The 115,343-nt window shown below is 50.3% G+C and carries 101 protein-coding genes and 2 riboswitches (1 of these 103 running past the window's edge); of the genes, 18 read left to right on the top strand and 83 right to left on the bottom strand.

The genetic code is table 11. The annotated features are described in order from the left end of the window. The 4 genes from L3D05_RS19040 to L3D05_RS19025 form a co-directional block, all read right to left on the bottom strand. A protein-coding gene (locus L3D05_RS19040; protein ID WP_439647962.1) for an ABC transporter permease crosses the window boundary here: on the bottom strand, positions 1-692 show its 5' portion. The gene continues 307 nt to the left of window position 1, outside the view; 692 of the gene's 999 nt are visible here — the first part of the coding sequence; it begins with the start codon at positions 690-692; its stop codon lies beyond the left edge, outside the window. A gap of 233 nt (positions 693-925) precedes the next feature. Further along, positions 926-2,542 carry a response regulator gene (locus tag L3D05_RS19035; RefSeq protein ID WP_239617904.1) on the bottom strand — a complete coding sequence of 539 codons (1,617 nt, stop codon included), beginning with the start codon at positions 2,540-2,542 and terminating at the stop codon, positions 926-928. Continuing rightward, positions 2,520-4,343 (bottom strand): cache domain-containing sensor histidine kinase, encoded by a 1,824-nt coding sequence (locus L3D05_RS19030; protein ID WP_239617903.1) that lies wholly within the window; start codon positions 4,341-4,343, stop codon positions 2,520-2,522. Before L3D05_RS19030 ends, L3D05_RS19035 begins: the two co-directional genes overlap by 23 nt. A 179-nt stretch (positions 4,344-4,522) precedes the next feature. Beyond that, positions 4,523-4,846 (bottom strand): YerC/YecD family TrpR-related protein, encoded by a 324-nt coding sequence (locus L3D05_RS19025; RefSeq protein ID WP_239617902.1) that lies wholly within the window; start codon positions 4,844-4,846, stop codon positions 4,523-4,525. Positions 4,847-5,074: 228 nt separating this feature from the next. On the opposite strand from L3D05_RS19025, the gene L3D05_RS19020 reads away from it, so the two are divergent. Then, a complete protein-coding gene (locus L3D05_RS19020; RefSeq protein ID WP_239617901.1) occupies positions 5,075-5,518 on the top strand; it encodes a hypothetical protein in 444 nt (147 codons plus the stop codon). A gap of 75 nt (positions 5,519-5,593) precedes the next feature. On the opposite strand, the gene L3D05_RS19015 is transcribed toward L3D05_RS19020, so the two are convergent. From L3D05_RS19015 to L3D05_RS18890, 26 genes are all read right to left on the bottom strand, one after another. After that, the gene (locus tag L3D05_RS19015; RefSeq protein WP_439647961.1) at positions 5,594-6,538 is read right to left on the bottom strand and encodes a DUF1861 family protein; all 945 of its coding nucleotides are present in this window, start codon (positions 6,536-6,538) and stop codon (positions 5,594-5,596) included. A 51-nt stretch (positions 6,539-6,589) separates the two neighbouring features. Continuing rightward, positions 6,590-7,591, bottom strand: a complete 1,002-nt coding sequence (locus tag L3D05_RS19010; RefSeq protein ID WP_239617900.1) for an inorganic phosphate transporter — start codon at positions 7,589-7,591, stop codon at positions 6,590-6,592. Positions 7,592-7,621: 30 nt separating this feature from the next. Further along, entirely contained in the window at positions 7,622-8,239 is a 618-nt protein-coding gene (locus L3D05_RS19005; protein ID WP_239617899.1) for a DUF47 domain-containing protein, read from the bottom strand. A 287-nt stretch (positions 8,240-8,526) separates the two neighbouring features. Further along, positions 8,527-9,594, bottom strand: coding sequence for a DUF3048 domain-containing protein (locus tag L3D05_RS19000; protein ID WP_239617898.1), 1,068 nt, complete (start codon positions 9,592-9,594; stop codon positions 8,527-8,529). 262 nt (positions 9,595-9,856) lie between these two features. Further along, on the bottom strand, positions 9,857-10,450 hold the full coding sequence (locus L3D05_RS18995; RefSeq protein ID WP_239617897.1) for a DJ-1/PfpI family protein: 594 nt from the start codon (positions 10,448-10,450) through the stop codon (positions 9,857-9,859). Positions 10,451-10,618: 168 nt separating this feature from the next. Then, positions 10,619-11,440 (bottom strand): alpha/beta hydrolase family protein, encoded by an 822-nt coding sequence (locus L3D05_RS18990; RefSeq protein WP_239617896.1) that lies wholly within the window; start codon positions 11,438-11,440, stop codon positions 10,619-10,621. A 437-nt stretch (positions 11,441-11,877) separates the two neighbouring features. Further along, positions 11,878-13,143, bottom strand: coding sequence for a phosphoribosylamine--glycine ligase (gene purD / locus L3D05_RS18985; RefSeq protein ID WP_239617895.1), 1,266 nt, complete (start codon positions 13,141-13,143; stop codon positions 11,878-11,880). A 258-nt stretch (positions 13,144-13,401) separates the two neighbouring features. Continuing rightward, positions 13,402-14,949, bottom strand: a complete 1,548-nt coding sequence (gene purH / locus L3D05_RS18980; protein ID WP_239617894.1) for a bifunctional phosphoribosylaminoimidazolecarboxamide formyltransferase/IMP cyclohydrolase — start codon at positions 14,947-14,949, stop codon at positions 13,402-13,404. A gap of 15 nt (positions 14,950-14,964) precedes the next feature. Next, the gene (gene purN / locus L3D05_RS18975; RefSeq protein ID WP_239617893.1) at positions 14,965-15,618 is read right to left on the bottom strand and encodes a phosphoribosylglycinamide formyltransferase; all 654 of its coding nucleotides are present in this window, start codon (positions 15,616-15,618) and stop codon (positions 14,965-14,967) included. After that, positions 15,615-16,661 (bottom strand): phosphoribosylformylglycinamidine cyclo-ligase, encoded by a 1,047-nt coding sequence (gene purM, locus L3D05_RS18970; RefSeq protein ID WP_239617892.1) that lies wholly within the window; start codon positions 16,659-16,661, stop codon positions 15,615-15,617. The genes purN and purM overlap by 4 nt, the downstream gene beginning before the upstream one ends. Positions 16,662-16,887: 226 nt before the next feature. Continuing rightward, complete coding sequence (gene purF, locus L3D05_RS18965) at positions 16,888-18,351, bottom strand: amidophosphoribosyltransferase (RefSeq protein WP_439647960.1); 1,464 nt, start codon at positions 18,349-18,351, stop codon at positions 16,888-16,890. Between the two features lie 29 nt (positions 18,352-18,380). Next, positions 18,381-20,636 carry a phosphoribosylformylglycinamidine synthase subunit PurL gene (purL, locus tag L3D05_RS18960; protein ID WP_239617890.1) on the bottom strand — a complete coding sequence of 752 codons (2,256 nt, stop codon included), beginning with the start codon at positions 20,634-20,636 and terminating at the stop codon, positions 18,381-18,383. Continuing rightward, positions 20,614-21,306 carry a phosphoribosylformylglycinamidine synthase subunit PurQ gene (gene purQ / locus L3D05_RS18955; protein WP_239617889.1) on the bottom strand — a complete coding sequence of 231 codons (693 nt, stop codon included), beginning with the start codon at positions 21,304-21,306 and terminating at the stop codon, positions 20,614-20,616. Before purQ ends, purL begins: the two co-directional genes overlap by 23 nt. A 7-nt stretch (positions 21,307-21,313) precedes the next feature. Next, the gene (gene purS, locus L3D05_RS18950; protein ID WP_169281050.1) at positions 21,314-21,556 is read right to left on the bottom strand and encodes a phosphoribosylformylglycinamidine synthase subunit PurS; all 243 of its coding nucleotides are present in this window, start codon (positions 21,554-21,556) and stop codon (positions 21,314-21,316) included. A 37-nt stretch (positions 21,557-21,593) separates the two neighbouring features. Further along, entirely contained in the window at positions 21,594-22,475 is an 882-nt protein-coding gene (locus tag L3D05_RS18945; protein ID WP_239617888.1) for a phosphoribosylaminoimidazolesuccinocarboxamide synthase, read from the bottom strand. Between the two features lie 35 nt (positions 22,476-22,510). Beyond that, positions 22,511-23,806, bottom strand: coding sequence for an adenylosuccinate lyase (gene purB / locus L3D05_RS18940; RefSeq protein WP_239617887.1), 1,296 nt, complete (start codon positions 23,804-23,806; stop codon positions 22,511-22,513). 6 nt (positions 23,807-23,812) lie between these two features. Further along, positions 23,813-25,069, bottom strand: coding sequence for a 5-(carboxyamino)imidazole ribonucleotide synthase (gene purK / locus L3D05_RS18935; RefSeq protein ID WP_239617886.1), 1,257 nt, complete (start codon positions 25,067-25,069; stop codon positions 23,813-23,815). Then, positions 25,066-25,554 carry a 5-(carboxyamino)imidazole ribonucleotide mutase gene (purE, locus tag L3D05_RS18930; RefSeq protein ID WP_239617885.1) on the bottom strand — a complete coding sequence of 163 codons (489 nt, stop codon included), beginning with the start codon at positions 25,552-25,554 and terminating at the stop codon, positions 25,066-25,068. Before purE ends, purK begins: the two co-directional genes overlap by 4 nt. Before the next feature lie 175 nt (positions 25,555-25,729). Beyond that, positions 25,730-25,828: riboswitch (purine riboswitch) on the bottom strand. 314 nt (positions 25,829-26,142) lie between these two features. Next, the gene (locus L3D05_RS18925) at positions 26,143-27,495 is read right to left on the bottom strand and encodes an NCS2 family permease (protein ID WP_239617884.1); all 1,353 of its coding nucleotides are present in this window, start codon (positions 27,493-27,495) and stop codon (positions 26,143-26,145) included. Between the two features lie 136 nt (positions 27,496-27,631). Next, positions 27,632-27,732: riboswitch (purine riboswitch) on the bottom strand. 219 nt (positions 27,733-27,951) lie between these two features. Beyond that, positions 27,952-29,472, bottom strand: coding sequence for a glutamine-hydrolyzing GMP synthase (gene guaA, locus L3D05_RS18920; RefSeq protein WP_239617960.1), 1,521 nt, complete (start codon positions 29,470-29,472; stop codon positions 27,952-27,954). A 195-nt stretch (positions 29,473-29,667) separates the two neighbouring features. Continuing rightward, the gene (locus tag L3D05_RS18915; protein WP_239617883.1) at positions 29,668-30,873 is read right to left on the bottom strand and encodes an MFS transporter; all 1,206 of its coding nucleotides are present in this window, start codon (positions 30,871-30,873) and stop codon (positions 29,668-29,670) included. A gap of 148 nt (positions 30,874-31,021) precedes the next feature. Then, on the bottom strand, positions 31,022-31,729 hold the full coding sequence (locus L3D05_RS18910) for a FadR/GntR family transcriptional regulator (protein WP_239617882.1): 708 nt from the start codon (positions 31,727-31,729) through the stop codon (positions 31,022-31,024). Between the two features lie 86 nt (positions 31,730-31,815). Next, the gene (gene bcp / locus L3D05_RS18905) at positions 31,816-32,304 is read right to left on the bottom strand and encodes a thioredoxin-dependent thiol peroxidase (RefSeq protein ID WP_239617881.1); all 489 of its coding nucleotides are present in this window, start codon (positions 32,302-32,304) and stop codon (positions 31,816-31,818) included. Between the two features lie 311 nt (positions 32,305-32,615). After that, on the bottom strand, positions 32,616-33,413 hold the full coding sequence (locus L3D05_RS18900) for an ABC transporter permease (RefSeq protein ID WP_239617880.1): 798 nt from the start codon (positions 33,411-33,413) through the stop codon (positions 32,616-32,618). Between the two features lie 4 nt (positions 33,414-33,417). Continuing rightward, complete coding sequence (locus L3D05_RS18895; RefSeq protein WP_239617879.1) at positions 33,418-34,212, bottom strand: ABC transporter permease; 795 nt, start codon at positions 34,210-34,212, stop codon at positions 33,418-33,420. Further along, on the bottom strand, positions 34,209-35,294 hold the full coding sequence (locus L3D05_RS18890; protein WP_239617878.1) for an ABC transporter ATP-binding protein: 1,086 nt from the start codon (positions 35,292-35,294) through the stop codon (positions 34,209-34,211). The genes L3D05_RS18895 and L3D05_RS18890 overlap by 4 nt, the downstream gene beginning before the upstream one ends. 107 nt (positions 35,295-35,401) lie before the next feature. Between L3D05_RS18890 and L3D05_RS18885 the strand changes: the two genes are divergently transcribed. Together L3D05_RS18885 and L3D05_RS18880 are read left to right on the top strand one after the other, a co-directional pair. After that, positions 35,402-36,409 (top strand): LCP family protein, encoded by a 1,008-nt coding sequence (locus L3D05_RS18885; protein WP_239617877.1) that lies wholly within the window; start codon positions 35,402-35,404, stop codon positions 36,407-36,409. A gap of 32 nt (positions 36,410-36,441) precedes the next feature. After that, positions 36,442-37,758 carry a glutamate-1-semialdehyde 2,1-aminomutase gene (locus tag L3D05_RS18880; RefSeq protein WP_239617876.1) on the top strand — a complete coding sequence of 439 codons (1,317 nt, stop codon included), beginning with the start codon at positions 36,442-36,444 and terminating at the stop codon, positions 37,756-37,758. Positions 37,759-37,841: 83 nt separating this feature from the next. Here the strand turns inward: L3D05_RS18880 and L3D05_RS18875 are convergent, their stop codons facing one another. The 3 genes from L3D05_RS18875 to L3D05_RS18865 all read right to left on the bottom strand — a co-directional run bounded on the left by L3D05_RS18875 (position 37,842) and on the right by L3D05_RS18865 (position 41,761). Next, positions 37,842-39,065 carry a GTP-binding protein gene (locus tag L3D05_RS18875; RefSeq protein ID WP_239617875.1) on the bottom strand — a complete coding sequence of 408 codons (1,224 nt, stop codon included), beginning with the start codon at positions 39,063-39,065 and terminating at the stop codon, positions 37,842-37,844. A gap of 214 nt (positions 39,066-39,279) precedes the next feature. Continuing rightward, entirely contained in the window at positions 39,280-40,689 is a 1,410-nt protein-coding gene (locus tag L3D05_RS18870) for a WG repeat-containing protein (protein WP_239617874.1), read from the bottom strand. A 46-nt stretch (positions 40,690-40,735) separates the two neighbouring features. Then, positions 40,736-41,761 (bottom strand): sulfate ABC transporter substrate-binding protein, encoded by a 1,026-nt coding sequence (locus tag L3D05_RS18865; protein ID WP_239617873.1) that lies wholly within the window; start codon positions 41,759-41,761, stop codon positions 40,736-40,738. 288 nt (positions 41,762-42,049) lie between these two features. On the opposite strand from L3D05_RS18865, the gene L3D05_RS18860 reads away from it, so the two are divergent. Then, complete coding sequence (locus L3D05_RS18860; protein WP_239617872.1) at positions 42,050-43,120, top strand: sulfate ABC transporter substrate-binding protein; 1,071 nt, start codon at positions 42,050-42,052, stop codon at positions 43,118-43,120. A gap of 50 nt (positions 43,121-43,170) precedes the next feature. On the opposite strand, the gene L3D05_RS18855 is transcribed toward L3D05_RS18860, so the two are convergent. The 11 genes from L3D05_RS18855 to L3D05_RS18805 form a co-directional block, all read right to left on the bottom strand. Beyond that, on the bottom strand, positions 43,171-43,431 hold the full coding sequence (locus L3D05_RS18855) for a hypothetical protein (protein ID WP_239617871.1): 261 nt from the start codon (positions 43,429-43,431) through the stop codon (positions 43,171-43,173). Between the two features lie 45 nt (positions 43,432-43,476). After that, positions 43,477-44,328, bottom strand: coding sequence for an inositol monophosphatase family protein (locus L3D05_RS18850; protein ID WP_239617870.1), 852 nt, complete (start codon positions 44,326-44,328; stop codon positions 43,477-43,479). A 230-nt stretch (positions 44,329-44,558) separates the two neighbouring features. Beyond that, positions 44,559-45,239 carry a DUF4956 domain-containing protein gene (locus L3D05_RS18845; RefSeq protein WP_239617869.1) on the bottom strand — a complete coding sequence of 227 codons (681 nt, stop codon included), beginning with the start codon at positions 45,237-45,239 and terminating at the stop codon, positions 44,559-44,561. A 24-nt stretch (positions 45,240-45,263) separates the two neighbouring features. Next, positions 45,264-45,971: a polyphosphate polymerase domain-containing protein gene (locus L3D05_RS18840; RefSeq protein ID WP_239617868.1), complete on the bottom strand. Its 708-nt coding sequence runs from the start codon at positions 45,969-45,971 to the stop codon at positions 45,264-45,266. A 1-nt stretch (position 45,972) separates the two neighbouring features. Beyond that, the gene (locus tag L3D05_RS18835; RefSeq protein WP_239617867.1) at positions 45,973-47,598 is read right to left on the bottom strand and encodes a CotH kinase family protein; all 1,626 of its coding nucleotides are present in this window, start codon (positions 47,596-47,598) and stop codon (positions 45,973-45,975) included. A 3-nt stretch (positions 47,599-47,601) separates the two neighbouring features. After that, positions 47,602-49,323: a CotH kinase family protein gene (locus tag L3D05_RS18830; protein ID WP_239617866.1), complete on the bottom strand. Its 1,722-nt coding sequence runs from the start codon at positions 49,321-49,323 to the stop codon at positions 47,602-47,604. A gap of 18 nt (positions 49,324-49,341) precedes the next feature. Then, positions 49,342-50,766 carry an exopolysaccharide Pel transporter PelG gene (pelG, locus tag L3D05_RS18825; RefSeq protein ID WP_239617865.1) on the bottom strand — a complete coding sequence of 475 codons (1,425 nt, stop codon included), beginning with the start codon at positions 50,764-50,766 and terminating at the stop codon, positions 49,342-49,344. Continuing rightward, positions 50,754-52,178, bottom strand: coding sequence for a GT4 family glycosyltransferase PelF (gene pelF / locus L3D05_RS18820; protein WP_239617864.1), 1,425 nt, complete (start codon positions 52,176-52,178; stop codon positions 50,754-50,756). The genes pelG and pelF overlap by 13 nt, the downstream gene beginning before the upstream one ends. Further along, positions 52,175-54,022, bottom strand: a complete 1,848-nt coding sequence (locus L3D05_RS18815) for a DUF2194 domain-containing protein (RefSeq protein WP_239617863.1) — start codon at positions 54,020-54,022, stop codon at positions 52,175-52,177. The genes pelF and L3D05_RS18815 overlap by 4 nt, the downstream gene beginning before the upstream one ends. A gap of 2 nt (positions 54,023-54,024) precedes the next feature. Beyond that, on the bottom strand, positions 54,025-54,915 hold the full coding sequence (locus L3D05_RS18810; protein ID WP_239617862.1) for a hypothetical protein: 891 nt from the start codon (positions 54,913-54,915) through the stop codon (positions 54,025-54,027). After that, positions 54,908-57,100 carry an NAD-dependent epimerase/dehydratase family protein gene (locus L3D05_RS18805; RefSeq protein WP_239617861.1) on the bottom strand — a complete coding sequence of 731 codons (2,193 nt, stop codon included), beginning with the start codon at positions 57,098-57,100 and terminating at the stop codon, positions 54,908-54,910. The genes L3D05_RS18810 and L3D05_RS18805 overlap by 8 nt, the downstream gene beginning before the upstream one ends. A 242-nt stretch (positions 57,101-57,342) precedes the next feature. On the opposite strand from L3D05_RS18805, the gene L3D05_RS18800 reads away from it, so the two are divergent. Beyond that, a complete protein-coding gene (locus L3D05_RS18800) occupies positions 57,343-58,392 on the top strand; it encodes a hypothetical protein (protein WP_239617860.1) in 1,050 nt (349 codons plus the stop codon). Between the two features lie 105 nt (positions 58,393-58,497). Here the strand turns inward: L3D05_RS18800 and fabI are convergent, their stop codons facing one another. The 3 genes from fabI to L3D05_RS18785 all read right to left on the bottom strand — a co-directional run bounded on the left by fabI (position 58,498) and on the right by L3D05_RS18785 (position 60,778). Next, complete coding sequence (fabI, locus tag L3D05_RS18795; RefSeq protein ID WP_182302739.1) at positions 58,498-59,268, bottom strand: enoyl-ACP reductase FabI; 771 nt, start codon at positions 59,266-59,268, stop codon at positions 58,498-58,500. Between the two features lie 148 nt (positions 59,269-59,416). After that, positions 59,417-60,424: a UV DNA damage repair endonuclease UvsE gene (uvsE, locus tag L3D05_RS18790; RefSeq protein ID WP_239617859.1), complete on the bottom strand. Its 1,008-nt coding sequence runs from the start codon at positions 60,422-60,424 to the stop codon at positions 59,417-59,419. Positions 60,425-60,460: 36 nt separating this feature from the next. Further along, the gene (locus tag L3D05_RS18785) at positions 60,461-60,778 is read right to left on the bottom strand and encodes a hypothetical protein (RefSeq protein ID WP_239617858.1); all 318 of its coding nucleotides are present in this window, start codon (positions 60,776-60,778) and stop codon (positions 60,461-60,463) included. A gap of 721 nt (positions 60,779-61,499) precedes the next feature. Between L3D05_RS18785 and L3D05_RS18780 the strand changes: the two genes are divergently transcribed. Beyond that, entirely contained in the window at positions 61,500-62,150 is a 651-nt protein-coding gene (locus L3D05_RS18780) for a putative endonuclease domain-containing protein (protein ID WP_239617857.1), read from the top strand. 25 nt (positions 62,151-62,175) lie between these two features. Here L3D05_RS18780 and L3D05_RS18775 read toward each other — a convergent pair whose 3' ends face one another. The 3 genes from L3D05_RS18775 to L3D05_RS18765 all read right to left on the bottom strand — a co-directional run bounded on the left by L3D05_RS18775 (position 62,176) and on the right by L3D05_RS18765 (position 64,965). Beyond that, a complete protein-coding gene (locus L3D05_RS18775) occupies positions 62,176-62,502 on the bottom strand; it encodes a hypothetical protein (protein ID WP_239617856.1) in 327 nt (108 codons plus the stop codon). Positions 62,503-62,617: 115 nt separating this feature from the next. Next, the gene (locus L3D05_RS18770) at positions 62,618-63,772 is read right to left on the bottom strand and encodes a D-alanine--D-alanine ligase (protein WP_239617855.1); all 1,155 of its coding nucleotides are present in this window, start codon (positions 63,770-63,772) and stop codon (positions 62,618-62,620) included. Between the two features lie 107 nt (positions 63,773-63,879). After that, entirely contained in the window at positions 63,880-64,965 is a 1,086-nt protein-coding gene (locus L3D05_RS18765; RefSeq protein WP_239617854.1) for an amidase domain-containing protein, read from the bottom strand. 354 nt (positions 64,966-65,319) lie between these two features. Here L3D05_RS18765 and acnA point away from each other — a divergent pair, with 354 nt between their 5' ends. From acnA to L3D05_RS18750, 3 genes are all read left to right on the top strand, one after another. Continuing rightward, the gene (gene acnA, locus L3D05_RS18760) at positions 65,320-68,028 is read left to right on the top strand and encodes an aconitate hydratase AcnA (protein ID WP_239617853.1); all 2,709 of its coding nucleotides are present in this window, start codon (positions 65,320-65,322) and stop codon (positions 68,026-68,028) included. A gap of 141 nt (positions 68,029-68,169) precedes the next feature. Continuing rightward, positions 68,170-69,225, top strand: coding sequence for a YlbL family protein (locus tag L3D05_RS18755; protein WP_239617852.1), 1,056 nt, complete (start codon positions 68,170-68,172; stop codon positions 69,223-69,225). Between the two features lie 131 nt (positions 69,226-69,356). After that, positions 69,357-70,463: a tetratricopeptide repeat protein gene (locus L3D05_RS18750; protein ID WP_239617851.1), complete on the top strand. Its 1,107-nt coding sequence runs from the start codon at positions 69,357-69,359 to the stop codon at positions 70,461-70,463. A 53-nt stretch (positions 70,464-70,516) separates the two neighbouring features. On the opposite strand, the gene L3D05_RS18745 is transcribed toward L3D05_RS18750, so the two are convergent. Together L3D05_RS18745 and L3D05_RS18740 are read right to left on the bottom strand one after the other, a co-directional pair. Next, on the bottom strand, positions 70,517-72,163 hold the full coding sequence (locus L3D05_RS18745; RefSeq protein WP_239617850.1) for a stalk domain-containing protein: 1,647 nt from the start codon (positions 72,161-72,163) through the stop codon (positions 70,517-70,519). Between the two features lie 31 nt (positions 72,164-72,194). Continuing rightward, positions 72,195-72,938, bottom strand: a complete 744-nt coding sequence (locus tag L3D05_RS18740) for an IclR family transcriptional regulator (RefSeq protein WP_239617849.1) — start codon at positions 72,936-72,938, stop codon at positions 72,195-72,197. Positions 72,939-73,155: 217 nt separating this feature from the next. Here L3D05_RS18740 and L3D05_RS18735 point away from each other — a divergent pair, with 217 nt between their 5' ends. After that, entirely contained in the window at positions 73,156-74,226 is a 1,071-nt protein-coding gene (locus L3D05_RS18735; protein ID WP_239617848.1) for an alpha/beta hydrolase, read from the top strand. Positions 74,227-74,317: 91 nt separating this feature from the next. After that, positions 74,318-75,568, top strand: coding sequence for a Fe-Mn family superoxide dismutase (locus tag L3D05_RS18730; protein ID WP_239617847.1), 1,251 nt, complete (start codon positions 74,318-74,320; stop codon positions 75,566-75,568). A 66-nt stretch (positions 75,569-75,634) separates the two neighbouring features. Here the strand turns inward: L3D05_RS18730 and L3D05_RS18725 are convergent, their stop codons facing one another. The 6 genes from L3D05_RS18725 to L3D05_RS18700 all read right to left on the bottom strand — a co-directional run bounded on the left by L3D05_RS18725 (position 75,635) and on the right by L3D05_RS18700 (position 83,476). Further along, positions 75,635-78,793 (bottom strand): S-layer homology domain-containing protein, encoded by a 3,159-nt coding sequence (locus tag L3D05_RS18725; protein WP_239617846.1) that lies wholly within the window; start codon positions 78,791-78,793, stop codon positions 75,635-75,637. 194 nt (positions 78,794-78,987) lie between these two features. Beyond that, entirely contained in the window at positions 78,988-80,064 is a 1,077-nt protein-coding gene (locus tag L3D05_RS18720; protein WP_239617845.1) for a Gfo/Idh/MocA family protein, read from the bottom strand. Between the two features lie 226 nt (positions 80,065-80,290). Continuing rightward, positions 80,291-80,884: a GTP cyclohydrolase I FolE gene (gene folE / locus L3D05_RS18715; RefSeq protein ID WP_239617844.1), complete on the bottom strand. Its 594-nt coding sequence runs from the start codon at positions 80,882-80,884 to the stop codon at positions 80,291-80,293. Between the two features lie 14 nt (positions 80,885-80,898). Further along, a complete protein-coding gene (locus tag L3D05_RS18710) occupies positions 80,899-81,195 on the bottom strand; it encodes a YneF family protein (RefSeq protein ID WP_369417993.1) in 297 nt (98 codons plus the stop codon). A gap of 100 nt (positions 81,196-81,295) precedes the next feature. Next, the gene (locus L3D05_RS18705) at positions 81,296-82,318 is read right to left on the bottom strand and encodes an HD-GYP domain-containing protein (RefSeq protein ID WP_239617843.1); all 1,023 of its coding nucleotides are present in this window, start codon (positions 82,316-82,318) and stop codon (positions 81,296-81,298) included. Between the two features lie 141 nt (positions 82,319-82,459). Next, on the bottom strand, positions 82,460-83,476 hold the full coding sequence (locus tag L3D05_RS18700; protein WP_239617842.1) for an ABC transporter substrate-binding protein: 1,017 nt from the start codon (positions 83,474-83,476) through the stop codon (positions 82,460-82,462). A gap of 219 nt (positions 83,477-83,695) precedes the next feature. Here L3D05_RS18700 and L3D05_RS18695 point away from each other — a divergent pair, with 219 nt between their 5' ends. From L3D05_RS18695 to L3D05_RS18685, 3 genes are read left to right on the top strand one after another with little or no spacing between them, the layout of a single operon-like run. Continuing rightward, entirely contained in the window at positions 83,696-84,682 is a 987-nt protein-coding gene (locus L3D05_RS18695) for a FecCD family ABC transporter permease (RefSeq protein WP_239617841.1), read from the top strand. Further along, entirely contained in the window at positions 84,679-85,722 is a 1,044-nt protein-coding gene (locus L3D05_RS18690) for a FecCD family ABC transporter permease (RefSeq protein WP_239617840.1), read from the top strand. Before L3D05_RS18695 ends, L3D05_RS18690 begins: the two co-directional genes overlap by 4 nt. 51 nt (positions 85,723-85,773) lie before the next feature. After that, entirely contained in the window at positions 85,774-86,574 is an 801-nt protein-coding gene (locus L3D05_RS18685; RefSeq protein WP_239617839.1) for an ABC transporter ATP-binding protein, read from the top strand. Between the two features lie 52 nt (positions 86,575-86,626). Here the strand turns inward: L3D05_RS18685 and queG are convergent, their stop codons facing one another. The 4 genes from queG to L3D05_RS18665 all read right to left on the bottom strand — a co-directional run bounded on the left by queG (position 86,627) and on the right by L3D05_RS18665 (position 89,546). Further along, on the bottom strand, positions 86,627-87,793 hold the full coding sequence (queG, locus tag L3D05_RS18680; protein WP_239617838.1) for a tRNA epoxyqueuosine(34) reductase QueG: 1,167 nt from the start codon (positions 87,791-87,793) through the stop codon (positions 86,627-86,629). A gap of 8 nt (positions 87,794-87,801) precedes the next feature. Continuing rightward, positions 87,802-88,410 carry a signal peptidase I gene (gene lepB / locus L3D05_RS18675; RefSeq protein ID WP_239617837.1) on the bottom strand — a complete coding sequence of 203 codons (609 nt, stop codon included), beginning with the start codon at positions 88,408-88,410 and terminating at the stop codon, positions 87,802-87,804. Next, positions 88,407-88,988 (bottom strand): DUF402 domain-containing protein, encoded by a 582-nt coding sequence (locus L3D05_RS18670; RefSeq protein WP_239617836.1) that lies wholly within the window; start codon positions 88,986-88,988, stop codon positions 88,407-88,409. The genes lepB and L3D05_RS18670 overlap by 4 nt, the downstream gene beginning before the upstream one ends. A gap of 135 nt (positions 88,989-89,123) precedes the next feature. Beyond that, a complete protein-coding gene (locus L3D05_RS18665) occupies positions 89,124-89,546 on the bottom strand; it encodes a GNAT family N-acetyltransferase (RefSeq protein WP_239617835.1) in 423 nt (140 codons plus the stop codon). Positions 89,547-89,939: 393 nt separating this feature from the next. Between L3D05_RS18665 and L3D05_RS18660 the strand changes: the two genes are divergently transcribed. Beyond that, a complete protein-coding gene (locus L3D05_RS18660) occupies positions 89,940-90,551 on the top strand; it encodes a superoxide dismutase (protein ID WP_239617834.1) in 612 nt (203 codons plus the stop codon). 93 nt (positions 90,552-90,644) lie between these two features. Here L3D05_RS18660 and L3D05_RS18655 read toward each other — a convergent pair whose 3' ends face one another. From L3D05_RS18655 to L3D05_RS18610, 11 genes are all read right to left on the bottom strand, one after another. Further along, positions 90,645-91,664: a globin-coupled sensor protein gene (locus tag L3D05_RS18655; RefSeq protein ID WP_239617833.1), complete on the bottom strand. Its 1,020-nt coding sequence runs from the start codon at positions 91,662-91,664 to the stop codon at positions 90,645-90,647. A 108-nt stretch (positions 91,665-91,772) separates the two neighbouring features. Further along, on the bottom strand, positions 91,773-92,201 hold the full coding sequence (locus tag L3D05_RS18650; protein WP_239617832.1) for a hypothetical protein: 429 nt from the start codon (positions 92,199-92,201) through the stop codon (positions 91,773-91,775). 287 nt (positions 92,202-92,488) lie between these two features. Continuing rightward, positions 92,489-93,610: an A/G-specific adenine glycosylase gene (gene mutY / locus L3D05_RS18645; protein WP_239617831.1), complete on the bottom strand. Its 1,122-nt coding sequence runs from the start codon at positions 93,608-93,610 to the stop codon at positions 92,489-92,491. A 26-nt stretch (positions 93,611-93,636) separates the two neighbouring features. Continuing rightward, on the bottom strand, positions 93,637-94,488 hold the full coding sequence (locus tag L3D05_RS18640) for a helix-turn-helix transcriptional regulator (RefSeq protein WP_239617830.1): 852 nt from the start codon (positions 94,486-94,488) through the stop codon (positions 93,637-93,639). Between the two features lie 151 nt (positions 94,489-94,639). Then, positions 94,640-95,029: a holo-ACP synthase gene (gene acpS / locus L3D05_RS18635; protein ID WP_239617829.1), complete on the bottom strand. Its 390-nt coding sequence runs from the start codon at positions 95,027-95,029 to the stop codon at positions 94,640-94,642. A 9-nt stretch (positions 95,030-95,038) separates the two neighbouring features. Then, complete coding sequence (gene nadE / locus L3D05_RS18630) at positions 95,039-95,848, bottom strand: NAD(+) synthase (protein ID WP_239617828.1); 810 nt, start codon at positions 95,846-95,848, stop codon at positions 95,039-95,041. A gap of 76 nt (positions 95,849-95,924) precedes the next feature. Beyond that, a complete protein-coding gene (locus L3D05_RS18625; RefSeq protein ID WP_239617827.1) occupies positions 95,925-96,359 on the bottom strand; it encodes a BrxA/BrxB family bacilliredoxin in 435 nt (144 codons plus the stop codon). Between the two features lie 167 nt (positions 96,360-96,526). Next, positions 96,527-96,916, bottom strand: a complete 390-nt coding sequence (locus L3D05_RS18620) for a DUF3905 domain-containing protein (protein ID WP_239617826.1) — start codon at positions 96,914-96,916, stop codon at positions 96,527-96,529. A 41-nt stretch (positions 96,917-96,957) separates the two neighbouring features. Next, complete coding sequence (locus tag L3D05_RS26495) at positions 96,958-97,083, bottom strand: hypothetical protein (protein ID WP_255807615.1); 126 nt, start codon at positions 97,081-97,083, stop codon at positions 96,958-96,960. Between the two features lie 79 nt (positions 97,084-97,162). Then, a complete protein-coding gene (locus tag L3D05_RS18615) occupies positions 97,163-98,818 on the bottom strand; it encodes a two-component system sensor histidine kinase NtrB (RefSeq protein ID WP_239617825.1) in 1,656 nt (551 codons plus the stop codon). A gap of 168 nt (positions 98,819-98,986) precedes the next feature. Then, complete coding sequence (locus L3D05_RS18610) at positions 98,987-99,556, bottom strand: hypothetical protein (protein ID WP_239617824.1); 570 nt, start codon at positions 99,554-99,556, stop codon at positions 98,987-98,989. A 197-nt stretch (positions 99,557-99,753) separates the two neighbouring features. Here L3D05_RS18610 and L3D05_RS18605 point away from each other — a divergent pair, with 197 nt between their 5' ends. Further along, entirely contained in the window at positions 99,754-101,010 is a 1,257-nt protein-coding gene (locus L3D05_RS18605; protein ID WP_239617823.1) for a BaiN/RdsA family NAD(P)/FAD-dependent oxidoreductase, read from the top strand. 58 nt (positions 101,011-101,068) lie between these two features. On the opposite strand, the gene L3D05_RS18600 is transcribed toward L3D05_RS18605, so the two are convergent. The 8 genes from L3D05_RS18600 to L3D05_RS18565 all read right to left on the bottom strand — a co-directional run bounded on the left by L3D05_RS18600 (position 101,069) and on the right by L3D05_RS18565 (position 110,371). Beyond that, entirely contained in the window at positions 101,069-101,893 is an 825-nt protein-coding gene (locus L3D05_RS18600) for a carbohydrate ABC transporter permease (RefSeq protein ID WP_239617822.1), read from the bottom strand. A 13-nt stretch (positions 101,894-101,906) separates the two neighbouring features. Beyond that, the gene (locus tag L3D05_RS18595; protein ID WP_239617821.1) at positions 101,907-102,803 is read right to left on the bottom strand and encodes a carbohydrate ABC transporter permease; all 897 of its coding nucleotides are present in this window, start codon (positions 102,801-102,803) and stop codon (positions 101,907-101,909) included. 166 nt (positions 102,804-102,969) lie between these two features. After that, entirely contained in the window at positions 102,970-104,283 is a 1,314-nt protein-coding gene (locus L3D05_RS18590) for an ABC transporter substrate-binding protein (RefSeq protein WP_239617820.1), read from the bottom strand. A gap of 157 nt (positions 104,284-104,440) precedes the next feature. Next, positions 104,441-106,543, bottom strand: a complete 2,103-nt coding sequence (locus tag L3D05_RS18585) for an amylo-alpha-1,6-glucosidase (protein ID WP_239617819.1) — start codon at positions 106,541-106,543, stop codon at positions 104,441-104,443. A 133-nt stretch (positions 106,544-106,676) separates the two neighbouring features. Next, positions 106,677-107,696, bottom strand: coding sequence for a LacI family DNA-binding transcriptional regulator (locus tag L3D05_RS18580; RefSeq protein WP_239617818.1), 1,020 nt, complete (start codon positions 107,694-107,696; stop codon positions 106,677-106,679). 169 nt (positions 107,697-107,865) lie between these two features. Then, positions 107,866-108,240 (bottom strand): hypothetical protein, encoded by a 375-nt coding sequence (locus L3D05_RS18575; RefSeq protein ID WP_239617817.1) that lies wholly within the window; start codon positions 108,238-108,240, stop codon positions 107,866-107,868. Between the two features lie 74 nt (positions 108,241-108,314). Beyond that, positions 108,315-109,604: an ABC transporter permease gene (locus L3D05_RS18570; RefSeq protein WP_239617816.1), complete on the bottom strand. Its 1,290-nt coding sequence runs from the start codon at positions 109,602-109,604 to the stop codon at positions 108,315-108,317. Next, positions 109,604-110,371, bottom strand: a complete 768-nt coding sequence (locus L3D05_RS18565) for an ABC transporter ATP-binding protein (RefSeq protein WP_239617815.1) — start codon at positions 110,369-110,371, stop codon at positions 109,604-109,606. Before L3D05_RS18565 ends, L3D05_RS18570 begins: the two co-directional genes overlap by 1 nt. 185 nt (positions 110,372-110,556) lie before the next feature. Here L3D05_RS18565 and L3D05_RS18560 point away from each other — a divergent pair, with 185 nt between their 5' ends. Further along, positions 110,557-110,805, top strand: a complete 249-nt coding sequence (locus L3D05_RS18560) for a hypothetical protein (RefSeq protein WP_239617814.1) — start codon at positions 110,557-110,559, stop codon at positions 110,803-110,805. Between the two features lie 247 nt (positions 110,806-111,052). Here the strand turns inward: L3D05_RS18560 and xylB are convergent, their stop codons facing one another. Beyond that, positions 111,053-112,549: a xylulokinase gene (gene xylB / locus L3D05_RS18555; RefSeq protein ID WP_239617813.1), complete on the bottom strand. Its 1,497-nt coding sequence runs from the start codon at positions 112,547-112,549 to the stop codon at positions 111,053-111,055. Between the two features lie 96 nt (positions 112,550-112,645). Continuing rightward, on the bottom strand, positions 112,646-113,962 hold the full coding sequence (xylA, locus tag L3D05_RS18550) for a xylose isomerase (RefSeq protein WP_239617812.1): 1,317 nt from the start codon (positions 113,960-113,962) through the stop codon (positions 112,646-112,648). A gap of 178 nt (positions 113,963-114,140) precedes the next feature. Here xylA and L3D05_RS18545 point away from each other — a divergent pair, with 178 nt between their 5' ends. Beyond that, positions 114,141-115,301, top strand: coding sequence for an ROK family protein (locus L3D05_RS18545; RefSeq protein ID WP_239617811.1), 1,161 nt, complete (start codon positions 114,141-114,143; stop codon positions 115,299-115,301). Positions 115,302-115,343 lie beyond the last annotated feature (42 nt).

Here is a 115,343-nt window from a genome sequence, read left to right as displayed (position 1 = left end):
TTCGAAGCTCCATCGATCGTAGCCGCTTCGTAGTACTCGTCGTCGATGCCGATAATAGCAGCCATGAAGATGATTGCGTAATAACCGATCCCTTTCCAAGTGTTTACGAGAGGGAGTATAACCGGCCACCATTTCGGATCCGAATACCATTCGATCGGATCGATTCCGAAGATCGGGAAAATAACCTTGTTCATTAAGCCCACATCGTTATTCAGGAAAGCGTAGACGAGGTAGGATACGATAACCATGGACAGGAAGAACGGCAAGAACATCATCGTCTGATGAAGCTTGGCTAACCGTTTGCTGCGCATGGAGTTGAACATGATCGCGAAAGCGATCCCGATTGTCGTATTTAAGAAAATAAAGACCGCGTTGTAAAGCACCGTATTTCGAGTAATCGTCCATGCGTCGGAAGTGTTGAACAAAAATTTGAAGTTATCCAACCCGACCCAAGCGCTATGCAAGAAGCTTTCAAAGAACGTTTCTCCCGGCGCGAACTTGATATCCTTAAACGCGATTAAGGATCCTAACATCGGAAGATAGTTGTTAATGAGTAGAAAAATAATGGTTGGAGCCATCATAATGTAGAAGGCACCAAAACGTTTGAAGTGATTCTGTTTCAACTTAGCCGGCTTCACCTTCATGCCGGGTTGAGGCGTCAATGTTGCAGCGGAGGCTTGTTCCAATCCCATCACAATCCTTTGTCTTATTGTCATTCTCTGTCTGTGTTCTCATTTTATCTTGCCGGACTAAGTCTATCTATCTACTGGGATGACCTACATAGCACTATTGTGACATTTGATAAAAGGTTATTATATTGCGCCTAAACGCGCGAAAACCGCGCAAAAAAGGCATCTCCGCCGCATGAATGCGGTAAGAGATGCCTTAGGTGAGTAGATCTATTATCACGGGACTATTAGCCCAACTAATGAAGAACCTGATGCTTCTTGCGATACTCCTGTGGAGACAAGCCGGTCACTTTCTTGAATAGCTTCGCAAAATAAGAGAAATGAACGTAGCTCAACCCTTCCGCGATGTTGCTGATCTTGTCGTTCGTCTCGGCAAGCTGCCGCTTGGCTTTCTCGATCCGCGTCTGCGTAATGTAGTCGGTTAACGATACTCCCGTTTCTTTGCGGAACAGACGGGAAATGTAGGCCGGATTACGGAATACGGAATGCGCGATATCGTCGCGGTTTAATTCCTTCTGCAAGTTGTCTTGAATATAAGTCTGTACTTTGGCAATGATTGCCGAAGCATCGCGTTGCTTATCCTGAAAGGCTTCCAAGCATTTCTGAATCATTTTGACAGCCCACTGCTTCAGCAATTGAGGCGACCTGACGGCTTGGGTATCCATCAGCTCCGTCATCTCCACCGCTTCGTAGATCGAGATGCCTTTACGATAAGCGGCCTGATAGAGCATATGCAGAAAGCCGTATTGGAACAGCTCCAGCGTCTCGCGACCGACCGATTCCGCCTGAAACTGGGAAACCGTAGTTTCAATATGGCGAATCAATTCCTCCTGCTGTCCGTTATCAAGCAGGATGGTCCATTCCAAGAACGAAGGAAGGACGATATGTTGGCTCCCCGCAGTCCCTTCCTCCGAAGAGGAAGCATCGACAACCGTCTGCGCGGAAGATACGTTGGACCGTTCCATCTGCATCAATCGCTCCAATGATGCGGGAAGCTCGCCGATGCGAACGGAGACGTCCACATAACAGGATACGCGGCAATGAAAGTAATCATTGCAAGCTTTCACGAATTGGTTGCACCTCGATAACAGCTGCTTGCGATCCGGAATATCCGCCTCGTCCAGATAGAGCAAGGTCAAATTAAGCTCTCCAGGATCTTGTACGACCGTCCCGGGCAACTCTCCGAGAATGATTTCCGCCGCCGCCTTGCGCAGCGCGTACTCCATAATGCTCTCGTCTCTTGAATCCAATTCGACATCCCATTGCTCGATGCTGAGCAGAATGGGGAGCACGCGGCCCCGTTCAACGTTTAGCGGGATTTCGAACTGCTCGAACTGTCGATTTAAGCGATCCGCATTCACGGCCACGCGGCCGGCAAGCAGCTCCTGCCAGAACCGGTCCACGAGGATAGGTAACTGATTCATCCATTGTCTGCGGTAATTTTCTAACGAATTCTCGAACTCGGCCTGTTGCTTGCGCGTATCGATCTCAACGATCGCCCGACTGACGATATCCTTGAGCACGTCATGATCCACAGGCTTAAGCACATAGTCGAAGCAGCCCATATGCAATGCTTCTTGCGCATATTCGAAGCGGGCATGGCCAGTCAAAAATATCGTTAGCGTCTGCGGACTTGATTCCCGAATATAGCGAAGAAGCTCCAGCCCATTCGCTCCCGGCATCTCAATATCGGAGATAAGAAGATCTACTTTATTCGATTGAAAATGCTGCTTCGCTTCCTTGACATTTTCCGCCTCCAGAATTTGTCCGATCGGCAAGTCGCTCCAGTCGATCCCCTGCGTAATTCCTTTGAGCGCATAAATCTCGTCGTCAACGACCAGTATCGTCAGCATTGAGTTTCTCCTCCTTCGTTGCTACCGCGTATACCTCTTCCGAATCGAAGGAACGCTCCCGTTCGCGCGGCAATCTCACCTTAACGATCGCTCCGCCTGCCGGGTCGTTATCGAACTGAATGCTCCCTCTGCCTCCGTAGAGCATCTTGAACCTCCGAATGATATTCCATATTCCGAGATGGTTTTCTTTCGAATGCGAGATGTACGTGTGGCTATTCAACTCTAGTAGCATAGACTCCGGAAAGCCTGGCCCATTGTCGCGTACGACCAGCCCCACGTATTGATCGGGCTCATCTTGATCATCCTCGCATTGAATATAGATCCGGAATGGAGTCCCATCCTGTACCCGTTTATTAAAGCCATGAATGACGCAGTTCTCGACGAAAGGCTGCAGCATCAGCGGGGACACTTCCCACCCGAGATATTCGGAGTTAGCATCGATAGAATACTCCAGCTTGGAGACGTATCTCACTTTCTGGATTTCCAGGTAATGCTCGATATGCCTGAACTCGTCTTCTATTCTCACGACCGTCCGATCCCCTAACATGAGAAAACGGAAATAGTCGGCCAAGTGCAAACTGAGCTTCTGTACGGTTTTGAAATCTTTTAACGCGGCCAAATTATAAATAATGTTTAAGCTGTTCATATAGAAGTGCGGATTGATCTGAATTTGCAGATGCTTGTATTCCGCCCGTTGAAGCCTGATCTGTTCCTCGTATACGTCGATCTTCAAGCTTTCGATCTGTTCGGCCATCTTGTTGAACGTACCGGTCACGAAGTTAAACTCGCTGCTATCCGCCAGTACCGGAAGCCGTGTATCGAACTGGCCTTGCCCTAACTTTCTCATTCCTCTGATCAATCGGACGAATGGCTGGAACATGACTCTCTGGAGGAACAGCAAGTACAGCGTAAGTACTATCGCCACGGACAATGGGATCCAGAAATTCAATACTTTCTGAAAGAAAGGAAGGTTCTTCAGAATATAGGATTCCTTCATCACTAACGTGTAACGGATATCGGCGTATTGGGACGGCTGCGAAAGAACGATATAGGATTCTCCCTTGTATTTCACTCCGCTCTCCATGCCTATCAATCCGCTGATTTTCCCTAGAAAACTTTTATCTTTCAACGGGCCATAATCATTTTTGACTAGTGCATTCCCATGAGAATCCAGCAAGAACACCGATCCGTCCGGTCCGACGTCAAAATTATTCATCACGTTTTGCAGCGTCTCCGCTTGTATCAAAGCCCCTGATATCGTCTCGTTCCCTAGATCGTGCGTCTTCATTAAGAACATTTGCCCGGAGATTCTCATTAAGCTCCAATTTCGTTCGTTTTCGGGTACCCCTTTAGGCACGTTCTCTTGCGCCCAAGCCGTTAACACGTCAAGCTTATCTAACGAATTGTATACATATTGGGTGGCGTACATCAATTCCTTGGACTTATCCGGATAGACGAAGAACGTATCAATAAGAGCGCTGTAGAAAATCGAATCCACCGCAAGCTGCTCGCGCAGCCTTAGCTTGGAGAACGTGTACTCGTCATCTTCAACCGCCAGTAGCGGCATCGCCTGAATCTCGGGGTCTCGTTCAAGATTAATAAGATAATGGTAATATTCGAGCATGCTCTTATCGTTATTTCGAACGTACTCCGACAGTAAAATATTATAATGCGACGAAATTTGCTCTTTCACGACCCTCATGGCATAAACATTATTATAGATAATGAAGAGAACCATCGGCGTAAGAATGACGAAAAAGCCGATCACGATCTTGAAGCGGACGGACTGCCAGAAACGCATGAGTTTCCCCCCGGAGACGACTGTAAGATGTTTCCTTAAGCATAACCCACCCTTTCGCGGGTGGGCAACTTGAACTTTCGCAAGTGACAAGATGGTCATCAATGTTAGTGAAGAGCAGAAGAAAACCGTTAAGGCTACCCTTAACGGTTCGAGACTTGCTCCATTCCTGCAGCTTCCTCTTACTTGGCACTATCCGACTTATCCTCGGTGCCGAATCGCCCTAAGCGATCCAAAGTCAACTTATACCCATCGTTGCCGTAATTCAGACAGCGTTTAACGCGAGAGATCGTCGCCGTGCTGGCGCCCGTCTCCGTCTCGATCTGGTTGTACGTATGACCCCTCCCTAACATCCGGGCGACTTCGAGCCTCTGCGATAACGATTGAATTTCGTTAACCGTACATAAGTCGTCGAAGAACACGTAACATTCCTCAACATTCTTCAAAGTCAGAATCGCTTCGAACAATTGATCTATGGATTTATCATTCAGTTTCTTTAATTGCATGTGCTCGCACCCTTTCCCTAGTTCCGCTTACAATGGCGATATAGCAATCTCGCGCCGATGGCAAGCAGAGTCGTTCGCACTTTGCTTCCATTGTACTGCGTACCTGCTAATAGTTCAAGCGTTACCGTATTCACGCATTACAGGAGTAAAATGTCCTAAAACCGGGCTTCTGTCCATGCCCGAAGTTGAGAAGCATCATAACCTGTTATTAAAAAAGGGTGTGACACTATGGACGAACCGCAATCGCCCTCTTTCAACGGCTGGACATCGGGCTTCGGACAGGAACAATTCCCGGGAATCGAAGGCACGTTCTCCAGTCCTCCCGCTGTCATAAATTCGACGACTACTCTCCTGCCAACTCCCGTCGAGGCTCCGGCAACCAAGAGCTCGTTGCCCTTCAATCTTTCCAGCTTGAGCGATTTGAAATCGGTGGTCGACCGCATGGGAGGTATTGAAGGAGTATTGTCTACGATGGGTAAAGTCCAGAAATTCATGTCTACGATGCAGCAAATCGCCCCGATGCTCAAATTATTCATGGGGAATAAGGGCAACAAGGGCAGCAAAGCATCAACGGTCAACAAGACCAAAAGCACATCAAGCCGAAGGCGCTCGACTAGTCGTCCGTCAAACCGTAAATCACCCTCCAAACGTCGGCAAACTAAACGTCGTTAAAGGGTTGTACCGAACTTCTATTGAACAAGTAAAAAAGAGGCTTTCCTTCCCCGAAGGAATAGCCTCTCGTTTCTGTTATGTCTCATATTCCAGGAAAGGATCCGGAATTTCGATTACGTGAGCCTCTGCGTCGCTGACTCCCGTATAGAGGGACGCGGTACCGTCCTTGTGGCGTACCAATCCTCCGCTGAAGATCACGTCCACGAGATCCGGGCGTTTCGCAGGGCCATCCGGAAACATGCTGCGGGTCGCGATCAGCTTAATCGGACTATAGCGGTTTTCGACCGAATGATAAGCGAACACCATCGGATAATAATGGCGAATGTTGTTATCTTCCATCCTGGCGATATGCCCAAGCACTCCGATAATTCCATTCGGCAGCAGATGGGCCTCATTCGCCCCTCCCCATTCCTCCGGTAGAAACTGATGGCGCAGCAGCCTCGCTCCAGAGATGTTAGCCTCCGTCAATTCCTCAAGCGACCCGATTTCCGTATATCCGATAAGCGCTCTTGCTCCCTCTACCATCATCGGCCGGGTAAAAACCCCGATCCGGCCATTCTCAAGCTCGACCAGACGTATATCCTTCATCGTTAACGGCCCTTTGGCAAAAGGCTCCAGCTCGTTAATCGAATTGCCCCGGTAAAAGACCGTGCACCACGAAGTAACGTAATGAGGATCATCTCCATCGAAATAAACTTCAACGCCGCCGAATACCAACTGCCCGCCTATGAACGAGAAGAACGGGTCCTGGAGCGCGAATACCGGAGCACCGTTCCGAGGCACCCATTCCCCTTTGCGCTCGACGAAAAACATCACTTCGGACGACTCTCGGTCCCGATCCTCTACCCGTCCTGCAATGACCAATTCCCCATTGTCCATGAAGGGAGCACTGATGTTATATACGTCACGGCTTCCGACTCCGGAGAAAATCAATTTTCTTCCTCTCGCAGCCTGATCGACCGACATGAATTCCTTCAATAAATCGACACTCGATTTCGCCTGCTCCGTATATGCAATCATGGGTGTCCTCCAGACCAAATAGAGATGACAACATCAGTTGAGATTACCGAATTAGTGGAGGAACAAACTTAAGACGTAATAGATCAGCACAGCTAGCACTCCGACTACCGGAATCGTAATGACCCAAGTCATAACAATACGCCCAGCCATGCTCCACTTTACATTGGAAAACTTCTTAGCCGATCCGACCCCCAATATCGAGGAAGTGATCGCATGGGTCGTACTGACGGGTAGGTGTGCCAGCGTAGCGCTCAGAATGACCGACGCTGATGCCAAATCCGCCGAAAACCCGTTCATGGGATCGATCTTGAATATTTTCGTCCCCATCGTCTTGATGATCTTCCAACCGCCGACGGAAGTACCGAGCGCCATTGATATCGCCGCGGACAGCTTAACCCATAAGGGAATGTCCAATGTCGGCTGGATCTCCGCGGTGACAAGCGCCAACGTGATGATCCCCATCGCCTTCTGCGCATCGTTAGTTCCGTGAGTGAAAGCTTGGAACGCGGCTGTAATCACTTGTCCTACTCGAAAATTTTTATTCACTTGGTGCGGGCTCGAATTCGCGAATATTCGTTTTAGCACGAACATAATGCAGAACCCTGCAACGAAGGCGATCAGCGGCGACAAGATCAGCCACTTAATAATAGTTGTAAACCCTAAATAGTTAATTCCGTTCCAGCCTTCCGACGCTATTGCGGCACCTGCCAAGGCCCCGACAATCGCATGGGAGGATGAGGACGGGATGCCTAATGCCCACGTAATCAGATTCCAGACGATAGCGGCGATAAGCGTCGCGATTACGACCGTTAAGCCATGTTCCAGCTTAAAGGGATCTACGATTTTGCCGCCAATCGTCTTGGCTACCCCCGTAAACATCAACGCACCGATCAAATTCATGACGGATGCCAAGATGATTGCACGACGAGGCGTTAGCGCGCGTGTCGAGATGGACGTCGCGATGGCATTAGCCGTGTCGTGAAATCCATTAATGAAATCAAATCCGAGTGCAAGCACGACGATAAAAACAACTAACCACATTGTGTAATCCATTATATTCTATTCCGTCCCCGCTTGCGCCGATCAAGAGTTGCGCATGATTATGGATTGCAGCGTATTGGCGACATCCTCGCACGAGTCGGTCGTCTCTTCCAAACGTTCGTATATTTCTTTATGTTTAATAAGCTCGATCGGATCTTTCACGTTCTGGAACAAGTGCTTAATGCCTTGGCGCATCAAGTCGTCTCCTTCGTTCTCCAACGCGTTAATGTTCACGCAATGCGGTTGCATGGCCAACAATTTCTTCTGCGTAAGCAGATAAATCGCCGATTTGATCTCCCTCGCGCAACGGCGTAAACATTCCCCGAACTTAATAATGTAAGGATCGGCTTTCGTGATTTGATACATCTCGAACCTTGACGCGCAAGCTTCGATTCCGTCCAACACGTCATCCAGCTTCTTAATCAGCTCCATAATGTCTTCGCGCTCGATCGGCGTGATGAACGTTTTGTTGAGCTCCGTAAGAATGATATGGGTGCATTTGTCGCCTTTATGTTCGAATTCCTTCATTTCCTTGGCGAACGCTGCCACATTCGGCAAATCTCCGTTGACGGCAATGGCGAAACGGTCGACCGTTTCAACGATGATATCTGCCATTTCCTCTAGGGTCATAAAAAAAATGTCTTTTTTCTTCCGAAACACGGATAGCCCTTCTTTCCCATGTATGTAGCTGAGTGATTTTACAATCCGCTAACACCGCGATTACACCGCATTAACTTATTTATTTTATCACAGGGCGGACATGCTTTGTATAGCCCCATTGCCGCACTTGTGACACTTTTTTTAAGTTTGACCCATAAGCGGCAATGCTACTCCGAATCCGTTCATCTAATTTTTCCGTTATCCGGAAATAAAACTGGCGTCAGCTTATAAGTCAGTCAAGACTTGAAGCCGGCGCCAGCGCGTTCATTCTATTCGTTGTATCGTGCTTACTGATAAGTGACATGCTTGTCCAATGACGAAGAGTTCGGTACCACGTGGTAGTACGTAACACCCGGAAGGAAAGGCAACTCTTGGCCATCCTTCACGAGTCGGATGACGTCGCCGTTCTTGCGCTCCCATTGGCATGGGATAACTTTGCCTTCCTGGAATAGGATTGCGTCGCCGCCCTTGTCCAAATCGACGACCAGCCTTCCTACGGAATCCTTGATGTCGTGCTTCGCATTCAAGACAACGAGGTTCGTTGCCGTCAACTGCTGGTCATTGTTCTTATCGATGTGCGGTTTGCCGTTAATCGAACGGGCATAGACGGCTTTAGCGCTATCATAAGCGTAGGAAACCTTATAGTCCGATAACATGAATTTAATTTCGATTTGGTTAGCCGACGCGGCAGTCGCCAACGCCGGGGGCGCCGCATTATACGTCATGATCGGTACTTCTGCCGTAGCCTTATACTTGCGTTTCTCGGTTCCTGCACGCAATTTCTCTAACGTCGTGTAAACGTTATGAGGAGCTTTACGGGATTTATCCCGGTAGAAGTAAGCACCTGCATTCGTAATTTCGTCTAGATCTTCCTTATGCTGTTGTTGAAGGATCGCGAACGCATCGTTGCTTGCGCCTGCATGTACAACAATCCCATTGTAAAATTCACCGATCTGGATGAAATAAGGGCGAATACTTCGAACCGGTCCGATCGGATCGGTAAATTCCTTGCTTTGGAATATCGCGACGAATCGCGTGATTCCTCCCTCCGCCAACACTTCCCACACCGTATCGGCTTGTGTGAGTCCGGATTGCGGTCTTGCCGGGGCGAGGTTGTTGATACTTACGGCGAACGGTCTGCTCGTTACTTCCGTCTCGACGGGCAAGCCTGTTAAGGGTGCCAAGAAAGCGGCGCTTGGCGGAGTTTCGCTAGCCGTTTCGGAAGCGCTAGACGTCGGAACGACCGTCTCGGTCGATTGATTCGTCGTCTCCTTAGACCCTCCGCTGCAAGCGGTTAAACCTACGAGCACGGCTGCAAGCGTAAGCTGCATCGCGATTCGTAATCGTTGCGTCATGCTCATTCTCCCTTCGCAAGTATGTACTCTTCCATTAAACCATACGAGCCCCTCGGGAAAAAGAGCCGAATTTCCTTATTTCGACAACGCACCTCGTTTGTAGCAGCCACTCCTGGGCACCCTGGTTGCTCCCGAGTCCGGTAATTCCTCGCCCCTGATCCCTCATTTTCGCGACTCATACTTGCCTAGGCGACAAGGGAAAACCCAAACAAAAACGGGACGAGCAGGCGCAAGCGCTACTCCATCCCGTTATAACATCCCGTTATTGCAAAGAAGAGGACAATTCCTTATTCGTTGTTTGGCGTAGCAGGTTCAGAAATTCGCGCATGAAGCCGGGCAAATCCGGCCAAGCGTGGCCACTCACTAACTTGCCATCCACATGCAGCGTTTCGCTTGCGTAAGTTGCGCCCAGCGATTCGACTTCCAGCTTACAGGCGTTATACGCGGTCAACGTGCGTCCTTCGAAGTATGAACGATCTTCCAGCGCGAGGAAAACCTGAGCGCCATGACAGATCGCTCCGACGGTCTTGTCGGCGTCCAGGAAGTGCTGGACGATGCGCGGGAGATCCGGATCGTTGCGAATAAACTCGGGGGCGCGCCCGCCGGGTATTATCAAAGCATCGTACTCGGAAGGATCGACGTCGGCGAAGGCGATATCGGCCGCAAGTAGATGAGCCGGCTTCTCCGTGTAAGTGTCCCAACCGTCTACAAAGTCGTGGCATACCGTGTTCAACACTTTTTTCTTAGGAGAAGCGATAACCGCCTCATACCCTTCTTCCTTAACCCTGTAGAAGGGATAGTAAACCTCAAGAACTTCCGCGCCATCGCCTGTCAGAATAAGCACTCGCTTGGACATGGTACACTCTCCTTACCGAGAATGAAATGACAACCATTTCCATTATGAATGGCTATATTAGCAGGCGTCAATGATCCTCCGGTCAGGGCTACTGCCGTCAGTTGATGACGAATAAGCCGCTTCCGATGCGGATTGTCGAACCCGTCCGAAACTAGTCATTATTTTGTTTTAGATGCTCCAATGTTGCCAATCCTGTTGACGCTTCTCGTGGCTCGCCAACCATTCAAACGTCGATTGGTAGAGCTCTCGCTTGTGCGCCCCTTTGGAGTACGTGTGATCCGCTTGGAACAAAATATTTTTGTCGCAGCGGCCTTCTCCCCTTAGCCAGAACGTCTTCTCCAACAGGAAGCTATAGTCTGCGGGAATGGTATCGTCCGACGTTCCGTGCGCGATGAACACGTCCCCGTGAAATTTCGGCGCTTCTTGAAAAGGCTGATGCTGCTGCAGAGACTCGAAAAATTCCGGCTTCAGCTTATATCCCAGATAGTCTGCATAACCCTTCTTAATGGTTTCGTCATACACGTCGCGCCCTACGATTTTGAGGATATCATTGAATGGATGCGCCACGGGCGACCATAAAGCGAGAGATTTGACCCGACGATCCTTCGTTCCCGTTAAAAGGGCTACCGCTCCTCCAAGACTGTGCCCTAGCAACGTTACGCGTAATGGATCTATGCAATCCAAGCTCAAACCGTAATCCAATACTGCGCGAGTCTGGGCTATCATCGAATCGAGTCCATTTTCTCCGTAAACTCCGTCGCTTTCCCCGCACCCGGCATAATCGAATCGAATGACGAGGAAGCCTCTGCTCGCCAGCTCCCGGCTTGCTAATAAGAACAATCTATCTACTCCAACCCGACTGCCGATAAAGCCGTGGCAGATGACGACGAGGGGCATTTTCTTCTCCGAGCATCCCCCATCATTGACCGGATAGTGGATCGTAGCCGTTAAGTTTAAGTTTTCATGGCGTATGGTCAAAGGTCTTTCCATAATCAATTCCCTCATTCCCGTTAATTCCGATGTAATTACTATGAATTAACTTTAACATCGTTATAAGGATCTGTCAACAAATTTGGAGTAATTAAAAGTATTGTCATATTCCCGGGCACGTTACGACGTTCGACAAGACCGGACGAGACCAGCTCTTCTGTTGCATAAGGATTGTTTGGATTCCAAACGGTTAGGGAAACCTAAATCCCGTCTAGAACGATGCCAATTCATCCTTTACAAGGAGATGACGACCATGGAAAGCTTCGTACAATGGGTGTCCGAACACCCTGAGATCGCTTTGCTTATCGTCGTAACGATTTTTGCGGTTGGGTATATTTTTGCTCATCGCAAATCGTTGTTTTATAAAGAATAAGCCGTTGGATCGCCTCATCATAACAAGGCGATACCAACGGCTTATGGAATGTATCCTTCTTCGGTTACACGAGCGCTTTAGCCGCAATGTCCGTACGGTTCTGCTTGCCTTCGAACGTAATGCCGGCAGCGGCTTCGTACGCGTTGGCCCGCGCTTCGGCAATACCCGCGCCACGGCCTACGATACCGAGTACGCGTCCGCCGTTCGTGACGACCCGGCCATCTTTTAATGCGGTTCCCGCATGGAATACCAACGCTCCCGGCGTGCTCACTTTGTCCAAGCCTTCGATCGGGAAGCCTTTCGGATAGGAGCCCGGATATCCTCCGGAAGCGAGAACGACGCAAACCGCAGCTTCGTTGCTCCACTTGATGTCGATATCTTTCAGCGTTCCGTCGATGGAAGCCAAGAAAATATCAAGCAGATCCGTCTCGAGGCGAGGCAACACGACTTGAGTTTCCGGATCTCCGAAACGGGCGTTGAATTCGATCGTTTTCGGACCGTCCTTCGTGATCATCAGGCCGGCGAACAATACGCCGCGGAACGGACGGCCTTCGGACACCATAGCGCGAGCGGTCGGTTTGATGATGTTCTCGATCGAGTCGTCGATAATCGATTGGGCGATATGCGGCAGCGGAGAATAGGTTCCCATCCCGCCCGTATTCGGCCCTTTGTCGTTATCGAACACTTGCTTATGATCCTGCGCAGGCGACATCGCACGAACGGTCTCCCCGTCTACGAAAGCCAAGATGGACATTTCTTGTCCTTCAAGGAACTCCTCGATGACGACTTTATCCCCAGCCGCGCCGAATGACTTGTCAACCATCGTTTCTTCCAGCGCTTTGTCCGCTTCTTCGCGAGTGAAGCATACCGATACGCCCTTGCCCGCAGCTAATCCGTCCGCTTTAATCACGATCGGCAGCGACTGCTGCTTCAAGTATGCCGAAGCTGTCGCATAGTCGGTGAACGTCTCGTATTTCGCGGTCGGAATATTGTATTTGCGCAGCAAATCCTTCATGAAGATTTTGCTGCCTTCGATTTCCGCCGCGTTCTTCCGCGGTCCGTATACCGGAATCGAAGCGGCTTCGAATTCGTCAACGATTCCCGCGGCTAGAGGATCGTCAGGTCCAACTACGACAAGATCTATCCCTTTGTCCTTCGCGAAAGCCACGAGACGAGCGAATTCCAATTCCTCGATCTCCACGTTCTCCGCAAGCTGCGCTGTTCCAGCGTTACCAGGCGCACAATAGATTTGGTTAATCTTCGCGCTCTTCTTCAGCGCCCAGATGATCGCATGCTCGCGACCGCCTCGTCCGATGACTAGAACTTTCACTGTAGCTTCCTCCTCCGATTCACCCTATATTCCATTGCTATTGTGGTTGCATAACGGCAGGGTTTGCCATTATTCCAGTGTTCCGCCCATTATAAGCAGCCTTAACGGCAATAAACTCCGCTATTCTAAGTCCAAACGCTCCAAATCCCCTGCAACTGAGAAAATAGCGGCATTTCCTGCCGCTACTCTATTCAGCCGAGTTAGATATGGAGAAATAGCGGCAATTTCTGCCGCTATTGCCTGGTTGCCATCCTATAATTAGTGTTTGAAATGACGAACGCCCGTCACGATCATGGCAATGTTGTTGGCATTGGCCACGGCGATCGATTCCGCGTCTTTAATAGAGCCGCCCGGTTGAATGATTGCCGTGATTCCCGCTTTAGCGGCAAGCTCAACCGTATCTCCCATCGGGAAGAATGCATCGGAAGCAAGTACTGCGCCCTTCGCTTTGTCTCCAGCTTGTTCGATTGCGATGCGAGCCGCGCCTACGCGGTTCATTTGGCCAGCGCCGACGCCAACCGTCATGTTGTCGCTAGCAAGCAGAATCGCGTTCGACTTCACGTGTTTGACGACTTTCCAAGCGAACAGCAATTGCTTCAGCTCTTCATCCGTCGGCTTGCGGTCCGACACGACCGTGATATCCCCGTCGCTCAGGCTGTGCACGTCGCTTTGTTGCACGAGCATTCCGCCTTCGACGCTCGTAACCAACCATTCGGAATTGCGTTCCGCAGCGGAAGGAAGCTCGCCGATACGCATCAGACGGATGTTTTTCTTGCGCTGCAGGATTTCCAATGCCTCCGGAGTGAATTCCGGCGCAATGATAATCTCTAGGAACAGTTCACTCAGACGGGTCGCCGTATCGGCTCCGATCGTCCGGTTAGCCGCGATAATACCGCCGAAGATAGAAGTCGGATCGGATTCGTACGCTTTCACGTAAGCCTCGTCGATGTCCGCTCCGATGCCTACTCCGCAAGGATTCATATGCTTTACCGCAACGACGGCCGGTTCATTGAATTCCTTAACGATCGCCAAAGCCGCGTTCGCATCGTTGATATTGTTATAGGACAACTCTTTGCCGTGCAATTGTTCCGCGGAAGTGATATTTCCTGCCGAGGATAACGGTTTGCGATAGAAAGCCGCCTTCTGATGCGGGTTCTCTCCGTAACGAAGCTCCTGGACCTTCTCGTAAGTAACCGTAAGGCTTTCAGGCAGCGGGTTGTCGAGTTGTTTGGCAAAATAATCGGAGATCAACGCATCGTATGCGGAAGTATGGCGGAATACTTTGGCTGCCAGGCGTTTGCGCGTTTCAAGCGTCGTATCGCCATTGCTGCGGACTTCCTCCAACACTTGGGCGTAATCGCCGGCATCCACGACAACGGTAACGAAAGCGTGGTTTTTAGCTGCGGAACGAAGCATCGTAGGTCCGCCGATATCGATGTTCTCGATCGCGTCTTCGTAGGAAACGTTCGGTTTAGAGATCGTTTCTTTGAAAGGATAGAGGTTAACGACAACCAAGTCGATATAATCGAGGTTAAGTTCTTCCATCGCCTTGATATGCTCGGCGTCGTCACGGATCGCTAACAATCCGCTATGTACCGCCGGGTGCAATGTCTTTACGCGTCCGTCGAGAATTTCAGGGAAACCCGTCACCTCGGAAATTCCGATGACCGGCACGTTTTCCTTCTCCAATAACGTTTTCGTACCGCCTGTCGATATCACTTGTACGCCTTGCTGCGCGAGCTCCCGGCACAAATCCACGATTCCAGTTTTGTCCGAGACGCTGACCAGCGCTCTTCTGATCGCCACGAATGAATCCTCCGTTCAGTTGTTTATCGTTACCTTGCGTCCGTTCAACGTAACCCGATCTTCGGCAATCCAGCCGACTACTTTGGGCAACAGCTCGTACTCCGCCTGCTGAATACGGGAGCCTAACGTCTCTAGCGTATCTTCGTCTTTAACCTCAACCGCTTGCTGGGCGATAATCGGTCCGGTGTCCGTTCCGCCATCGACGAAATGAACGGTTGCGCCGGTCAACTTCGCACCGTATTCCAATGCTTGCCCGATGCCGTTAATTCCCGGAAAAGCCGGAAGCAACGCCGGGTGAATATTGATCATTCGGCCATAATAAGGCTCGACAAGTACTTTGGTCACAAGCCGCATATACCCTGCCATGACGATAAGGTCAATGCCCTGCGCTTGCAGCTTAGCTACGATTTCTTCCTCGTAAGCCTCCCTAGAAGGGTACTGCTTTGGAGAAAAAGTGTAGGTTTCCACACCGAAGTTACGCGCGCGCTCCAGCACGTAAGCAGAAGGCTTATCGCATACGACAAGCTCAATCGTCGCATGAATCCGACCTTCGCGAACCGCCTCGGCCAACGCTTGAAAGTTGCTCCCGCTGCCGGAAGCGAACACTACTATCTTAAGCGGAGCGGAAGGCACTGAAGCCTTCCCTTCTCCTCCATTGCTTGCTATCATGGCAATTCAACGCCTTCGAACGTAACGATCTTGGAACCCGCCGTCACCGTACCGATGCGATACGCTTGCTCGCCTCGGGCTTTCGCTACCGCCAAAGCTTGCTCCGCTTGATCCGCAGGAACGACAAGCACCATGCCTACGCCCATGTTAAACGTCGTATACATGTCGCGATCAGTAATGTTGCCCACTTGCTGCATCAAACCGAAAATCGGCAGAACCGGCCAAGAGCCGCGGTTAATGTCCACGTTCACGCCTTCCGGCAGTACGCGAGGTATGTTTTCGATGAATCCGCCGCCCGTAATGTGCGCCATCCCTTTGATCGTGATGCTTTCCAACAAATTCAGGATTTGCTTCACGTAAATGCGAGTAGGCTCGATAAGAACGTCGCCAAGCGTTTTCCCTTCAAGCTCGGCTGGCTTATCCGTAAGAGAGTATCCCTTTTGCTCTAGAAGAAGTCTTCTCACGAGAGAGAACCCATTGGAATGAATGCCACTGGAAGCTAGTCCGATAACCGCATCGCCTGCTTGAATCGTCGAGCCGTCTATCGCTTTCTTGCGATCTACGATCCCTACCGTAAAGCCCGCGATATCGTATTCGCCTTCGGAATACATGCCCGGCATCTCCGCCGTTTCTCCGCCGATCAGCGCGCAACCGGCTTGCTCGCAGCCGTCCGCGACGCCTTTGACGATCGCTTCGATCTTCTCGGGCACGACTCTGTCGCAAGCGAGATAGTCGAGGAAGAAGAGAGGCTCCGCTCCGGTAACGATAACGTCGTTCACGCACATAGCTACCGCATCGATCCCGATCGTGTCATGCTTGTCCATCGCGAACGCCAACTTCAGCTTCGTGCCGACGCCGTCCGTACCGCTGACGAGAACAGGCTCCTCGTACTTGTCTTTGTTCAGGCTGAACAGCCCGCCGAATCCGCCGAGCCCTGTTAACACTTCCGGACGGAACGTCTTTTTGACGTGTTTCTTCATCCGTTCGACCGCTTCGTTACCGGCTGCGATATCGACTCCGGCTTGTTTGTACGCTTCGGACAATGGTTTCCACTCCTTTTAACTTTTAAGCACGCACAGCGAGCTTATTCCTCGCCTGCGAGCTGCTTTCGCTCATTTAAGCACGCACAGCGCGCTTATTCCTCGCCTGCGAGCCACTTTCGCTCATTTAAGCACGCACAGCGAGCTTATTCCTCGCCTGCGAGCCACTTTCGCTTATTTAAGCGCGCACGGCGAGCTTAGCTTATTCCCCACCTATCGGTGACCCTCATCAGTCGCAGCTGCAGGAAGTCAGCTTAGCGTCTTCGAACTCGACTGGGGTTGGATAGTCGTTGTTGAAGCAAGCTAAGCACAGTCCGCGATTGTACTCGTTGTCGTGGCCGCCGACGGAATCGATCAAGCCCTTCTCGCTTAAGAAATAGAGCGAGTCGGCGTTAATCGCCTGACGAATTTCCTCCACCGTCTTGCTGGAAGCAATCAGGTCCGCCGGGTTAGGCGTATCTATGCCATAGTAACAAGGATTCATGAATGGCGGCGATGTTATACGCACGTGAACTTCTAAAGCTCCGGCTTCGCGAAGCATGTTCACGATCCGCAGCGAAGTCGTGCCCCGAACGATCGAATCGTCGATCATGACGACCCGTTTGCCCTCGACGACTTTACGTACGGCGGACAGCTTCATTTTCACGCCTTTCTCGCGTAGCTCTTGAGAAGGCTGGATGAAAGTACGTCCGGTATATTTATTTTTGATCAAACCTAGCTCATATGGAATTCCAGTCTGCTCCGCATAGCCGATAGCCGCCGATATACTCGAATCCGGCACGCCGGTCACGATATCCGCGTCGACGAACGATTCTTGCGCAAGCTGCTGGCCCATACGCTTACGGGAGGAATGCAGGTTCACGCCATAGATGTCGCTGTCCGGTCTTGCGAAATAGATATACTCCATTGCGCACACCGCGCGGCGTTCCATCGGAGCGAACCGCTCTTCGCGCAATCCGTTCTGATCGAGCACGAGCAGCTCGCCCGGTTGGACATCCCTTACGTATACCGCGCCAATCGTTTCTAAAGCGCACGATTCGGATGCGAATATATAAGCTTCCCCTAACCGTCCCATAACGAGCGGACGAAGACCATGGGGATCGCAGGCCGCGATTAGCTGACCTTGCGTTTGAATAAGGAACGCGAAACCGCCGATCAATCGCGCAAAAGCATCTCTAACCGCATCGACAAGGCTCTTAGGAGAACGTGCGATCAAATGCGCGATAACCTCAGTGTCGCTTGTCGTCTGGAAAATCGATCCCGAATCCTCGAGTTCTTTGCGTACGCCCGGCTCGTTAACCAAGTTACCGTTCGTGCATACCGCCAAGTCCCCTCCGCGATATTTGAACACAAGAGGTTGCGCGTTAGCCAGTCCGCTTCCGCCCGATGTGGAGTACCGAACATGGCCGATCGCTTGACTACCCTTTAACGATTCCAAGCTGTCGCGGTCGAACACTTCTTTAACGAGCCCCATCCCCCGATGGTAATGGAACATACCGTCATCCGAAGTGCAAATTCCGCAGCTTTCTTCGCCGCGGTGCTGCAACGCATGCAAACCGTAATAGGATAGATTAGCCGCATCGGGATGACCGAACACCCCGAATACGCCGCACTCTTCCTTCAATTTGTCGAAAATAGAGTCTTTGCTGCCATTGCCCTCGTTGTAATAGTCCCCGGTCCAGAGCTGTGTCACTGCTGTCCCCCCATTTGCAACACTTGGTGTCATGCTTTGTTACCGACCATATGATTAGGAATCGCTTGCTTCCATACTTGGCGAAGCTCGGCGATGGATGCGTCGATCGCATCGTGGCCGCCGATATTAACCGTCAAGCGATCGCCCGATACCGTACCCAGACGTTGAAGCGGAACGCCCGCAAGCGTAATCGCGACTGCAAGCTTATCCGCAAGTTCAGGCTTAGCGGACAGCAGTATACGAGATTGGGATTCGCTGAACAACGCGATATCCGGACGAAGATTCGTCTCGAACGTGACGTTAGCGCCAAGGCCGCGACCGAAGCCCGCTTCCGCAAGCGCCGCTGCCAATCCGCCCTCGGACAAGTCATGCGCGGATGCGACAAGGCCTTGTTGAATAACGTTAAGCACCGTTTTGTGCAGTTTCTGTTCCGTAGCCAGATCAAGCTCTGGAGGACGGCCTTCCGTTACGCCGTGAACCGCGTATTGGAATTCGCTTCCGCCGATCTCGGCTTTCGTATCGCCAAGCAGGAAGATAACGTCGCCTTCCGCTTTGAATTCTTGAGTCGTAATGTGATCCGTATCGTGTACGAGACCGACCATGCCGACGACTGGAGTCGGATAGATCGCGCCGCGCGTATTCTCATTGTAAAGCGATACGTTACCGCCGATAACCGGAGTATCGAGCACGCGGCAAGCTTCCGCCATACCGTCTACCGCTTTCTCCATTTGCCAGAAGATTTCTGGTTTCTCCGGGCTGCCGAAGTTCAGGTTGTCCGTAATCGCTAACGGTTCTGCGCCGGAACATACAATATTACGTCCTGCTTCCGCTACCGCGATTTTACCGCCTACTTCTGGATCCAGATATACGTAACGTCCGTTGCAGTCCGTCGTCATCGCAAGACCTTTGCGCGTACCGCGAATCGTAACGACGGCAGCATCCGAACCCGGACGAACCGCGGTCTCGGTACGAACCATGTAATCATATTGGTTATAAACCCACTCTTTGCTCGCAAGCGACGGAGAACCGAGCACTTTTTTCAGCGCGGCGTTCAGGTCGAGTACTTGCTCGTAGCGGTTTGTATCGATTGAACCATTTTTCAAATAATACTCAGGAACTTGCGACGGTTTCTCGTAGATCGGGCAATCGTCGACAAGCGCGTGTACAGGCATATCGCCGACAAGCTCGCCCTTGTGGAACAATTTCAGACGTCCATCGTCCGATACTTTGCCGACCTTCGCACAATGCAATCCCCAACGCTCGAAAATGCCTTTCGCTTGCTCCTCATGTTGAGGTTCGCATACGAATAGCATCCGCTCTTGCGACTCGGACAACATCATTTCGTAAGCCGTCATGCCCTCTTCACGCTGAGGAACCTCATCGAGATAGAGCTCCATGCCGTTACCGGCTTTACTCGCCATCTCCGCGCTCGAACAAGTCAATCCGGCCGCGCCCATATCTTGAATACCGAGTACGATACCGGAATCGATCAATTCCAAAGTCGCTTCCATAACAAGCTTCTCCATGAACGGATCGCCGACTTGTACGGCAGAGCGCTTAGCTTCGGATGCCGCGGACAAATCTTCGGATGCGAATGTCGCACCATGGATTCCGTCGCGTCCGGTTGCAGGACCTACGTAGAACACCGGGTTCCCGATTCCTTTGGCAACGCCGCGTTGGATTTTATCATGATCGATCAATCCTACGCACATCGCGTTAACGAGCGGATTTCCTTCATAAGCCTCGTCGAACATGACTTCTCCGGCAACCGTCGGAATTCCGATACAGTTCCCGTAGCCCGCGATCCCGCTGACCACGTGCTCGAACAGGTAACGGACGCGGTCATTCTCAAGACGGCCGAAACGCAAAGAGTTAAGCAAAGCTACAGGACGGGCACCCATCGAGAAAATATCGCGAATGATACCGCCGACGCCCGTTGCCGCACCTTGGTAAGGCTCGACCGCGGATGGATGGTTGTGAGATTCGATCTTGAACACGACCGCTTGATTGTCGCCGATATCGACGATTCCGGCGCCTTCGCCAGGTCCCATCAATACGCGAGGTCCCGTGATCGGGAACTTCTTCAAGAGCGGTTTGGAGTTTTTGTACGCGCAGTGCTCGGACCACATTACGCTGAATACGCCGATCTCCGTGTAGTTCGGTTTACGTCCCATGAAGCCGCAAATCAGATCATATTCCTTGTCCGATACTCCGAATTGCTTATATATTTTCTGTTCTGCGATTTGCTCGACAGTTGGTTCCTTAGCGGATACTTGCTGCGCCATTACGTTCCCTCCAAGCGTTTAATACTGACGTAAACATCTTCACGCCGTCTGCGGAACCGAGGATGTCTTTCACCGCGCGCTCCGGATGCGGCATCATGCCGACTACGTTACCCGCTTCGTTGCACACGCCGGCAATGTTGTCGACGGAGCCGTTCGGATTGTCGCCCGCATAGCGGAAAACGATTTGGTTGTTCGCTTTCAGCTTAGCCAACATTTCGTCGTCTACGAAGAAGCTGCCTTCGCCGTGAGCGATAGGAATATCGATGACGTCGCCTTGCTTGTATGCGTTCGTAAAAGCAGTGCTAGCGTTCTCGACTACCAGATCAACTTGGTGGCAGCGGAACTTAAGCGAGTTGTTGCGGATAAGCGCGCCCGGGAGAAGCCCTGATTCCGTAAGGATTTGAAACCCGTTGCAGATACCTAGGATAAACTTGCCGGCTTCCGCCGCTTTTTGAACTTCCGCCATGACGGGAGCGAATTGCGCGATCGCGCCGCAACGCAGGTAATCTCCATAGGAGAAACCGCCAGGAACGAGAATCGCATCGTATGCGGATAGGTCGGTTGCCGTATGGAATACGTAATCCACGGATTGGCCGACAGTGTCTTCTACAGCCTTGTAACAGTCAATATCACAGTTAGAGCCCGGAAATACGAGGACAGCGAATTTCATGAGTGCCTCAGCCCTCCAATTCGAAACGATAGTCTTCGACAACCGTATTCGCCAGAAGCTTCTCGCACATCACTTTGAGCTTTTCCTCCGCTTGCGCGCGATCGTTCGTATCCAGTTCCAATTCCAGGTATTTACCGATTCTCACTTTGCCGACTTCGTTGAAGCCTAGCGTATGCAGCGCGCCTTGCACCGCGTTCCCTTGCGGGTCGAGCACGTTCTGCTTAATCGTTACGTAAACCTTTGCTTTCATTGGAGTTCCTCCTGATATGGGGTATGGATTTGATTTTTTACTTCATTAACTTGCGAGCAATATCCTGATATCTGGACGTAGTCGCTTCTACGACCGAATCCGGCAACGGAGGCGGAGGACTGTTCTTGTCCCAATCCGATCCCGCCAAGTAGGCGCGAACCGGTTCCTTGTCCATGCTGTCGATCTCGACGTCGAGCTTGTAATTTTCCTCCGCCCAGAAGCGCGAGGAGTCCGGAGTAAACAATTCATCGATAAGAATGATTTCGCCGTCTATCAATCCGAACTCGAACTTGCAATCCGCTAGAATAATGCCTCGCTTAGCACAGTAATCCCGGCCGAATTCGTACAGCTTCAGGCTGCGATCCCGCAATCCTTCGGCTAATTCGGTGCCGACGCGACGCGCCATCTCCTCGAAAGGAATGTCTTCGTCATGTCCGACATCGTTCTTGCCCGCCGGAGTGAAGATCGGTTGCTCCAGCTTAGAGTTCTTGAGCAGACCCGCAGGCAACGCAATTCCGTTAACCTGTCCGTTCGCTTGATATTGCCGCCATCCGCCGCCCGTAATGTAACCGCGCACGACGCATTCGATATCGATCCTTTTCGCTTTGCGGCTGACCATGATCCGGCCCGCAAGCTTGTCCGGCTCGGATACGAGATCTCCCAGCAACGCCACGTCGGTGTGCACCACATGGTTAGGCTGAACGACCGCCGTCTGATCGAACCAATAAGCGCTTAATCCGTTCAACACGCTGCCTTTGCCCGGTACGGGGGGATCCAGCACGTAATCGAACGCCGAGATCCGGTCCGTTACTACGATTAATAGATGTTCTCCGAGATCGTACAGCTCCCGGACTTTGCCCTTATGGATAAGAGGGGCTTTAACGAGCCCTTCGGCCGTAGCCAAAGCTTGGGTTGTCATGTCTGCCTCCTTGGGGCTTTTCGCCGCCGCTTACCTTATTTCAATCCCAAACGATCGAAAATCGTGCCGACGTGCTTCAGATGCCAAGTCGGATCGAAGCATTCCCCGATCTCTTCGGCGGACAACACGTCCGTAATTTCCTTCGTCGATCCCACGATGTCGCGGAAATCGCGTTGTTCTTCCCACGCCTGCATCGCGCGCGGTTGAACCGTATCGTAAGCTTGCTCGCGGCTGAAGCCCTTGTCGATCAGCTTCGTCATGACCCGGCCGGAGAAAGGCACATTGTAAGTACGCGTCATATTGCGCTTCATATTTTCCGGGAACACCGTCAAGTTTTTCACGATATTGCCGAAACGGTTAAGCATATAGTTGAGAAGCATCGTCGCATCCGGCAAAATGATTCTCTCCGCGGAGGAGTGCGAGATATCGCGTTCGTGCCACAGAGGAACGTTCTCGTATGCGGTCAGCATGTGTCCGCGGATAACGCGGGACAATCCGCTCATGTTCTCGCAACCGATCGGGTTGCGCTTGTGCGGCATCGCCGACGAACCTTTCTGGCCTTTGCCGAACGGCTCCTCGACTTCGCGGAATTCGCTCTTCTGCAAGCCGCGAATTTCGGTAGCGAACTTGTCGATCGATGTCGCGATCAGCGCCAATGTCGCCATGTATTCCGCATGACGATCGCGTTGCAGCGTCTGCGTCGAGATCGGTGCAGCCGTAATGCCCAGCTTGTTGCACACGAATTGCTCTACCGCAGGATCAATATTCGCGTATGTTCCGACGGCACCTGACATTTTACCGAATTGAACGCCATCCGCCGCACGTTCGAAGCGCTCCAAGTTGCGTTTCATTTCTTCGTGCCACAGAGCCAGCTTCAGCCCGAAAGTCGTAGGCTCCGCGTGTACGCCATGCGTACGGCCCATCATCGGAGTGTCCTTATATTTGATTGCTTGATCGCGCAAAATCGCGATGAAGTTCACGATATCTTGTTTTAAGATTTTATTGGCTTGAAGCAACAAGTAGCCCATCGCCGTATCGACGACGTCCGTCGAAGTGAGGCCGTAATGCACCCATTTGCGCTCGGCGCCCAAGCTTTCGGATACCGCGCGAGTAAAGGCGATTACGTCGTGGCGAGTTTCCAGCTCGATCTCGTTGATGCGATCGATGTCGAATTTCGCGTTCTTGCGAAGCTCTACCGTATCCTCATGAGGAATATGGCCTAACTCTGCCCATGCTTCGCACGCGCATAATTCGACTTCCAGCCAAGCGTTGAATTTGTTTTCTTCCGTCCAAATGGCCCGCATCTCGGGGCGGCTATAACGTTCTAACATGTGTGTTTAGACCCTCCATATATTCGATTGGGCTATCCATTCCAGCGCGGCATCCACGTTAGGAGCGAGCACGTTCAGGTGTCCCATTTTTCGTTTGTGTTTCGCCTCGGCTTTGCCGTAGAGATGAACCTTCGGTTCGACTCCGAGACGCTCGGCCGCAGCATCATGTTCTGCCATCCAAGCTATCAGAGGCTCCATATGCTCGCCTAAGATGTTTGCCATGACTACCGGAGTTAGCAGCGCCGGATCGCCTAGCGGCAGATTGCAGATCGCCCGCACATGCTGCTCGAATTGCGACGTCCGACAAGCTTCCATCGTATAGTGGCCTGAATTGTGGGGCCTTGGCGCAAGCTCGTTGACGTACAATTGTCCGTCGGCGGTCAAGAACAGCTCAACCGCGATGAGTCCGACAACGCCAAGCGTCTCCGCGATCGATATCGCCAGCTTCTCGGCCTCTTGCCGTACCGAATCGTCAATGCGCGCAGGAACGATAGATAAGTGCAATATATTATGAACATGGATATTTTCCGCAGGCGGGAAAGTTTTCACTTCGCCCGAAGGCCGTCTAGCCGCGATTACGGATATTTCCTTGTCGAAAACGATGAATTTCTCAAGTACCAGTTGCGTTCCGCTGCGGCTCGCTTCGTTCCAAGCCTGCTCCAGTTGATCATCCGTTCTCAGTACCCATTGACCTTTGCCGTCATACCCTCCGGTCGCCGTCTTCAACACGGCCGGCAAACCAAGAGATGCCGCGGCTTCTCGCAAACTATCTAAGCTAACGATCTCCGCATAAGGCGCTACCTTCACGCCAGCCGCTTCTATCGCGCGTTTCTCGCGAAGGCGATGCTGCGTCGTGTATAGCAAAGCGCTGCCTTGCGGAACGTAGGATTCCGTCTCAAGCATAGCCGCTACGTCGGCATCGACGTTCTCGAATTCATACGTGATGACATCCGAGCGGGCGGCCAGCTCCCGCGCAGCCTTCTGATCGTCATAAGCAGCTACGATCTGCGCTGCCGTTTGTCCGCAAGGAGAATCGGGAGTCGGATCTAGGGTCAGGAATCGATAGCCGAGACGGTTACCCGCATGCGCCAACATCCGACCCAACTGTCCTCCGCCCAGCACCCCTATCGTCGCACCGGGTAGAATCGTCCGGGACCCCGAAAGAGTCACCGCCTCATCCCCTCCTACAACTTCGCATCCGAATGCATCGCATGCCGCACCTTCGCCGCCGAATAAACTGACTAGCTTATCTCCGCTGCTCATGCCGGCAACTCTCCATTGTCGAGGACATCCTGCGTGATCCGATCGCGGCGGGCCGACAATCGGGCTTGCACTTCAGGATCGAAGGAACCGATCATTTGAGCCGCTAGCAATCCCGCATTCGTTGCGCCAGCGGTACCGATGGCTACCGTTGCAACGGGGATGCCGCCCGGCATCTGGACGATCGATAACAACGAATCAAGCCCGTTCAAGGCCTTCGACTGAACAGGCACTCCGATAACGGGCAGAACGGTTTTGGCTGCGACCATGCCCGGAAGATGGGCAGCTCCGCCAGCACCGGCAATTATAACTTTCAAGCCCCGCGATACGGCGGACTCGGCATATTCGAACATCAAGTCCGGTGTCCGATGCGCGGAGACGACTTTTTTCTCATATGGAATGTTTAGCTCCTCGAGCACCTCGCACGCTTTCTTCATCGTTTCCCAATCCGACGTACTTCCCATAATGACGCCGACAAGTGAAGACATGATTCCACCCTTCCCCAGTTGCGATCTTGTTTCCCATGCGAATAAACAAAAAAAAGATCAATGGGAATACCGTCAGTATTCCCCAATCGACCTTCAAGTTCTCTTCTACTATAAGCAACGCTCAACGGCGACAAGAGAAAGCCCGAACCATCCAAGGTCCGCGCTTCAATATCGATGGTGTTGGCGATTGCCGCGTAGTCCGGAAATTAGGGTTTCCGGGTAGAGACGTTCGGGCCGATTCCCGACTTATACGCGCATTGCTTCTTACCTTGATGAAGGCAAGAAACAGGCTCTTTTAACGCTTCTTAGTTTACCGCAGACTGGGGTGGACTGTCAAACAAAGACGAACACTTTTGTTATCATGAAATATTAACGTTCGGATTTTGACACATATATATACTCTCGGACCCCTTTGCGCGCGAGAACATGCACCCAATTTCAAATAATGTAAAGTTTTCCTAGTGATTACCCAACTTCAATGCTCTTGTCTATATAAGAAAATTAAAACCCCGCCCCACCTCCGTCTGTTCGGAAGTGAAGCGGGGTTGATTTATGCCATGAACCTTTCGGTTCATAAACGCTAAGAAATTAGCCTTGCGAGCCGACGAATACGTATCTTGCGATAACGATAAAGAACACGACCCACATCAGCCAGTGAATCTTATGTTTCTTGTCTCCGGCCAAGTTCGCTACGAAAGCGAGGATGACATAAGATACGATACCGAAGGAAATTCCGTTGGCGATATTGTAAGTGAACGCCATGATCGTAATCGTCAAGAAAGCGGGAATACCGATAACAAGGTCGGTAAATTCGATTTCTTTAACGGATTGAACCATGAGCACGCCGACAATGATAAGCGCTGCGCTAGTCGCCGGAGCTGGAATCAACAAGGCGATCGGCAATAAGAACAACGAAAGCAGGAACAATACGCCTGTCGTAACGGAAGTTAATCCCGTACGTCCGCCTTCGGCAACGCCGGCAGAGCTTTCCACGTAAGCCGTAACCGTGCTCGTTCCGAGCATCGCGCCGCCGCTGACCGCTACTGCGTCAACGAACATTGCTTTACCGACCTTTTTCGTGCCTTCTTCTTTATTTTTGAAAAATCCGGCGCGGTTGGCCGTACCGACCAGCGTTCCGAAAGTATCGAACAACTCAACGAACGTAAAGGTTGCGATAGCCGTTAACAGCCCTGTCGTAAAGAGATCGGCGAAGTCCATGCTCCAGAAATTCAATTCGCCGAAATCAGGAGCCCAGTCCGCGCCTTTCAACGAACTGAAGTTGACCAAGTCAACGCCCGGAAGCGCTCCGATCAGAGTGATGACGACCATACCTAGCAAGATCGCGCCTTTAACGCGCAATACCATGAAAACTCCGATAATCGCCAAGCCTACGATAGTTAACCACACGCTTGGATTTTCCAAGTTGCCCATCGAGAGCAACGTGCTGCCATCGCCGAACACCAAGATGGTCACGAGACCGCTCGTTTTCATGCCGACGATCGCAATGAACAAACCGATACCGACCGTAATCGCATGTTTCAATCCATCGGGTATCGCTACGATAAGTAATTGGCGGATATGAGTAACCGTTAAGATGAAGAAGATAATCCCTGAAATAAATACGGCCGCGAGTCCCATCTCCGGCGTGATCGGATGTCCCGTCGCCTTCGAAGTGACGATCGTCGTGGCGAAGAATGCGTTAAGCCCCATCCCCGGCGCCAAGGCTACCGGAAAGTTAACGAACAATCCCATCGCAATCGTAAAAATACCTGCAGCAAGCGCAGTTGCCAGGAAAACAGAAGTAAAGCTCAAATCTGCTCCCGATAAAATGCCCGGGTTAACGACTAGAATGTAAGCCATTGTCATGAAGGTCGTAATTCCTGCCATGATCTCTGTGCGTACATTCGTCCCCAGTTCCTTCAGCTTAAAGAAACGTTCCATGTCTCAATAAACTCTCCCTTCAAAATTTGAATGAATGTGGAAAACCTAAGACTAAACATACAAAAAACCTAGAAGAAGACTCTTCTAGGTTCCGCACAACCGGGAAAATCCATACCAACGGAGACATTAATCCCCAGGTATGCTTTTCCCTTTCCGTAGACAGATCATTTGCGGTGACCTCGTAGAGACTCCCGAGCCTATTCCCGGGATTATACGAAAAGATTATTCAGTTGTTTGTCCAATCCATATTCTAGGTCGTAAGACCTTGTCTGTCAACGGTTATTTACGAATAATGACACCCTAATTATGGAGAGATCGTTCGGAATTGATAGATTTTTCAGTAATGATTGCGGTTTATTTCCATTGAAAGCGAAAACAAGGCAAACTTCAACAACAAAGCTTTATCCGATACGCCAAAAATAAAGCCTGCCGAGAAGTTCTCGGCAGGCTCGTTTTTTACTCCCACTCGATCGTGGCAGGAGGCTTAGACGTAATATCGTATACGATCCGGTTGACGTTCTGTACTTCGTTGACGATGCGGTTGGAGATTTTCTCCAGGACGTCGAATGGGATTCTCGCCCAATCGGCGGTCATTCCGTCGATTGAAGTAACGGCGCGGATACCGACTGCGTATGAATACGTGCGGCCATCGCCCATTACGCCGACGCTCTTCATGCCCGGCAACGCCGTGAAGTATTGCCAGATCTCGCGATCCAGGCCCGCTTTGGCGATTTCGTCGCGAAGGATCGCGTCGGACTCGCGAACGATCTCGAGCTTCTCCGCGGTCACTTCGCCGAGTACTCGGATCGCCAGACCCGGTCCCGGGAATGGCTGGCGCATGACGATCGCTTCCGGCAAGCCGCATTCGGCGCCGACTTTACGCACTTCGTCCTTGAACAGCGTCTTCAACGGTTCGATCAATTTGAATTTCATGTCTTCCGGCAAGCCGCCGACGTTATGGTGAGACTTGATCGTCTGCGCCGTCGCCGTGCCGCTCTCAACGATATCGGTATAGAGCGTGCCTTGCGCTAGGAACGTGAAATCGTCGAATTTCGCGGACTCTTCCTCGAACACCCGAATGAAGTCCGTGCCGATGATTTTGCGTTTTTTCTCCGGATCGTCGACGCCCTTCAGATTGCCGAGGAACCGTTCGCTCGCGTCGATCTTGACGACGTTCATGCCGAACTTGCCGACGAACGTCTCCATGACGCTTTCCGCTTCGCCTTTGCGAAGAAGGCCGTGGTCGATAAACATGCAAGTAAGCTGTTCGCCGATCGCCTTATGGATCAAAATGGCGACGACGGAGGAATCCACGCCGCCCGACAATGCGCAAAGCACTTTTTTGTCCCCGACTTCCTTACGGATGTCAGCGATCATATCGTCGATGAACGAGCCCATCGTCCAGTCCCCGCGACAGCCGCACACTTCAAACAAGAAGTTGCGGATCATTTCGTTCCCGTAGACGGAATGGCGAACTTCAGGATGGAATTGTACCGCGTAGAACTTCCGGGAAGGGTCGCTCATCGCGGCAACCGGAGCATGCTCCGTGCTCGCGTCGACGCGGAAGCCTGACGGAAGCTCGGTTACGTGGTCGCCATGGCTCATCCACACCGTTTGACGGCTATCCAAGCCTTTAACCAAGTCGGAACCTGCTACGAAGTCTACGTCCGATTTGCCGTACTCGCGTTTGTGCGCGGGCTCTACTTTACCGCCTTGCTGGTGGGTCATCAATTGCATGCCATAACAAATGCCGAAAATCGGAATTCCCAGTTCATAGATCGCCTGGTCAATAGTCGGAGCTCCCTCCGCATATACACTGGCAGGTCCTCCCGAAAATACGATCCCTTTGGGTGCAAGCTCACGTAGCTTGTCCGCCGTCGTATTGAAGGGAAGAAGTTCGCTGTACACGCCTAAATCGCGAATACGACGGGCGATCAATTGGTTGTACTGGCCACCGAAATCCAATACGACGATCATTTCATGTTGGTGAGTAGTCACTGGGTAAATCGAGCCTCCTAAGCGTAAACCTTAAATCGCCATTGCTGACGGTCCTATCCGTTCCGCGGGGTAAAATCAATTGAAGTTATTATAGCTTTGCGGCTTCTACAGCGTCAAGGCGAGAAGGCTCCGCCGAGGCCGATCCCCAGCGACATGCCATTCAAATATCATTCGTTAGTGAGCCAGTTTCAATTTGCGGTCAGTCGGCAAGAACACGGCCAATAGACCAAGGAGCGGCAAGAATGCGCTTAGCTTAATGACGAAGGAAATGCTCGTAGCGTCCGCCAACGTTCCGAGAACGACGGAGCCTATTCCCCCGAGACCGAACGCGAGCCCGAAAAATAGGCCCGATACCATCCCGACTTTGCCGGGCAGAAGCTCTTGAGCATACACGATAATGACCGAAAATCCGGAGAGCAGAATAAATCCGATGAAAATAAGCAAGATGATCGACCAGAAAAGGTTCGCATATGGGAGAAGCAACGAGAACGGAGCGGTACCCAGGATGGAGAACCAAATCATGTTCCTTCTGCCGAATCTGTCTGCCAGCGGTCCGCCCATGAAAGTGCCTACGGCTCCTGCCGCCAATAAAGCGAATATGAACACTTGAGCGTATTCGGTTGAAATATGATGATAATCGATCAAGTAAAAAGAGAAGAAACCCGTCATGCTAGCGACGTATACGAATTTCGAGAAGAGCAGCAAGATTAGTATCGTCATTGCGTAAGCGATCGTTCTCGTTGGAAGCGGCTCTCTCTTGACAACTTCTTTCTTCTTCGCGGTTTGGCGGCTAATGTAAGCCTTATACCATCTCGCCACGTAAATCTGCACAACGAAGGCGACAGCGGCTGCGATCGTAAACCAAATGATTCCGAATTGACCGAAGGGAACGAATATAAGCGCAGTAAACACGGGAGCCAAAGCTTGCCCGATATTCCCCCCTGTTTGGAAGATCGATTGCGCCAACCCTCTGCGAGAGCCCGCTGCCATGTAGGCGACCCGGGAAGCTTCGGGATGAAGAACCGCGGAACCGAGCCCGATCAGCACAACGGAGACGATCACCTGCCAATAGCTCTCGGCAAAAGCTAGCACGACCATACCGAGAAGCGAGAATAGCACTCCCGTGGGGAGCAAGAACGGCTTTGGCTTTGAATCGGTATATAAGCCGATCACTGGCTGCAACAACGATGCCGTTACGTTAACCGTGAAGGCAATCCATCCGATCTGCGCAAAGCTAAGTTTCATGGACTCTTGAAGAATCGGGAAGATAGCCGGTATAACGGATTGAATGGAATCGTTCAGCAAATGAACGAGACTGATGGAGAACAAAATGGTGTAGACCGTGTTTATTTGTGCGTTGGCTAAATTTTTCGTGCTCATGCAGCACAACCTTTCATCTTATCATCTGATGTTTTATTACGCAGAAGTACAGTAGAACCTGTCGAATGTTTGCCTTTCCTTTCCCTTTCATCCTATCATCTGACGTTTAAGGCCATGGAAGTAGATTGCCGGTAGTATCCCGGCTTTCTTATCCCATTCTGTCTCTAAGTTGACCTACCGTTCCGTCTAGGTTGCGAAGCGTCCAGTGCTCGGCTGCCGCTACGTCCTTCGCCTTAATGGCCTCGTAGATCTTCTCGTGAATTTCGGTGTTGGGATCGTGTCCCTCCTTCTCCTTCGCAAGCTTGAACAGGGCTTCTCGCAGCGCGGAAGAGAACGTCCGATAGAGATCGACTACGACATGGTTTTTGCTAGCTACGGCAACGGCGATATGGAACTCGATATCCGAATTAAGATAACCGTTGATGTCATCTTTGTTCAAGGCTTCGGAGCGCTGATCCAGATGGGCGCGCATATTCTCGAGATCTTGATCGTCGCGGCGTTCGGCCGCCAATCTTGAGATTTCAAGCTCCAGCATTTTGCGTACCTCGTACACTTCGACGATCTCGGCTCTTCTAAGCCTATGCTCAAGCGGCTCTTGAATGCCCGGCGTCGAAGCCAAAAAAGTTCCGAAGCCTTGCTTCTTCTCCAACAATCCGGCATGCACGAGTACCCTAACGGCTTCGCGGATCGTGGAACGGCCGACTCCGAACTGCTCCATTAACTCGGGCTCCGTCGGGATCTTCTCGCCGTATTTCAATTCTCCGCTCGAAATCGTCTTCTGCAATTGGACCACGACGTCGTCGACCAGCTTCGTTCGGTGGAGCGGCTGGAATGAAACCTTTGAATTCGAATTCATCAGATCATCTCCTGTTTAAAGGATGGTAACATAATTGCTTTATCTTGAACATCCCTTTTTTTACAAGAAGAAATGAACACGTTACACTACTTGTTTCTTTTTCCCTTTTCCTGCAAAGCCTGCTTTACGTTCTCGACGTGGCCCTTCACCTTAATATTGCGCCATTCCTGCAAGAGGATGCCTTGCTCGTCGATCAGGAAAGTGGAACGTACGATTCCCATATAGGTTTTACCGTAAAGCTTCTTTTCCTGCCATACGCCGAACAGATCGCATACCCGATGTTCCGGATCTGCCAACAGCAGGAAAGGAAGCTCGTACTTCTCGACGAATTTGTGGTGTCTTTTGAGCTCATCCGTGCTGATGCCAAGTACGATCGCGTTCGATTGCTCGATCGTCGCGTTGGCGTCGCGGAAATCGCAAGATTCCTGGGTGCACGCCGGCGTCATGTCCTTCGGATAAAAATAGATCACGACCTTGCGTCCTCGATAATCGCTTAGTCGGATCGTTCCCCCATTCGTGGCGGGAAGCTCGAAATCCGGGACGGGTTGTCCGAGTTGAAGTTGTTGCTGCGTCATACTGAAAACTCCTTTTGCATCTTACTTAGAATAACGGCATGGAATGCCGCTAATCTGATCCTCGACACCTTGCCGTGACCTCATAGTGGCATTCCATGCCGTTATTTCCCAATTCAAAACATCCATTTAGGTAAAAATCGGGCAGATAGAGGTACCATATGCCGTTAACCTGCCAAAAACGGACTCTAATCATCCAATAGCGGCACGGCGTGCCGCTATATTCAAATCGTACCACTACTGTGCTCGATACGACTCATTCGACGGATTGCCACCTTGGTGCTCCATTGTTACTGATCAAATCCGAAATCCAATCAACTTCCCGCGCCGCGATAACGACGAACGCCGTAGTTCCAGAACCAGAGACCGAGCGAGAGCACGATGACCCCGACGACCGGAGTAAGCCACGCCATCCACCACTCCTCCAAGCGCCCTAGGAAGAACGAAGCCGGATATACGCCGACGAAAGCAAACGGAAGAACAAACGTGAGCAGAAACTTGATCGTCTTGTTGTAGATTTCGACCGGATATCGGCCATAGTTCTGAATGTTGTAGATCAACGGTCCGATACCCGTCGGCGCGTCCGAGTAGAAAGATATGGCAGACAGCGCGGTGTAGATGCCCATATAGATGAAGCACGAACCTAACACCATTACGATCAACGCGAGCGGATCATACCAATGGAACGGCAAGCCGAGCGTCGTCCAGGAGATGATCATGATGACCAAACCAACGATAGAGCCGACTATGGCCGGGGGATCCATGTTTTCCAGCATGACCTGGGTTAAAGAGTGCGCCGGGCGCGTCAGAACGCGGTCCATCTCTCCTTTGACAATATACCGTTCGCTGAAGTTCCACACGTTAAAGAAGGTCGTGAACAACCCGGAGGCGATCATGAAATAGCCGTATACGAACACGACCTCCGATTCGCTCCAGTCTCCGAGCGACGGCGTGTGCAAGAATACGATAAAAATAAATACAAGATTTAACCCGTTAAACATCAGATCCGACAATACCTCGATCCAGAAGTCCGCGCGGTAGCTTAGTTTCGTTTTCATATAATTAGCGAAATAATCCCGATACAAACCCAACATGAACGCAAAACGGCTCATCTGCTCAACCTCCCTGCACGAACAGTCGACGACGCGCCGCCCGCCATACGAGCATAATCGGAACGATTAACACGACTGTCCAAATCACTTGCACGAGCAACGCATTCCAGATCGCGGCACCCTGAATCCGGCCGGTGAACACGGAACCCGGCAAATACGTAATGGCTTGAAACGGAAGCCAGTTCATGACCGAGATCGCCCAACCGGGAAAAAAAGCGATCGGCACGACGACGCCGGACAGCAAGTCCACCAAAATTCTTTTCATTGACATGATGCCTTGGTTGTTCTCGAAGAAGAAAGCCCCTAACCCCGTTAGGATGTTGAGCTGCGTATTAATGAGAAAGCTGAACCAGATCATGACGAAGAAGACGATCCATTGAACCGGGTCGGTAGGCAACGTAATCGGAAAAATAAACGAAACGATAATCATGCCCGGCACCATGAATAGCCCGAGTCGAAACAACCCTTCGCCGAAGCCCTGCATCATCTTGACCAGCAAGTACGAATAGGGACGGATGATCTGAATGGCAACGCTGCCGTCCACGATCTCGCCCGATATTTCTCGGTCTAGGTTGTTGAAATAGAAAGCTCTCGCCATCCAAGATACGGCCACGTAAGTAGACATCTGTATAACCGTGAAGCCCTGAAGCGTCTCGGCCTCGCCGAAAATCGCCTTCCATAGGAAATAATAAGCCCCGATGTTAATGGCATAAATAATAATGCCGCTGTAGTAATTGACCCGGTAAGCCAGCATCATCAGAAACCGGATGCGGACGAAATCCAAATACGCGCTCGTCATGATTCGCCTGCCCCCGTCTTGACCGGCTCCTTCTGGTCGGTACTGCCCAAGTCGTCCGACAGAGCCGACAAATCTCTCGGAGCATCGGCGCTGCCCGATTGGTATATTTCGCGGACGATCTCATCGGTATTCGTCTCGAAAATCTTGATATCGCTAATGTCCTGCTGGCCGACGACTCTGGAAAGCACCTCGGACACGTTCATCTCGCGGGGAATCCATACTTTAGCCGTCACGTCGTTCTCGAGCGTCCATCGGACGGCAAGATCTCCGGTCATCGCGGACACGGCCGGAAGCGACACGGGGTCCGTGAACTGGAACTGCACTTCGCGCCCTTTGCCCCAACGGGACTTCAGCTCCTCCAGCCCGCCGTCGTATATAATTCGACCGTCGTCCAGCATGATGACCCGCGAGCAAAGCGCCTCGATATCCTGAAGATCGTGCGTCGTCAGCAAAATCGTCGTTCCTTGCTCCCGATTCAGACGTTTGAGGAATTCGCGAATTTCCGTCTTAACTACGATATCCAAACCGATCGTCGGCTCGTCGAGAAACAGGATGGACGGATTATGAAGCAATGCCGCCACCAGTTCACAACGCATCCGTTGTCCAAGGCTCAGCTTGCGGACGGGACGATTAAGCAAGTCCTGCAATTGCAAGGTTTCCACCAGTTCGTCGAGCCTATGGCGGAAATCCGTTTCGCTAACCCGATACACCTTGCGAAGAAGCCGGAACGACTCGATGACCCCGATATCCCACCAGAGCTGGCTGCGCTGTCCGAACACGACACCGATTTCTTGCACGAATTTCTCCCGATCCTTATAAGGAACGTAGCCGTTCACGACAAGCTTGCCGGAGGTCGGCACCAGGATGCCGGTCAGCATCTTGATCGTCGTCGATTTGCCGGCGCCGTTCTCTCCAATGTATCCGCATATTTCGCCTTGCGGAATTTGAAAACTAATATCTTTAACGGCGGCAACTTCGGTGTGCTCTCGTTTGAATAGATCCTTAAGCGCGCCCTTCAATCCTTCGCGGTTTTTCTGAACTTTGAATTCCTTGCGCAATTGGTGTACATCTATGGCTAACATATGAACCTCCTGTGATCAAGTCGCGTTCATGAGTATGCGATACTTGCTTATTCCATTGCCGAAACTTTATAATTTTAACATACAGCAACCCGAGAGGACATACATTAATGAGCAAAAAGCGGAAGATTACCCTTTTCAGCATACTGTCTTTAGCGTTTATTTTTATCTGTGTGGCAGGCTGGTGGGTGTTCTCAAGTGTGAATGAGTTGTCCCACGCCAAGAAGACCAAAGAAGAGTCACGATTCAATCAATTCGAAGAAAAGCCCGAATATAAGCCCCCGGAATGGACGGGCTCCGAACGCGTTAACGTGCTTCTTATGGGCGGCGACGATAGAGGTCTAAAGAAGGGCGAAGTCGCTCGGTCCGATTCCATGCTCATCGCTTCCTTCGATCCCGTAACCAAGAAGATCCACCTATTCTCGGTTCTTCGCGACACGCACGTGAAAATTCCCGGGTTCAAGGACAATCGCGTCAATGCGGCCATTACGCTTGGAGGCCCTGAATTAGCAATGAAAACGATCGGTGACTTAACCGGTTTGGACATTCAGTATTATGTTTATGTTGATTTCCAAGGATTCATTAAATTGGTCGATGCGCTCGGCGGAGTCGATTTCTACGTAGAGAAAGATATGAAGTATTCCGATGCCGCGGATAAGCACTTGTTCGATATTGATTTGAAAAAGGGACAGCAGCATCTGAACGGAGATAAGGCGCTCCAATACGTTCGGTTCAGACATGACAAGCTTTCCGATTTTACCCGTACCGAACGCCAACGCGATTTCCTTAAAGCCGTCGCATCCAAGATGAAATCCGGCTGGAATCTGATTAAGCTACCGGATATTTTGAGCGACGTAATCCCTTATGTTGAAACCAACATGTCTACCGGGGATATGTTAAAGCTTGGAACGTTAGGTTACAAGTCGCATCAAGCCGGATCCGCGCAAATCCCTCCAATGGAACTCGTTACGGACGAGAAAGTTAACGGTTCGGCCATGCTGGGAATTCGCGATCGCGATGCACTCAAAGGATACGTGCAAGAAGAATTGAATAAAGACGACAGCTTGGAAACGCCGAGTCCGTCTCCGTCTTCAAGCGGAAACAGCAGTACTAAATAGTAACGAGTTAGTAAGCGGAGGGTTTACCAATCATGCAAAGATTACGTTCAGAACAATTATATGAAGAAGCGCAGCAGCATATCGTAGGCGGAGTCAACAGCCCATCCCGTTCGTTCAAAGCCGTTGGAGGCGGGGCGCCCGTATTCATGAAGCGTGGCCAAGGGGCTCACTTCTGGGATGTCGACGACAATCGGTATATCGATTATTTGGCGGCTTTCGGGCCGATCATTACGGGTCATGCCCATCCGAAAGTAACGGAAGCGATCGTCCAAGCCGCCAATACCGGAACATTGTTCGGAACGGCGACAGAGCACGAAATCAGGTTGGCGCAGGTACTGAAGGAAGCTATTCCTTCAATGGATAAAGTCAGGTTCGTCAACTCCGGCACGGAAGCGGTCATGACGACGATCCGCGTCGCAAGGGCGTTCACCGGACGCAACAAGATCATTAAATTCGCCGGCTGCTACCATGGACACGCCGACTTAGTACTAGTCGCCGCGGGCTCGGGGCCTTCGACGCTCGGAATACCCGATAGCGCGGGCATACCGCCTAGCATCGCCAGCGAAGTCATTACCGTGCCTTTCAACGAGCTGGACGGATTACGCGAAGCGCTCGAACGCTGGGGGGATCAAGTTGCGGCCGTTATGATCGAACCGATCGTAGGCAACTTCGGCATGGTTATGCCGAAGCCGGGGTTCCTGGAGAGCGTATGCGCGATGGCGCGGAATGCGGGAGCGCTCGTCATCTACGACGAGGTTATCAGCGCTTTCCGGTTCCATTATGGCTCAACTCAGACTTTGTCCTTGTTTCCCGACCACGATGCGATTCGTCCGGACTTAACCGCGCTAGGCAAAATCATCGGCGGCGGCTTACCTATCGGAGCCTACGGAGGAAGGGCCGATCTCATGGCGATGATCGCACCGCTCGGACCGGCCTATCAAGCAGGCACAATGGCGGGCAATCCGGCATCCGTCTTAGCAGGATTAGCTTGCTTGGAAGTGCTGCGGGAGCCCGGAGTCTACGATCGAATGGAAGCCATGTCGATTCGGCTCTGCGACGGCCTGCAGGCTTCGGCTGACCGCCATGGCGTTCCGCTGACGATCAATCGGATTCTCGGTGCGTTCTCTACCCATTTCTGCGGGCATCCCGTCACTAACTACGAGGAAGCGCAAGGCTCCGACGGCGAGCAATTCGCCCGCTTCTTCCGCCTGATGTTGGAACGTGGCGTTTATCTAGCACCGTCCAAATACGAGGCATGGTTCCTCACCACCGCGCATGCGGATGCGGATATCGAGGCTACGTTAGTTGCAGCGGAAGATTCCTTCCGGGAAATGGCGGCAGACAAGTAAACTCTCGCATGATCGCAAACAACCCTATTGAAAAACGGAGAGGTTGTCCCATGACGAATTATGGGACAGCCTCTCCGTTTTATTTAATCAAGGTGCAGTTGTTCCTCAAGCTGTACGTTCGTTTGGTTAGGAAATTCATCGGAAAACGTCTTCCAGTTCATGTCCATCTCCTCGTCCGTCAGCAAGCAATCGTCCAATTGCTCGGTTAGCGTCCGGCGATCCATCGCCAAGCCGATGAATACGAGCTTGGTCACCCTGTCGCCATAGACGGCATCCCAATTATCGGACACGCTCCGATCTTCCTGCAAGATGTCCTCCCTTTCCTGCTCCGGCAAAGAAGCTACCCAGTAGCCGGCTGGACCGAACTGAATCGAAGGCCCTGCTTGACTGAAATTTTGCGCCATCTCATTACGGGTAGCTAGCCATACTATTCCCTTGGCACGAACGACTTCAGCGGGCCATTCGCTCATCCATCGCATCAAGCGTTCAGGATGGAAGGGACGAACCCGTTCATAGACGAATGACGAGATGCCGTATTCCTCCGTCTCCGGAACGTGGTGCTCCTTCTCCATTTCCTGAATCCAGCCGGCAGAACGGCTAGCTTCGTCGAAATCGAACAAACCCGTGTTCATAATATCGGAAGCCTGGATTCGCCCCCATTCCGCCCGAATCAACTTGGCGCGCGGTTGAAGGCTGCGAAGCACCGTCTCCAGCTCGGCTAACTCCTTCTCTTCGACTCTGTCGCATTTGTTCAGAACCAACACGTCGCAAAATTCGATCTGGTCGATCAACAAATCAACGACTTCCCGATTATCGTTTTCTCCAATCTCTTGCTTGCGATCCCTCAATGTCTCGCCCGAGGCATAATCGCTCCAGAAGCGGTAAGCGTCCACCACCGTTACCATGCAGTCCAAACGGCAAAACTTCGTGAGGTCCACGCCATGCTCCTCGTCGATATAAGTGAACGTCTGAGCTACGGGGATCGGCTCTCCGATGCCGGTAGATTCGATGAGGATATAATCGAAACGGTTTTCTTGGGCCAGCCTCTCCACTTCCCGCAGCAAATCTTCCCTAAGCGTGCAACAGATGCACCCGTTGGACATTTCCACGAGCTTCTCGTCGGTATGAGACAATCCTCCACCGTCCTTAATGAGATCCGCATCGATGTTGACGTCTCCTAGATCATTGACGATAACGGCCACGCGCATCCCCTGCCGATTGTTCAATACGTGGTTAAGAATCGTTGTTTTACCGGCGCCCAGATATCCGCTTAGCACGGTGACGGGAAGTTTATTTTGCTTATTCATTTTCTCATCCTCCAATTAATACGTAATTATTACGATTAGTTAACTAAAAAAATGCCGACCTTGTATCGGCAAGTATTCTTCCTTTATGTTAATCGTAATTGTTACGTATAAGATTATCAGCGGATACGTATCCTGTCAACAACGAACTACCGGATCATACGGCAAAAGAGCCCTCGATCCGCACGGATCAAGGGCTCCTCTTCATTAGTCCGAATTATTTAGCTGTCCCTGTCGCGTCCGGAGCCGGAACTTCAACGTCGGGAGCTGCCGCGTCTGCTACGACTTTGCCTTTCACGTCAATCAACTTAGCTTCCGTCCCCGTGATGACCCGCGCAAGCCCTTTATCGAACGCTTCTACGGAATCGTATTGGGCTTTAATGACCACTTCGCCCTTTTTGTTGATGAAGCCGTATTTGCCGCCTTCCGCGAAAGAAGCCAATCCGTCGTGGAAGTCACCCGCGTCTTCGTATTTCGTGCTAAGCACCGTCTCGCCTTTGCGGTTCACGTAACTGTATACTCCGTCATTGACGACCGCGGCAAGCCCTTCGCTGAAGGAAAAACCTTGAGCGTAAGTCGCGGCGATAGCCAGCTCGCCTTTGGCATTGACGTAACCGAAGGAGCCTTCGCCTTCCTCTCCTTCCGCCTGCACGAGTCCGAGTCCTTCACTGAAATCGGAGGCATGCTGGTACACCGCCGGAATTACGACTTTGCCCGTTGCATCGATATAGCCATACTTCCCTTCGATCTGCACGGCTGCGAGCCCGCCGGAGAAGTAAAATGCGTCTTCGAACTGCAACGGAATCACTTCTTTGCCCGAATGATCGATGTACCCGAACAGATCGTCTTTGCGAACGAGCGCCAATCCTTCGGAGAAGTCGAAAGCTTCGTCGTAGTCCGGACTTAAAACCGTTTTGCCTTGGCGATCGATATAAGACGCTTTACCGTCATTTACCACTAACGCAAGACCGTCGGAGAAGTCGTAGGCTTCCGTATATTGAGGCGAGATCACGTATTTGCCCGCAACGTCGATATAGCCGTACTTAGTGTACTTTTTGACGATAGCAAGGCCTTCGCTGAAGCCGTTTGTTTCATCATATTTGGCAGTAATGATTTTATCCCCGAACACGTTCACGAAGCCTTGTTTGCCGTTGCTGGCGAATGGATGCAACCTAGGAGAAATATTCAGCGTAGAAGTCGCGCTGTTCCATACTACCGTCGCGCCGAATTGCTCTCCGATGGCCCGTGCCGGTACCCACAATACTCCGTCCTTAGATTGGGTAACTGCCGATAGCGTTACGCTCTTCCCGTTCACGATCGCTGTGTTAGAGTTCTCGCTTAGCGTAACCGTCCGGTCGCCGTGCACGATTGTTGTCGCATTGGTCGTTTTATCCCACTTCAAGCTCGCCCCGATGGCGGAAGCGAAAGATTTAATCGGCAAGTACGTCGTTCCCTTGATCGTTGCGGTCGTAGAGCCGGATTGAACGACGCCGTCTACGACTATGCTCGCGCTAGCCGTCGCTGCGGAAGCGGAGGAGGCGTAGCCGAAGCTGGCGATTTGAATCGCCGCAAGAGCGGTTGCTGCGATAATTAAGCCTTTACGGATCGATGGTCGTGTATGGGACATATGGACATTCTCCTTGTCTATTGGGGGGATAGTGTGAACTGCTCTATTATTTTTTTAAGTAAATTTGGTCGAAAGTCCCTTTGTCCGCAAAATGATCCGCTTGAGCCTTCGTCCAGCCGCCGAAATCGTCAATCGTAATCAAGTTCAATGTCGGGAAGTTTTTCGCGAATTCCTTCGCTACTTTGGTGTTGATCGGACGATAGAAGTTTTTCGCGGCGATCCGTTGGCCTTCTTCCGTGTACAAATAATCCAGGTATGCCGTGGCCACTTCGCGAGTGTCGTGCTTGTTGACGTTTTTCGTCACTACGGCAACGGTCGGCTCGGCGAGAATACTTAAGGAAGGCGTCACGATCTCGAATTTATCGCCGTACTCTTTTTTCGCTAAATAAGCTTCATTCTCCCATGCGATAAGAACGTCGCCGATTCCTTTTTCAATGAACGTGTTCGTGGATCCTCTCGCTCCCGTATCCAACACCGGAACGTTCTGGAACAGCTTCTTCACGAATTCCTTCGCTTTATCGTCGCTATTGTTGTTGTGCTTCAATGCATAACCCCATGCCGCCAAGTAGTTCCAACGTGCTCCGCCCGATGTTTTCGGATTCGGAGTAATGACCTTCACGTCGGATTTAACGAGATCATCCCAATCCTTGATGTTCTTCGGATTGCCTTTGCGCACCAAGAATACGATCGTCGATTTGTACGGCGCGCTATTGTTCGCTAGACGTTTCTGCCATCCTTTGGCGATCAATCCTTTGTTCTCGACCGCGATTACGTCATATTCGAGCGCCAACGTCACCACGTCAGCTTCCAGACCGTCGATAACGGAACGGGCTTGCGCGCCGGATCCTCCGTGTGATTGCTTGATGTTCACCTTCTGACCGGTTTTCTTTTCCCAGTACTTGGCGAATGCCGCGTTGTATTCTACGTACAGCTCGCGGGTCGGATCGTAAGAGACGTTAAGCAGGTTGACGCTTTTCTTCTCCGATTTCTTCGTGACCGCACCGAATACGGTCGTCGTGGATAATACCAATGCTAATGCGGTAAGCAAGATGAGGCTTAATGATTTCTTCATGCGAATGACACTCCTTTTTATTTAGAAAATGTAGTGAACGCAAAAGGCCCCGATTTCGGACATACGCATAGCGCAATAGCTGCAACTGTGCGGATGTGAAGTCGAGGCCTCCGGTTTACCGGTCGGCGCGATGGCACGATCCTTTTGATAAACCCATCATATTCCATACTATTCCTAGTTGTCAACTATGAATTAATCATTGACAACAACTTTATCCTGTTGCTACAATCACCTCAATAAATCCAATAATTTCTATTGGAATTAATAACTTAAAAAAGGGGAACCTCTATGAACAAGCGCAACAGCACGCGCATAAGCGCTACTCTCATCGGTCTAATTGCACTTATCTTACTCACGATGACAGCCTGCTCGGGAAACAAGAAAGCATCCGTCGAGGAAGAAACGCCGAAATCCGATTATTCAAAGGCAGTGGCTTTAATCAACGCGGTATCGGACGGAACATCGGAGGTATTCAAAGATCTGGACAATGCTTTTATTAAAAGCTGGAACGAACGCACCGGACAATCCTTGACCATCGAAACCTCTTCCGGCAGCTCCAACATCGAGAAAGATGCCATTATCGGCGGCCAATTAAAAGCGGATATCACAACGCTCGGCGTAGGAATCGACATTGACGCGCTTCAAGTGAAAGGCCTCGTCGGCGAAGGATGGCAGCAGCGTTACGACTATAATAGCTCGCCTTTTTTCACCGCCGTGGCATTCGTCGTAAGATCCGGCAATCCGCTAGCCATTACGGATTGGGAACAACTCGCGCAGGGCAATGTTCAGATCGTCACATCCAATCCAACGACGGATTCCGACGCTCGTTGGTACTATGCAGCTCCTTGGGCTTACTCGTTGGATAAACAAACCGAAGATACCGAAGCAGCCAAAGCGTTCGTAACGAACTTCCACCAGCACGTCACCGTATTGGCCAAAGACGACAAGGAAGCGGAGAGTGCCTTCTTGGATCAAGGCAAAGGAGATGTATGGGTGACCACGGAAAGCAATGCGCTTCGGATTACCAACTCGACCGGGAAAGGCAAAGTCGAAGTCGTCGTACCTTCCGTAACTCTAGCCGTAGAACCGATCGTATCCGCCGTGGATAGCAATGCCGATGCCAAAGGCACCCGCGAAGCAGCGAACGCTTATGCGGATTACTTGTTCACGGAAGAAGCGCAGACCACTGCGGCCAAGCATTATTTCAGGCCAAGGTTTGCTTCCATCGCAGAGCAATTCCCAGGCGTATTCGCCGATGCCACGCTCCTTACGGTTGATGATAACTTAACCGGATGGGAAGACCTGCAACAAGCGCTATTCGCTGAAGGCGGATTGTTCGGGCAATTACCGGCAAAATAACGTTTCGTACGTTCGAACACTTGCGATAACGAAGAAAAAGGGCCTTCCCTCTACCGGGACTGCCCTTTTTCTTCGTCGTTATTGTTATTCTGCTCCACTTTAACGCCCTCATATCTGCCATCCACTTCCTGAGCGATGGCCCGATAAGCTTTCGTTTCCTCTACGACCGGATCGAGCTTCGCCTGAACGCGTATTTCCCATCGCGGGGGGAGCCTTCTCGTTGCCTCGGCCTCCGCATTCTCGACCGACGGTTCGGACGTCTCTTCAGTCAATTGCCGGGCGAGCAGCTCTTCGGCTTCTTTACGGTCCACATCGTTCGCCCCCTTCTGTCCTAGGATGGTCGAAACTGCCTCATCTCATGTATTTGCCGCTGCTTGAAGCTCCTGAACGAGCTCATCATGAATGAGTCCATTACTCGCGGTTATGTTACGTACCGAGAGTTGATACGGTTGACCGGCTACGTCCGACAAGCGGCCTCCCGCTTCCTCGATCAATAGCGAGCCCGCTGCGATATCCCATGCGCTTAGATTGTATTCCCAGAATCCGCTTAATCGTCCCGCAGCGACGTATGCCAGATGCAATGCGGCCGATCCGGCCACACGCAAATTGCGAACCTTCGGCGCCAATGCCTGAATGCCCTTCATGTTAGCTGGAAGCGCTACGTGTTGATCGGCGGGGAATCCCGTCGCCAGCAAACTGTGATTTAACGAGCTCTCTTCGGACACTCGCATTTTGCGGCCGTGCACATAAGCGCCCTTGCCTCGTTCCGCGACGAAGAGCTCGTCCCTTGAAGGGTCGTACACGACGCCGACGATCACTTGCCCGCGATGCGCCAATGCAATCGATACGGAGAAGAACGGAAAACCGTGAACGTAATTCGTCGTTCCGTCCACCGGATCTACGATCCACAAATATTCGGAGTCACTTACTTCCTGCAACGCTTTGGCCGATGCCTCCGGTCCTGGCTCAACGCCCTCTTCCCCCAGGAAGGAATGGGTAGGAAAATGCGTCGCGATCAGATTGCGAATCATCCGTTCCGCGCCTTTATCGACTTCTGTCACAAGATCGTGCATAGAGTATTTCGTATCCAATTGGGTGATGCTACCCATTTTGCTTTTAATCCACTCTCCGGCTTTGGCCGCGCAGTTGACGGCTACCGCCGTGAAGCTCTTGCCGCCGATAATGCTTTCCGGCTGGTTAGCGTCCATAATCCATCCCTCTAATCGTTGTAATCGTTAAAGAAAGACAAGGTTGTCTTTCTTTATATCATATACGAAAACTCAACGAAGCGGTTGCGATGAATGCACTAGGATGAAATATATTTCGTAACCGCTGTTCGCGAAATTAATACTATTATACCTTCGCCTCTAATAACAATGCGCGTAAAAAACCTTCAGCCAATTAAGCAAGTGGCGAAGGTTTCTTAGACTCTATTCTATTAAGGAGCATAATCCCCATTATAGCTAACCAGAACAACGTCCTTAACTCCGTCGAAGGAAGAAAGTTCCGTCACGAATGCCGTATTATCGTCTCGCAGACGGATCTCGACCGTCATCTCCGTCATGTCTTTACGAACGGTCTTGGACTTCAGCACATGTTTCATGCGGCGCAACGTAATTTTCACCGGCTCGCTCGCCTTTTCTTCATATTGGATGATAAGCAGGTATGGCGCATCCTTGCCTTTCCGCTTTGCCAGCATGAAGAGCACCGCGCTGATCGCCAGCGATCCGATTATCGCGATCGGATAAATTTTGGCACCGGTAGCGATTCCCGCCGTAACGGCCCAGAACGTAAACATGATGTCCATCGGATCTTTAACGGCCGTACGGAACCGAATGATACTCAGCGCCCCTACCATTCCGAGCGATAGAACGATATTCGTGCTGATCGTCATGATGATGAGAGTTGTTAGCATGGTCATAATAACAAACGTAATATTGTAATTATGGCTGTATACGACCCCGCGAAAAGTTTTGTAGTACGTCCAGTAAATAAACATCCCTATCGCAAAAGCAATCAGGATGCCGATCGAGAGCTCTAATAACGATACCTGCTTGAACGATTCCAATTCTAGAATACTTTTCTTGAAAACATCCTGAAACGTCGTTTTATCTCCCATAAGGTACTTACTCCTTTTATACATCTAGTCTGCATAACTTTTTCTTCGTTCCCGGCAAATGACATACTTCGATATAGTCGACCGATTATGCTCGGACATTTGAATGAGCCCATACACGAAATCCGGTAAAAATTGATTGTACTTCACTTCCAGAATCGTTTTGGGCCCCTCTATCGACTCTACCATCGGTAAGTTCACGTCGAAGATATCCAGCGATTGAATGCTTGCTTTCAAGCTTTTGTCGAACGTAATCCTCACGTCGCTTACCGGATAAATATAAGCTTCGCGAACGTAATCCACGACGACTCCGGGCTTCATGTAACCGTGTTTGCAATCTATGTAGAAGTCACGTACCAACGGGAGTTCCGAATCTCTCATAAAGTCGATATCGCCGTTAATAACCCGGTCGAATTGTTCCCTTGACATACTGGCCGACTCTTTGGCGATGTAATCGTGATACTTGCTTTTGCGTTCCAGCTTGATGACTCTATCGCTTTTGTTATAAATACGAATCCGGTACTTCTTGCGCTCGAAAATGCCGTTGTTCTTGTCGAGCAAGGCCGATTCGTGCATATTGTCGAAATATAAACTCCGAATATGGTAGCCCTCTCGACCGATCGAATTTTTGTCCAACGTAAGTGCGGAGCCTACCCTATTGCGAAGCGCGAGCGCTTCATGGTAATGGATATAATATTTCATTTCGTGACGCAGCTTCTTCCCGGCGAATTGCATCTTACTCGTCTCCTTTCCCGGCATGATTCGTTGCGAATCCGTACGCCTTCATCTCTTCGTCCGACAGTTGAAAGAGCTTCTTAATTTGAAGAGACATCGCATCTCCGCGTCTATCGGCGAAAGCGACCAGCTTGTTCACTTCGGCTTCCCACCCTTGCAATGTTCCGTTCCAACGCGTCTGATGTCGCCCCATCTCGGGTTCAAGCTTCTTTTGCAAAGCTTTGATCTCGCTTATGACTTTGTCCTTCCCAAGCGGACCGTTTAGAATTTCACCGCAGCGGCGCAGAAATTGCTCTCTCATTTGCTCATCGAGCAATAAGACCTGCAGCACCTTTACGGACGGATGGCGTGATAGCTTGGAAGACATTAGCCTAGTAAGGGTGGGTTCATCCGCTTGTCCGAAGCTTAGATCCGCATCATACAAGAGCCAGCGCCATTTGCCGTCGCCCTCTTCCGAACGCCAGTAACGAATGTTGTGGTCCGGCCAATCGGTATTCCCGATATAAGCTTCGAAAATCATGTAATCGAACAGGCTCGTCACATCGATCCGGGAAATCAAATTAGCGATTGTATCCTCTGTCGACTCATCGCTTTCCAGCACTTTCATGAGCTCAAGGAAAGCGCGATCGTCTCCCGCTTTGACTACGCCGTCCGATTCCAGCAGGTCAATCGACTTCTTGGAGAAACCGGAACGTGCCGAGATGAGGCTCTCGTCCATCTTCTCGCGCAGGTCATGAATGCCCCAGTATTGTCCGTTCAGATAGACGATAACGGGTCGGTAGGATTGAACGTCGCTTAGTATCGGCTCGGCTAACAAGGAAGACAAGCTATCGCGCATATGGGTCAGCGGAAAATCCTGCCCGCCGTTGCGCAGAATAAGATTGTTGAAAGTTTTCCGTTTCAAGCTATCGAAAAACCGATAGTCGAACCTTTTCGCCCCATATCGCTTCTTCGCTAGCAGCTCAAGCGACTTCTGCGGTTGCATGCGCGATTCTCCTCCGAACAATTCCATTCCGGCTCCGCTCTCGTAAGCAATTTTTCCCGCTTCATCGAAGTACTGAACGTTAACCGGGATCTCCCGATTTCCCCAGAAGTTCGCCCCCTTGTAGGGCGGGCTCGGATTCCCGTTCTTCCCGAGTACGTATATCCCCTCTTCATCCGACCACAGTTGCTGCGGATTCGCGACGATCGAATAGACCGGAAGCGTCGGTTTAACTCCGACGCCGAACATTCCGATCGTTTCCGGTCCGGCCGATCCATCGTCCGAATAAGCGCGTGCCCGGATGACTACGTCGGAAGTCAAATCGATCTTATTGCTGAATAGGGCGGACTCCATCGTCGGCTCGGTTCCATCCAACGTATACCTCACCATGAAAGATGATTGCGTTGCATCAACCTTCAACCCGATGGGCTGACCCTGCTCGTACCAACCGGGCTCGATCGAAAATAAGACTTTCGCTTCTAGCTGCGGCGACCCAGAGGGCTGAAGAGTAGGCCGAGCGGTAGGTTGAACGGTAGATGAGTTGTCCGAATTGCCCGTATCCCTTCCGATGATCACGATTGCCAGGAAGAGGGCGAGCAACGATAACCCGATAACTATGTTTCTTCTCGCATTAATCGCGGTCAACCCCTATTCATCCACATAAAATACCCGTACGCCGAAATAATGGTCGCTCTCCACATCCTCGTAGCTATCGAAGGCCGGAACCTCATGTCCCTTGGAGTCCTTCGCCGTCACTTTCCAGAAGTACTTGCCTTTAGGCAATCCTTCCACCTCAACGGATACCCCCGTTAAAGTGATATCCTTAATCGGGTTGGAGAACGATGGATTCTTGGCCAGTTGATAACGATAAGTCAGATCATCGCCTTGCAGATCGTAAGAGACGCCCCAGACGAACGTGAAAGTATTGTTCTTCCGCTTCACATCCCCCATGAAGAATGGCATAGGCTGTTCCAGCATCTCGATAAAACGCTGCTCGTTCAATTCCGATAAGGGTTTCATCTTGTCGAGCACTGATTCGTAGATGCTAATCGGGTCCGGAAGATCAACCAAATCCGGTTCCCGATGCACGAATTCCGAGACGATCGGTCTATACGTCTCGATCATCTTAGCCGTTTGCTCAGGGTTGATGATCTTCTGCAACTCGTCTATTTTGTCCCGGAGAGCTTGAACGTTGTCCGGGTTCTTAAAGAAGCGACTCTGTAGCGTATTTCCCCAATAGTTGGATATTCCCCTTTGCCACGGGGCGCGCCTTTCGGCGCTCTCCTCGTCGAAATCGGTATCTCCCCAGGCACCGTCGTAATCCCACGGGAGGAAAAACCACTTGTCGGAATTCAGCGGGGAGTAGAGCAAGAAATTCTGGTTGATCGTGTCGAAGTTATCCATGAGAATATTCACGGCCATCCAAGTCAGGAAGTTATCCCGATCGAAGTACTTGTCGAACACCTGGTCGAACGGTAACGACAAGTCGTTGACGTCATCTAACATAAGCAAGAGCTTCTCATGATCCATGCTCCCCTTCGGCTCAAGCACTTCGTTGAATTTCTTCTCGTCGTAGGTCGGGTCATTCGTTGTCTTCAAGGCATCCGGATAACGCAGAAATTCAAAGCGGGATGCCTTGTACAGATGTCCGTTCGAGTCCAGCCCATGCGATTTTAGAAAAGTTTTATTAGGTTGCTCAATCTGGGTGTACAGGCCGTAATCGACATATCCGGCATTGCCTCCGGCCGTCAGATCCTTGACGTAGAGATGAACGAATTGCGTTCTTAGACTGGTGAAATCCGGAATCATCGTGAAATAATCGAAACTGAGCTTATTCCGCAGCCGAGTGGAATCGAATGCATGTTTAACCAAATTAATCGTTCTTTGATTCCTCCATAGACCTGCCTCATCGAACAGCTTGATCTTAAAGGATTTCTGGTTTGCTTTAATGGTAGATTTGCCCCGAATCGAGATGACGCCGTTGGCATGCGTTTCCCCGAATCCGAATTTCCCGCTTTCGGGACCCTTTTCGGTGCCCTCTTGCAAGACTACTTCTAAAGTCTTGTCTTCCGTATTTTGTTCTAACCGATTGATGGCGTTAAATTGCTTCCACGATAGAGGGTGTTCTGACGTTAAGTTATGTTCTGCAACCGTCAAATAAAAGTTGACGACTTCATCCGCTTTATCCTGTTCGTATACGCTCCGGTCCTCGACAAGCTTCGTGTTATAGGCAGCGGCTAGCTCGGCTCTGGTCTGATGCACCGCGGACGGTTGCGCTTGCTCCTGAACCTCGGTGGTACATCCTGCGATAACGGTCATTGCCAGCAGGAATGAGCAGGCTGCCGCTCCTGATCTGTTCAGATTTTTCATCTTCTCATCCTCCTTCCGCTAACTTTTCTTTAACATTCGTATGTATTTATTGTCGTACTCCTTCACGACCAGCGGCTGTGCGCTGAAAGTGTAATAATTCAGGTTCCGCAGCACATGAACGAGCCTCCATAGCGTAAGCAGAAGAGTGACGAATGAGGCAACGAAAAAGGAAAACCCTTGATCTTCAAATAGCAGGAAGACCAACGTGCAGACGATATTCAATAGGAAGAACGCTCCCGCAAGCGCGAAGACACCCTTCCTATCATCGAAATAAAGCAACACGAGCGTCAATACGCTGTACAGGATGTAAGAGAAGAAGCCCAACACCAAGATGTTAAAAATATCGATTTGCGCGGAAGTAAATCCGATATACGGTAAAAACCGGATTCCGAGCGCGATAGCAACAATAGAGAAAAACAACTGAACTCCCATGGTCATCGTCAGTTGTTGAAGAAGGGCCTGATAGATGTCGCGCTTAGCTCTATTAATCTCTATGATCGATCCTCTATTCAGCACGGCATTATAGTAATTGCGGAACTTGGAGTAGAATACCGTTTCGAGCGATACAATGAAAATGATCAGCGTCGGAATAGCGGATATGAAGGCGTAGAAAACCGCAATGTCATACTCCGGCGCCATCAGGAACGTTCCTCCGACCCATCTCCCCTTATAGCCGAACCATTGAATAAATTGATGGGAGTATAATCCGATCGCGGATAATGCACCGATGGCGATCAAGGACGGATATTTGCGGATGTAAGCAAAGAACGCAAAGTCGGAAACGGGCTTGCTCGTCTTGAAGAAACGTTCAATCTGATAGAATAGCAATCCCGCTGCAAGAGCAAAACCGATATCTATGGCAAACAGGATGGCATCGATCGTATGTAAGTCCAACCACTCCAGCGCAATAATGACCGATACCGTCGATATCAAAGCCCCTACGGCAAAGGCGGCGCCAATCTTGCGGAAGTCCTTCATCGCGCTTATGAATACCGTCTCGGTCCACATCGTAATGAGAGTCATATAAAAAAGGAAAAGCGCGATTTTCGTTGCGAACGACATATCGACGAAAATCAAAAATATAATCGCCGGTACGCTGCCTAGTAAATAATTAATAATCAGAGTCCCATGGAACGAAGGCAGCAAGGCATGGAAATAACCTTGGTAAATAAAATCAGATATCGAGCGCGTGACAAACAAGGAGAGCACGTTCGTCACGATATAAGAAAAAGTAAAAGCATAGACGACGCATGCAAGGAACAATTCCCGTTCGATGAAGGGTACGTCGTATACAATCAATAACCACTGAATGATCGAGATAAGTAATATGCAGGAAAGCATCGGCCCTATCGTTACGACGGAAGAATAGGAGAAGGCCTTTACCTTGTTGACCAGGCCTTGTTTGTCGTAGAGCTTCTTCAGCTCGAAACCTATTCCTGCCATTGTTCCACCTCCCCAACCTTGCGATATAATTCCTTGTAGCTATTGATGAAAGCTTCGTTCGTATATCTGTCCCGAGCGCGCTGCAACCCATTCCATCCATACTCTCTACGCATGCGTTCATTGCGGCAAAGCGTAACAATAGCCTGACCGATTTGCTCATAGTTCATGACTGACGCCACGATGCCCGCTTGGCCGTAATCGTCATCCTCCCCGTATAGAAGCTCTTTACAGCTCCCCACATCCGTCGTGACGATAGGCTTGCCCGCAGCCATTCCCTCAAGAACGGCTAACGGTTGACCTTCGCTTATGCTCGTTAAAGCAAGAATGTCCATCTTGCCGATATAGTCCTTTACGTTGACGTTACCCGTGAATACGACATCTTGCAGTTCTAGCGCTTCTACAAGCGCCAGACACTCCTCGTAATATTCCAAATCTTCTTCATAGGGACCCATAATATAGAAGCGTGCTTCCGGAATTTCGTGTTTAACGATTTGGAAACTATAAATCATCGTCTTGATGTCCTTAATAGGAACGACCCTGACTAATCCGCCGATCCATATCGGTTCGCCCTCCGGTTTAACCGGAAGCCCTTCATAATCCTCAACGTTAACGCCGTTCGGGATGATGCAGATTTTGTCCTCCTCGCAATTAAGCTCGATCTGGATTTGTTTGTTCCTGTTAAATAGCGTGATCACCTGATCGGAGGATTGATAAGCGCATTCGGACAATGTATAGAAGTATTGGATCCAAATATCCTTGAAATAACCTTTGACCCAATCCGCTTTGATAATCTCTTCTTCCCGTTCCCTAGAATAGATCCCATGCTCCGTCAACATCATCGGCTTGTTGTACAGGTGCTTGCCTAATCCGGCGATTACGCCCGCGTAACCTGTAGATACCGAATGATAGACGTCCGCCTCCGGAACAGGCTCTCGGATGGTTAGGAGCAGCGGAAGAATCATGGAACGAACCGTCCAGAACATCTCCGTAAACGGGATTTGCCCATATTGCTCTAAGCAAAGCTCGCTAATGATATCGAAATAATCCTTGCTCATCAGGAAGTCGGCCGCATGATGCAACTTATCGTTCCGAAGTACCTCGAAGATGGAGTCCCAATTGACCCCGTTACCGCCGATCAACGACTTCAGTGCTGTCTTCTGGGACTCGCTGAAGGTAAATCTGTGCCCCCACTTGCCTTCCGTTCGCAGATACTCATCCAAGAACACCTCTCGAACTTCTTGAACGTTAGTCGGCAGCTCGTATTTGAACTTTCCTTGTTGTTTTCTTTCCGCAGCGATGGCGTAAATAATGAATTGGTGCTCCGGCATATTGCGGATCAAGGAATGAATCCAACTGGATACTCCCCCCGTAATGTAAGGATACGATCCTTCCGCTACTAAACAGATTCTCAACTTTTGCCCCCCAGTTCGATGGAAAAGCGCTCGTTGTCAGCCTCCACCAGGTAGGTTTCGCTATCGATTCGAGTTAACCGACAGTTTTCTGTGCGGGAAATTTTCTTGCCCGACCGAAGATAATAATACAATTTTCCGCCAGAATACTGATTGATATATCCGTCTATCCGATTCCCGGAATATACAAAATGGGGCTCGCTAAGGGAATATCGCTTCAGTTCCGCGCTTGCCTCAGTCGCCGTCATGCTTCTCAGCCACCCGTATTTGCGGTCAATCGTATCCATAAAATCGCTAAACATTGCAAATAATTGCTCCCACGTATAAGGAAAACTCCGCTCATGGTCCAAAATATCGTCCGGATGGATGAAGTGGGAGAATACGCCGATCGACGAAGCCGCGTTGGCCGCAGCCCATTCGTTGAACACATCCGCCTTGAACCCGGACGTAACCCTCGGCAATTCTACGATTCCGTCGGCCGCAACTTCGAATTCCTGAACATAACTGAGATGTTGAGTATCTTCGCTGTATACGGACGAGATCGATTTTAATTCCGGCCAAGCCGCCTTTAACGCTTCCCTTCCATCCTCGCCTAATACGTTGGACGGAGGTACATAATTGTGGATTCCGTACTTGGGTATCGAGGTATGAACATATTGGATCACGGTCCGTATGGATTCCTCCATGCTCTCAAGCGATTTCCATTTCTTATATCCGAACACGGTTTGAGCTTTATGGTTGGAGATCAGCGATTGGTGATTATATCCGTGAATTCCGATTTCTCCGCCCCGCTTAAGCAACTCTCTGCCGAACATAATCAAGTTAATATTGTCGGAATCCGTCGGTCGCTGAAACGGAGGTTCCACGTTGTCGTCATAAGATTGAATGACAACTCCTGTATACTTCAACTGGTAGCGGGCTCCGAGACGAAGCATGTCCGGCCACCACACTTCCTTGAAGAACCTCGTCAAATCCCTCTTGTAGATCGCGTAAATATCTTCCTGTATCCCTACCGGCAACGGTGCCGGAAAATCATCGATATACATGAGCTTCATATTCATGATGGGATAAATATTGTCTTCCTTAAGCAAGCTGATCGCTCCCGCCAAGAAGCCGCGACTCGTCTTCTCTTGAAGCATCGAACCGTTGAAGACGACGAATATCCCTTTGCCATAAGAAATATCCCACAACAGCGGCAAGCCATCCTTCGCTTTGGCATGGATGCGCGCTTCCTGTCCCAATTGAAGCCGCAAAGAGGAGTTCTCTACTGCCTCTCCGGGAAATTCCTCGCCTTTATAGTTGACCAATACGTTGGTCTGAAACACCAGGCCGCTCGATAGAATATAGTCTCCAATCTCGTTGATGCCCAACTTGCGATAAATACGATAAAGGCTACTATCGATTAAGGGTATCGTCGTAAATAATACATTTCCTCCCCGCTCGACATACCGCTCGAGCCATTCGTTGTTTGCCAGCTTACTCAGCCCTGGATCCGCAATGATAATACTGTCGTAGTCCTCGCCGGAGCCTTTGTATTGATCCATGCCGATCACGTCATGCTGCTTCTTCATGTATCCCAGCGTTTGAACGAGGTTGTTCATCATTCGAGTGCTATATGTCTCGTTAGAGTCGTAAAGCACGAGCAGCTTCTCCTCATCCAGTCGGGAAATCTCATCTTCGGATAACGGGTTGATTCCGCCAGTGGATGCTGGGGATGCCCAACCATTCAGTTCTCCACCGAAATGCAGAATCGAATTTAGTCTAGTCATTTGGATAGCAAGGGACAGAAGAAGTACAAAACCGAGAATATAATAAATTTGCTTATCTAATTTGAACTGCTCTTTCATTGCTACGCACCTTCTGCGGACCAGTAGCGGATCGTATTTAATCCATAATTGGACACGCGAATTTTTGATTGTTTCAGTGCTTCCAGCGTCTGGGAGAAAAGCTCCTTCATCTTTAGGAGGTAGTATACTTTTAATGCGGTTAAATAAGCTTCTTCACTTTCCGGAAAACGTTCTAGGAATAGCCTGCTCACGTTCAATGCTTCATCCAAGTGCCCTAAATCGATTTCCGTATTTATTTTCTCCATGAACAGCGCTGGACTACATATCTCCGAATGAATGAGCTGATCGAGCAGCTTCACGTAAGTCAATCGATAAGTCAGTTGCATGCGGTTATCCATAAATCCGCTTACCATGTACTTCTTCACCGCTTGCGAGTAGGAGAGCAACACGTTAAGATCGCTGTTATTGTTTTCGTATTGCACCGACCACTTCTGAATGGAGAGCAACAATTTCCGCTTGATCTCGATAACGGCCGTTACGGCATAATGAGAGGTTTCCGTATCCTCGTTATTTACGGCTTGCTCAAGCATCGGAATATATTTCTCATCGATGTCTTCCTTCAACACGTCAAGTAGTATCCGCCTTCTGGTCGCAAGGTCGTTCACGACTAAAGCTTCTTCCAACGGAACCAAGTTCGTTTCCTTCGCAACGTCCGGCCTGCCTAAATACCGCCCCTCTTGCTCGAATCCGTTGATCAGCTCATGGAAGCGATTGTCCGGCAACTCAGTGCCCCTCGATACTAGACCGCGCAACAAGATTAAGAGCAAACCAATCATTGGTAAAAACAAACAAACCATGATTGTTAACATTGGGGCGCTTAACTTCCACTTCACGCAAATCACGATATAAACAGCCGATAGCGCATAATAGATTATCAGTGCTTGCTCAAGCATAGACTTGATCCTCGTCAATAATAGTAGCCATAATTCCGCGTTTGTTTAGCCGCTGGATGACGGAATCGGCCTCAACGGTATTCGAATTAGAGAGAAGGAGCACCAACCGCTCCTTGATAATGCCCAGCGAGTCCGATTCACGCAGATTTCCCGATATCTGATTGGCCAGCATAGTCACGCTTTGATTCGAGCTATCGATGTCCAAAAGCACAAAGTCCGTGTTGTATTGCTGCTTCGCGGAAATTCGGATCTGCAGCACCTGCTCGAAGAACGCCGGGGACAACACTCTGGTCTCGTCCACATACCTTTCGTTGCGGGTAGCCCCGACATATCGAAACGCCCGGGAGAGAGAGCCCGCTATCATATCGATAGTAACTTTGAACAAATTTTCGTAATGCATATTCAATTTATCAAAAGAAGGCTCATGCAAAGATACCAGAGCTACGACTTTACCTTCGTGGCAGATCGGTGCCGCCAGCATCGGCAAACTAAGGTCCATTGCTTTATTCACGAAGAGCTTGCCGCTGCTTACGACTTCTTGAAAGTGCGGATACTCCGACAACCGGATCGTCTTAGGAAGATTAAAGTTGACGGCGTTCGATTTAATCATCATCCGAAGAAAATCGGAATCGTTAACGGAATATACGGATATCTTGTCCGTTTCCATCAAATTCGAGAGTACGCTTACGGAAGAGATTACGATTTCCTCCGGCTCCATGCTCTCTAACGCTTTGATAATGCCGTGGATACGGCCGATGCTATCTTTGCTGTTTATTAAGCGGCGTTGAAGCTCTTCTTTTACCTTCTGGTTATCCGCATTGATTTTTTTGAGGAACACGTACTTCTCGTTGACCGCTAGAAGCTCGTTGCTAACTTGCGAATAATCTCGGCGGCTTTTGTCCGATACGAAACCTACGATCAGGCTGACGAACATGTACATGGCAATAACAAAGAGAGCCTCCGGATCATACAGAAGCGATATCCATTCCCGTCCATTCCCTAAACTAGAATAAAAATAAAGTCCAGTCGATAGAACGGCGGCTAGCACGGATTGTTTCGTTCCATAGAATATACCGAGCAGAATAATATAGATAATTTTGAAGTCTTCCATATCTTCATATTTGAGAACCGCAGGGCCATACAAGGATAATAGGGCGACGATTGCAAAAACGGCTAAGTTTTCAAAATAAGGCCGAAGACGAGGCCACCAGTTTATAGCCCCTTTCTCTTTTCTTTCCTTCGCCTCTTCCTTCTTTCCTTGCTTTTGCGCAATCGATTCCATAAACCATTCATATGTCTTCGTTAGACCATTTTGAATAGTGTAGATCGGCACCCAATCCAGGTCCCGTTTTACTCTCGTATTATCCAAGCTGGAACGATAGATGTCGCCAGGCCGGCTATCATGGTAGATCACTTTCCCGGGCTCTTGCAGATTGCCGATAATTTCGATAAGTTGATTAACGCTAGTCTCCGTATTGGTCGAAAGATTGTAGACGCCCGTTACTTCTTCGCTGTTAGCCCCCCTGTATATGCCATCGACAATGTCCTCGACGTAGATGAAGTCCCTAGTCTGTCGCCCGTCGCCATAGACGTTAAGCTCTTTGCCATCCCGAATCCGTTCCATGAATATAGAGACGACTCCGCCTTCGCCCTTGCTGCCTTGCCTGGGTCCATATACGTTGGAAAAACGGAAACATAAAGTTTGGAGCCCGTAGAGCTCCATCCATTTCGCGCAGTAATATTCACCGAGATATTTGTTAATGCCATAGGGGGAAACCGGGCTGCAAAGTAAGTCTTCTTTCAGGGATACTTCATCATAAGGGCCGTAAACGGCAGCAGAAGAAGCGAAAATAAATTTTTTGGCTTTTGTTTTATGCGCGCATCTTAAAATGTTGACTAGTCCGAGGATGTTGGATTGCGTATCCGCATGCGGTTTTTTCACAGAGGTTACCACATCTACTTGGGCAGCTAGATGAACGACAACATCCGGGGAAATACTTTGAAACACTTGTTCGCAATTCAGATCATGGGCGCTCATGTGGTAAAATTTATGAGGAATTGACACGTTTGATTTTTGACCGGATGACAAATTATCTATAATATAAATCTGATGCCCCTCTTTATAGAATCGTTCCGCCACGAATGAACCAATAAAACCGTAACCACCAGTAATGATTACATTCAATAATAACCCTCCAACTAAAAGTAATCATCCATGATTTTACAATCACATAATTCCATTGTATTCCTAACTGTCTAATTTTAGCAATTGCATAATTCGATTTTTAAACACAATTTTTACATATATTCAACAAAAACATGAACAAAAGTTTACATTTTGATAAGATAAAAACCATAGTAGTTAATTTTAGGTCATTATTCGACACCAAGAAAACACATTCGGATAGAGAGGATGAGGGATGCCTTATGTGGAACGTTTCCGCATTATTTAAGAGGATGAACATCACATTATTCGCTTTCATTACCTGTATGCTTCTATTCACGACCGATGCGTCCGCGTCCGCAGCCGCGCCAAACATCCCTCAAAACTATCGATTGCTCATCTATTATGGTACTCCTAGTGGAGTCAATGATTTATGGAATCCGGAGAAAGCCGCAAAAGTATTCAGCGAATACGATTATGTAGTGTTCGGAGATGGACTTGAGTTACCCGATGAAAACCAACATGAATCTACCGTTCAGGTCATTCAGAAGCTAATAGAACTAAAGCCGGATATCAAGATATTCGGTTATGTGGATCTTGGGGTTACCACTCAAAATTTGAAGATGGGGGAAATTAATAATAGAATCAATCTATGGAAGGCGACAGGCGCCAATGGCATTTTCTTGGATGATGCAGGTTATGATTACAAAGTCAGTCGAACGAGGCTCAACGAAGCCGTTCAATACATTCATAAGTTGAAGATGCCTGCTTTTATTAACGCGTGGCGCCCCGAAGACGTTATGAGCAGCGCCGTTCAGGCGGGCTATAACCCCAAAGGCGACAAAACGGCCCTCGGTGTCAACGATTATTATTTGCTGGAGGACATGCTGCAACCTACCGACATAACGAATCCTAATGATCCGAGCGTGTTTACGAAATCATTCCGCCAGAAGATGGACTTGGCCATCAAATACAGGAAAATACTCGGAGTAAAGTTGCTTTCGGTAAGCGTCATAGATTATGATTCATACTCCAGCAATGCCGTCCGTAAGTTTTTCCGCCTTAACGAGTCGACTGCCGGCGTTTTCTCGCTGGATGGCTACGGCGTCGCGCCTGTGCACTTTAGCGCCTCCAAGCCCCATTCCGACGTAGTCAGGAAATTTCCTTACATCGAGAACTATATGGATTACTATAACAAGGACGTCAAATACGTGGCCAAATACGATAACCGGGATTATTCCAATGGCATATTCCGGGTCCACTCCGTGCCGGGCAGCCACTTCTATCACTATCCGCTTAACGTGGAATACTGATCCTATACAAATACGGCTGTCTACTAAGTCGCAGTGACTTAATAGACAGCCGTTTTGATTAACCAGGCACGATAACATTGCCCCGCACCCTCTATTCGTAACCGGTTAAATACCTACGGTACTATACCCGTTATCCACATGAAGCACTTCGCCCGTAATGCCGCGAGCCCACGGGCTCATCAAGAACAAAGCGGTATCGCCGACATCGGAAGCTTCCGTGTTCCGGCGAAGGGGAGCCTTCTCCTCCACTTGCTTCAATATCGTATTGAAGCCCGCAATGCCTTTAGCTGCCAGCGTACGGATCGGACCGGCGGATATCGCATTGACGCGGATATCTTGCGGACCCAAATCGCTCGCCAAATAGCGAACCGAAGCTTCGAGTGCCGCCTTGGCAACGCCCATCACGTTATAATTAGGCAGCGAACGTTCCGCTCCCAGGTAGGTTAGAGTCACGATGCTGCCGCCTTCGGTCATCAACGGATGCAGCCTTTGGGCTACCGCCGTTAAAGAGTATACGCTAACGTCATGCGCCAGAGCGAATCCCGGACGTGACGTATCCACGTACAAACCGTCCAGCTCTTCCGACTTGGCGAATGCAATGCAGTGCGCAAGGCCGTGAAGCACGCCTACTTCTTCCTTCAAGCGAGCCGCTAACGTCTCGATATCCTCGTCGGAAGACACATTGCATTGCAAAGTCAGAGAACCTTCGATCGTGTTCGCGAGCTTCTTAACTCTCTCTTCTACCCGCTCGTTCTCGTATGTAAACACAAGACGCGCACCTTGGGAGGCAAGCGATTGGGCAATGGCCCAGGCGATGCTGCGCTCGTTGGCAACCCCCATGACCACGATGTTCTTTCCTTTCAATAATCCATTCATTACGTGGAAATCCCCCTCGTCACAAGTAAGGCTGCTATCGTGTCTCCAACCGTTGACACAACACCCTTCTTTGTCCAACGTAACTTATTTTTATAGCGAATGCAACAGCGAAATCGCTAGATTCGGACACGTTGTGGAGGCGTTTTCACTAGAGCCATTCCAAGCTTCCTCCGTCAATGACGCGAACAGGCTCTCCCGAAGCTTCCAGAGCTCGGAAATCATCCATTAGTTTCAGTAAAGCTCCATCTTTTTTCTTAGCTTCGATCATGACGTCAATTGCGGGCGTTGAACCTGCGATATTCGACAGAAACTTAAGCAAAGGCTCTATCTCGACATATTCGGCATGCCCGCGCGGATCGGACAAGCTCTTGGGACTCGATACATGAATTTTGGGCGGGAGGACTATCGGAGTATTCGCATGCTTAACATTCCAAGGGAATAGGCTCCAAGTTCGCAAAATTCTAGGCCATAGTTCCTCCATAAGCTCGTTTCCGGGATTCACGGCATGATGATGAATGTCCAACACCATCGGAACCTTCACTTCCTCCGCAATGCTGAGCGTCTCCTTGGCAGTGAATGTTTTATCGTCATTCTCCAATGTAATTCTGTCGCATATACGCTTCTCGATCGTTTGGAACTGGTCAATGAATCTGAGCGCCGACTTTTCCTTATCTCCGTAACTGCCGCCGACATGAATGTTATTTAGCGCCCGTTCGTCTAAGCCCATCGCTTCCAGTAAGCGCACATGGTAATTAAGATCTTTAACCGAGTTACGCAGTACTTCAGGCCGCGGAGTACTCAGCACCGTAAAATGATCGGGATGGAAGGACACCCGCATGTTATGCTCACGTATAAAAGCCCCGACTTCGGCGAACGCGTTCGCCAAAGCGGGGTATGGATCCCAATCCTGTAATTCCTCATGCGTGGCAAGCGGAATCAGCTTGGAGGTCATCCGGTATACTTGCACTCCCATATATCGGTTATGCTTCAACAGCCTCAACGTATTGTGCAAATTTTGTTCCGCCAGGCGTTCAAGGCGACGCAAGCCCCCCTCGCGGTCGGACAATTTCGAGAAACTTGCCATCGTCATCGTCTTGGATGGGGAGGCATCTTCCAGTTCAACCGACATTGCCACGTATCCTAGACGTACGATCATGTTTACTCAGCCCCCGGTGCGAATGCTTTAAGGGTATTAGGATTGCTCTCCGAAGAACATTTCATGTGCGAGCGCAGTTTGGACACGCGCTTCCTCTTCTGTCAGCCTGCGAACGAGCTCCATCTCCACTTGGGTCACTTCTTCGCCTTGAAAATTGATTTCCGCAATGGAAGCTACGATCCGTACGATAGCAACCGCTTGATTATCGGGCGTGTAGGCGATCACTTTCTGCCCCGTCGGAAATACGCGAAATTGCTTTTTTACCATTTTGCCACGGCCGTATTCAAGTAATTCGTACAGTTCCTGTTCGGACTTGAATTTGCATACCGAATTAAACTCCGTTTGAAAACCCACTAAAATTCCTCCTCTTATTTTACAAGGCATTGGCATGCCTATTGCTCACGCATCGCTTTGCGATTGAATAACGTTGTTCTGGAATCCATTATACCCCTCTGTCCATACTTAGGAAAAGGTGGATAGAGAAAGGAAGTCCCGGAAGGACGTTCCTTCATTATTGGTGGAGCCGATTTCTTATCGTTAATCCCATCTCGTTGTCCACACACTATGGTTTTCTCGAAGGTTACGGGCTTAAACCTCGCATCTATCCACATGTGTATAGATGCCGATAAATACACGATTTATATACGAATTGTCCCGAACATGTGAACAGCTTGTTGATGATTAACGTTTATGCTTTGTTTAAGAGGGGTTTACGACTCTATTTGGTGATATCCGTTCCGAATCGGCTAGTCCATTCTCTCGAATTGTGCGTAGCTTGTGCATGAATTGGGGATTGTGTGTATGAGCAGCCGTCGATCGAATCCGTTGTCCACATGTGCGTAACTGCTCCGATCTTGTTTCCGCTTCGGGTTTTCCACACGTGGTTTTCCACATTCACGTGGATTATTTTGTTCCTAGGCTGTGCATGTCGGCGATCTGGAGTCGTTACGACAATCTAATCTAGTGACAGTTACGTACAACTGGGTTATGATCATGCTAACGCGCGTGAAGCACACCGCCTCTGACCCACTTCCGGGATCGGGGCGGTTATTTTTATGCCCAAGGAGGGAATCGGTTGAATCGTTATGAGTCGGAATATCGCAGCTGGTTAAACAAACATATCGCTCAGAGCACCGGGGAACGACTACGCAGATTGAAAGAACGCCATGGTTTCGGTGAGAAACTTCTATTAGAACAAGCCTGGTGGCCCGTCGTCCAAAGTCTGGACGATCTGCATCCCGAATATGAATTTGTTGATCCGGATGGCAACTATTATTTTATGGATTACGCTTATCTTCGCCTGCCCAAACCTACGTGCCTGGAATCCGATAGCTTCAGCTCTCATGCGCGCGACGCCGATCGAGGCACATTCTCCCGAGGGCTAGATCGACAGAACGAGATCGTTCTAGCGGGATGGAACATTTTGCGCTTCTCCATCGACAAGTTGAAGGATAACCCGCAAGCATGCCAAAAGCACATCCGAAGGATGCTGCAAATTTGGTATGGTGAAGACGAATCAAATGCGCACGAGTTATCTCTATACCAACGAGAAATCATACGTCTAGCCACGCGTTCTGCAAATCCGATTACGGTAACCATGGTATGTCGTTGTCTGGGCAAAAAGAAGACGTTCGTGCGACACCAACTAATCGGGTTAGTGGAGAAAGGCATCATTGAGCCCGCTAGTGGTGACCTGCGAGTCAGTAGCTACCGTTTAAGCAAATAGTGCCGCCTCGCGTGCTTATTTCCGCCTAAGTCGACTCGGGGAGCACATTAGCGCCGCCTCGCGTGCTTATTTCCACCTGAGTCGGCTCGGTGTACACATTAGTGCCGCCTCGCGTGCTTATTTCCACCTGAGTCGGCTCGGTCATCACATTAATGCCGCCTCGCGTGCTTATTTCCACCTGAGTCGACTCGGTGTGCACATTAGCGCCGCCTCGCGTGCTTATTTCCTCCAAAGTTGGCTCCGGGAGCACATTAGCGCTGCCATACGTGCTTATTTCCACCTGAGTCGGCTCGGGGAACACATTAGCGCCGCCATACGTGCTTATTTCCTCCAAAGTCGGCTCGGTGTACACATTAGTGCCGCCGCACGCACCTAGCTCAGCTCCGCTAGCTTCGGCTTCGACTCATTGTCCGGTTGAGCGCAAAATAGCGGTGCTCAGCACCGCTATTTCTAAATTGAAGATCAATTTATTCCCAGCCGCCGTAATCGATCGATTGACGTTCCTCATGGCGTTCTAGAGCAAGTTGGATTAACGTGTCCAACAGCTCGCGGTAAGAAACTCCCGATTCTTTCCACATAAGCGGATACATGCTGAATGGCGTAAAGCCAGGAAGCGTATTTACTTCATTAATGAACAAAGCGCCATCGCTCCGACGCAGGAAGAAATCGGCACGGCATAACCCGGAACCGTCAATCGAACGGAAAGCTCGGATGGCCATGGCACGTACCGACTCGGTTACTTCCGGTGATATCTCTGCCGGAATGACCATTGCCGATTTGCCGTCAATATATTTAGCTTTATAATCGTAAAATTCGTTAGAGCTGCAAATTTCGCCAGGAACCGAAGCACGCGGATCGTCGTTCCCGAGCACGCTGACTTCGATCTCCCGCGCGTCGACGAACTCCTCAACGATGACCTTGCGATCATAACGCAATGCTTCTTCTATAGCCGCTACCAACTCCGCACGATCGCGTGCTTTGGACACCCCTACGCTGGAGCCCAAATTCGCCGGCTTCACGAAGCAGGGATATCCTAACTCTTCGACGTTCGCCAAGCACCGTTCTCGATTTTTTTTCCAATCAAAACGAATGAAATGACGATAGCCCACTTGAGGCAAGCCTTCCTGCGCGAACATCGTTTTCATCGCTACCTTGTCCATTCCGACGGAGGAAGCCAATACTCCCGCTCCCACATAAGGCAGACCCGCCATCTCGAACAACCCCTGGATCGTGCCGTCTTCTCCGAAAGTTCCGTGAAGAAGCGGAAGCATGACATCGATTGTTCTACCGTCGTTCACGGCCGATCCTTCGGCTAGCACCCTCTCCGACATGCCTTGCAGCACGGGCAACAGAGCTTTGCCGGAAATAGAAGCCGCTTCACTATCTTCTCCCTCGCCGTCCTTACCTTGGGTTGGCGCAAATTGCAATTCCGCCACCGCTGAAGGCGGAGCGCTTAGCAAAGCTCCGGATCTCCATTGTCCTTTAGGGGTAATATAAAAAGGAATAAGTTCGTATTTGTCATAATCGAACGCCTTCAATACGGCCAATGCGGTCTGCAGCGATACTTGATGCTCGCCCGATCGCCCGCCATACACGAGTCCGACTCTTATTTTGTTTTCCATAACGTCATTTACCTCCGGCTTCGTATGACATTACCGCTCACGGCACACTACTCCATCCAATCCGATCGAATCAAATAGGAAGAGCCGCCACGTAATCTCAAGTAGGTTCAAAACTCATCGGCGATGCGGTAAAAGTGATACCGGGTATTCTCCGTCCACGCGTACGAATCTTTGTAATCCCAAAACCGGTGGCGACTGCTGACCGTATTCGCGTTAACGAGCGGCATGCCTTCGGGTGTAAATGCGGTTACGATCGTATTGTGGCCAACGCGGCCATTGCCTTCCCAATCATAGCAGATGACATCTCCGAGCTTTAGCGCTTCCGGTCCGGAAACGGCTTCAGCCCGCAGCCCCCATGCGCGCGGATTTCCCATGTAATGTTTCAAACTGTTGGCTACGGCCCAACTGTAGCTCCACATTTCATCTTTGTTAGCGTAGCCCTTATACCACCAGCCCGATGGCCTTCTCCCAGTATAATTCATAGGCGCTCCGCCTGCAAAGAAACATTGAGACACATAGTTCGTGCAATTGACCTCGAAATTCTCGTAAGCGGCGTTCGGCTCGTTCCACCATCTTTCGGCATACGCGACCGCAGCTTCCCGCAAATAAGGTTTCCCTCTCCCCGAAATCGCGACTCCATAACCATACTCGATGTCAGGAGAGGACCCTGCATATACTCTCGATTTGAAACCGTACAGCGCTTGAGGGTTCATGTACGGCGCCGATGGGGTAAGAGCGCTTTTCCTCTCACCGTCCCATTGATCGTGCACATCATCTTCCTCTAACAAATATATATCCGCCGGTCTTTCCATAGCGATTGGCTTAATGGAAACGACTCTCCAGCTCTTACCAGCGCGCACGAAACGGATCCTCTCCTTCTCTACCCGTTCTTCCGTCCATGGCTGATTTCTTTGTTCCATGGAACGAACCAGGTGGATGGAAATATCCGCGACAACTTCGCCCCGCACAGCTTGGTGCCGCTCAATTCGTGCACGCATTTCGCTTCGTACCGGCTTGATCGCCCATTTTGCTTCCCGTGTTGCCGTTAACCGCAAACGTTGGGACAACCTCTCACGATGCTCCCGGTCCGAAATATCGCGCAGTTTACGCACATCCGTATGCAATGCGGCTTCATTAATCGTGCTAACGTACCCGAATAAGGCTTGTTTCCATTCATTATCTTCGCTGGGCATCGAGTATCCCTCCCATGACGATTCGCAGTCAGTCGGCTCCAGATTACGCCACTTCATCCTATGATCGATTTTTCCATTCCATGCCATTCCTCTGTAACGGATGAAAACCTAAGGTCGTGCGGCATTCTAATGAAATGAAAATTTGCGGTTTAGCCACGAATTGGACCCCGATATCCCTCAAAACCGCTTTACGGAGAAGAGACAACAGAGTATACTTAGGGCATAGAGTATTTTTGAAATCGCGTTTCACCAGATGAAACCCGACGATCACTAAACACTTTTTCTGGTGATCTGGAAATGCGACCTCACGAAATACGAATTTGATTAAGGATACGAATCTAGGAGGCTACACACTTGTCCAAATTACCTTATCAAGTACAGGAACAACTGCAGTCATCAGGTCAATCGTACCGTTACTACCGCTTGCAAGCATTGGAAGAGCAAGGCTTAGGCCCCGTGTCCAAGCTCCCGTTCTCCATTAAAGTATTGCTCGAGGCAGCGATCCGCCAATTCGACGGACGCGGCATTACGGAAGAGCACGTGAAACAATTGGCTAAGTGGACGCAAGGCCGCGAAGACAAAGAAATTCCGTTCATCCCTGCGCGTATCGTTCTGCAAGATTTCACGGGCGTTCCCGTCGTTGTCGACTTGGCAGCTATGCGCGAAACGGTTAAACAAGCCGGCGGCGATCCGAAGCAGATCAATCCGCTCGTTCCCGTCGATCTCGTTATCGACCACTCCGTCATGGTTGACGCGTTCGGTACTGCTGATGCGCTGCAATACAACATGGACGTTGAGTTCGAGCGTAACGAAGAGCGTTATCGCTTCCTTCGCTGGGCACAAACGGCATTCAACAACTTCCGTGCCGTTCCGCCGGCCACAGGTATCGTTCACCAAGTTAACTTGGAGTACCTGGCATCCGTTGCCGCAACGAAATCGAAAGACGGCGTAACCGAAGTTTATCCGGATTCCCTAGTGGGTACGGATTCCCATACGACGATGATCAACGGACTTGGCGTTGTCGGCTGGGGCGTAGGCGGTATCGAAGCCGAAGCAGGTATGCTCGGACAACCGCTTTACTTCGTCATGCCGGAAGTCGTTGGATTCAAACTAACCGGCAAGCTTGCTGAAGGCGCTACGGCGACTGACCTTGCTTTGACCGTTACCCAAATCCTGCGGAAAAAAGGCGTTGTCGGCAAGTTCGTGGAATTTTTCGGCTCCGGCTTGTCCAACATCAGCCTAGCTGACCGTGCAACCGTAGCGAATATGGCTCCTGAATACGGCGCGACGATCGGCTTCTTCCCAGTCGATAGCGAAACGTTGAACTACATGAGACTGACTGGCCGCGAAGAAAGCCAGATCGAGCTCGTTGAAGCTTACTATAAAGCGCAAGACATGTTCCGTACCGATGCAACTCCGGATCCGGTCTTCACCGAAGTTATGGAGCTAGACTTGTCCACGATCGTTCCTAGTTTGGCAGGCCCTAAGCGTCCTCAAGACCGCGTAGAGCTGACGGCTATGAAACAATCGTTCAACGAAAGCATTCGTACGCCGATCGAGAAAGGCGGCTTCGGCTTGACCGACGCCCAAATCGAGCAATCGGTTGACGTTAAGCATCCTAACGGTGCGCAAACCAAGCTTAGCACGGGGGCAGTTGTTATTGCCGCTATCACAAGCTGTACGAATACTTCCAACCCAAGCGTTATGATCGGCGCTGGCCTCGTCGCCAAGAAAGCCGTAGAACGCGGATTAACTAAGCCGGCTTACGTGAAGAGCTCCCTGACTCCAGGTTCTCTCGTCGTAACCGACTATCTGATCAATGCAGGCCTCTTACCATACCTTGAGAAGCTCGGCTTCTACGTAGCAGGTTATGGTTGCGCAACTTGTATCGGTAACTCCGGTCCGTTGCCGGACGAAGTCAGCACAGCGATCGCGGATAACGATCTGGCCGTTGCTGCCGTTATTTCCGGTAACCGTAACTTCGAAGGCCGCGTGCATGCGCAAGTTAAAGCGAACTACTTGGCATCTCCGCCGCTTGTTGTCGCTTACGCGCTAGCTGGAACGGTTAATATCGATCTTACGAATGATCCGATCGGATTCGACGCGAATAACCAACCGGTATACCTGAAAGACATTTGGCCAACCAACGAAGAAATTCAACAAGCGGTTGCCGCTTCGCTTACGCCGGCTATGTTCCGCGCCAAATACGAGAACGTATTTACGCAAAACGAACAATGGAACAAAATCCCTGTACCGGAAGGCGAGCTGTACGAGTGGGACGACAAATCCACTTACATCGCGAACCCGCCGTTCTTCAAGGATCTTGCTCCTGAAGCTGGCGACATCAACAACATCAAGGGCGCTCGCGTGCTTGCTCTCATGGGCGATTCCGTTACGACGGACCATATCTCCCCTGCCGGTAACATCAAAGCAGACAGCCCTGCAGGTAAATACTTGCTTGAGCACGGCGTGAAAAAAGAAGACTTCAACTCTTACGGTTCCCGTCGCGGACATCACGAAGTCATGATGAGAGGTACTTTCGCTAACATCCGCATCCGGAACCAAGTGGCTCCTGGCACTGAAGGCGGCGTAACGACTTATCTTCCGACTGAAGAAGTGATGTCTATCTACGACGCTTCGATGAAATATCAAGACAGCAACACGAATTTGATCGTTATCGCCGGTAAAGAATACGGTACCGGAAGCTCCCGCGACTGGGCGGCTAAAGGTACGTTCCTGTTAGGCGTAAAAGCGGTCATCGCGGAAAGCTTCGAGCGTATTCACCGTTCCAACCTCGTTGGCATGGGCGTGCTACCGTTGCAATTCCCTGCCGGACAAAGCTGGAAAACGCTCGGCATTACCGGACGCGAAACGTTCGAAATCAACGGCTTGTCCAACGACGTAACTCCTGGACAACTGGTTGACGTAACCGTTAAACGCGAAGATGGCACAACGTTCGATTTCCAAGCCATCGCTCGTCTGGATTCGTTGGTTGACGTAGACTACTACCGCAACAGCGGTATTCTGCAAACCGTGCTTCGTCAGATGATTGCCGCGCAATAAGCTCTGGATTACCCAAAGCCCTCCATCCTCGGATGGAGGGCTTTTTCAATTTTCTTCCCTCGTGCTTTGTTTCCAACAGCTCTCATACGTTATAATAGTTCCACACACTATGCGACACCGCATACCTGGAGGCTAGCCCGGATGAATACCGCTAAACCTAACAACAAACGCTGGATACGGCGCAACTGGCTGCCCCTCCTGATCGGATTTCTATTCCTCCTATTCGTGGTTGCTTACTTAAAGCCATGGCCCTATATGCTGTACGGACCCGGATCCGCGGAATCCGTCCATACTCGGGTAGAAACCGGCCACAAGCTTGAGGAGAAAGGCGCTCTGCTGTTCACGACCGTGTCCACCTACTCGAACCCCAATATTTTCGATATCATATATGCCCGGATCAATCCGAAAATGGAAGTAAAGTCCGTGGAGGCGGCCACCGGCGGCGCAACGAACATGAAAGCCTACCGCAACTTATTGGCTTGGATGCGCGATAGTTCGGAGGAGAATGCCCTTCTCGCCGCTTATACGGCGATGAATAAGCCTATCGATGTGAAGGAGAAGGGTGTTATCGTCTACGCCTTGTTGCCAGAATCGAAAGCACGGGAGAGCGGTTTGCAGGAAGGCGACATTATTACCCAAGTCGATAGCACGCCGATCAGTAACGCCAAAGAGCTATCAGGTTACTTAACGGGGAAAAAAGCCGGAGATAAAGTGACCGTATCTGGAACGAGGGGCGAAGAGAAGTTCGAAGCTACGGTTCCCCTAATTACGATGAACCCGGGGAGTAGAACCGGAATCGGTTTCCAGAACGAAACCGTCCTGAAAGTTACCCCTCCCGATCCGGTCAAATTCGATTTCGCGGATACCGGCGGACCTTCGGCCGGATTAATGATGACGCTTGAGATTATCGCCCAGCTCACCGGGGAAGATCTCACGAGAGGCTACCAGATCGCCGGTACCGGTACGATCAGCGCGGAAGGCGCTGTAGGACAGATCGGTGGCATTAATTACAAGCTCATAGCGGCGGACAGGGAGAAAGCGGATTACTTCTTAGTCCCCTACAACAAAAATGATCCGAGTAATTGGGTGCTCGCCGAGAAAACGGTCAAAGACCTGAAATTATCGCCGAAGCTCGTCCAAGTTTCCACGCTGAAAGAAGCCGTTGATTTCCTCAAGAAGCTGGAACCCAAGAAATAACGATCCATCAAGCCCTAGTTGGAGAAGCAGAACGCTTATTCTAGCTAGGGCTTTTTCCTTTTGACAGGTTTGTCGTTCGGTGGTAACATTTGGCGGCAGCTAATCTCATTCATAAGGCGGGTTATTTTACAGTGAAAAAACTACAGAGATGGACAATCGCTGTCGCGTTGGCAATATTCGTTCTCTTAAATTTGCAAGTTGTTCCCGGAGCGGCTGCCGATTCAAAAACGGCTTTTCAGCCCATTAGACTTTCGGAAATGAAAGACGGCCATAACCTATTCGATCCTTTATTCCAATTCGTCAAGGTTAACCTGCAACTAAGCAAAGAGGATGCATCTTATGTTACGAATCAATCGTTCTACGAGGTCGATCTAGGCAATTACCCGAAAGGGTATACGCGTCAGTTCATCGCGTTCGTATACAACAACGATTGGATAGAGCTCGTCCTCGTTACCACGAATGAAGATGCCTCTGACATCAAGCTGCTGGATCGGGCAGTGAGCAGTGACGAAGGAGAACTGTTTCTCGGCACCTTCAAGTTGGACTTTTCAACAGAAAAAAACCACATTCATGTGTGGAGCCAAGCTTCTTCCTCAGCCTTTGAATCAAACGTGGAGCTCGAATGGGCGGGAGATGCTTTTTACGTTGTGTCCCATGATTACGATGATCCTACCGAACGATATTTCAAGGTGAAGGAACGGCTTATTCAAACTAAAAATATTGAAGGCTTAATTGATCAATATAATCACGATGCTGTCTCCTACCCAGCTGCTTACGAGAGCTTCTATACGCTCTCCACACCTGCTTTGAAGCTCGCCCATCAGCAGGCTCTGCAAGTGCAAAAGAAAGACATAAAAACTGCGATCAGCTACCTGGAATACGGTCTCCATCAGTATGTAGGCGTAAACGACTATAAGAGCGGGAAGTTGCAAAAGTCCGATATTGTAGCGAGCCCTGCCGATAAAAGACAACTTAGTCTCGGCGCATACGTGGAAATTCTGAACGACTACGGATATTTTCTTTCTCTTGCCGGACGCAACAAGGAAGCGAAACCTATACTCGCTAACGTGATCAAGCTCGTTCCGACTCGTACCGTTGCTTACATCAACTTAGCCGATGTGGAATGGACGCTTGGGCAGAAATCCGCCGCCAAAGCCCATTACCAGCAATACTGGAAGCTGCTCGGCAGCAAAGCTTCAACCATCGCTCCTAAGCGCGTGAAAGATCGGATGAAATAACATAACAAGCCTAACGGACAACAAAGCCCTCGCGCGAACGCGAGGGCTTTAACTTATTTAGGGAAGACGACGACTAACGTCCGCTTCACGGAATCCAGCTTAGCTGTGCCGCCTAACTGCTTTGCAAGCCAATCGGCGGTTAACAACCAATCGTCCCCCTTCGCTAGCGTGGCGATTGGAAGTTTGACGGCTTTGCCGTTCACTGTTCCCTGAACGCTATTTCGCTTCAAGACAACTTTGTTTTTCCCGCGTGTGACCGTCGCGGTTTGTTTATTCTTGTCCCACGTCAGCTTCGCACCATAGGCTTTTACGGCTTGCGTAAGCGGCATTACAACCGTGCCCTGATTGAGCTCGGGCTCAACGGATAGCTTGACTGGCTTGCCGTTTACGCTAAGCTGGTAGCCCGCCTTGTCTATTGACGGCGAGTTTCCGAAACCGCCGATGGCGATTGGAGTGAACCGTTTCTCGGTAGTACCGTCACCCAGTTGACCGTTCGCGTTATATCCCCACGTCCATACGCTGCCATCTTTGCCGATCGCCGCGGAAGAGCCTCCCCGTCCATTGATCGCAGCGATCGCAGGCAAGCCATCTACTTTTCCCCAACTGTACCTCTCTTTAATGCCTGACAAGCCTAGCTGTCCCTGTGCATTATCTCCGTGCGTCCATACGGTACCGTCTGGCTTGAGAGCGAGGAAAGAAGGCTCCACGAATCTGAAAATCGTGCTCTGGATGTCTGAGAAGCCTTGCAATTCCTTCGTCGCCGTCGGTTTCAAATTCACCGGAATTTGTTTGATTGTCGCAGGATCCGTTGGATTCAAGCCTTTGGATTCCAATAAAGCTTGACCCCATTCCAGCACTTTACCGTCATTCAAATAGGCTATCGTCGTTCTGCCTGTCGTCTCTACGCGCAAGACGTTCGTGAGACCCTCTACATGAGCCGTTCCAAAAGAATCGCTTCGCTCGCCATTCCCCAACTGGCCGAACCCGTTAGAGCCCTGCATCTCAATCGTACCGTCCCCGCTCAATACCGAGAGCACGTAATCTGCTCCCGCTACGGATTTAACGTTAGAGAAAGATTCATTGCGGGATGGCGTCAGTTTCTTCTTCTCATGTTCCTCGCTCATGCCTGCATAGGGATTTCCCATTAAGGAATCTCCCCAGCTCCATAATGAGCCAGCCTGATCCCATGCGACGGTTCCCCTGCTCATTGCTCTTATTCCTACAATACCCGTTAATTGAGGAACCACTTGAGGCTTGTAAGCATTCCGGTCATCGGCAATCCGCTTCCCTCCGGTGTTATCCGGCGGCCCTAGTGCAGAATAAGTTCCATCCCCGAGTTCGCCTTCCAAGTTAGATCCCCACACCCATACAGTTCCGTCTTCCCGAAGCGCTGCCGTATAATAACTGCCGGCGTCTACGGCGATCACATGATCGATCCCGGTCACTTTAACGGGAGCTTGCGAGGCTGCAGTCCCTTTCCCTATTCCGAGTTGGCCGAAGGCATTATTTCCCCAAGACCATACCGTTCCGTCCTTTGCCGCCGCAACGCTATGATAGACTCCGAACGCAACGTCCACAATAGACTTGCTGTCGTCCGATGCCGCCGAAACGGACTTTATACCATGGCCCGTGAACGCTAGTATCCCTGCAAGTCCTAACACGCTGACCTGTTTCAACATTCTGCTCCAAACCTGGCTCACCCGCGTCTCCGCCTCTCCAATGTTATCATCTTTAGCCCAGAATCGTCCCCATGCGATGTGCCGCTTCGATAATAGCCGGGGCAAATTCATGCATCCGATCCGGTGTTAATCGATTGGAAGGACCCGACACAGATAGAGCCGCGACCAGCTTTCCTGATCGGTTGAAGATTGGCGCGGATACCGCGGCCGCTCCAGGTTCCCTTTCCTCGTAGCTCGTGGCATAACCTGCCGCGACGATATCGTCTAACTGCTTGCCGAATGCTCCGCGATCCAATTGGGCCGGCCAGGCCGGGTCAGCCATCACAAGGCCTCTGATACCCGGATCCGCGAATGCCAACAGCACTTTGCTGGAGGCTCCGACGGATAACGGCAAACGCGCCCCTACCGTCGCCACGCGGCGAATCGCCTGCATGCTTTGCACCGCTTGGATTCTCACCCGTTCAGCTCGATCTCTTACGTACAGACTGATCGTCTCGCTTAATTGGTCCCTTAATCGCTCCATTTCCGGAAGCAGGACGACGGAAGGATCGTCCGAGCGCGACAAGTTAGCGGACAGCTCTAGCACGCTTAGGCCTAATCGGTACTTGTCCGTTGTATGAACGCGCGTGACGAAGCCTTTATCCTCCAAAGTCGCGAGCAATCGAAACACGGTGCTTTTATGTAAACCAACGCGGCCGGCGATTTCCGTTAAACCCCATTCCTGTCCCGAGGCAAAACAAAGAAGAACATCCAATGCTCTTTCCACTGCGCGAACCGTTCGTTTTTCTTCTTCCACTAGCGTTTCCCTCCCATAACTTTTGTTTCATCCAGTGAAACCATGTTACACACAGTATAACTCAAACGAGAGTTTGCGTAAATGTTGGAAGCGCTTTATTACAATTTGATTACGTACGATTTACAAGTCGCGCAGGCTCATTGACGCTATAGGTCCCTCAATCTACGATGATAGTACTAGTGTTCTAGAGTGCTTACATGAAGCGAGGCGATCCCCTATGACAACCATGTCGACGCCCCTACCTTTAGTTGGTTCGGGAACAGCTATTCCGGCGCCGGTCCATCCCTCTGAACGCACTCGGATCCAGAAGCTTGGAAGGGTTTCCCTCCATCTGAGCTATGTCGTTTTTAGTATCCTTCTCCTTCTATTCGTCGCTTTCCATGCTTATGTAGCTTGGGCGCTCTCCCATCCACCCGTCGCCGCTCTCGCTTCGAACCCTATGCTCGCCAAAAACCTCGCCTATTCGGAGGTTACCTTCGCAAGCGCGGATAATCGAATTCAAGTGGATGGCTGGTGGATTCCCGCCGAGTCGAGCCAACGTACGGTCGTACTAAGCCATGGGTATGGCGCTAATCGCGAAGAAACCTGGGTACCTATGTATGATCTGGCTGATCTTCTGCATGGAATGAAGTATAACGTCCTTATGTTCGATTACGGATTTGCCAGCAAGTCGCATCCTGCCCCAGCTACAGGCGGCAAGATCGAATCGCAGCAACTCCTCGGAGCCATCCAATTTGCACGAGCGCAAGGAACCCAAGAGCTGGTCGTTTGGGGCTTCTCCATGGGAGCCGGAACTGCGTTGCAAGCCGCTCTGCTAAGCGCACCCGTCGATGCCATGATTCTGGATAGCACCTTTCTTCCTGACGACGATACGCTTTATTTCAATATTAAACATTATGCTGATCTGCCTAGATATCCATCTTTATCGCTTATCCGCCAATTTTTCCCGATGATGAGCGGTGCCCGGCTGGAACAACTCCCTTCCGCGGAGGTACAGTCAACGGCATACGATTTCCCGATTTTCCTGATCCATGGCACTGCGGATGACAAAGCCCCTACGTATTTGTCCGAGAATGTCGCCAAAGCGCAGACGAATGCTCTATCCCGGCTATGGATCGTTCCCGACGCCATCCATGAAATGATCTACCGTACTCATACGCAAGAATACGTCCAACGTGCGACAGCGTTCTTGGATAACGTGCATTCGGATGTATTAGCCAAGCTGGCCACTCCTGCGGAAGACAAAGCGGGATCCGTTATAGCGGTGCAATTAAAGGGATCCGCATAAGCTTCAATTAATATGGCATGAAACAACCCTCCTCCCGCATACGCTTTGTACGAAGTTTACTTCGACAATCGCGATCATGGGGAGGTTCTTTATGTCATCCGTTTATGGCAATATTATGCCCCTTCAACTGTTAGAAGAAATCGGCTATTGGAAAGCGCAGGAATCGGAGCATGCAAACATGCTACGATCAATCGTTCCAACACTGGAGCCCCCTTACGTTCAATGGCTGACAGATTGGGAGAAAGTATTCCAGACCACCCGGGAATACGCGCAGCAAAACAAAACGCTTCTGGAAGAGGAGCCATCCCGCGCTTTAACGCCGGAGTGGTCGAACTTGGTACCCACGCTGTTGGAAGAATCGCTCGAGCAGTCCAGAGAGTTCAGCCGTCAACTGCAGATGCTTCCCGAACATAGTCTCGCGCTATCGGGCATGCAGAACCGCGAGCTCTCGCTCGCCTATATTAACCGTCAGACGGAATACTCCGCAGGCATTATGGGGCAGCTCGTGAGAGCCGGCGCTATCCACTTGACCCAATCGCAACCGCAAGGAGCGAACGAAGATAGTCCGGAGGGCTTTGCCGGGCCGGAGCCCGCAGACGGTGCTTTAAAGCTGCAACCGCAATCCGCCCATAACGGAAACGACGAGAGCCGCCCGGGGGTTTCTTGGTCCGATCCGACTGGAGATGGCGTTGCCGCTCCGTCGACAACCGGGAATCCCGTTCCGATCGGAGGGCATAGGCTGCCTCCGCTTCCTTACTCTTATAAAGCGTTAGAACCCTATATCGACGAGAAAACGATGAGAATCCATCACGATAAACATCATCAAAGTTACGTCGACGGGTTGAACAAAGCCGAGAAGAAGCTGGAAGAAGCGCGGAGTACAGGCGACTTCGATTTGGTGAAACACTGGGAAAGAGAGCTTGCCTTTAACGGTGCGGGACATTACTTGCATACGTTGTTCTGGGACGTCATGTCACCCCGGGGTGGAGGCAAACCAACGGGTCCGCTATTGGACGAAATCAACAGAAGCTTCGGCAGTTACGACGCGTTCAAGAAGCAGTTCACGGAAGCCGCCAACAAGGTCGAAGGCGGAGGCTGGGCCATTCTAGTATGGAGTCCCCGCAGCCATCGGCTGGAGCTCTTGACCGCGGAGAAGCATCAGAATCTGTCGCAGTGGGACGTTATTCCCCTGCTGCCTCTGGACGTCTGGGAGCATGCTTACTACTTGAAGCATCAGAATGACCGCGCAGCCTACATCAATGACTGGTGGAATGTCGTCAATTGGCCCTATGTGGCCGAGCGATACGCCAAAGCGAAGACCATTCAATGGGTTCCTTATTAAGTACGAAACAACAAAAAGTGCTGGTACAGGGTTCCTACCCCATACCAACACTTTTTTGTTTATGGTTTAATTAATCGCGATTTGAAGGTATTCTCCGCTCCAAATCAGTACAGCATATACTCCTGGAGCGATATTGGCCGTATCCATAGTAACAGTCTGGCCTACTTGAGCTGCACCTACAGTTAATTTTTGCAGCGCCGCTTGATCAAATTGTGACTGATCCCCGTTCGTTCCGGTAGGAACCAAGTAAACCGTTCCCGGCGTATTTACCGAGAAACTGATCTGCGTTCCCGCAGTAACGGAAGCTTGAGGCTTCACGACGAAAAACGGGTTCACGGTTATCGAGCCTGTTGTTAAATCTTCGGATCGGATGTTGTCGTCAGAGTCCTTAAGCGTGTTAGCAACAATCTTCACCTTCAGTAACGGGCTTTGGAATTGAGTCGCTAGAGTAACCGTGATATGGTCTCCGTTAATAGAAACGGTGTCTCCCGCTGCCAGCGGAAGGAACACTACGCCTCCATCGGTGGACATAAGGACATTGGATTTCAGATCAACGACATCGCTCGTAGCCGTTCGATTGAGATTGATATGGATGGCGGAATTATTGCTATCCAGATAGGCATTCTTTATCGAGAGAGGAGCGTTTGGAGCGTTCGACTCGTCTAAGTAAGTAACATAGGCTTTCTCGCTCTCCCCGTACGGAGGAGCAGTTACGGTTACTAGAAGATATCCTGCTGCCATTCCCAATTGGCCCACGTTGACAATGACCGCAGTTTGGCCGGCAGGAACCGGAATGCTAGCCGCGATTGGCGCCGTGTCCTCCCACTGACGATATACCTTAACGATGCTGCCCTCTGCCAACCCGGTTACGGTTACGGAATCCTGATCTCCTATGACATTAGCAACCGTAATCTGATGAGGCTGCAGTATCGGAGTCACGTCGATATCGACTTTCACCGAATCGCCGCCCCAGAGATATAGAGTGTATATACCCGCTGGCAATTCCGCGGTGGAGAGCTCAAGCTCTTGACCGACCATTGCTTCCGTGACGATTAGCTTCTTCGCCTGCTTCAGAACGACGCGATGTTCAAAATCGGCCCCAGAGCCTCCCCCTAATATTGTAGGCGAGAGGTAGACGGTAACGGCCATATCGACTTTAAATTTCAGCGTGTCGTTTAAGTGGACCGAAGCTTGAGGCTTCGCGATGAATAACGCTCCTGCCGCGAATGTCCAGCTAGTCATGATTCGATCTAACACAACGCCGTTCGAATCTTTCAATGAATTCGCCGCAAGTTGAAGGACATTGTCTTTCCCGGTAAACGGAGTAGCAAAAGTAACTTCGAGCGCGGTGTTAAATAATCTGATCGTATCATTCGCTCCCAGTGGCCGGAACGTTGTCCCTCCGTCCGAAGAGAAGCGAAGCGCCGCCTTGAGTTGATCCAGATTGTTCAGATTGTTAAGGATACCCCGATTAAAAGTGAACCACGCTTGCGTATTGCTGCCACCCGTGCTTAACCCCGTAAAGTTAAGAGGAGAGTTTTCCGAATCCATTACGTACACATGATGCAAGGCTGACACATTGCCGGCTACATCCGCTGCGACGACATAATATAATCCGCCTAAGAAATTCGTTGTCGAGATCTCGACGGTTTGATTAGCAACGACGGATACTTTCTTCCCGACTCCGTCACGGGCTGCAAGATTCAAATCGATCAGCAGTCCCGGAACCGAGGACGGCATCATATAAATATAGCCATTTTCGTTACTCTTAGCCGATATTTTATCGCCTGAAGTAATCTCGGTTGCAGAGATGTTAAGCGTTGGAGGCGTCCGATCCTCCGGCCTAGTCGTCGTCTCCGGCGATCCGGATGATCCGGAAGATCCGCCTGCCGCAGGCGTAGTAACGGGTTGCGATGAACCGCCTACTTTAACCGTCGTGTCTTTCGGCACATCGGTTCCAAGCTTAATCTCTGTCGGCTTCTGCTCCATGGTCACGCCCGCAGCATTGACGAGCGCGGCTGTAATCGAGCCTTCTCCGAGAATGCTCGTGGCCGCGTTCATGATCAGGGACAAGATTTGCGCCTCTTTGTTTAGCTTGATCGAGCTATCCGCCGCATCCTTGCCTACGTTCAGCTCGCCGATAGAGCCTGACGGAATTTCGATCGAGATATGCTTAGCCAATACGTTAACCGTTTCGAATTGTCCCACAAGGTTAATCTGGGACCCTTCCGGCAGCTTCTCGGACAGAGTCACGCTGTCGACTTTCGTATTTTTGTCCGCCTCCACCCGTACCGGCGATTGGATTTGGAATTCCGCGATTTGCGCGGCGCCTTCCACGACGATACGGACTGTACCGTCAGCCTTATCAACAACTACGGTAAGCATAATCGTGTTCTCGAAATGAACGCTATGCTCTCCCCCGCCTTGAACGATCGTTTTGCCGGTTACTTTGACGTTCTTCAGGAAGACGTCGCCTTCTCCGATCCCTTTGCCAAGCACCAAATCGCCGTTAACTTCCACGTTCTGCAAAGTAATACCCGGCGCATCGATAAGTAAGTTTTTGCGAAGGACAGCCTTTTGGCTTGCAGTCCCGTATGTACCGGCTTGTTTGAACACGATTTGATTCTTTTTCGCAAGCCGGTTCAGAAGAACGACAGCTTCGGCGCGTGTCAATACGTCGGTCGGTCGGAAGAGGCCTTTGCTGCCCACCATGATTTGCTGGTCGACCACGGCTCCGATTGCTCCGCTGCTCCATTTCGCGATTCCCTTGGCATCGCTGAATTGAGTCGCGGATAACGAATCGTTTAAGACTAGCAATTTCGACAGCATGACAGCCGCTTCTTGACGGCTAACGGGCTGCAACGGTTTAAATGTCCCGTCTTTAAAGCCCGTGGCGTATCCTGCTCCTACTGCGGAAACAATATCCTTGTAATACCAAGCTTTCTCATTCAGATCGCTGAAATGATTATCGGAAGGCTCGTCGATTTTGAAAGTTTTATTGATTAGACTTACCCACTCGCTGCGGGTAATCGGCGCGTTAGGACGAAAAGTTCCATCCGAATATCCTTGGACGGTACCTGCGTCTAACATTTGGTCGATAGTCCCTTTGGCCCAGTGACCAGTTAGATCTTTGGCAGTAGCAAATACTGCCGTGCTCATTGTCGAAAGAACGATTAGAACGGAAAGAATAAATGACACAAGACGTTTACCCGCTTGAATTCTCAAGCTACAACAGCTCCTTCTAAAATAACATGTGAGGAAAATTATAACTTTTGGCAATTTACATTAACAGACAATAATTAACAGGATTAACATAGAATTCGAGACTTTTGAACTATTATCTTTCGTTTATGACCCAAACCAAAAAAACTCCAGATCGCCTGGAGTTTTTTGGTCCTATCTCTATCGATTATCGCAGCTTACAAGCTCCAATCTAGCTTTACCTCGCCGCCCTTGCGGGAGGATTCGTAGATGGCATCGATGATGAGGTTACTGCGCAATCCCGTCTCCGCGGAAGTCCAAGGCGTTCTACCCGTGCGAACGCAGTCGAGGAAATGGCGGCTCAAGCGAACGCGGGCGCCCTCATCTTCCGTCGGTGCTACGAGCGGAACGTCAACCGTCTGGTCGAACCGCTCCGTAAGGAATTTACCCTCGCTGCCCCTCAAGACGGCACCGCCGTCGGAACCCATCAGGTGAAGGAAAGGAGAGCTGTCGGTGTCCATATGAACAGCCCAACTCACTTCAAGAGTCAGCGATGTTCCATCCTCCATCTTGATGATCGCCGTAGCTAAGTCCTCTACATCGTAGACTCCGTTCCAATCCGGCTTGCCCCAGTTACCGATCCCTTTTTTCCGAGGGCCGAACTCAGCGTAGGTGGATCCGTATACCGATACCGGCTTCGGTTCGCCCATGAGGAAGAAAGCCAAATCCAACATATGGACGCCGATATCGATTAATGGTCCGCCGCCTGACTGATCATGCCGGGTAAACCATGTCCCCCAGCCCGGAATCCCCTTGCGGCGATACCAGCCGGTCTTGGCGGTGTAGATTCGGCCAAGCTCCCCGCGATCGATCTGCTCCTTGATTTGCAAGGAAAGCGGCTCCCACCTCATCTGATGAGCTACCATGACCGTTTTTCCCGTGCGCTTCTGCGCTCTTACGATTTCTTTGGCCGCCTCGGAATGAAGGCCCATCGGTTTCTCTACCAGCACGTGTTTGCCTTGATCCAAAGCATATATGGTCAACGCAGCATGCGCTTGGTTGGGAACCGCAACGATTACCGCATCCACGTCTTCTCGGCGAATTAGCTCCTCCGGGGTCGGCGATACGACGGGAATTCCGTATTCCTTCGCTCTCTGCTCCGCGAGCGGCAAGTAGGCGTCCGTAATCGCGACGAATTCACATTCTTCTTTCAGCTTACCGAATTCCTGCAAATGCACGTTACCGATATTTCCTGCACCGATCAAGCCGATGCGAATCTTAGACGGACTGGACATGATCTTAGATTCCTCCAATGATAATGCTGCTGTATTAAGCGCGTACCACCATCATAATCCAGAAACCGTTCCAACGGAGATGACCAATTTAGCTTACTTCTTATGGTCTTTTGGTTGGAACGGCATTCCTTAGCCGCCGGAACGTGACTTCGTTCCTTTTTTAATACAGCAAAAAAACGTCTGCGGATATTCGCAGACGTTTCTACGTTGTTGACGGCAACTTCCATTATCTCTTGAGCAGCTCCAGAAATTCCGAACGGAGCGCCGAGCTTTGTCGGAATTGGCCTCTAACAGCCGATGTAACGGTTTTGCTGCCAGGTTTCTTCACGCCTCGCGAGCACATGCACAGATGCTCTCCCTCGACGACGACCATTACGCCATGCGGCTGCAGCACTTCTTCCAGAATGTCCGCGATTTGCGAAGTAATTCTTTCTTGTACCTGCAAACGTCTAGACACCGCTTCAACTAAGCGAGCAAGCTTGCTCAAGCCGGCTATCTTCCCGCTAGGAATGTAACCGATATGAGCCATTCCGAAGAAAGGCGCCATATGATGCTCGCATTGGCTGTAATAGACGATATCCTTCACGATGACAAGCTCTTCATGCTGCTCGTCGAAAGTAACGCCCAGTACGTCCCTCGGATCGACGGCGTATCCGGCGAATATTTCCTCATACATTCGTGTGACCCGTGCAGGCGTTTCCAGCAAACCCTCACGCTCGACATCTTCGCCGATCAGCTTCAGAATCTCCCGAACGTGGAATTCGACCTTCTCACGATTATGGCTCACATCCGAATTGGAGTAATCTTTGGCTCCCGCCATGACCATTCCCCCTACTATCTACGAAACTTTGGATTATTTCTGTTTTGGCCGGCACCGGGAGTCGGCTTAGCATTTCCGCCGCCCGCGTTCTGATTTTTCATCATTTGCTGAGCCTTCGCCAATTGTTGGCTATTCATATTATAGCCCATTTGCTTAGCCATCTTCTGAAGCATTTCCGGATTATTCTGCATCTTCGTCATTTGGTAGCGCAAGTAAAATACCCCAACGATAAATCCAACGACCAAGCCGACGATTAACGTCAGGATCGGAATAAGATAGGACCACATAATCAGCGCCTCCGAAATTTTCATAATAAAACCCCGCTAACGCCACGATGCGTCTGAGCAGGGCTGTTGTACTATGATAGCATGGTCGAACTTTGCGCGCAAACGGAAAAACCCGTCTCCCGCACTAAGATAAGACAGCCTCTATGAAAAGCGTCGGATGTTGAGCCAAATCGATCTCGACATAGCCAACCGCGTCTTCGCCATCCTTATCTATGACGCGAACGATTGGCCTTCCAGGCAAGCCTCGGTGCTGGCTGACGACGACTCCGATTTGGCGATTAGATAGCCTTACGGATATTCCATTCGGGTAGATCGATACGATTCGCATGAACTGGGTCAACACTTCATGATCCAGCATCGTACCCGACATTGCGTTCAACCGCTCGCAAGCTTCGTGCGGCATTAACGGCGCTTCATCGTCGTTCGGATAGATCATATTATCGTAAATATTAGCGACAGCCGCTATTTTCGCATAGGTATGGATGTCATCGCCCGTCAACCCTCGCGGTAACCCGGTTCCGTCCACGAATTCATGATGCTGGAAGGCTACGTGAGCGATCAGCAAGCTATATTCGCGTTTATTCTTCAGCAGATCGAATCCGCGCCATGAGTGATGCATTCGGCCTTCCTGTACTTCCGGCGCGCCGATCTTGCCGATATCGTGCAATAAGGCGCCGATTGCCAATTCCTTAAGCTGAATCATATTCAAGCCCATGTTCAGCCCCAACAGAGATGACATCATGCATACGTTCATCGCATGCAGGAATCTGGCATTGTCCGCCGTGCGGATATCCGACAGGTGGATGAGAATGTTTTGGTTTCTCAACACTTCGTCCAGCATGTCGTCCACGGTTTGGCCAATCGCTTTGGAACTGAAGGCTTTCCCGGACCTTAGCGACTCGAACATCTCGGACATCTGGTGAATGACCGCCAGTTTCGTATCGTCGGAGAGCAGCTCATCGCTCGAAATATCGCGGTACATCGGATCATCTATATAGATGGTCGTTACGCCTATCCGCTTTAATGTACTGATCATATATACGGTTAAATGTACTCCCTTGGAGAGCAGTACCGGTCCGTTAGAGGAGAAGATCGTTCTACCCAGTGTTTGACCCGGTTCGACCGTCTCGATATCGACTAATTTCATCTCGTGCCACTCCTGCCTTTGTTTAAAGATGTAACAAGCATTATTTCGGCAAATTAGGCGCTTAAGTTTATGCTGTACGCAGACTAAAAATAAAAACTCCTCCGTTCCTCTTAATTAAGGAAGCGAAGGAGTATGAATTCATTATTTCACATCGTAGATTTCGTACAATCCGTCGATGACGAGATTGGCCGCAAGAATGCCTCCAGCCGTGTTCCATACGGCATCGTCTACTCTATAAACCTTGCCGTTCTTAACGGCGTTCAAGCTTTTCCACAACGGGTCGTTGACCCATTCCTTCTCCGTTTCCGAAGCTTTACCGTCTCCGGTCTCGTAAGTGAAGTAGAAGAGACGATCCGCGTCCGCCTCCGGCAGACGTTCTTTCGTAATTTCATCCACGAATTGATCCTTCGCGTTCAAAGTCATCGCATTCCGTGCAATTCCGATTTGGTTGAAAATAATGCCTGTAAACGTGTCCGTATGGTATACGCGCGTCTTGCCGCCCATGAATCGAACAACCGATACGGTTTCATTCAGCTTGTCTCCGGCTTTCTCTTTAAACTGCGCGATCCTTGCGTCGTAATCGGCAATCAGTTTATCGCCTTCGGACGACTTGTCCAGAGCATCGGCATATAGATTGAAGTTAATTTTCCATTCTCCGCGCAACGTCTCGGATTCAACGGTCGGAGCAATCGCGGACAATTGCTCATAAATTTTCTCATGGCGCATTTTGTTACCAATGATCAGATCCGGCTTCAAGCCTGCGATCAGTTCCAAGTTAGGCTGTCCTTCTTCGCCAAGCTCCGTTACGCCATCCATTTGATCTTTAATGTGCTCATACCATGGCGAGCCCGTCCAAGATTTTACCGCTCCTACCGGCTTCACGCCAAGCGCGAGCAGAGCTTCCGTCCCTTCATTGGTCAGGACCACGATACGTTGAGGGGTTCCCTTAATCTTCGTTACACCCATCGCATGCTTGATGACGCGCTCTGTTCCGGCGGCTGAATTGTCCCCGGCCGGCGATGAACTATTGGATGCAGCGGGAGCGCTGCTTTCGTTTCCGTTACTCTTATTGTTGTTGCCGCAAGCGGTAACCATCATGACCATAACGAGCACCACGATTCCCCACCATGCGGAATGTTTTCTTGCGTTTGCTTTCATTTCTGTTAATCCTCCTAAGTATAATCATGTTGTGCGATTGAAAATCATTATCAACGACATTACTTAATTTATTCGATTCGTGCGCTAATGTCAACAATTCTGAGAACGATTCTCATCCTCATTGACAGTGCAGAGCTCATCATCTAAACTTCTCAAGTAGAGTATTCAATTGACGCCCCGGATCCTTAACAACTTATTACATCAAGAAAGCTGGTCGCTATGAGAATCTTCGGACTGATCTTTTTTTTGCTTCTATTAGTCCTATCGATGTTATGCAGTATCGCATTCGGAGTGGCGGATATCCCCATCTCTTCCGTTGTCGATTCGTTTATCCATTACGATGCATCCCAAAGTCATTTGATCATTCGCATGACCCGCGTTCCTCGCGCATTAATCGCGGCATGCGTCGGCGCTTGCTTAGCCGTTGCCGGGGTGCTTATGCAAGTCATTACCCGTAACCCGATCGCCTCCCCGAGCACGTTCGGCATTAATTCCGGGGCCGCATTCTTCGTTGTGCTTGCATCGGGCCCGATCCTCAACCTGAGCAGCCTTCAATCGCTCACTTGGACAGCCTTAATAGGCGCGGCAGTGAGCGGCGTTATCGTATTTATATTAGGCAGCGTCGGTAAGGATGGGATGACGCCGATTAAGATTACGTTAGCAGGAGCGACGATAGCCGCTTTTTTCTTCTCGCTCACGCAAGGCTTCATGTTATCGGACGGTAAAATGTTCGATCAAGTGCTCATCTGGATGGTCGGCTCGGTTGCCGGGCGGGAAATGGACATGCTGTTAAATGTTCTTCCTTATATGGCGGCAGGCCTCATCGTTGCGCTGTTCCTATCGAACCATATGAATGTCCTTTCCATGGGCGATAGCGTTGCTAAAGGACTTGGCATGTCCACCATACGGATTAAAGGAGCCGCTTCCCTCGCTGTCATTCTGCTAGCCGGCGCGAGCGTGGCAGTGGCTGGCCCGATCGCATTCGTAGGAATCATCATTCCCCACATCGTTCGTTATCTCGTAGGTAGCGATTACCGGTGGATTATTCCGTATAGCGCAGTCCTCGGAGCTTTATTGCTTGTCACCGCGGATTTGGGTTCGCGTTACATCGCCATGCCTACCGAAATTCCCGTTGGCGTCATGACTGCGATTCTGGGCGTGCCTTTCTTCGTCTATATCGCCCGGAAGGAGAGACGCATCGGATGAGCAAATATACTTCATGGCGTACTCGCCAACCGAAGACCAGCTTCCATGTTGACCGCAATGTCATTCGCATCACGATTATTCTAGCTATTCTATGCGTCGCCCTCATGATTCTAAGCACGGGAATCGGCAGCCTGTGGATCAACCCATGGGATGTTGTCCGTTCGCTCTTCGGGCAAGGCGATCCGATGCACAACGTCATCATAATGAAGCTAAGATTGCCGAGAATCGTCATCGCCGTGCTAGTCGGCGCCTCCCTTGCCGTTGCCGGGGCAGTGCTGCAAGGGATTGTCCGCAATCCGCTTGCTTCTCCCGACGTCACGGGGATTACGGACGGTGCATCACTCGGAGCCGTCCTGTTCCTCTTCTTATTCACGAATAAGTTGTCGATTCAATGGATGCCCGTCGCGGCCATCACCGGCGCTTTTGTCGTAACCGGTATCCTTTATTTGCTCGCTTGGCGAAATGGAGTCGCCCCCATCCGGCTTGTGTTGATCGGCACTGGATTATCCGCGGCCTTCAAATCGCTCTCCTATATGCTCATCATCTCCAGCCCGTTCATGCTCGCCATTAAATCGGTCACCTTCATGACCGGGAGTATTTACGGGACATCATGGGCGAAGGACGTATTCACGCTTCTACCTTGGATAGGCATTCTACTGCCCCTCACGTGGCTGTTATCGCGCCATATGAACGTCCAAGCGCTAGGCGATGACGTAGCCAACAGCGCCGGCTCCAACGTCCAGCGAGGACGTATCGTCTTGCTTTTGTTAAGCGTTGCCCTTGCGGGATCGGCCGTAGCAATAGGTGGTGCGATCTCATTCATAGGCTTGATGGCCCCCCACATGGCCCGCAAACTAGTCGGCCCCGCCTTCGGCGGCCTCCTACCCGTAAGCGCATTGCTCGGAGCGATGATCTTATTGCTGGCGGATTTAGTCGCCCGCACCGCGTTCTATCCGCAAGATATCGCAGCCGGTGTTTTTACGGCGGCAATCGGTGCACCGTTTTTCTTATATATGTTATATCGCCAACGAAACGCATAATAGGGAGTTTGACCAAATTAGGCATGAAACGCCAAGGAAGGATGAAGAGTGATGGAAGGCTTAATAGCGAAGGGTTTATCGTTGTCCTACAATAATGAATACATATTCGAGCAATTGGAATTATCGATTCCCATCGGCAAGACAACCGTATTAATCGGCAGCAACGGCTGCGGTAAATCGACATTGCTTCGTTCGATGGCTCGCTTGTTGAAGCCCCGCGAAGGATCGATCCTGCTTGATGGCGAGGATATTGCGAAGCATCCGACTAAGGAAGTGGCGAAGAAGCTGGCTATTCTGCCGCAAGGACCGACCGCGCCCGAAGGGCTGACCGTGCTGCAGCTCGTCAAGCAAGGACGTTACCCTTATCAAAGCTGGCTGCAGCAGTGGTCGGAGCAGGACGAAGCCTGCGTCAGGGCGGCGCTGGATTCCACGGGAATGAGCGCGTTCGCCGAACGTTCCGTGGACTCTCTATCCGGAGGACAACGGCAACGGGCATGGATTGCCATGACATTGGCCCAAGATACGGGAATCATCCTGTTGGATGAACCAACGACTTATCTGGATATGGCCCACCAGATCGAAATTCTTGACTTGTTGTACGATCTGAACATTCGCGACAACCGCACGATCGTTATGGTGCTCCACGACATTAATCTGGCTTGCCGCTACGCGGATCACATCGTCGCTATCAGCGACGGATCCGTGTATGCTGAGGGCAAACCGGAACAGATTGTCGATAGTTCGCTTATCGAAGCGGTATTTCATCTCCGTTGCGATATTATGCTTGATCCCTTGTACGGTACGCCGATGTGTATCCCTCATGGCAAAGGCCGCACGTTCAACAAGGAATAACCATTTCTTTTGACTACGTTAAATTTCGTCGTATTTCCCCGGAAATAGCCAATTATTTACGCGTACGGTCCGATTTCGGAGCCGATAAAGCGCGTTCGATGGCTAATAACACCTCTGTATCCTGCTCTTTCGATTGGGCCGCTTGAAGACATTCCATGGCCTCCATCGAACCTATCCGACCAAGCGCCCAAGCAGCAGTAGCCCGCAATACCGGACGAGGGTCTTCCCGCAACACGACATCTACGTCAGGAACCGACTCGACATCGCGGAAATTGCCTAAAGCGATAAGCGCATTACGCTGAATCGGCTTGCGACCTCGCCAAGATGCCGAGCCCGCTCCGAACTTCTCGCGAAATTCGCGGTTGCCCATCGTCAGCAGCGGACGCAGCAACGGCTTCGCGACCTCCGGGTCGGGCAACAGCTCCTCATGATGCCTCAAGTCGATTTTCCGATTAACGGGACAGACAATCTGGCACGTATCGCAACCGTACAAGCGGTTACCGATTTTCACCATCATCTCGTCTTCTACGATCCCTTTGGTCTGCGTAATAAAGGAAATACAACGCTGCGAATTCAATTGTCCCGGTCCGACTAACGCCCCAGTCGGGCAGGCATCTATACATAAGGTGCAGTCCCCGCACCCGTCCAGCAAAGCCTTGTCCGGAGGTATGGGAAGATTCGTAATCATTTCTCCCAAGTAAACCCAAGAGCCCAACTCCGGAGTAATGACGGAACAGTTTTTGCCGCTCCAGCCTATGCCCGCCCTCTCGGCGACGGCACGATCCGATAACGCCCCCGTGTCAACCATCGACATGAGCTTAGCCTCGGGCACTCTATCCGCAATCCATTCGGTCAACTTCGTTAGCCGGCGACGCAGCGCCTGGTGGTAATCTTCCCCCCAAGCGGAACGCGATAAGATTCCCCTACGTCTGCCCGGTTCCGATACGGGCGCGTTCTTCAGCTTCGATGGATAGGCGACGGCGATCGAGATAATCGAACGCGCTTCCGGCATTAACAGCGAAGGCTCCGTTCTTAAGTCCAAATCCGGTTCTTCGAAACCGGACTCGTGTCCAAGCTCGCGATGACGAATGAGCCGCTCCTTCAACTCCGCGAACGGATCAGCCGAAGTCACGCCAATCTTGTCGATCCCTAAGCTTGAAGCTGCGTCGATCATTTCTTCTTTTAGCTGAATCCAGAAAGCCGTATCTCTCTGTGCCATAACAAGCCTCACAGTTTAGCCCAGCGGCTGATCGGCCAGACGATCAAGTCTGCACGGCCTTTAATAAGCTCTTCCGGCACTTCCTTGAACGCACGGCTATCTTTACTGGCACTATGATGGCGGTTATCCCCCATCACGAAATAATGACCGGGGCTAACCGTCGTCAGAGGATAATCTCCGTCTTCGATCTTCACGTCCGTATAAGACTCGACTTTCAATTCTCCGTTAATGTATAACTCTCCATCGCGAATTTCCAACGTATCCCCGGGAATTCCGACAATCCGTTTCACCAGAAACTGCTTGTCTTCCGAGCCTCCGCTTGGATCCTTGAGAATAACAACGTCGCCGCGATCTAGATTTCCTAACTTTAGGACAATCTTATTGACGAACAGCCATTCATTCTCATGGAGCGTTGGCTGCATAGAGATTTTCTTCACGGTAGAGAGCTGGAAGACGTAAGCCTTCAGAAGCAATACGATAACAACGGCCACGACAAGCGCCCTGGACCAATCCCATAATTCCTTGCGCCATCCGCTCAAGCCTGGTTTTTTTTCTTTCTGCGCCGTTCGTCTTCTTCCTCCACCGGAAGAAGGAGCAGGCTCCGCTTGATGCCTCATGTGATTGTCATCTCTCCTTCAGCGTTCATCTGTTGTTTCCATTGTTCATAATAACGGTAAACGTCGGCATCTCCGAACGGTAAAGCTTTATTCGCGATTCTCGCTTGAAGCTCGCGTAATGCGGTTTCAACCTGACTTTCGACAGAATCGCCATAACGGTACTCTTCCTTATGAAGCAGAAATTCGTCTCGGTCTAGTTCATGTACGGCTCCGCTCGGCATAACTACAACATCCAAGTCATAGTCGATGTAGGTCAGAGTATCTCCGTATCGATAGGGAGGAGATGCCAGATTACAATAGTAACGAATGCCTTGTTCTTCGATTAGAGCGACAACATTGAACCATTGCCCGGGAATAAAGAAGGACACCGCCGGCACGCGGCTGATCCATTCCTTTCCATCCGCTTCAATGATCGTCGTATGGTCATTCAACATGACCCAAAGAGACGCCGTTGCATGCTCTATCTGCAGCCGTTCCTCCGGCACTTGCCAATTTTCTAACCAAACGCGGTGAAGTGAACCATCATGCTTGAAGCTCTTGATCACGCATTTCGCATATAGATTATCTGATCTAGTCAAGATGGCACCCCCCGCTGTTTCATGAAGTTGTATACGCCGTCAGATCAGCGATGTTCGATATTATAAGAAAAGCATATCTCCCCGCCAAAAGCAATGGCGCAAAAGATATGCTTCCTTGTTCCGTCCGTGATCGATTTAACCTGCTACAATCGATAGCGGCTGAGTTAACTGAACGAAATCGACAGGCCTTAAACCTAACGAATCGTAAAAGGGGCGCAAATGCTCGTTATGCTTGTCCTCTGCAACGAGGACCTTCATTACGTTGCGCTGGCGGAATCGATTGTTCATGTTGGAAACAAGAGCTCGTCCAACGCCCTGAAGCCTGAATTCCTTCCGAACGGCTATGCGATACACATAACCCTTATGATGATCAATCGTTCCAATTAATACTCCCGCGATGCTGCCTGCTGATTCCGCAACAAGCACCAACTCGCTATCCCAAGACAACTGGCGAGCGAACGCACCCATCGTCTCTTCACAGCACTCTTCCGATAATACTTCTTCCAGAAGCTCGGCAACCGACCTGTAGTCTGACAATTGGAAAGAACGAATCTGCATGCTGTACAATTCCCCCGGGTATTAGGTTTTACATCCAGTTAACGATCTCTTAATTTTACGACAATTTAGAGAAATTTCTAGTTCTTTTATTAAAAAAACATAAATTTTTTCGCAAAAACGCAAGAAAACGCTATGAAAACGCTTTAAACAACACGATTACCGGGGGTTTAACGGCATTAATGGGATTAATTCACGATATTCGGGTTTTTTTGCTGGATAATCAGAGACGAATTAGAGATTCTAAGAGAGTCAGCGAAGGAGGAGATCTGTCATAGCGCCCCGAGTTTTGACTTTTTATACATCTATGTTGATTTAATCGAAAAGATAAGGGATAATAATAAACGTGAGAAACAAAGCTACATATCGAAACTACTTTTAGGAGGTTTTTTACCCATGGCACACGAATTACCAGCTCTTCCGTACGCAACAGACGCACTTGAGCCGCATATCGACACAGCTACGATGGAAATCCATCACGGCCGTCACCACAATGCTTACGTGACGAACCTCAACAACGCTTTGAAATCCGCTCCCGAGTTGGAAAGCAAAAGCGTAGAAAACCTTATCTCCGACTTGAACGCTGTACCTGAGAGCATCCGTACTGCAGTTCGTAACAACGGCGGTGGACATGCGAACCACAGCTTCTTCTGGAAAACGATCAGCCCAAGCGGCGGCGGACAACCATCCGGCGCTCTGGCTTCAGCTATCGATAGCGAGCTTGGCGGATTCGAGAAATTCAAAGAAACATTCGCGGCTGCCGGCGCTACTCGCTTCGGTTCCGGATGGGCTTGGCTTGCTCTTAGCAAAGATGGCAAATTGAAAGTGTACAGCTTGCCGAACCAAGATAGCCCGATCATGGAAGGCGAAACTCCTCTGCTCGGTCTTGACGTATGGGAGCACGCTTACTACCTGAAATATCAAAACAAACGTCCTGACTACATCGCCGCTTTCTGGAACGTAGTGGACTGGAACGCAGTTGGCGCAATTTACGACGCTGCGAAGTAATTTAATGGCATAACTGAAAGAGATCGCTCCCTGGGAACGGAGGCCACGTGCCTCCAATTCGCCGGAAAGCGATCTCTTTTTTGTCATTCGGACTTACACAACGACGCCATCCTCTTCCAATAGCTCGTTTAACTCAGCGGCTACCGTATCGATCATGTGAACGAATGAGGATAACTCTTGCGAGCTGGCCGCTTGTTCTCTGGAGAAGCGGACGGTCTCTTCGCTGCCATGCTTCACATCGTCAAGCGCCGAACGAATTTCCTTGAGCTTCGTTTGAATCGTGACCAATGACTGCTTGGAGTTCGTCGCCAGCTTGCGGATCTCGTTGGCAACGACCTCGAAGCCTAATCCGGCTTCACCCGCGCGCGCTGCTTCAAGAGCCGCGTTCAAACCGATCAAATGCGTTTGATCGGATATTTCGCGCATCGTCGAGCCGAGTTGATTGATTTCGTCGATACTGCTGGACAGTTCCCCGACTTTCGTATGCGAATTCTCTTGAACTTCGGCCGTATGTGAAGCGTTCGTTGCGACCATTGTGCTGCTCGCGCTAAGTTGAACCATCATCGAGGATAGTTCCTGAACCGCCGTGCTCACCTTTGTCAGCATGTATTGCCTTTTCTCGACTAATCGCTCGATCTTGGCTTTCTCGTCCTGCTCATACGCTTCCAGAACGATCTGGGAATCCAAATTGAACAGCTTGCTTAACACATGGGTAATTTTCAACCACTCTTCCGGTAAAATCCGTTTGAGATGCGCAGTCGCGATGTCCAAGTAAAGGATATACGTGCCTAAGTACCATTGCGTCGTCAATCCGATTTTGGAATGAACCTTCCCGATAAACAGTCTTTTGCTGAAAAACTCATCGTCGATATAGCCTTCTGTAAGAGATTGAAAATACCAAATTTGGGTTTGCTTCAATCTTTCGATCGTGCTATGGGATTGAATGAGCTTGATTAGCTCCGGCTGTTCCGTAATGCGTGCGTACAGCTCGTCCACGACAGTAGTCGTGATCGTCTTAAATTCCGATTGCTTGGATTTCAGGAATGCCAAGTCTTCTTCCGAAATCCCTATGTAGTTCAACTGCTTCAATCTTGCCGCGTTCACCTGAATCATTTCCAGTTCCTCCTAATCTAGGCTGCTACTTCTCTAGGTTCTCTCGAAATGAGCGTTACGTCAAGCATTCAAATGAAATTTTATTTAAATTTAGACTGTCCCTTATGGTCATACGCCCGGCGTTAGGCCAGCTTGCAACTCCGCTTCGTCCGTTACCTGTATAATGCAATCCAATATGTTCATGAACTCACCGCGCGCCTGATTCAAGAATCCCATTAAGGAATCCTGAAGCTTGTCCGTCTGGATCGTTGCGTTCAGGAAGATTTGACGGTTCAAAATCACGATCGATAATTCATATTTAGACGGATAACGTTTAATCTCTTCATAGATTGTCGTCTTTAGATAGGCTTCCGGAAGAATTAAGGAATAGATCAGCACGGGATAGTCCGGGTCCATATCCTTAATCTGAAACTGTTCCCATAATGGATAATTGCGTTTGTGCCAACGGTATCCCAATGCGGCCTCTTCCTCCCATACGGGCTCATATGCACGAGCAGCCTCAACAAAGAGTTGCCTGTAAAAATGGATTAACTTCACTTTATCCCCCCTCACCGCGCAGTGCCGGATGTATCCCAATCCATACCGACGTTCCCCTCCAACCTAATTAGCTCATATGCCCTAACTTTAAGCCTGAATTATTAGATCTTGTGCTTGGTGAATATTTAATGGATATGTTTTTCGCTAACTGAAATGGAAAATGCAAGGAAGATGTTAGCAAAGTGTTTGGACATCCGAGGACAGGAGATGGTTAGGACCGGATTTGCATATCAAAAAACCGCGAGAGCTTCTCGGCAACACAATCCCGAAAACCCTCGCGGCTGATCTTATTCCTTATTTGAATTCATGGCATGAATATAATATTCCGTTAACAATTTTCTAAACACGTTAGGCCATACGTAATTTTCGAATTGTTCGGGACCTACCCACTCGTAAGCGGTACGATCCGCGACGTACTCCTCTTCGGCTACGGCGGATAACACCCTAATATTCCATACGAGATGAGTAAAGATATGCTGAGCTTCCCCGATGATCTGCTCCTTGGCCCTTATCTTCACGCCATCCTCGGCTAAAGCCGACTCCAGCCTGATTTTCCCCGTAGCCAAGGATTCCCAATCGCCCGCGTCCGACACCTCGATATGGGGGAGCTCCCACATCCGCGCGAGCAAGCCCGTCTCCGGCCGTTGCCTAACCAACACTTTCCCTGCGTTAGGTCCGGTCCCTTCCACCAAAGCCGCGAACCGAAATACGGGTTTCGCTTTCTTCGCTTTCGTTTTGACCGGCAAGTCCCGCTCTCGCCCCAGAAGTCGGGCAGCGCATAATTCCATGACGGGGCACTCCGCGCAGGAAGGCGATTTCGGCGTGCACACGAGCGCGCCAAGCTCCATCAGCGCTTGATTGAAATCAGCAGCCTCTCCGTCGGGAATAAGCTCTTGGGCCAATCCCTCCATGCCGATCCTAGTGGACGGACGGGCAATGTCGTCCTCCAGGCAGAAGTAACGAGACAGCACGCGCATCACATTGCCATCCACGGCCGGCTCGGGTTGATTATACGCGATGCTAAGAATTGCCCCCGCCGTATAAGGTCCGACTCCCTTTAGCCCGGACACCTCCTTCTTACCGCTCGGTACCCGTCCGCCATACTGCTCCGCGACTTCGCGAGCAGCCGCTTGCAGATTACGCGCCCTCGAATAATAACCTAAACCTTCCCAATGCTTAAGCACGTCCTCTTCGGGAGCTTCCGCCAGTTGCTCGATCGTCGGAAAGCGATCTACGAACCGATTGAAGTACGGAATAACCGTATCTACCCGCGTTTGCTGAAGCATGATTTCCGACACCCATATGTGATAAGGATCGCGGCTCCTTCTCCAAGGCAAGTCCCGCCGCTCCTTCCGATACCAGATTAACAATTGTTTACCGAAAAACCGTTTAGGATCGCTCGTACTCACTTCTGCAATTCCTCTCCCCTGTATGTCTAGACTCCCGATGAAACGATAGTCGTCGCTTGCTTACGATAGCGGCTAGGCGTCAAGCCCGTGTGTGCCTTGAACATCCTCGAGAAATAATAGATCTGCATCCCCACTTTGCTCGCGACCGCGGATACGTTGCAGTCCGGCTGCAGAAGCAAACCTTTGGCCATTTCCATTCGCCGCAAATTCACGTATTGGATCGGCGAGTACCCAAGTATCCCTTTGAAAAATACGATAAAGTAATTCGGATGCAAGTAAACCTGCTTGGCAAGATCGTCCACCGTAATGTTATCTGCCAGATGGTCTTCGATATATTTCAGCACAAGATCGATTTTCTGAAGATCTTCCGTCGGAGCGGCATCATCTATAATGGATGTATTATCCAAATATATACTAATCAACTCAAGCATCGTAGCTTTAATTTTAAGTCTTGAGGTTAGCTTATCCTGCCCTAAATGCTCGAACAATCGTTCGAATAAAGCCGAAGTTTCCCGTTCGATCTCGTTGTCCAACTGAATAGTAAGGGGAATCTGAAGAGCTCGGTATAGCTCGCGATCCTCGTAACTGCTGCGAAAGTGGCACCACTGAAGCGTAAGCGTCTGATGCGGTTCCAGCATGATCCTATGCGACATTCCCGACAGTAGAATACATAATATCCCCTTAGAGAGCGGGATCTCCTGCTCTTGAACGATCAGTGTGCCTTCGCCTTCCTTAACAAAAAGAAAGCGATTACAGTCATAGGCATCTTCCCGCTCCTTAAAGGATGCAGCATCCAACACTGTTTCCGCTGCGGCGGCAACCTCTATATTCATGTGCTCGAAATGTTTCATCATGATAGTTATATAATTCGTAGTCATCTCTGCGCCTCATTATCTGGATATAGAAACCATCGTCCTTTTACACTTATTCCATTATACGTCAGTTCAACGCAATCGTAAATTTCCAATATGAATAATTATGCCCAATAAATAACAGTCCAGCTGCAAGGATCGCCGGACTGTGCTCGACTTACTTTTCGATTAATGCCGTAGCCGCTGCTATCGAACGTTCATGCGTGATTGCGATATGTATCCTGTATGCCTCTTCTGTCCATCCTAGCCTACCGACCGAAGCATGGGATAAAGAACAGACAGGCTTCCCCCATTCGTCTGGAAGCACTTCGATATCCTTGAATCCGACTGTCGCGCCGATTCCGCAGCCGATCGCCTTCACGACGGCTTCTTTGGCCGCGAACCTGCCGCTAATAAATTCCAAAGCGCGTCGCGGTTGCAAGGATGCCCACTCCTCGCTTTCCCGGGCAGTGAGCACCCGCTCGGCAAATTTCCTACTCCCGGGTCCCGACAGGATCTTGTCCATGCGCGCCAGTTCCACTACGTCTAATCCGATCCCCAATATCATCCTAGTTGGTTAAATCCCAGGAATAAGCTGTCTCTTATGTTGAGTACGCAAGTAATGTCTCTCAAGGATCTCGCGGGCTTTAGGGTCGATCTCCTTGCCTTCCAAATACGAGCTGTTATCTTCATAGGATACGCCCAGCTCATCCTCGTCCGTCTGGCCTTGCCACAAGCCCGCTGTCGGCGGCTTATCCACGACGCTCGCCGGAACTCCGAGCCGTCTAGCTAACTCCCGGACTTGACGCTTATTTAAGGAGCTCATAGGCGTAATGTCCACGGCGCCGTCGCCCCACTTCGTGAAGAAGCCCGTTAGCGCCTCCGATGCGTGATCCGTTCCGACAACTAACAGATTCAGATCGAATGCGAGTGCATATTGGACGACCATACGCGTCCGCGCTTTCACGTTTCCTTTGCCTCCGCGGCTAATATGGCGATGGATTTCCAGCGCCTTGAACGCGTACTCGGTTTCAAGAGCGATTTCATCCACCGCTTCGGCAATATTCGTCTCGACCTTATGTTTCAATTGGAACGCTTCCGCCACCTCGTAACTATGGTGGATGTCCTCTTGTTCCCCATAGGGTTGGAACACGCCCAGCGTCATGTATTCTTTGCCCGTCTCCTGCGAGAGCTCATCCGTCGCGCGTTTGCACAGTCCTACAGCCACGGCGCTATCCACGCCACCGCTAATCGCAATCAGTAAACCCGTCGCACCGGCTTGCTTAACGTATTCTTTCAGAAACTGAACTCGGCGTTCGATTTCCTGATCCACGTCGATTGTCGGCTTTACGCCTAACTTCGCAATGATCTCTTGCTGTACTGTCATATCCACTTTCCTCCGCTTCAACAAAAATATCCCGTTGACTTAACCGTATCGGCTTAAGCCCCCGGGATGATGTGAATTACCGGCAATAACGATCGAAGGCCGACGTCAGATCGGAAGCAATGTCATCCGCACTGCGATTCTCGATTTGGTGCCGTTCGATAAAATGAACGAGTTCTCCGTCCTTCAGTAGAGCAATAGATGGGGAGGATGGCGGATAAGGCAGGAAATATTCGCGTGCTTTCGCCGTTGCTTCCTTATCTTGTCCGGCAAATACCGTAAACAAATGGTCCGGCAGAACATCGTGTTGCAGGGCTTCAGCAACGCCTGGACGGCATTGTCCCGCAGCGCAGCCGCAGACGGAGTTAACGACTACCAAAGTGGTGCCGGAGGCCGTAGGAAGCTTAGCCTCCACCTCTTCAGGTGATCTTAATTCTTGAATGCCGAGCCGAGTCAAATCATCGCGCATCGGTTGAACCGAGTTCATCATATATCTTTCGAAAGACATCGACATTAGAAGGCGCCTCGCTTTCCGGATCTATTAAATTTGCGGCTGAATTCATCCGCTATACTTCATTATACAGCGTTGCCGCAAGCTCCGTCAAAAACAGCGAACCGCTCCGGAATGACAACGGGGATGTAACGCGACATGCGTTACATCCCCTCCGTCGCATTGCGTCATCAAGGCTCATCCAACACTTCGGGCACCACTGGCAAAAATTCCTCGTCATCATCCGGGTTAATCGATTGGGCAGTCGCGTGCGTCGGATGCATGAACAGACCTGAAGCCGGGGCAATCCCCCGTTCGAAGAGATCCCTATTCTCGCTCGTGCGGAACCCAATGTCCTTATAGGGATGTACCCACTGATCTCCCGCCATAATAGAAGGTTCCGTTTCCTTGCTCCATTGCTCAAGCGGCGAGTTCCCTGACTCATAATCGTGATCGCCAATCACGACTCCATGGGCATTCACGAACGGCTCCCGCGGCCCCCGGTTGTCGCGGTACTCCGCCCGAAATTCGATTTCGAACGGATCCAGCTCCGAATCGTCATGCCCTCCCGCAGGCTTCATTCCCGCGTAGGAGTTATTATCCTTATCCGCGCAGATAACGCTTAAGTCGACGGACGGTTGGGCCCGTCTAGTTTCTTGTCATATCCCGGGGACAACGGCGAACTGTTCTTCCTAACTCGATTAGCGGCATTCCGTCCGGATTTCGACGGTCCTTGAGAACTTGGCATGGAAGCATCCTCCTTGTCTGGATGAGTCCCCCGTAGTGTAACCGAATTAAAGCCGCTTATCCGTATCCCGATCATTTAGTCAAGAAACTTTGCCCAGCTTGCTGAAAGTAACGATGAAGGTTGTCCCTTGCCCGATCGTGGATTCGACGTGAATCTTGCCGTTATGCCGCTCTACGATGCTGAAACATAGAGCAAGCCCTAAGCCGGTCCCATTCGTCTTGGTCGTATAGAAGGGTTCGAACAACCGCTCTAGTTGCTCTTGCGGAATTCCAACCCCGCTATCGACCATGCGGAGCTGGATGCTTTCTTGGAGATTTAAGGTCTCAATCCTCAGAACTCCCTTATCGTTCATCGCTTCCATTCCGTTGCGGGCCAGATTGAGAATGAGTTGTTTCATTTCCTTGCTATTCATCGGTAGCTGCTCCATCTCCTCGCCGAGCCGCAAATCGATCATCTGTCCACGTAAATTGGCATCCGCCCATATTAAAGGAAGAATATCGTTAAGCAGGTCGTTCAAGTTGGATGGCTCTTTCTCTACGATCCGATTCTGGGCCAAGGACAGGAAGTCGTTAATGATTGAATTCGCCCGATCCAGTTCATCTATTACGATCCGAAAATAAGATTTCTGCTCCTCGGGGCTCCGTTCGTTAAGCAACTGCACGAACCCCCTAATGACGGCCATCGGATTGCGTATTTCGTGCGTTATGCTCGCGGCCATCTGACCGACGAGGCTAAGCCGTTCCATCCGGTCAACCTCGTCTTTCAGCCGCTGAAGCTCCGTCACGTCATGCCCGATGAAGAGTACGCCGTCCGTTCCTTGCGAAGGTAGATCTTTGATCGGACAGGATACCGTGTAGAAGGTTCGCCCATGTAACCTTATAATCTCGGTTATTTTGTCTTCTCCTCGAAGGACTCGCTCTACTGGACTCTTCTCGAATTGCACATTCATCTTATCCATGAATAGAGAAAATTTCTGATAGAGAATATCGTTACGCCCTAGAGGAGCGACAAACTTAAGCGCTACGTCGTTAATACGGGTAATAACCCCATTATTGTCGCAGAAGATGACCATTAAAGGCGTATTATCGATAAATTGCTGCAACCTGCGCATCTCGTTACGATATTTTTTGGAAACGTCATGAAGCTGTAATTGTAATTGAATTCGGTCATAGCACAGCTCCGTATAATGGACGCAGACCAATGTAATCGAGATAAACAAAGCACCGAATACGAGAACGACTCTCAGATGTTCGGGAAGATCCGCGATTTCGAAATCCGATAAACTAGTGAAGTACGAGCTGCCTTGCAAGATGCTAAGAAGTAAACATAAGAATGCCGCAATCTTTAGTTTACCTCTACGCGAGCTGCCCTGAAACACGGAGATGCGAGAGTATAGAAGAGGAATAAAGGTGAGTAAGAAGATCGCGAAGATGATATAGGCCCAGTGGGTAGACATCTCGCTTAGCTTGGCTGCGGTATAGACGATAAGAAGAAGAACCGCAACGGGCAAGCCGCCGTACAGGGACCCGATAATAAACGGGATATGCCGCAAATCCAGATTAACGCCATGTTCATTAATGATAGAGAAGCGCATGTTCAATACCATTGCGACCACGCATGCTAAACCTAGAGAAATATTGGAATAGCGGGTTTGTTCTGGCTTTGAGTACCAGGCCATAAAGCAGCATACAGGTAAAAAAGCAATCAGGACTTGTAGCAGCGAGTCTTTCAACATCCTGCGAACCTCCTGCACGACGATTCGGCATCAAACGCTCAATTTTTTCCACATTTATAATCTACTTGATTAAAACATATCTCATCTTTGGTTACAATAATAGGCTTAATTGAAAGGCAGAAAAATAAAACAGGTCAATCACGGCGGTGACTGACCATAATCGACCTGTTATGACTGGACCCGATAACCTAAGCTCTCCAACAACTTAGAGCGTTTCTCCAACTCAAGTTCGATCTCGCCTAGTTCCAACTGCGAATTCCGCTGTTTCAATCTTTCGAAGAACACTGCAAAACCGCTTGTATCCAGAGGGACTCGGATTTTCTTCCCTTGGCCCGATAATTCCATACAGCCTCCGAACAATCTTGTAAATGTGACCTGATTCATTTCATCAAAAGATAGACGCCTGTTCATAAACAACCGGGAGCTGCTCACGCCATCTTGGTCTACAACCGTTCTCGATACGCTAAGAGCAAGAGTCATAAGCCCGAGTATCACCAGGCATCCGCTCATCGTCTGCAAGAGTAGTAGACTATCCTCAGAAGTCATGCTTGGATCTTCGAAATACCCCAGAGTTAATGCCATTAATGCAAGTAGAAAACCAACTAGAGGTCCAATACGAGTAATCGCAGCCCTCCTTAGTAGCAACTCTCCTTGACTATTGTGAACTGAACTTTTATAAATAACGCCTGTATAATGTTTAACGAATTTCTTTATTAACCACAGTCTTAATATCCACATGATTATTCCTCCTAGTTGTTTGTGCTCAATCCACCAATACTTTTCATCAATAGCTATTGCCTATATCGGCATTTGGAATATTTTCCATAATATTTATAAATAATATCTTCCCCTAGCTCGCTTAGCAATGACCCGTTTTGAATTCCACCCAAGCCAATGTTAAAATCTAAACATATCAAACGGTCGGGAGTCAGAACATGAAATACGACGTAATCGTAATAGGCGGAGGCTCTGCCGGATTAATGGCGAGCATCGCGGCAAGCAAACAAGGCGCTAAAGTTCTTCTGCTCGATAAAGGGGAGAAACTGGGGCGTAAGCTCGGAATTTCCGGCGGCGGCAGATGTAATGTGACCAATAACAAGGAAGACGATGAGTTGATCAAACATATTCCCGGTAACGGGAGATTCTTATATAGCTCATTTTCCAACTTCAACAACAAAGATATTATCGCTTTCTTCGAGAATCTCGGAATCAAGCTTAAGGAAGAAGATAACGGACGGATGTTTCCCGTCACGGACAGAGCTAAGACCGTCGTAGACACCTTGGTCGGACAGATCCGCAAGCAAGGCGTCGAGATCAAGCTCAACTCGCCTGTGGACACGATCATGTACGAGGAAAATCGCGTGGCCGGCGTACGCCTCAGATCGGGCGAAGTGTTAGACAGCCGCTCCGTCATCGTCGCCTCCGGCGGCAAATCCGTGCCTCAAACCGGTTCGACGGGAGATGGGTACCCTTGGGCGGAGAAAGCCGGGCATACGATTACCGAGCTTTTTCCGACGGAAGTTCCGTTAACGTCCAACGAGCCCTTCATTACGAGCAAAGAGCTTCAAGGACTGTCCCTTAGAGACGTTTCCTTGTCCGTATGGAATCCGAAAGGAAAGAAAATCATCGAGCACCAAGGCGACATGATCTTCACCCATTTCGGCGTGTCGGGACCGATCGCGTTACGCTGCAGCCAATTCGTCGTCAAAGCGCTCAAACAATTTCAGGTAGGCAATATTGAAGTGTCCGTGGACTTGATGCCGGACAACAGCGTGGACGAGGTGTATTCCCGAACGTTGAGGTTAACGGAGCTTGAACCGCGAAAATCCATCAAGAACATTCTTAAAGCTTGTTTACCGGAGAAAATGATTCCGTTATTGCTGCAACAATCTGGACTGGCCGAATCGCTTACCTATGACAACCTTCCAAGACAGGATTGGATGCAATTAGCCAAGCTGATCAAGCGTTTCCCGATCAGAGTATACGGAACCTTGTCGATAGAAGATGCCTTCGTAACCGGCGGGGGGATTAATTTAAAAGAAATCGATCCGCGTACGATGGAGTCCAAGCTTGTGAGCGGATTGTATTTTTGCGGAGAAATTCTCGATATTCACGGGTATACGGGGGGCTATAATATAACGGCTGCTTTCTCCACGGGATACTCCGCAGGCATGAATGCAGCTAACCGGTAAAACGAAATACGGAACGCATAGATCAGCGGGAAACCTGCTGCTATGCGTTCCGTATTTTTTATTTGGTGCCTGTGAACGTAATCCCTTGAACGAAAAAGCGATTGAAGAAAATGTAAATCAATAACGCCGGTATCGTCATGATGATCGATGCTGCCATGATGTAGTTCCAGAAGCTGATATACTGCCCCTTGAACGTATTCAATCCGACAGACAACGTAAACATCGATTTATCGGACATCAGCATGAGCGGCTTCAGGAACTCGTTCCATGCCCCCATGAAGATGAAAATCGTTTGCGCCGCGAGAGCCGGCTTAGCCAAAGGCAGAACAACTTTGAAGAAAAGCCCGAACCTGCCCAAACCGTCCAATTCCGCCGCTTCTTCAAGCTCTTTAGGGAAGCTGATGAAAAACTGGCGCATCATGAAGATGTAAGTCGCTTGAGCCGCCATCGGAACGATGATCGCTTGATAGCTGTTCAGCCAACCAAGCTCCTTGATAATGAGGTAACTCGGAATGATAGTCAGCTGGCCTGGAATCATGATCATGGCCAGAATACTGTAGAACATTAGCGTGCTACCCGGAAAACGGATCCTGGCTAACGCGTACCCTGCCATGGAATTAAACAGCAGGTTAAATACCGTAACCGATATGGCTATGAACGCACTGTTCATAAACCAGCGGGAGAACATGGGCTCCTGCTTGAAAATGGTTTGATAATTGTCTAGCGTGAAATGCTTCGGTATGAAGTGTATGCCTCCTGAAACGATCTCCGGCAATGACTTGAACGAAGCGGACAACGCCCATAAAAACGGTATAAAAGTGACGAGCGCGTAGACGCTCAGCAGGACATAGAACAACGGCCTGAAACGATTGATCGAACGCATTTCCTATCCCCTCCTAATTCAGCCGCTCTTCCTTGAAGATTAACCGCTGGATAAGCGTAATGAGCATAATGACGACCGCCAGCAAAAAGGCAAGCGCGGAAGCATACCCCATATCCATGCTCTTGAAGGCGTACTGGTAGATGAGCAACACCATGGTAAGCGTCGCATTGTTCGGTCCCCCGGAGCCAGCCGAGAAAATATAGGATTGGTCGAATAATTGAAACGTTCCGATAATCCCCATGACGACAACGTAGAAAGTAACGGGTTTGAGCTGCGGCACGGTAATGCGCCAGAACTTCTGCCACCCGTTCGCCCCGTCGATATCCGCCGCTTCGTATAGGTTCTCGGGTATATCCTGCAAAGCGGCCAAATAGATAACCATAAATAACGGAGCCGTCGACCATATGTTCATGATCATGATGCCCAGAAGCGCGACCGAAGGATCTCCAAGCCAGTTGTATGTCGGAAGGCCAAACGATTCGAGAATGTAGTTCAGCAGACCGTTGCTGTTGTAGATCCACATGAAAATGAGTACGAGCACGGCCGATGACGTAACGGTAGGCAAATAAAAGGCGACCCTAAAAAAATTACGGTAGCGAAGCTTCATATTCAAGATCGAAGCCAGCACGAGCGACAGAATCGTCTGTGCGGGGACGACGATCAGCGCGTACTTGACCGTATTCCTTAGCGCGATCCATAGACGCGGGTCGTCGACCATTCTCTCGAAGTTAGCCGTTCCGGTAAATTTGTAGCTTACCGTTCCGAGAAGATTGACCTTGTGGAACGATAAATAAATGGCATAACCGATCGGCAGCAGTAAAAAACAGCCGAGTATAATAATCGTGGGAGCCATGAACGAATAGCCCGACAATAGATCCCTGATTTTGTTTTTCCCTTTCAATCTGGCCATGTTGAAGCTCTCCTTTCGGCCTTTCCGTGTTGGGGCGTGAAATGACTAAAGCCGTGAGTGGCGTACGCCTGCGGCTTCACTCGTTTCACGCCAACGCGTCTGCGACAAGCTTGGGACGCGGACGCCATTGGCGCCCTTACGTCCCTCGCTTCTTAAGTCACATGAATTATTGCGCTGCTTTGATTTCTTTATTGGCAGTTTCTTGGCCTTTCTTCAATGCATCTGTCAATGAAGAGCCTCCCGTGTACGCCGCCACGAACTGATTATTGAAGTTGTTCATGATCGTCGGAAGCGTAGAACCCGCTTGCCAAGGAGTTGCGTAGGAAGAACCAGCTACAAGAGCTCCGCGCAATGCATCTTTATCATATCCAAGTTCTGCGGATACGGATTTGCGCGTCGGTAGAGCAAAGCCTTTGCTCGTCCAAGTTTTCATGCCTTCTTTGCCAGTCAAGTAAGAGAGCAACTTCCAAGCCGCTTCTTTCTTCTTGGAATTTTTATTCATAACGTAAGCGACCGTGAAAGCCATCGTTCCTTTTTCTCCATTAACCGTAGGAACTTCAGCTGTTCCAAAGTCTACGTCTTTGAAATTGGTTTGGATGTAAGGGATCGCCCAGTTGCCTTCGATAACCATTGCCGCTTTTTGTTGGCCGAACATTTCTCCGCCCCAACCTGCGCCAACATCGGAAGGTTGTCCTGCCGTATTCGCCTTTGTATGCTGATCAATGACAAGAGACAATCCTTTCTCCGCTTCCGGAGTCGCGAATGTCGCCATGCCTTGCTCGTCGGAAAGTTGACCGCCGAACGCTTTGATCATGAACATTTGACGCGCCAGCTCAGGTGCTTGACCCAAACCGTATACTTCGACTTTTTTGCCGTTCTTTTTGGTCAACTTCTCGGATACGGACATGAGTTCGTCCCAAGTTGTCGGAGGCGCCGTGATGCCAGCGTCGGCGAACATTTTTTTGTTATAGAACAAAGCCAGCGTGGATGTATCTTTCGGCAATCCGTACAATTTGCCATCGCCGGATTTGAAGGCGTTAATAGTAGGAGCTTCGAAATCATCAATGTCGAACTCCGGTGTTACGTAACCGTCCAACGGTTCCAATACGTCTTTCTCGATCAATGCAGGAGCTTCGAATGCGTCCAAATAAAAGAGATCGGGTGCTTCGTTCCCGATTAGACGGGTTTTGATAACATCCATATATTGGTCGGCGATAACTTCGTATTTAACTTTGACGTCAGGGTTTTTCGCTTGGAACTCGTCCAGCACCTGTTGCAACAACGCTTGCTCTTCAGGAGAAGACCCCCAGCCCGCTAACGTAACTTCAACCGGTTCTTTAGCCGGTGATTGCGATGCGCCATTGGATGCAGATGAGGACGGGGAAGCGCTCTCACCGTTCTTGGAATTGTTTCCGCAAGCGGACACAACCATTACGAGAGCCAACATCAGGACTAACATTGTAGATAATCTTTGTTTCATTTAAATCCTTCCTCCCTTTTATTTGTTTCTATAATTAAACGGTTGTAAGAAATCGCTCATGCTGACAGTGATTGGACCGGCGGTACCTTCCGGCTATTGGGTCAGTAAGTCGGCGATTTCTTATCCCGCTCAATTCGGAATTTGCTTCAGCCGCAGGCTATTCGATGATCTCGATGGAGCACCCGCTGCTATTGTCGAGTATCTCTACCCGAAGCGGCTCGGAATCTTGGTCGCGTCTTAGTTCGACCGAAATTCGGCCATCGGCTACAGGAAGATCCGTTACCGTCAAGCGATTGATTCCTTCCGGCAGGAACGGATCCAACCGAATGGACTTGGTTAACGCGTCAGGCTGTAACCCGAGCATCGACTGAATTAATACGACGGATGTTCCGGCAGCCCATGCTTGCGGGGAACACGCAACCGGGTAGGAAACCGGGTAACCTACGGATTCGTCATACCCGCAGTAAAGCTCCGGCAAACGGTTGTACTCGAAGTGTTCGGCTGCTTTCAACATTCCGGAAACGACGGTTGCCGCTTCTTCCTTGAATCCTAACCGGCTCATCCCGATCAACGTCATGGAGTTATCGTGCGGCCAGACGCTTCCATCGTGATAACTCATCGGGTTATAACCGGTTGAACCGCTGGACATCGTGCGAATGCCGTATCCTCCGAACATATCTTCCGCCACGAGTCTTTGCGCCACAAGCCGCGCTTTGTCCTCTGGGACGAGGTGGCTCATGAGCAAGTGACCTGGATTGGAAGTGACGGATTGAACTTGATCCTTGTTGGCATCTAGCGCAATAGCGTAGAACTTCTCATCCGACATCCAGAAGGCGCCGTCGAAAGCTTGCTTAAGGCGTTCGGCTTCATCTCTCAGTTGCTGAGCCAATTCATTGTGGCCCAGTCTTTCGAGAATCGGAGCAAGGCGAAGCTTCGCTTGATACACGTAACCTTGTACTTCAACCAAAGCTATAGGAGCAACAGCGAATTCTCCGCTCTTATGCACGACTGAATCAGCGGAATCTTTCCACCCTTGGTTGGCGATTCCTTTGGAGGATTCCTGGTAGTATTCGACCCAGCCATCTTTGTCGCGGTCGCCGTGTCCGCTGATCCATTCCAAAGCTTTCTCAATATTAGGCAGGAGCTTGGCGATCGTATCCGTGTCTCCCGTCCAGTGAGCGTATTCCGCCGCCAATAAAATAAACAAAGGCGTGGAATCGATGCTTCCATAATAAGGGGCGAAAGGCACCTGTCCGGAACGGGCTAATTCCCCGTTGCGCAACTCGTGCATGATTTTGCCCGGCTGCTCGTCTTTCCAAGGATTGACGTCCGTCCCTTGGTAATCGGCCATCATCTTGAGAGTGTCGCGAGCGACTTCCGGGTTAAGCGGAAGCATCTGGAATGCGGCTATGAGGCTATCCCTACCGAACGGAACCGCATACCAAGGAAGTCCCGCCACCGGGAACAGTCCGTAACCGAAATCCGTAAGCAACACCCGTAAATCCTGAACCCCGCGATCGAATAAACCGTTCAATACCTTCGAGTCGCTATTCACTTTCGTAGCGTTCTTGCTCCAACCTTCATAAGTGCGCTGCAATTCGGCAATCGCTTCTTCGCGCGGGATGATGACCGGATGTTTCCCTTCGACAGACGGAATAACGGTGAAAGTAATCTTCTTCACTTCCGTAGGCTGCAAGCTTACTGCGAAGCTCGCATCCCCTTGTTCGCTCATGGAGTCCGCTTCCGTATCCCACACGATGCGCGTTTCCCTGCGAATCCCGTCAACGCCTTCATATGCGGCATACCATTCTTTCTTATTCACGTTCCGTTCCGTCACTTTTCCAAGCTCTTCGGCGGGTTGAAATCCCCGAACGAGGAACATGTCGCTGAAGTCCGCGTCAAAAGAAACACCTATGTCGAAATTCAGAGCTTTAGTGGAATAGTTGGTCATGGAGAGCGTCTCGTACAATACCTCGCCGTAAATGAAGCGTTCCCGGATCAGCTCGACCGATTCTCTCCATAGTTTGACCTCTCCGTCCGTCTCTTCATGCTCATTCGTGAGTCGAATGCGCGCAAGGAAGTTCTCGTCGGCTGCGGAAGAAAGGAGCAACGGGCGCTTGCCGTTCAGAGTGATCTCCAACTTGCTAAGAAAGCGTGTATCCTTCATGTACAGACCGCCTTGGGCACTGTTCCCTTGGATGTCGCCATGATGATCCGTCATTAGAAAAACGTCGTTATTTTTAATTACTCTGTAGTTCATATCGTTTTCCCCATCCTGTGACTGTTTTGTTTATTATCTACATCTTTTTATGATTTCATTTCCTCCGAAACGTTTCGGATTCAAACAAAATAAAAATCCGAAACGTTTCGGAAATTAACGAAAAAAAGCGGTGCTACTCTTGAAGACGTTGCGTGCTTTCTCGGACGATCAATTGGTTGTTCAATAGCAGCTTGCGGTTGTCCGTCCTGTTCTCAAGCATATCGATCAACAGTTGGGCAGCCTGATAACCAAGCTCGTATTTATCCTGTCTGATCGTAGTCAGCTTTGGTGAACAATAGGCAGAAATGCTAATATCATCGAATCCGATGATCGATACGTCATCCGGCACTTTACGCCCCATACGTTCAAGCGTACGCATAGCACCTAGCGCCATCAAATCACTGGCGCAAAATACTGCCGTCACGTCGGGATTGCGAATCAAGATTTGATACATCGCTTCCGCTCCGCCGTCCTCGGAAAACTTCCCGTCGTAAGCAAGCTCTTCATTCGCCGATATTCCGTATTGCTCTAGCGCTTCTTTGTATCCTTCGAATCGCTCCCGGCTGACGAAAGCCTGATTGTGGCCGTTGATCATCGCGATATGCCGATGTCCGTTCTCCAACAGGTGCCGGACGGCCATCGCCGCACCTACGCGGCTGTCGGACGTAACGTGGGCAACGTTCTCACCGGTTTTGGGAATATCGATCAGTACGCAAGGAAACGAATTCTGTTCTATGACCTCCTGCAAATAAGGGTCGTCAAGACGCAATCCCGACAGGATTGCTCCTTCCACGTTCCTTTCTTTGCAAAGGGCCGTATACGACTTCTCCATCTGCTTGGACGGATTAGTACTGAATAATAACAAATCGTAGTTTAAATCTCCCGCGCGGTCGTTAATTCCGCAGAGGACTTCGTATGCAAACGCGTCTTTAGCACCGGCACGGTTGATATCGGAAATAATAAGGCCTATCGTACGCGTTTTCTTGGATACCAAACTTCTGGCCACGGCGTTAGGACTATAGGATAACTCCAACGCGACCTGTTTGATTTTCTTGCGAGTATCCTCGTTAACATCGTCGTAACCGTTAAGTGCTCTGGAAACCGTAGTGACGGATACACCCGCTTTTTTAGCAATATCTTTAATCGTAGCCATCTGCAGACACCTTTCCAAAACGTTTCGGGTTCATTATAAAACAGAGAGAGTTCCTATTGCAAGCGCTTTTTCAAGTGACTTTTCGAACTTCGATATCTTCAAGATGCAGAAAAAGCAAAAAACCCTTCCGGCAGAAGGGCTTCGTTAAAATCATATCCCGCAAAATAATTTAGGTCGCTTTGAAATGGTCGTATGAACCGTCATCGGTAGAGAAGCGTTTCTCTTGCTCATCGGTTCCAGAGCTTGCCAACTGATAACCTTCTTCCCAATCCTCATTGACGGTATGCGCCGGGATCGGAATCGATTCCATGCCATAGGCATGATCGGTCACGTCGACGACTTCAGCCGGCGCATGCTCCATCAACTGCCCCGCATAACATTGCACGATCTCGAGCGCGGAAGTTAGATCCTCATCCTGCACATGAATATGAAGCCGCCCTTCCTCATGAAGTTGCGGTTCATACCCCAATTCCATTAGCGTCTCTCCAGCCAATCTAGCCTGATTCTCATCCGGGAACTGGAACATCAAGGCGGCATGTTTCATCGAACTCATCCTCTCCAAGTACGATCAACGCATCCAATCCCGCATAGTTTGCCGATATGGCCTATGATTTATTCCTAATCTTGGCGGAAAACCTTAATAGAAGCAAAGATTTCATTCACGAATTGAAGCCAGAAATATCCCGCGATCGGCGCGGCCGCGACAGCAAACCAACTCGCTCCTCCATAAGCTAATCCGATCTTTACGCCTATCACGATAGCCCATAAGATCATCGTAGGTAAGGCACCCCAGACCCTTACTTTGTTCGCGGCTTGCTCAAGCATCTCGATTCGCCAATTGAACAAGGCGATGTACGGCTCGGTTAACCATTTAGACCATTGCCTTTGTAGCATCAACATGACTAACATCGGCAAAGCAAGCCAAACCAAGACCGCGAGCAATAGCGGGGGTAAGCTTACCGCTGCTATACCTATGCTGGCGAAATAGAGCATGGGATAGTATAGATCCACGCGCCTCAATGCCGATTTAAACCAACTGTCGAGCAGCCTGCTCGTGTCGTCCCTGTGCTTCAGAAGCGGCTGGGATCGTGGGAAGAGCATCGGTCTTCGCAGCATCGGAGTAGGCTTCTTGTCCATTGCTTCCTTCAGAATCCACTTCACCTTAGCGGCATAGAGAGCATTCTCCGTGGCTATTTCGTGCAGGAATGTTCCTTGCATTCGGTGGCGTAGCCACATTAGCCAAGCAGCAACGGCTGCCATGGGTATAATTGCCGAACCAAGAACGGCGGTGCTTTCTTGCCCGTATTCCGCAAGCAGGACAAAAACGATAATAAATACGATGTAACTGCAGATCAGAACTAATGATCTTCCCCAGCCCTGCCGCAATTGCGACAAACGATCTTTAAGCAAGATCCACGCGTAACCGGATATAGAACAATATAAAATCAGGATTACCAAGTAACCGCTTGTAAGCTTGAATATTTGCAACAGGAGCGGTGCGGCAATTGCGACGAGCAAGGCGGAAACCGACAGTCGCATCAAAAATCCGTACACAAATCCGCTTAAAATCTTGCCTTTATTCCACCTTGCATGACGATGAAGAAACAATCCGTCACCGGGTTCCGCGAAAGTTCTGTACTTTCCGATGAGCTGCAGCAGTCCTAGGGAAATATAGATCAGTACGAGAAAGCTTCTATCCAGACCTTCGGGAGGGTCGCGCAACAGATCCCGATACATCCCGCCGAAGATAAACAGTCCGGGAAGCAGAATGTATAGCCATGTTGCCCAATCCATGACCATTCGCCAAATTTTCCAGCTGGCTTTCCAATTGGCCAACACCCGCTCAAGAAACATTGGAATCGGTTGATAGCGGTTAGGACGAAACTCGTCCGTGATCGACTTAGGCATCATGGCTGCTCCTCATCGAGATAGGTAAGCTTGTGGAAGCAATCGAACAATCTCGCTTCCGCCCCGCATTTCGCAATATTCCTAATATCCTCTAAGGTTCCGGATGCCGCTACGCCTCCATTGTGGACAAGCACGAACCGATCGCATAAGCGTTCGGCAGAATCAAGCACATGCGTCGTTAACAGCACGGCGGCTCCGCGGCTTCTCTCTTCTTCCAACGCATCGAGCAGTTCCATGACGGCGCCGGGATCAAGCCCGATGAACGGTTCGTCGACCAAGTAAAGCTCCGGCTGCAGCAGGAAACCAATGATGAGCATCGTTTTCTGCTGCATTCCTTTAGAAAATTTGAACGGGTACTCGTGTTTAGAAGCAAATAGCCTGAATCTGCGTAACAGCTTTTCCGCTCGTTCGCGGAACACTTCTTCGGGAATGCCGCCCGCTGCCGCAGCCAAAACAAGATGCTCCCATAATGTCATCCGTTCGTACAAGATGGGATGCTCCGGTATGTATGCGATCCGCGAAGACATCAGGGATCCTTTCGAACTCTTTTCTACCTCGTCGTGCCAAGCGATTTTCCCTTTCCAGTGGGGCAACTGACCGAGCATTCCCTTCATGAGAGTGCTCTTCCCCGCTCCATTGGGCCCTAACAATCCGACTCGTTCGCCTGAATGTACAGTCAAGGTAACGTCCTGAACGATCGGGTGCCCCGGTTCATAACCGGCTTCCTCTATGTCCGCTCGAAATAATGGTACATCCCCATTTTCCAATTTCTTATCCCCCTATTTTCCGCTCTCTTCTAAATACGAAAAGGCGGATTGGGAAGTTCCAACCGGCACACCCGGTATAGTCGATAATTTCATAGTTTGTGATATCGGTCACATTAATCTGATAGTTAGCGCATTAATATTGAAATCAGAATCATCATCATTAACTGTTGATGGAGGAATAATCAATGAATATGGAATTTATGTCCAACTTGCCCCCTGTCGGTGAAAGTGTTCCAAAACTGGCCTCGGAAGGCGGCCAACTGATTGCAGACATGATAGGTTCTTACGGTTTCTTCGCCTTCTGCCTTGTGTCCGTGGGTTTATGTCTGATAGCCCCGGTTCATATCTACGAGAAATATTATAAAATCGCGGATGACGAATCTATCGTTGACATCAATCTCGATAAACGGAAAGCATCCGAGCCGGCCGCTTGAGCCGAGGTACTCGATAGATATTCGTTATTAGCTAAATGAATACGAAAAATCGGCATGACCGCCTAATGAATGGGGCGGTTTTTCTTTTAGTTCAAAATCAACAGTAGGGTTTCCTGTCTTTTATTTCCTTATGGCGCGGTAACGCATTTAAAAATAAAAAAGCCTCCTCCCGGTTACCGGCCGGGAAATGCGGAGGCTCTAAGAAAAGGGAGGCACCCTTATCTTCTTTTCATTTTATCCCAAATTACTAATTTCGAAAAGAATGCAAAGAATGGTTTATCCCCATTGTTTGACTATATACCTGTTGGTAAACACGGAATAACTGCTCGTACTGCTTGCTAACCTCTTCATTCGGGTGATAGATTTGCGCATGCTTCACGAATACTTCCCCGCAAGCATCCAAGGTCGGGAACCAACCACTGCCGACCGCAGCTAACATTGCCGCACCGAGACCCGGCCCTTGCTCGTTCTCAAGCGCTACGACGTTCGCCCGGAAAATATCGGCCTGCATCTGCAGCCAAAGCGGATTTTTGGCGCCGCCGCCAATGGATACGATCGTGTCTACGGTTTTGCCCGCCGCGCGGAAAAGATCGATGGATTCATTCAGGGAGAACGTAATCCCTTCCATGACCGCTTTAGCGAAATGAGCGCGGGTATGGCTTCCGTCTATCCCGATGAAGCTGCCGCGAATTTTGGCGTCCGCGTGCGGAGTACGTTCACCCACGATGTAAGGCGTGAACAACAATCCGTTGGATCCCGCCGGAATGTCGCCGATTCCCTCAAGCATGGCATCGAACGACTCCCCTTTCGCGAAAGTATTGCGGAACCAGCTTAACGAATAACCCGCCGCAAGCGTAACTCCCATCGCGTAGAACGCATTTTCTTTACCATGATTAAAGAAATGCACTTTACCTTCATAATCCGCGGAAGCATCCGCTTCATAAGTAAGAATGACACCTGACGTTCCGATACTGCAAAGCGTAAGTCCAGGCGACAAAATGCCCGCCCCGATGGCTCCGCATGCATTGTCAGCGCCGCCGGCGAACACCTTGGTCGTCGTTGCTAGCCCGGTCTCCTGGGAAGCCGCGGCCGTAATCGTTCCAACGAAAGCGCCCGCTTCCACTAGCGGAGGACAGAACGATTCCGGAATTTCAAAAGCGTTAAGTACGTCATTGCTCCATGTCTTACCCGCGACGTCGAGCAATAACGTTCCTGCGGCATCCGAAAGATCCATATGGATTGCGCCAGTCAAGCGTAAACGCAAGTAGTCTTTAGGCAAGAGGAACCGGCTTGCTTTCGCATAGACGTCCGGTTCGTTCTGCTTCACCCATAGAATTTTAGGTAACGTAAATCCCTCAAGAGCAGGGTTGCGGGTGATGGTCAGGAGTTTGTCGGCGAGTGTCCGTTCGATCTCCCGACACTGTTCCGTCGTACGCGTATCATTCCATAGAATGGCTCTGCGAACGGGTTTATTATTCTCGTCCACTAGAACTAGGCCATGCATTTGCCCGGAGAAGCTAATGCCTTCGATGTCGGACGGATTTACACCCGAGTTCGAGATCAGCTCTTGAAGCGATCCGTTCGTTCCCGTTACCCAATCCTCCGGATCTTGCTCGCTCCAGCCGGATTTCGCGTGATACAGCGGATATTCTTTGGTCGCTTCCGCTTTTACGCTGCCGTCTTGCCCGATCAGCAACGTCTTCACCGCGCTCGTACCCAAATCTACGCCAATGACATATTTCATGGGGGTTCATCTCCTCATATGAAAATCCGCCCCGCCGGTTCCTTCCGGGGGGCGGAATGGTCGTGCCGTTTAGGCCACCAATATGCTCTGTTTATCTTATACGCTGAAGATGACGTCGTTCAATGTCGCTTTGATTTGTTCCAAGCGAGCGGATTCGTTGCGAATCGGTTGTGCTTGCAGCACGTATGCTTCAAGCGATTTCAATGTCGCTCTGCCGGATACGATCTCAGCGCCGATACCTTCGTTGAAGCTACGGTAGCGGTTGTCAACGATATCGTCAAGCACGCGATCTTCGATGAGCTTAGCTGCTGCTTTCAAGCCGCGAGCATAAGTGTCCATACCTGCGATATGAGCGAAGAACAAATCCTCGTCCTCGAACGATGAACGGCGTACTTTCGCGTCGAAGTTCACGCCGCCGCGACCGATTCCGCCTTCGTTCTTAAGAATTTCGAACATAGCGAGCGTCGTGGAAACGAGATCCGTCGGGAACTCATCCGTATCCCAGCCCAGCAGCATGTCGCCTTGGTTCGCGTCGATAGAACCGAGCATGCCGTTAATGCGCGCCGTACGCAGCTCGTGCTCGAACGTGTGGCCGGCAAGAGTAGCATGGTTAGCTTCGATGTTCAGCTTGAACTGATCTTTCAAGCCGTAGCTTTGCAAGAACGCGATCGCCGTAGCGGAATCGAAATCGTATTGGTGCTTGGAAGGCTCTTTCGGTTTAGGCTCGATCAGGAACTGCGCATCGAAGCCGATTTCTTTAGCGTAATCAACTGCCATATGCAGGAAACGTCCCAAGTTGTCTAGCTCAAGCTTGAGGTCCGTGTTCAGCAACGATTCGTAACCTTCACGGCCGCCCCAGAATACATAGTTCTCCGCTCCAAGCTCTTTACCGACTTCCAGCCCTTTTTTCAAAGTTGCCGCAGCGTAAGCGAATACTTCAGCGTTATTCGTCGTGCTAGCGCCATGAACGTAACGAGGATTCGTGAACAGGTTCACCGTGTTCCAGAGCAATTTCTTGCCCGTAGACTTCTGGTAATCCTTAAGCATGGCCACGATGACGTCGAGGTTTTTGTTCGTCTCAGTCAACGTTGCGCCTTCCGGTGCGATATCCGCATCATGGAAAGCATAGAAAGGAACATTTAATTTCTCAAGCAGTTCGAAGTTCGCTTCTACGCGCGCTTTCGCTCTGTCTAGCGGGGACAAGGAGTCCCAGCTGCGGACAGCCGTGCCTGCGCCGAACGGATCTGCGCCGTTTGCATTGAATGTATGCCAGTACGCGACCGCGAAACGGAGGTGCTCCTCCATCGTTTTGCCGAATACGATCTCTTGCGGATTGTAATGCTTAAAAGCGAAAGGGTTTTTCGAAGCGCGGCCTTCATACTGAATCTTAGGAACATTAGGAAACTTGCTCATTAGAATGTTGCCTCCCTGTAAGCGATATCAAATTGATTTTCTGACATCAGCATATCATGCCTGAACTTAGTTTGTCTATCCAATAAACTAAGTTAATTAAAACTTAATATGGTATGATAGGAAATATGTTTAGCGAGCAATGAACCGTAACTTACCCATAAGGAGTCTTTGCCCGGATATGACGACAAAAACAGGCGATCAAGCCTTAATTAAAAGAATCAACACGGCAATCGTGTTGGAATATATTTTGCGCGGCTCCCCGCTTTCCCGCGCCCAAATCTCCGAACAATCGGGGCTGAACAAAGCGACCGTATCCAGCCTCGTGCAGGATTTGATCGACGGGGCGTTAGTCCAAGAAATCGGAACGGGCCAATCCAGCGGCGGTCGAAAACCCGTGTTGCTGGAGTTCGTCGCTTCTTCCGGTTATGCGGTGGGCATCGACTTGGGAGTCAACTACATTCGTGGCGTGTTAACGGATTTGCGGGGTAACGTCGTTGCGGAACGAACTTCCGCTCTGCGCCTTACGGAACCCAACGCAGCCGTTGACCAGCTTTGCGGCTGTATTGAGCATTTGATGACAGAAGCGCCTTCCAGTCCGTACGGCATTGTCGGCATTGGAGTCGGAGTACCTGGCCTTGTCGATGATAACGGGACGATTCTGTTCGCGCCCAACTTACAGTGGCGGGATATTCCGCTTCAACGCCTGTTAACCGAAAAGTTCTCGCTCCCGATTACGATAGACAACGAAGCCAACATGGGCGCGCTTGGGGAACAGAAGTACGGCGTTGGCCGCAGCATCAATAATTTGATTTACGTCAGTGTAGGCATCGGGATCGGTACGGGACTTATCTTGCATAAGTCCCTCTATAAAGGCGCATCCGGCTTTTCCGGGGAGATGGGGCATTTATCCGTTGAAGCGCATGGCAAAAGCTGCACCTGCGGCAATCGCGGGTGCTGGGAAATGTACGCTTCCGAGCAAGCGCTGTTGGAGCAAGCCGCTCCGCTCGGTTTCGAGGATTTGGAATCATTGCTGGTTGCGGCTTCCTCGGGCCGTCAAGACGTGTTGGAATTATTCTCGAACATCGGAGAATATTTGGGGGTCGGCATCGCCAACATCGTCAACGTATTCAATCCCGACGCCGTAGTCATCGGCAACCGTATGAGCCAAGCGCGCCCATGGCTGGAAAACGCGCTCCGCCAGACGGTCGTCCAGCGCGCGCTTGGTTTCCACCTGCGTAAGGTGCAGCTCTTGTTCGCCGAGCTTGGCGAACGCTCGTCCATGATGGGAGCCGCCGAAATGGCCATCGCCGGTTTCTTCGCAAGAGTGAAAGCGACTTAGCTAAGTCGCTTTTTTTGTGACTATGGTGGGCTCTCTCCTCGG

This window comes from Cohnella mopanensis, assembly GCF_022352055.1.
In the GTDB taxonomy this organism is placed as follows: domain Bacteria; phylum Bacillota; class Bacilli; order Paenibacillales; family Paenibacillaceae; genus Cohnella; species Cohnella mopanensis.
The sequence above is the reverse complement of the archived record's forward strand: the minus strand, read 5'-3'. Positions and strand labels throughout refer to the sequence as shown.

Coding starts and splice junctions, on each gene's coding strand:
- L3D05_RS19035 (WP_239617904.1), bottom strand. CDS start 2,542: ATGCTGACGATACTGGTCGTTGACGACGAGATTTATGCGCTCAAAGGA.
- L3D05_RS19030 (WP_239617903.1), bottom strand. CDS start 4,343: ATGCGTTTCTGGCAGTCCGTCCGCTTCAAGATCGTGATCGGCTTTTTC.
- L3D05_RS19025 (WP_239617902.1), bottom strand. CDS start 4,846: ATGCAATTAAAGAAACTGAATGATAAATCCATAGATCAATTGTTCGAA.
- L3D05_RS19020 (WP_239617901.1), top strand. CDS start 5,075: ATGGACGAACCGCAATCGCCCTCTTTCAACGGCTGGACATCGGGCTTC.
- L3D05_RS19015 (WP_439647961.1), bottom strand. CDS start 6,538: ATGATTGCATATACGGAGCAGGCGAAATCGAGTGTCGATTTATTGAAG.
- L3D05_RS19010 (WP_239617900.1), bottom strand. CDS start 7,591: ATGGATTACACAATGTGGTTAGTTGTTTTTATCGTCGTGCTTGCACTC.
- L3D05_RS19000 (WP_239617898.1), bottom strand. CDS start 9,594: ATGACGCAACGATTACGAATCGCGATGCAGCTTACGCTTGCAGCCGTG.
- L3D05_RS18995 (WP_239617897.1), bottom strand. CDS start 10,450: ATGTCCAAGCGAGTGCTTATTCTGACAGGCGATGGCGCGGAAGTTCTT.
- L3D05_RS18990 (WP_239617896.1), bottom strand. CDS start 11,440: ATGGAAAGACCTTTGACCATACGCCATGAAAACTTAAACTTAACGGCT.
- purN (WP_239617893.1), bottom strand. CDS start 15,618: ATGATAGCAAGCAATGGAGGAGAAGGGAAGGCTTCAGTGCCTTCCGCT.
- purL (WP_239617890.1), bottom strand. CDS start 20,636: ATGGCGCAGCAAGTATCCGCTAAGGAACCAACTGTCGAGCAAATCGCA.
- purQ (WP_239617889.1), bottom strand. CDS start 21,306: ATGAAATTCGCTGTCCTCGTATTTCCGGGCTCTAACTGTGATATTGAC.
- purS (WP_169281050.1), bottom strand. CDS start 21,556: ATGAAAGCAAAGGTTTACGTAACGATTAAGCAGAACGTGCTCGACCCG.
- L3D05_RS18945 (WP_239617888.1), bottom strand. CDS start 22,475: ATGACAACCCAAGCTTTGGCTACGGCCGAAGGGCTCGTTAAAGCCCCT.
- purB (WP_239617887.1), bottom strand. CDS start 23,806: ATGTTAGAACGTTATAGCCGCCCCGAGATGCGGGCCATTTGGACGGAA.
- purK (WP_239617886.1), bottom strand. CDS start 25,069: ATGAGCAGCGGAGATAAGCTAGTCAGTTTATTCGGCGGCGAAGGTGCG.
- purE (WP_239617885.1), bottom strand. CDS start 25,554: ATGTCTTCACTTGTCGGCGTCATTATGGGAAGTACGTCGGATTGGGAA.
- L3D05_RS18925 (WP_239617884.1), bottom strand. CDS start 27,495: ATGGAACGTTTCTTTAAGCTGAAGGAACTGGGGACGAATGTACGCACA.
- guaA (WP_239617960.1), bottom strand. CDS start 29,472: ATGATCGTCGTATTGGATTTCGGTGGCCAGTACAACCAATTGATCGCC.
- L3D05_RS18915 (WP_239617883.1), bottom strand. CDS start 30,873: ATGAGCACGAAAAATTTAGCCAACGCACAAATAAACACGGTCTACACC.
- L3D05_RS18910 (WP_239617882.1), bottom strand. CDS start 31,729: ATGAATTCGAATTCAAAGGTTTCATTCCAGCCGCTCCACCGAACGAAG.
- bcp (WP_239617881.1), bottom strand. CDS start 32,304: ATGACGCAGCAACAACTTCAACTCGGACAACCCGTCCCGGATTTCGAG.
- L3D05_RS18900 (WP_239617880.1), bottom strand. CDS start 33,413: ATGAGCCGTTTTGCGTTCATGTTGGGTTTGTATCGGGATTATTTCGCT.
- L3D05_RS18895 (WP_239617879.1), bottom strand. CDS start 34,212: ATGACGAGCGCGTATTTGGATTTCGTCCGCATCCGGTTTCTGATGATG.
- L3D05_RS18890 (WP_239617878.1), bottom strand. CDS start 35,294: ATGTTAGCCATAGATGTACACCAATTGCGCAAGGAATTCAAAGTTCAG.
- L3D05_RS18885 (WP_239617877.1), top strand. CDS start 35,402: ATGAGCAAAAAGCGGAAGATTACCCTTTTCAGCATACTGTCTTTAGCG.
- L3D05_RS18880 (WP_239617876.1), top strand. CDS start 36,442: ATGCAAAGATTACGTTCAGAACAATTATATGAAGAAGCGCAGCAGCAT.
- L3D05_RS18875 (WP_239617875.1), bottom strand. CDS start 39,065: ATGAATAAGCAAAATAAACTTCCCGTCACCGTGCTAAGCGGATATCTG.
- L3D05_RS18870 (WP_239617874.1), bottom strand. CDS start 40,689: ATGTCCCATACACGACCATCGATCCGTAAAGGCTTAATTATCGCAGCA.
- L3D05_RS18865 (WP_239617873.1), bottom strand. CDS start 41,761: ATGAAGAAATCATTAAGCCTCATCTTGCTTACCGCATTAGCATTGGTA.
- L3D05_RS18860 (WP_239617872.1), top strand. CDS start 42,050: ATGAACAAGCGCAACAGCACGCGCATAAGCGCTACTCTCATCGGTCTA.
- L3D05_RS18850 (WP_239617870.1), bottom strand. CDS start 44,328: ATGGACGCTAACCAGCCGGAAAGCATTATCGGCGGCAAGAGCTTCACG.
- L3D05_RS18845 (WP_239617869.1), bottom strand. CDS start 45,239: ATGGGAGATAAAACGACGTTTCAGGATGTTTTCAAGAAAAGTATTCTA.
- L3D05_RS18840 (WP_239617868.1), bottom strand. CDS start 45,971: ATGCAATTCGCCGGGAAGAAGCTGCGTCACGAAATGAAATATTATATC.
- L3D05_RS18830 (WP_239617866.1), bottom strand. CDS start 49,323: ATGAAAAATCTGAACAGATCAGGAGCGGCAGCCTGCTCATTCCTGCTG.
- pelG (WP_239617865.1), bottom strand. CDS start 50,766: ATGGCAGGAATAGGTTTCGAGCTGAAGAAGCTCTACGACAAACAAGGC.
- L3D05_RS18815 (WP_239617863.1), bottom strand. CDS start 54,022: ATGAAAGAGCAGTTCAAATTAGATAAGCAAATTTATTATATTCTCGGT.
- L3D05_RS18810 (WP_239617862.1), bottom strand. CDS start 54,915: ATGCTTGAGCAAGCACTGATAATCTATTATGCGCTATCGGCTGTTTAT.
- L3D05_RS18800 (WP_239617860.1), top strand. CDS start 57,343: ATGTGGAACGTTTCCGCATTATTTAAGAGGATGAACATCACATTATTC.
- fabI (WP_182302739.1), bottom strand. CDS start 59,268: ATGAATGGATTATTGAAAGGAAAGAACATCGTGGTCATGGGGGTTGCC.
- uvsE (WP_239617859.1), bottom strand. CDS start 60,424: ATGATCGTACGTCTAGGATACGTGGCAATGTCGGTTGAACTGGAAGAT.
- L3D05_RS18770 (WP_239617855.1), bottom strand. CDS start 63,772: ATGGAAAACAAAATAAGAGTCGGACTCGTGTATGGCGGGCGATCGGGC.
- L3D05_RS18765 (WP_239617854.1), bottom strand. CDS start 64,965: ATGCCCAGCGAAGATAATGAATGGAAACAAGCCTTATTCGGGTACGTT.
- L3D05_RS18755 (WP_239617852.1), top strand. CDS start 68,170: ATGAATACCGCTAAACCTAACAACAAACGCTGGATACGGCGCAACTGG.
- L3D05_RS18735 (WP_239617848.1), top strand. CDS start 73,156: ATGACAACCATGTCGACGCCCCTACCTTTAGTTGGTTCGGGAACAGCT.
- L3D05_RS18730 (WP_239617847.1), top strand. CDS start 74,318: ATGTCATCCGTTTATGGCAATATTATGCCCCTTCAACTGTTAGAAGAA.
- L3D05_RS18720 (WP_239617845.1), bottom strand. CDS start 80,064: ATGTCCAGTCCGTCTAAGATTCGCATCGGCTTGATCGGTGCAGGAAAT.
- folE (WP_239617844.1), bottom strand. CDS start 80,884: ATGGCGGGAGCCAAAGATTACTCCAATTCGGATGTGAGCCATAATCGT.
- L3D05_RS18710 (WP_369417993.1), bottom strand. CDS start 81,195: ATGAAAATTTCGGAGGCGCTGATTATGTGGTCCTATCTTATTCCGATC.
- L3D05_RS18705 (WP_239617843.1), bottom strand. CDS start 82,318: ATGAAATTAGTCGATATCGAGACGGTCGAACCGGGTCAAACACTGGGT.
- L3D05_RS18700 (WP_239617842.1), bottom strand. CDS start 83,476: ATGAAAGCAAACGCAAGAAAACATTCCGCATGGTGGGGAATCGTGGTG.
- L3D05_RS18695 (WP_239617841.1), top strand. CDS start 83,696: ATGAGAATCTTCGGACTGATCTTTTTTTTGCTTCTATTAGTCCTATCG.
- L3D05_RS18690 (WP_239617840.1), top strand. CDS start 84,679: ATGAGCAAATATACTTCATGGCGTACTCGCCAACCGAAGACCAGCTTC.
- L3D05_RS18685 (WP_239617839.1), top strand. CDS start 85,774: ATGGAAGGCTTAATAGCGAAGGGTTTATCGTTGTCCTACAATAATGAA.
- queG (WP_239617838.1), bottom strand. CDS start 87,793: ATGGCACAGAGAGATACGGCTTTCTGGATTCAGCTAAAAGAAGAAATG.
- lepB (WP_239617837.1), bottom strand. CDS start 88,410: ATGAGGCATCAAGCGGAGCCTGCTCCTTCTTCCGGTGGAGGAAGAAGA.
- L3D05_RS18665 (WP_239617835.1), bottom strand. CDS start 89,546: ATGCAGATTCGTTCTTTCCAATTGTCAGACTACAGGTCGGTTGCCGAG.
- L3D05_RS18660 (WP_239617834.1), top strand. CDS start 89,940: ATGGCACACGAATTACCAGCTCTTCCGTACGCAACAGACGCACTTGAG.
- L3D05_RS18655 (WP_239617833.1), bottom strand. CDS start 91,664: ATGATTCAGGTGAACGCGGCAAGATTGAAGCAGTTGAACTACATAGGG.
- L3D05_RS18640 (WP_239617830.1), bottom strand. CDS start 94,488: ATGACTACGAATTATATAACTATCATGATGAAACATTTCGAGCACATG.
- acpS (WP_239617829.1), bottom strand. CDS start 95,029: ATGATATTGGGGATCGGATTAGACGTAGTGGAACTGGCGCGCATGGAC.
- nadE (WP_239617828.1), bottom strand. CDS start 95,848: ATGACAGTACAGCAAGAGATCATTGCGAAGTTAGGCGTAAAGCCGACA.
- L3D05_RS18625 (WP_239617827.1), bottom strand. CDS start 96,359: ATGTCGATGTCTTTCGAAAGATATATGATGAACTCGGTTCAACCGATG.
- L3D05_RS18620 (WP_239617826.1), bottom strand. CDS start 96,916: ATGAAGCCTGCGGGAGGGCATGACGATTCGGAGCTGGATCCGTTCGAA.
- L3D05_RS26495 (WP_255807615.1), bottom strand. CDS start 97,083: ATGCCAAGTTCTCAAGGACCGTCGAAATCCGGACGGAATGCCGCTAAT.
- L3D05_RS18615 (WP_239617825.1), bottom strand. CDS start 98,818: ATGTTGAAAGACTCGCTGCTACAAGTCCTGATTGCTTTTTTACCTGTA.
- L3D05_RS18610 (WP_239617824.1), bottom strand. CDS start 99,556: ATGTGGATATTAAGACTGTGGTTAATAAAGAAATTCGTTAAACATTAT.
- L3D05_RS18605 (WP_239617823.1), top strand. CDS start 99,754: ATGAAATACGACGTAATCGTAATAGGCGGAGGCTCTGCCGGATTAATG.
- L3D05_RS18600 (WP_239617822.1), bottom strand. CDS start 101,893: ATGCGTTCGATCAATCGTTTCAGGCCGTTGTTCTATGTCCTGCTGAGC.
- L3D05_RS18595 (WP_239617821.1), bottom strand. CDS start 102,803: ATGGCCAGATTGAAAGGGAAAAACAAAATCAGGGATCTATTGTCGGGC.
- L3D05_RS18590 (WP_239617820.1), bottom strand. CDS start 104,283: ATGAAACAAAGATTATCTACAATGTTAGTCCTGATGTTGGCTCTCGTA.
- L3D05_RS18585 (WP_239617819.1), bottom strand. CDS start 106,543: ATGAACTACAGAGTAATTAAAAATAACGACGTTTTTCTAATGACGGAT.
- L3D05_RS18580 (WP_239617818.1), bottom strand. CDS start 107,696: ATGGCTACGATTAAAGATATTGCTAAAAAAGCGGGTGTATCCGTCACT.
- L3D05_RS18575 (WP_239617817.1), bottom strand. CDS start 108,240: ATGAAACATGCCGCCTTGATGTTCCAGTTCCCGGATGAGAATCAGGCT.
- L3D05_RS18570 (WP_239617816.1), bottom strand. CDS start 109,604: ATGCCTAAGTCGATCACGGACGAGTTTCGTCCTAACCGCTATCAACCG.
- L3D05_RS18560 (WP_239617814.1), top strand. CDS start 110,557: ATGAATATGGAATTTATGTCCAACTTGCCCCCTGTCGGTGAAAGTGTT.
- xylB (WP_239617813.1), bottom strand. CDS start 112,549: ATGAAATATGTCATTGGCGTAGATTTGGGTACGAGCGCGGTGAAGACG.
- xylA (WP_239617812.1), bottom strand. CDS start 113,962: ATGAGCAAGTTTCCTAATGTTCCTAAGATTCAGTATGAAGGCCGCGCT.
- L3D05_RS18545 (WP_239617811.1), top strand. CDS start 114,141: ATGACGACAAAAACAGGCGATCAAGCCTTAATTAAAAGAATCAACACG.